The organism is Zafaria cholistanensis (assembly GCF_008580665.1).
GTDB classification, from domain to species: domain Bacteria; phylum Actinomycetota; class Actinomycetes; order Actinomycetales; family Micrococcaceae; genus Zafaria; species Zafaria cholistanensis.
Genome location: NZ_BKDJ01000001.1, coordinates 341,021 through 456,363, shown reverse-complemented (window position 1 = coordinate 456,363; position 115,343 = coordinate 341,021). Strand labels below are relative to the sequence as shown.

At 71.4% G+C, this 115,343-nt stretch carries 92 protein-coding genes, 7 tRNA genes and 1 pseudogene (2 of these 100 running past the window's edge); 31 read left to right on the top strand and 69 right to left on the bottom strand.

What is annotated here, in order from left to right:
* On the top strand, positions 1 to 447 hold the end of the coding sequence (locus NCCP_RS02130; protein ID WP_149955416.1) for an NAD-dependent epimerase/dehydratase family protein. The gene continues 552 nt to the left of window position 1, outside the view; only the last 447 of its 999 coding nucleotides appear in the window; its start codon lies beyond the left edge, outside the window; the stop codon is at positions 445 to 447.
* Complete coding sequence (locus tag NCCP_RS02125; RefSeq protein WP_149955415.1) at positions 444 to 1,259, top strand: serine hydrolase domain-containing protein; 816 nt, start codon at positions 444 to 446, stop codon at positions 1,257 to 1,259. The genes NCCP_RS02130 and NCCP_RS02125 overlap by 4 nt, the downstream gene beginning before the upstream one ends.
* On the opposite strand, the gene NCCP_RS02120 is transcribed toward NCCP_RS02125, so the two are convergent.
* From NCCP_RS02120 to NCCP_RS02095, 6 genes are all read right to left on the bottom strand, one after another.
* The gene (locus NCCP_RS02120; RefSeq protein ID WP_149955414.1) at positions 1,256 to 2,473 is read right to left on the bottom strand and encodes an MFS transporter; all 1,218 of its coding nucleotides are present in this window, start codon (positions 2,471 to 2,473) and stop codon (positions 1,256 to 1,258) included. The two genes, NCCP_RS02125 and NCCP_RS02120, sit on opposite strands and share 4 nt — an antisense overlap.
* 108 nt (positions 2,474 to 2,581) lie before the next feature.
* Positions 2,582 to 3,511: a bifunctional DNA-formamidopyrimidine glycosylase/DNA-(apurinic or apyrimidinic site) lyase gene (gene mutM, locus NCCP_RS02115; protein WP_149955413.1), complete on the bottom strand. Its 930-nt coding sequence runs from the start codon at positions 3,509 to 3,511 to the stop codon at positions 2,582 to 2,584.
* A gap of 2 nt (positions 3,512 to 3,513) precedes the next feature.
* The gene (gene rnc, locus NCCP_RS02110; protein ID WP_149955412.1) at positions 3,514 to 4,209 is read right to left on the bottom strand and encodes a ribonuclease III; all 696 of its coding nucleotides are present in this window, start codon (positions 4,207 to 4,209) and stop codon (positions 3,514 to 3,516) included.
* A 9-nt stretch (positions 4,210 to 4,218) separates the two neighbouring features.
* Positions 4,219 to 4,422 carry a 50S ribosomal protein L32 gene (rpmF, locus tag NCCP_RS02105; protein ID WP_127511582.1) on the bottom strand — a complete coding sequence of 68 codons (204 nt, stop codon included), beginning with the start codon at positions 4,420 to 4,422 and terminating at the stop codon, positions 4,219 to 4,221.
* Positions 4,423 to 4,424: 2 nt separating this feature from the next.
* Positions 4,425 to 4,988, bottom strand: a complete 564-nt coding sequence (locus NCCP_RS02100; RefSeq protein WP_149955411.1) for a YceD family protein — start codon at positions 4,986 to 4,988, stop codon at positions 4,425 to 4,427.
* A gap of 148 nt (positions 4,989 to 5,136) precedes the next feature.
* Entirely contained in the window at positions 5,137 to 6,540 is a 1,404-nt protein-coding gene (locus NCCP_RS02095; protein ID WP_149955410.1) for a stealth family protein, read from the bottom strand.
* Positions 6,541 to 6,775: 235 nt separating this feature from the next.
* Here NCCP_RS02095 and NCCP_RS02090 point away from each other — a divergent pair, with 235 nt between their 5' ends.
* Positions 6,776 to 7,972 (top strand): CDP-glycerol--glycerophosphate glycerophosphotransferase, encoded by a 1,197-nt coding sequence (locus NCCP_RS02090; protein WP_149955409.1) that lies wholly within the window; start codon positions 6,776 to 6,778, stop codon positions 7,970 to 7,972.
* Positions 7,973 to 7,985: 13 nt separating this feature from the next.
* On the opposite strand, the gene NCCP_RS02085 is transcribed toward NCCP_RS02090, so the two are convergent.
* The 9 genes from NCCP_RS02085 to coaD form a co-directional block, all read right to left on the bottom strand.
* Positions 7,986 to 8,447: an adenylyltransferase/cytidyltransferase family protein gene (locus NCCP_RS02085; protein ID WP_149955408.1), complete on the bottom strand. Its 462-nt coding sequence runs from the start codon at positions 8,445 to 8,447 to the stop codon at positions 7,986 to 7,988.
* A 133-nt stretch (positions 8,448 to 8,580) separates the two neighbouring features.
* A complete protein-coding gene (locus tag NCCP_RS02080; RefSeq protein ID WP_149955407.1) occupies positions 8,581 to 9,474 on the bottom strand; it encodes a glycosyltransferase family 2 protein in 894 nt (297 codons plus the stop codon).
* Positions 9,471 to 10,337 (bottom strand): CDP-alcohol phosphatidyltransferase family protein, encoded by an 867-nt coding sequence (locus NCCP_RS02075; protein WP_414727688.1) that lies wholly within the window; start codon positions 10,335 to 10,337, stop codon positions 9,471 to 9,473. Before NCCP_RS02075 ends, NCCP_RS02080 begins: the two co-directional genes overlap by 4 nt.
* Positions 10,334 to 11,389 (bottom strand): glycosyltransferase family 2 protein, encoded by a 1,056-nt coding sequence (locus tag NCCP_RS02070; RefSeq protein ID WP_225873622.1) that lies wholly within the window; start codon positions 11,387 to 11,389, stop codon positions 10,334 to 10,336. The genes NCCP_RS02075 and NCCP_RS02070 overlap by 4 nt, the downstream gene beginning before the upstream one ends.
* On the bottom strand, positions 11,386 to 12,294 hold the full coding sequence (locus NCCP_RS02065; protein ID WP_225873621.1) for an ABC transporter ATP-binding protein: 909 nt from the start codon (positions 12,292 to 12,294) through the stop codon (positions 11,386 to 11,388). The genes NCCP_RS02070 and NCCP_RS02065 overlap by 4 nt, the downstream gene beginning before the upstream one ends.
* Positions 12,278 to 13,126 (bottom strand): ABC transporter permease, encoded by an 849-nt coding sequence (locus NCCP_RS02060; RefSeq protein ID WP_149955406.1) that lies wholly within the window; start codon positions 13,124 to 13,126, stop codon positions 12,278 to 12,280. Before NCCP_RS02060 ends, NCCP_RS02065 begins: the two co-directional genes overlap by 17 nt.
* A 92-nt stretch (positions 13,127 to 13,218) precedes the next feature.
* Positions 13,219 to 14,265 carry an LCP family protein gene (locus tag NCCP_RS02055; RefSeq protein ID WP_225873620.1) on the bottom strand — a complete coding sequence of 349 codons (1,047 nt, stop codon included), beginning with the start codon at positions 14,263 to 14,265 and terminating at the stop codon, positions 13,219 to 13,221.
* 153 nt (positions 14,266 to 14,418) lie between these two features.
* Entirely contained in the window at positions 14,419 to 15,315 is an 897-nt protein-coding gene (galU, locus tag NCCP_RS02050; protein WP_149955405.1) for a UTP--glucose-1-phosphate uridylyltransferase GalU, read from the bottom strand.
* A gap of 49 nt (positions 15,316 to 15,364) precedes the next feature.
* A complete protein-coding gene (gene coaD / locus NCCP_RS02045) occupies positions 15,365 to 15,838 on the bottom strand; it encodes a pantetheine-phosphate adenylyltransferase (RefSeq protein ID WP_149955404.1) in 474 nt (157 codons plus the stop codon).
* Positions 15,839 to 15,934: 96 nt separating this feature from the next.
* Between coaD and NCCP_RS02040 the strand changes: the two genes are divergently transcribed.
* Both NCCP_RS02040 and NCCP_RS02035 read left to right on the top strand, forming a co-directional pair.
* A complete protein-coding gene (locus NCCP_RS02040; RefSeq protein WP_149955403.1) occupies positions 15,935 to 17,194 on the top strand; it encodes an aminotransferase class I/II-fold pyridoxal phosphate-dependent enzyme in 1,260 nt (419 codons plus the stop codon).
* Positions 17,191 to 17,970: a spermidine synthase gene (locus NCCP_RS02035; protein ID WP_149955402.1), complete on the top strand. Its 780-nt coding sequence runs from the start codon at positions 17,191 to 17,193 to the stop codon at positions 17,968 to 17,970. Before NCCP_RS02040 ends, NCCP_RS02035 begins: the two co-directional genes overlap by 4 nt.
* 25 nt (positions 17,971 to 17,995) lie before the next feature.
* On the opposite strand, the gene rsmD is transcribed toward NCCP_RS02035, so the two are convergent.
* The 4 genes from rsmD to NCCP_RS02015 are packed head-to-tail and all read right to left on the bottom strand — an operon-like array spanning position 17,996 to position 22,892.
* Positions 17,996 to 18,622, bottom strand: coding sequence for a 16S rRNA (guanine(966)-N(2))-methyltransferase RsmD (gene rsmD / locus NCCP_RS02030; RefSeq protein ID WP_149955401.1), 627 nt, complete (start codon positions 18,620 to 18,622; stop codon positions 17,996 to 17,998).
* Between the two features lie 6 nt (positions 18,623 to 18,628).
* Positions 18,629 to 20,875: an ATP-dependent DNA helicase RecG gene (locus NCCP_RS02025; RefSeq protein ID WP_149955400.1), complete on the bottom strand. Its 2,247-nt coding sequence runs from the start codon at positions 20,873 to 20,875 to the stop codon at positions 18,629 to 18,631.
* Complete coding sequence (locus tag NCCP_RS02020) at positions 20,865 to 21,827, bottom strand: DAK2 domain-containing protein (protein ID WP_149955399.1); 963 nt, start codon at positions 21,825 to 21,827, stop codon at positions 20,865 to 20,867. The genes NCCP_RS02025 and NCCP_RS02020 overlap by 11 nt, the downstream gene beginning before the upstream one ends.
* A gap of 27 nt (positions 21,828 to 21,854) precedes the next feature.
* Complete coding sequence (locus tag NCCP_RS02015; protein ID WP_225873619.1) at positions 21,855 to 22,892, bottom strand: LCP family protein; 1,038 nt, start codon at positions 22,890 to 22,892, stop codon at positions 21,855 to 21,857.
* A gap of 64 nt (positions 22,893 to 22,956) precedes the next feature.
* Between NCCP_RS02015 and NCCP_RS02010 the strand changes: the two genes are divergently transcribed.
* A complete protein-coding gene (locus NCCP_RS02010) occupies positions 22,957 to 23,451 on the top strand; it encodes a DUF3515 domain-containing protein (RefSeq protein WP_414727687.1) in 495 nt (164 codons plus the stop codon).
* Between the two features lie 39 nt (positions 23,452 to 23,490).
* On the opposite strand, the gene NCCP_RS02005 is transcribed toward NCCP_RS02010, so the two are convergent.
* The 6 genes from NCCP_RS02005 to leuC form a co-directional block, all read right to left on the bottom strand.
* Complete coding sequence (locus NCCP_RS02005; RefSeq protein ID WP_149955398.1) at positions 23,491 to 24,606, bottom strand: D-alanine--D-alanine ligase family protein; 1,116 nt, start codon at positions 24,604 to 24,606, stop codon at positions 23,491 to 23,493.
* The gene (locus NCCP_RS02000) at positions 24,603 to 25,604 is read right to left on the bottom strand and encodes an NAD(P)H-dependent glycerol-3-phosphate dehydrogenase (protein WP_149955541.1); all 1,002 of its coding nucleotides are present in this window, start codon (positions 25,602 to 25,604) and stop codon (positions 24,603 to 24,605) included. Before NCCP_RS02000 ends, NCCP_RS02005 begins: the two co-directional genes overlap by 4 nt.
* Positions 25,605 to 25,630: 26 nt before the next feature.
* Complete coding sequence (locus tag NCCP_RS01995) at positions 25,631 to 26,425, bottom strand: lysophospholipid acyltransferase family protein (protein ID WP_149955397.1); 795 nt, start codon at positions 26,423 to 26,425, stop codon at positions 25,631 to 25,633.
* A gap of 9 nt (positions 26,426 to 26,434) precedes the next feature.
* Positions 26,435 to 27,754, bottom strand: coding sequence for a UDP-N-acetylglucosamine 1-carboxyvinyltransferase (gene murA / locus NCCP_RS01990; RefSeq protein ID WP_149955396.1), 1,320 nt, complete (start codon positions 27,752 to 27,754; stop codon positions 26,435 to 26,437).
* A 102-nt stretch (positions 27,755 to 27,856) separates the two neighbouring features.
* Entirely contained in the window at positions 27,857 to 28,456 is a 600-nt protein-coding gene (gene leuD, locus NCCP_RS01985) for a 3-isopropylmalate dehydratase small subunit (protein WP_149955395.1), read from the bottom strand.
* Between the two features lie 12 nt (positions 28,457 to 28,468).
* Complete coding sequence (gene leuC / locus NCCP_RS01980; RefSeq protein ID WP_149955394.1) at positions 28,469 to 29,914, bottom strand: 3-isopropylmalate dehydratase large subunit; 1,446 nt, start codon at positions 29,912 to 29,914, stop codon at positions 28,469 to 28,471.
* A 113-nt stretch (positions 29,915 to 30,027) separates the two neighbouring features.
* Here leuC and NCCP_RS01975 point away from each other — a divergent pair, with 113 nt between their 5' ends.
* Complete coding sequence (locus NCCP_RS01975) at positions 30,028 to 30,747, top strand: IclR family transcriptional regulator (RefSeq protein WP_149955393.1); 720 nt, start codon at positions 30,028 to 30,030, stop codon at positions 30,745 to 30,747.
* Positions 30,748 to 30,788: 41 nt separating this feature from the next.
* Here NCCP_RS01975 and thiL read toward each other — a convergent pair whose 3' ends face one another.
* From thiL to NCCP_RS01900, 15 genes and pseudogenes are all read right to left on the bottom strand, one after another.
* Positions 30,789 to 31,868: a thiamine-phosphate kinase gene (thiL, locus tag NCCP_RS01970; protein ID WP_225873618.1), complete on the bottom strand. Its 1,080-nt coding sequence runs from the start codon at positions 31,866 to 31,868 to the stop codon at positions 30,789 to 30,791.
* Positions 31,861 to 33,663: a GTPase gene (locus NCCP_RS01965; RefSeq protein ID WP_149955391.1), complete on the bottom strand. Its 1,803-nt coding sequence runs from the start codon at positions 33,661 to 33,663 to the stop codon at positions 31,861 to 31,863. Before NCCP_RS01965 ends, thiL begins: the two co-directional genes overlap by 8 nt.
* Entirely contained in the window at positions 33,660 to 35,435 is a 1,776-nt protein-coding gene (locus tag NCCP_RS01960; RefSeq protein WP_225873617.1) for a dynamin family protein, read from the bottom strand. The genes NCCP_RS01965 and NCCP_RS01960 overlap by 4 nt, the downstream gene beginning before the upstream one ends.
* 133 nt (positions 35,436 to 35,568) lie before the next feature.
* Positions 35,569 to 35,641 (bottom strand) — tRNA-Glu (locus NCCP_RS01955).
* A gap of 51 nt (positions 35,642 to 35,692) precedes the next feature.
* Positions 35,693 to 35,765 (bottom strand) — tRNA-Glu (locus NCCP_RS01950).
* Positions 35,766 to 35,840: 75 nt separating this feature from the next.
* Positions 35,841 to 35,912: transfer RNA gene (locus NCCP_RS01945), tRNA-Gln, on the bottom strand.
* Positions 35,913 to 36,037: 125 nt separating this feature from the next.
* Complete coding sequence (locus NCCP_RS01940) at positions 36,038 to 36,871, bottom strand: HAD family hydrolase (protein WP_149955389.1); 834 nt, start codon at positions 36,869 to 36,871, stop codon at positions 36,038 to 36,040.
* Between the two features lie 2 nt (positions 36,872 to 36,873).
* On the bottom strand, positions 36,874 to 38,388 hold the full coding sequence (gene gltX, locus NCCP_RS01935) for a glutamate--tRNA ligase (RefSeq protein ID WP_149955388.1): 1,515 nt from the start codon (positions 38,386 to 38,388) through the stop codon (positions 36,874 to 36,876).
* Positions 38,389 to 38,400: 12 nt separating this feature from the next.
* A complete protein-coding gene (locus NCCP_RS01930; protein WP_225873616.1) occupies positions 38,401 to 39,075 on the bottom strand; it encodes a response regulator in 675 nt (224 codons plus the stop codon).
* Complete coding sequence (locus NCCP_RS01925; protein WP_149955386.1) at positions 39,072 to 40,295, bottom strand: sensor histidine kinase; 1,224 nt, start codon at positions 40,293 to 40,295, stop codon at positions 39,072 to 39,074. The genes NCCP_RS01930 and NCCP_RS01925 overlap by 4 nt, the downstream gene beginning before the upstream one ends.
* Before the next feature lie 244 nt (positions 40,296 to 40,539).
* Positions 40,540 to 41,301: a fumarylacetoacetate hydrolase family protein gene (locus tag NCCP_RS01920; protein WP_149955385.1), complete on the bottom strand. Its 762-nt coding sequence runs from the start codon at positions 41,299 to 41,301 to the stop codon at positions 40,540 to 40,542.
* Positions 41,302 to 41,559: 258 nt separating this feature from the next.
* Positions 41,560 to 42,573, bottom strand: a pseudogene (gene galE / locus NCCP_RS01915) (UDP-glucose 4-epimerase GalE); the annotation flags it as partial.
* A gap of 128 nt (positions 42,574 to 42,701) precedes the next feature.
* Positions 42,702 to 43,793 (bottom strand): branched-chain amino acid aminotransferase, encoded by a 1,092-nt coding sequence (locus NCCP_RS01910; protein WP_149955383.1) that lies wholly within the window; start codon positions 43,791 to 43,793, stop codon positions 42,702 to 42,704.
* 98 nt (positions 43,794 to 43,891) lie between these two features.
* On the bottom strand, positions 43,892 to 44,950 hold the full coding sequence (locus tag NCCP_RS01905; protein WP_149955382.1) for a 3-isopropylmalate dehydrogenase: 1,059 nt from the start codon (positions 44,948 to 44,950) through the stop codon (positions 43,892 to 43,894).
* 75 nt (positions 44,951 to 45,025) lie between these two features.
* Positions 45,026 to 45,769 (bottom strand): cob(I)yrinic acid a,c-diamide adenosyltransferase, encoded by a 744-nt coding sequence (locus NCCP_RS01900; RefSeq protein WP_149955381.1) that lies wholly within the window; start codon positions 45,767 to 45,769, stop codon positions 45,026 to 45,028.
* Positions 45,770 to 45,879: 110 nt separating this feature from the next.
* Between NCCP_RS01900 and NCCP_RS01895 the strand changes: the two genes are divergently transcribed.
* Positions 45,880 to 47,586 carry a BCCT family transporter gene (locus NCCP_RS01895; RefSeq protein WP_149955380.1) on the top strand — a complete coding sequence of 569 codons (1,707 nt, stop codon included), beginning with the start codon at positions 45,880 to 45,882 and terminating at the stop codon, positions 47,584 to 47,586.
* An 88-nt stretch (positions 47,587 to 47,674) separates the two neighbouring features.
* On the opposite strand, the gene metG is transcribed toward NCCP_RS01895, so the two are convergent.
* The 9 genes from metG to ilvD form a co-directional block, all read right to left on the bottom strand.
* A complete protein-coding gene (metG, locus tag NCCP_RS01890) occupies positions 47,675 to 49,231 on the bottom strand; it encodes a methionine--tRNA ligase (protein ID WP_149955379.1) in 1,557 nt (518 codons plus the stop codon).
* 220 nt (positions 49,232 to 49,451) lie between these two features.
* A complete protein-coding gene (locus NCCP_RS01885) occupies positions 49,452 to 50,648 on the bottom strand; it encodes a sugar ABC transporter permease (RefSeq protein ID WP_414727691.1) in 1,197 nt (398 codons plus the stop codon).
* A gap of 71 nt (positions 50,649 to 50,719) precedes the next feature.
* Positions 50,720 to 51,550, bottom strand: coding sequence for an ATP-binding cassette domain-containing protein (locus NCCP_RS01880; RefSeq protein ID WP_149955377.1), 831 nt, complete (start codon positions 51,548 to 51,550; stop codon positions 50,720 to 50,722).
* Between the two features lie 92 nt (positions 51,551 to 51,642).
* A complete protein-coding gene (locus tag NCCP_RS01875) occupies positions 51,643 to 52,713 on the bottom strand; it encodes a sugar ABC transporter substrate-binding protein (RefSeq protein ID WP_149955376.1) in 1,071 nt (356 codons plus the stop codon).
* 255 nt (positions 52,714 to 52,968) lie between these two features.
* Complete coding sequence (gene serA, locus NCCP_RS01870) at positions 52,969 to 54,561, bottom strand: phosphoglycerate dehydrogenase (protein ID WP_149955375.1); 1,593 nt, start codon at positions 54,559 to 54,561, stop codon at positions 52,969 to 52,971.
* Positions 54,562 to 54,901: 340 nt separating this feature from the next.
* A complete protein-coding gene (gene ilvC, locus NCCP_RS01865; protein WP_149955374.1) occupies positions 54,902 to 55,924 on the bottom strand; it encodes a ketol-acid reductoisomerase in 1,023 nt (340 codons plus the stop codon).
* 29 nt (positions 55,925 to 55,953) lie between these two features.
* Entirely contained in the window at positions 55,954 to 56,472 is a 519-nt protein-coding gene (gene ilvN / locus NCCP_RS01860) for an acetolactate synthase small subunit (RefSeq protein WP_149955373.1), read from the bottom strand.
* Positions 56,473 to 56,475: 3 nt separating this feature from the next.
* Entirely contained in the window at positions 56,476 to 58,356 is a 1,881-nt protein-coding gene (locus tag NCCP_RS01855; RefSeq protein ID WP_149955372.1) for an acetolactate synthase large subunit, read from the bottom strand.
* 262 nt (positions 58,357 to 58,618) lie between these two features.
* Positions 58,619 to 60,325 (bottom strand): dihydroxy-acid dehydratase, encoded by a 1,707-nt coding sequence (gene ilvD, locus NCCP_RS01850; RefSeq protein WP_149955371.1) that lies wholly within the window; start codon positions 60,323 to 60,325, stop codon positions 58,619 to 58,621.
* A gap of 179 nt (positions 60,326 to 60,504) precedes the next feature.
* Here ilvD and NCCP_RS01845 point away from each other — a divergent pair, with 179 nt between their 5' ends.
* Positions 60,505 to 60,957 (top strand): hypothetical protein, encoded by a 453-nt coding sequence (locus tag NCCP_RS01845; RefSeq protein ID WP_149955370.1) that lies wholly within the window; start codon positions 60,505 to 60,507, stop codon positions 60,955 to 60,957.
* A 146-nt stretch (positions 60,958 to 61,103) separates the two neighbouring features.
* Here the strand turns inward: NCCP_RS01845 and NCCP_RS01840 are convergent, their stop codons facing one another.
* Positions 61,104 to 62,048, bottom strand: a complete 945-nt coding sequence (locus tag NCCP_RS01840) for a 2-hydroxyacid dehydrogenase (RefSeq protein WP_149955369.1) — start codon at positions 62,046 to 62,048, stop codon at positions 61,104 to 61,106.
* A 145-nt stretch (positions 62,049 to 62,193) separates the two neighbouring features.
* Here NCCP_RS01840 and NCCP_RS01835 point away from each other — a divergent pair.
* The 11 genes from NCCP_RS01835 (at position 62,194) to NCCP_RS01785 (ending at position 74,538) form a co-directional block, all read left to right on the top strand.
* Positions 62,194 to 62,266 (top strand) — tRNA-Lys (locus tag NCCP_RS01835).
* A gap of 208 nt (positions 62,267 to 62,474) precedes the next feature.
* A tRNA-Lys gene (locus NCCP_RS01830) sits at positions 62,475 to 62,550 on the top strand.
* Between the two features lie 137 nt (positions 62,551 to 62,687).
* Complete coding sequence (gene bcp, locus NCCP_RS01825) at positions 62,688 to 63,173, top strand: thioredoxin-dependent thiol peroxidase (protein WP_149955368.1); 486 nt, start codon at positions 62,688 to 62,690, stop codon at positions 63,171 to 63,173.
* 121 nt (positions 63,174 to 63,294) lie between these two features.
* Positions 63,295 to 63,376: transfer RNA gene (locus tag NCCP_RS01820), tRNA-Leu, on the top strand.
* A gap of 113 nt (positions 63,377 to 63,489) precedes the next feature.
* A complete protein-coding gene (locus NCCP_RS01815) occupies positions 63,490 to 65,220 on the top strand; it encodes an ABC transporter substrate-binding protein (protein ID WP_225873615.1) in 1,731 nt (576 codons plus the stop codon).
* Positions 65,221 to 65,372: 152 nt separating this feature from the next.
* Complete coding sequence (locus NCCP_RS01810) at positions 65,373 to 65,963, top strand: TetR/AcrR family transcriptional regulator (protein ID WP_149955367.1); 591 nt, start codon at positions 65,373 to 65,375, stop codon at positions 65,961 to 65,963.
* A 259-nt stretch (positions 65,964 to 66,222) separates the two neighbouring features.
* Entirely contained in the window at positions 66,223 to 67,911 is a 1,689-nt protein-coding gene (locus NCCP_RS01805) for an amidohydrolase (RefSeq protein WP_149955366.1), read from the top strand.
* Between the two features lie 177 nt (positions 67,912 to 68,088).
* Positions 68,089 to 69,567, top strand: coding sequence for a malate:quinone oxidoreductase (locus NCCP_RS01800; RefSeq protein WP_225873614.1), 1,479 nt, complete (start codon positions 68,089 to 68,091; stop codon positions 69,565 to 69,567).
* 23 nt (positions 69,568 to 69,590) lie between these two features.
* Positions 69,591 to 72,743, top strand: a complete 3,153-nt coding sequence (locus tag NCCP_RS01795; RefSeq protein ID WP_149955365.1) for an efflux RND transporter permease subunit — start codon at positions 69,591 to 69,593, stop codon at positions 72,741 to 72,743.
* 255 nt (positions 72,744 to 72,998) lie between these two features.
* A complete protein-coding gene (locus NCCP_RS01790) occupies positions 72,999 to 74,099 on the top strand; it encodes an LLM class flavin-dependent oxidoreductase (RefSeq protein WP_149955364.1) in 1,101 nt (366 codons plus the stop codon).
* Positions 74,092 to 74,538, top strand: a complete 447-nt coding sequence (locus NCCP_RS01785) for a MarR family winged helix-turn-helix transcriptional regulator (RefSeq protein ID WP_225873613.1) — start codon at positions 74,092 to 74,094, stop codon at positions 74,536 to 74,538. Before NCCP_RS01790 ends, NCCP_RS01785 begins: the two co-directional genes overlap by 8 nt.
* A 212-nt stretch (positions 74,539 to 74,750) precedes the next feature.
* On the opposite strand, the gene NCCP_RS01780 is transcribed toward NCCP_RS01785, so the two are convergent.
* The 3 genes from NCCP_RS01780 to NCCP_RS01770 form a co-directional block, all read right to left on the bottom strand.
* Positions 74,751 to 75,023: a hypothetical protein gene (locus NCCP_RS01780; RefSeq protein WP_149955363.1), complete on the bottom strand. Its 273-nt coding sequence runs from the start codon at positions 75,021 to 75,023 to the stop codon at positions 74,751 to 74,753.
* Positions 75,024 to 75,167: 144 nt separating this feature from the next.
* Positions 75,168 to 75,836, bottom strand: coding sequence for a response regulator (locus NCCP_RS01775; protein WP_149955362.1), 669 nt, complete (start codon positions 75,834 to 75,836; stop codon positions 75,168 to 75,170).
* On the bottom strand, positions 75,833 to 77,461 hold the full coding sequence (locus tag NCCP_RS01770; RefSeq protein WP_225873612.1) for a sensor histidine kinase: 1,629 nt from the start codon (positions 77,459 to 77,461) through the stop codon (positions 75,833 to 75,835). Before NCCP_RS01770 ends, NCCP_RS01775 begins: the two co-directional genes overlap by 4 nt.
* A 199-nt stretch (positions 77,462 to 77,660) precedes the next feature.
* On the opposite strand from NCCP_RS01770, the gene NCCP_RS01765 reads away from it, so the two are divergent.
* Genes NCCP_RS01765 through NCCP_RS01750 form a run of 4 tightly spaced genes read left to right on the top strand, consistent with a single transcriptional unit; the run spans position 77,661 to position 81,173 of the window.
* A complete protein-coding gene (locus NCCP_RS01765; protein ID WP_149955361.1) occupies positions 77,661 to 78,662 on the top strand; it encodes a Bug family tripartite tricarboxylate transporter substrate binding protein in 1,002 nt (333 codons plus the stop codon).
* Positions 78,662 to 79,165, top strand: a complete 504-nt coding sequence (locus tag NCCP_RS01760; RefSeq protein WP_149955360.1) for a tripartite tricarboxylate transporter TctB family protein — start codon at positions 78,662 to 78,664, stop codon at positions 79,163 to 79,165. The genes NCCP_RS01765 and NCCP_RS01760 overlap by 1 nt, the downstream gene beginning before the upstream one ends.
* Complete coding sequence (locus NCCP_RS01755) at positions 79,165 to 80,787, top strand: tripartite tricarboxylate transporter permease (protein ID WP_149955359.1); 1,623 nt, start codon at positions 79,165 to 79,167, stop codon at positions 80,785 to 80,787. The genes NCCP_RS01760 and NCCP_RS01755 overlap by 1 nt, the downstream gene beginning before the upstream one ends.
* A complete protein-coding gene (locus NCCP_RS01750; protein ID WP_149955358.1) occupies positions 80,784 to 81,173 on the top strand; it encodes a universal stress protein in 390 nt (129 codons plus the stop codon). Before NCCP_RS01755 ends, NCCP_RS01750 begins: the two co-directional genes overlap by 4 nt.
* Positions 81,174 to 81,283: 110 nt before the next feature.
* On the opposite strand, the gene NCCP_RS01745 is transcribed toward NCCP_RS01750, so the two are convergent.
* The 6 genes from NCCP_RS01745 to NCCP_RS01720 all read right to left on the bottom strand — a co-directional run bounded on the left by NCCP_RS01745 (position 81,284) and on the right by NCCP_RS01720 (position 88,152).
* The gene (locus tag NCCP_RS01745) at positions 81,284 to 82,099 is read right to left on the bottom strand and encodes a transglutaminase-like domain-containing protein (RefSeq protein ID WP_149955357.1); all 816 of its coding nucleotides are present in this window, start codon (positions 82,097 to 82,099) and stop codon (positions 81,284 to 81,286) included.
* A gap of 153 nt (positions 82,100 to 82,252) precedes the next feature.
* A complete protein-coding gene (locus tag NCCP_RS01740; RefSeq protein ID WP_149955356.1) occupies positions 82,253 to 83,386 on the bottom strand; it encodes a cysteine desulfurase family protein in 1,134 nt (377 codons plus the stop codon).
* Positions 83,383 to 84,306, bottom strand: a complete 924-nt coding sequence (nadC, locus tag NCCP_RS01735; protein WP_149955355.1) for a carboxylating nicotinate-nucleotide diphosphorylase — start codon at positions 84,304 to 84,306, stop codon at positions 83,383 to 83,385. Before nadC ends, NCCP_RS01740 begins: the two co-directional genes overlap by 4 nt.
* Positions 84,303 to 86,069: an L-aspartate oxidase gene (locus tag NCCP_RS01730; protein ID WP_149955354.1), complete on the bottom strand. Its 1,767-nt coding sequence runs from the start codon at positions 86,067 to 86,069 to the stop codon at positions 84,303 to 84,305. Before NCCP_RS01730 ends, nadC begins: the two co-directional genes overlap by 4 nt.
* On the bottom strand, positions 86,066 to 87,337 hold the full coding sequence (nadA, locus tag NCCP_RS01725; protein ID WP_149955353.1) for a quinolinate synthase NadA: 1,272 nt from the start codon (positions 87,335 to 87,337) through the stop codon (positions 86,066 to 86,068). The genes NCCP_RS01730 and nadA overlap by 4 nt, the downstream gene beginning before the upstream one ends.
* Entirely contained in the window at positions 87,334 to 88,152 is an 819-nt protein-coding gene (locus NCCP_RS01720; protein WP_172627256.1) for an NUDIX hydrolase, read from the bottom strand. Before NCCP_RS01720 ends, nadA begins: the two co-directional genes overlap by 4 nt.
* Positions 88,153 to 88,289: 137 nt before the next feature.
* Here NCCP_RS01720 and NCCP_RS01715 point away from each other — a divergent pair, with 137 nt between their 5' ends.
* On the top strand, positions 88,290 to 89,111 hold the full coding sequence (locus NCCP_RS01715) for an alpha/beta fold hydrolase (RefSeq protein WP_149955352.1): 822 nt from the start codon (positions 88,290 to 88,292) through the stop codon (positions 89,109 to 89,111).
* Between the two features lie 232 nt (positions 89,112 to 89,343).
* On the opposite strand, the gene NCCP_RS01710 is transcribed toward NCCP_RS01715, so the two are convergent.
* The 3 genes from NCCP_RS01710 to NCCP_RS01700 all read right to left on the bottom strand — a co-directional run bounded on the left by NCCP_RS01710 (position 89,344) and on the right by NCCP_RS01700 (position 95,207).
* Complete coding sequence (locus NCCP_RS01710; protein WP_149955351.1) at positions 89,344 to 90,708, bottom strand: MFS transporter; 1,365 nt, start codon at positions 90,706 to 90,708, stop codon at positions 89,344 to 89,346.
* A 150-nt stretch (positions 90,709 to 90,858) separates the two neighbouring features.
* Positions 90,859 to 94,044, bottom strand: a complete 3,186-nt coding sequence (locus NCCP_RS01705) for an AAA family ATPase (protein ID WP_149955350.1) — start codon at positions 94,042 to 94,044, stop codon at positions 90,859 to 90,861.
* On the bottom strand, positions 94,041 to 95,207 hold the full coding sequence (locus NCCP_RS01700) for an exonuclease SbcCD subunit D (protein WP_149955349.1): 1,167 nt from the start codon (positions 95,205 to 95,207) through the stop codon (positions 94,041 to 94,043). Before NCCP_RS01700 ends, NCCP_RS01705 begins: the two co-directional genes overlap by 4 nt.
* A gap of 222 nt (positions 95,208 to 95,429) precedes the next feature.
* Here NCCP_RS01700 and NCCP_RS01695 point away from each other — a divergent pair, with 222 nt between their 5' ends.
* On the top strand, positions 95,430 to 96,350 hold the full coding sequence (locus tag NCCP_RS01695; protein ID WP_149955348.1) for an ADP-ribosylglycohydrolase family protein: 921 nt from the start codon (positions 95,430 to 95,432) through the stop codon (positions 96,348 to 96,350).
* Between the two features lie 334 nt (positions 96,351 to 96,684).
* On the opposite strand, the gene NCCP_RS01690 is transcribed toward NCCP_RS01695, so the two are convergent.
* From NCCP_RS01690 to NCCP_RS01680, 3 genes are all read right to left on the bottom strand, one after another.
* A tRNA-Met gene (locus tag NCCP_RS01690) sits at positions 96,685 to 96,758 on the bottom strand.
* Between the two features lie 69 nt (positions 96,759 to 96,827).
* Entirely contained in the window at positions 96,828 to 99,806 is a 2,979-nt protein-coding gene (locus tag NCCP_RS01685) for a UPF0182 family membrane protein (RefSeq protein ID WP_172627255.1), read from the bottom strand.
* Positions 99,807 to 99,961: 155 nt separating this feature from the next.
* Positions 99,962 to 100,978, bottom strand: coding sequence for a YlbL family protein (locus NCCP_RS01680; protein ID WP_149955347.1), 1,017 nt, complete (start codon positions 100,976 to 100,978; stop codon positions 99,962 to 99,964).
* Positions 100,979 to 101,244: 266 nt separating this feature from the next.
* On the opposite strand from NCCP_RS01680, the gene NCCP_RS01675 reads away from it, so the two are divergent.
* Positions 101,245 to 102,744 carry a zinc-dependent metalloprotease gene (locus tag NCCP_RS01675; protein WP_149955346.1) on the top strand — a complete coding sequence of 500 codons (1,500 nt, stop codon included), beginning with the start codon at positions 101,245 to 101,247 and terminating at the stop codon, positions 102,742 to 102,744.
* Between the two features lie 14 nt (positions 102,745 to 102,758).
* Here NCCP_RS01675 and NCCP_RS01670 read toward each other — a convergent pair whose 3' ends face one another.
* Entirely contained in the window at positions 102,759 to 103,397 is a 639-nt protein-coding gene (locus NCCP_RS01670; RefSeq protein ID WP_225873611.1) for a M48 family metallopeptidase, read from the bottom strand.
* 305 nt (positions 103,398 to 103,702) lie between these two features.
* Here NCCP_RS01670 and NCCP_RS01665 point away from each other — a divergent pair, with 305 nt between their 5' ends.
* From NCCP_RS01665 to NCCP_RS01655, 3 genes are all read left to right on the top strand, one after another.
* Positions 103,703 to 104,743 (top strand): hypothetical protein, encoded by a 1,041-nt coding sequence (locus NCCP_RS01665; protein ID WP_149955344.1) that lies wholly within the window; start codon positions 103,703 to 103,705, stop codon positions 104,741 to 104,743.
* 334 nt (positions 104,744 to 105,077) lie between these two features.
* Positions 105,078 to 107,228, top strand: coding sequence for an amylo-alpha-1,6-glucosidase (locus tag NCCP_RS01660; protein WP_149955343.1), 2,151 nt, complete (start codon positions 105,078 to 105,080; stop codon positions 107,226 to 107,228).
* Positions 107,229 to 107,253: 25 nt separating this feature from the next.
* Positions 107,254 to 108,309: a glycosyltransferase family 4 protein gene (locus NCCP_RS01655; RefSeq protein WP_149955342.1), complete on the top strand. Its 1,056-nt coding sequence runs from the start codon at positions 107,254 to 107,256 to the stop codon at positions 108,307 to 108,309.
* 25 nt (positions 108,310 to 108,334) lie between these two features.
* On the opposite strand, the gene NCCP_RS01650 is transcribed toward NCCP_RS01655, so the two are convergent.
* On the bottom strand, positions 108,335 to 110,449 hold the full coding sequence (locus NCCP_RS01650; protein WP_149955341.1) for an ATP-dependent DNA helicase UvrD2: 2,115 nt from the start codon (positions 110,447 to 110,449) through the stop codon (positions 108,335 to 108,337).
* 4 nt (positions 110,450 to 110,453) lie between these two features.
* The gene (gene nudC / locus NCCP_RS01645; protein WP_149955340.1) at positions 110,454 to 111,392 is read right to left on the bottom strand and encodes an NAD(+) diphosphatase; all 939 of its coding nucleotides are present in this window, start codon (positions 111,390 to 111,392) and stop codon (positions 110,454 to 110,456) included.
* A 176-nt stretch (positions 111,393 to 111,568) separates the two neighbouring features.
* Between nudC and NCCP_RS01640 the strand changes: the two genes are divergently transcribed.
* Positions 111,569 to 113,011 carry a phosphotransferase gene (locus NCCP_RS01640; protein ID WP_149955339.1) on the top strand — a complete coding sequence of 481 codons (1,443 nt, stop codon included), beginning with the start codon at positions 111,569 to 111,571 and terminating at the stop codon, positions 113,009 to 113,011.
* Positions 113,012 to 113,063: 52 nt separating this feature from the next.
* Here NCCP_RS01640 and NCCP_RS01635 read toward each other — a convergent pair whose 3' ends face one another.
* Positions 113,064 to 115,343: the 3' portion of an ATP-dependent helicase gene (locus NCCP_RS01635; RefSeq protein WP_149955338.1), read on the bottom strand. Its footprint extends 1,206 nt past the window's final position; the window shows 2,280 of its 3,486 coding nt (coding positions 1,207-3,486); the start codon falls outside the window, past its right edge; it ends in the stop codon at positions 113,064 to 113,066.

Below are 115,343 nucleotides of genomic sequence, written 5' to 3'. Positions count from 1 at the left end.
GCGGGCCGGCTGCCGCTGCTGGACCGCGGGGCCGCGCTGATCGACACAACCTACCTCGACAACGCCGCCGAGGCGGTGGTGCGCACCCTGGAGCGGATGGAACACACCCGCGGGCAGGCAGTGGTGGTGACCAACGGGGAACCGCGGCCGGTGGGTGAGCTGCTGGCGGGCATCTGCACCGCCGCTGGGGTCCGCCCGCCCGCCTGGAGCGTGCCCGGCTGGCTGGCGCGCGGCGCGGGGACGGCGATCGAGCATGCGTGGACCGCAGCGGGCCGGCGCGGCTGGGTCCACGACGAGCCGCCGATGACCCGTTTCCTCGCCGAGCAGCTGTCGACCGCCCACTGGTTCGACCAGCGCAGGACCCGCGAACTGCTGGACTGGACCCCCGCACTGGGGATCGACGACGGACTCCGCCGCCTGGCGGAACACTACCAAGGAGCCCGATGAATGCCCTGAAGACCATTGAGCGCTGGCCCGTGGAGAACGCGGCGGCGGCCGTTGTGGCGGCCGACGGGCGGGTGCTGGGCCGGCACGGACCGACGGGACGACCGTTCCGGCTGGCGTCGGTGACCAAGCTGCTTTCGGCCTATGCGGTCCTGATCGCCTGCGAGGAGGGCGCCCTCGAACTGGACCAGCCGGCCGGCCCTGAGGGTTCCACGGTGCGCCACCTGCTGGCCCACACCGCAGGCTTCGACTTCGGAGACCGCACCGTCCGCTTCCCCCCGGGCGGGCGGCGGTTGTATTCGAACACGGGATTCGACGTGCTGGGCGAGACCCTTGAGGAGGCCACGGGCTTCGGTTTTGCCGACTACCTGGCCGAAGCGGTGCTGCAGCCGCTGGGCATGGGGTCGACCCGCCTGGACGGGTCCCCCGCCGCCGGCGGCGTTTCGACGGTGGACGACCTCGTGCTTTTCGCGGCCGAACTCCAGCGGCCACGCCTGCTCTCGCCCCAACTGCTCGCCGCGGCCACCACCGTGGCCTTCCCCGGCCTGGCCGGGGTGCTGCCCGGGTTCGGCCGCCAGCAGGAGAACGACTGGGGCTTGGGGTTCGAACTCCGGGACCGCAAGTCCCCGCACTGGACCGGATCCAAAAGCTCGCCGCGGACGTTCGGGCACTTCGGCCAGTCCGGCACGTTCCTGTGGGTGGACCCGGAGGCGGCGGTGGCCTGCGTCGCCCTGACCGACCGCGACTTCGGTCCGTGGGCCGCGGAGGCCTGGCCGGCGTTCACGGACGCCGTGCTGGACGAATTGCTCCCCTAGCCCGGGCCTTCGTCCCCCGCGGGCCACAGGACCAGGGCCGTGACGGTGGCGGCGCCCGCCACGACCGCCAGGACGAGGGCCGCCGCCGGAAGGCTTGCCGAGCCGAGCCACCCCGCCAGGGGGTAGGTGAGGAGCCAGCAGGCGTGGGAGAGGGAAAACTGGGCGGCGAAGGCGGCCGGCAGGTCGGAGGGTGCCACGCTGGCACGGACCACGCGCCCCACCGGGGTTTCCACCGAGGCCCAGGACCAGCCGACCGCCACCCAGAGGGCGGCGACCGCGGCCGGCCCGGCCGGTCCCGGTGCGGCCAGTGCCAGCGGGATGGCCGCGGTGGCGCCCGTGAGCAGGAGCGCTCCGGCGGCCATGACCTGCCGGTTCCCGGCGCGCGCGAGGAGCCGGGGAAGGATGAGGGCCGCCGCCATCGACCCCAGGCCATTGAGCGCCAGGAACAGGGCCACGGCACCGTCGCCCAGTCCGAAGACGGACTTGGCGATGACGACGGTCTGGACAAGGACGAACGCCCCCGCTGCCGCGACGGCGAGGTTCAGCGCCAGCACGGGCCGCAGGGCCGCGGTGCGGACGAAGAGCAGGAGACCGTGCCGGACCCGCCGCAGGAACGGGGCTCCGCGCTGCCCCGGATGCGCCGGGACGGGGGGCACGGCCACGGAAAGCACCAGCAGGGCCGACCCGGCGAAACCAAACGCGGTCCAGAAGAACAGCGAACTGTTGGCCATGAACAGCAGCAACAGCCCCGCCAGGGCCGGGGAGAGCACCGATTCCAGGTCATAAGCCAGGCGCGAGAGCGAAAGCGCGGCGGTAAAGTCCTCCTCGTCCTCGAGCACCTGCGGGATCACCGACTGGAACGTGGGGGTGAAGGTCGCCGAGGCCGACTGGAGCAGGAAAACCAGCGCGTAAACGTGCCACGCCTCAGCCACGAACGGCAGGAACAGCACCGCGGCGATGCGGACCGCATCCGCGCCGACCATCACCGCGCGGCGGGGCAGGTTCGCCAACCACGCGCCGGCAAGCGGCGCCACCAGGACGTAGGCGAGCATCTTGACGGCGAACACGGTGCCGAGCACCTGGCCGGCGTTGGCCCCCGCGAGGTCGAAGGCCAGCAGCCCGAGCGCGACGGTGAGCAGGCCGGTGCCGGCCAGCGAGGCCACCTGCGCCAGGAACAGCCTCCGGTAGGCCGGATGGGCCAGGGCGCGCAGCATCAGCGGGCCCGCCTGTCTTCACTCATGCGATGATCGTAGGCCCGCCCGCGCCGGACAGGGACGCGCCGCGGATCAGTAGTACCGGGCGGATCAGTAGTACCGGGCGGATCAGTACCGGGCATTGCGCGGCGTGCGCTGGCAGGCCGGGCAGGTGTAGGAGGACCGGCCCATGAACGGGTCGCGCCGGATCAGCGAGACGAGTCCGGCCTGGGTGCAGCGGGGGCATTCCCGGCCCGCCCGCCCGTAGGCGTTCAGGGACCGGTCGAAGTACCCGGAGGCGCCGTTGACGTTCACGTACAGGGAATCGAAGCTGGTACCGCCGGCAGCCAGGGCCCGGGCCATGACGTCCTTGAGCGCCTCGGCCACGCGCTCGGTCTCCGGCCGGCGCAGCGTGTCCGTGGGCCGGGCATAGTGCAGGCGGGCGGCCCAGAGGGATTCGTCGGCGTAGATGTTGCCGACCCCGGAGACCACGCCCTGGTCCAGCAGCGCGCGTTTGAGGCCGGTGCGGCGCCGGCGCAGCGCCGCATGCAGGAGGTCGGTGCCGAAGGCGGGGTCCAGCACGTCGCGGGCAATATGCGCGGCAGCCTCGGGAACCAGCGGCAGGTCGGCCCCGTGCCCGCCCGGCCCGCCGTCCGGCGTCGGGCGCAGCCGGGAGAGGAACAGGCCGCCAAAGATGCGCTGGTCCACGAAGCGCAGTTCGGCGGGCTTGCCCGCCGCGGGCGACAGTTCCAGGCGCACCTTGAGGTGCTTCTCGCGGGGGGCGTCGGGCTCCTCCACCAGGAGCTGGCCGCTCATGCCCAGGTGGGCAACCAGCGCGGCCGGTTCGGGGAGGCCGTCCAGCGGCATCCACAGGAACTTGCCGCGCCGCACGGCATGGCGGATGGTGGTGCCGCGCAGGCTGTCGGCGAAGTCGGCCGGGCCGCCGGCGTGGCGGCGCACCGAGCGCGGATCGTGGACCTCGAGGTCCCGGACGGTGCGTCCGACGACCCACGCGTCGAGGCCGCGGCGCACCACCTCGACCTCCGGCAGTTCGGGCACGGCTAGAGGGTTTCCGCGGCGGGCAGGCGCAGCAGCTTCCAGGAGGAGGCGGCGGCCTCCTGCTCGGCTTCCTTCTTGGAGGGACCGGTCCCGGAGCCGTACAGCGTGCCGCCGATGGACAGGGTTGCCTCGAAGGTGCGTGCGTGGTCCGGGCCGGAGCCGCGGATCAGGTATTCGATGGCGCCGAGCTTGCGTGCCGCGGCGATCTCTTGGATGGCCGTCTTCCAGTCGGTGCCGGCGCCGAGCGCCTCCACGTCGGTCAGCAGCGGCTCGACGAGCCGCATGACCAGGGCCCGGGCGGCCTCGATCCCGTGGGTGAGATAGGTTGCGCCAATCAGGGCTTCCATGGTGTCCGCCAGGATGGAGGACTTGTTGGACCCGTTGGTCAGCTTCTCCCCCTGGCCCAGGAGGATGAATTCGCCGATGCCGAGTCCGCGGGCGATGCCCGCCAGGGCCCGGGTGCTCACGACGGCGGAGCGCCGCTTGGCGAGGTCGCCCTCGGGCAGGTCGGGGTACTGGCGGTAAAGGTGGTCCGTCACCGAAAAGCCGAGGACGGAGTCCCCCAGGAACTCAAGGCGTTCGTTGGTGGGGATGCCGCCCTGCTCGTAGGCGTAGGAGCGGTGGGTGAGCGCAAGACGAAGCGTCTCGGGGTCGATGACGACCCCGAGACGCTTCAAAAGCTCTTCGGTTGAAGGCATCAGACGTGCTTAGGCGTCTGCGACCTTGCGCCCCTTGTACTCAAGGAACAGCGCGGTGCCGGCGGAGTCGGTAACGACCTTCGCCTGGTGCGGCAGGCTGTAGGTCACGCGGCCGTTCTCCACGGTCTTGACCAGGTTCGGCGCAGTTGCCTTCCACTGGGACCGGCGGGCGCGGGTATTCGAGCGGGACATCTTCCGCTTGGGAACAGCCACGGCTAACTCTCTTCTCTCTCGACTGATTCTGTACTTGGTGCCGCCTCGTCGGCGGCGGTGTCGGTCAGCCCGGCAAGGGCCGCCCAACGAGGATCAAGGACCCCATGGTGGTGGTCCGGATCCCCTTCGAGGCGTGCCCCGCATTCGGGGCAGAGGCCTGCACAGTCCTCCCGGCACACCGGCTGGAACGGCAGGGTGGTCACCACCGCGTCCCGCAGCACTGGCTCGAGGTCGATCATTTCGTCCTCGACCCGGTACTGGTCGGCCTCTTCGTCCTCCTCGAACAGTACCCTGTCCTCGAAGTAGAAAAGCTCCTGAATGTCGGCGTCAAGGTCATACGCGATGGGGTCCAGACACCGGCCGCACTCGCCCACCACGTGGACGCTTGCGGTTCCGGACACCAGGATCCCCTCGTGCACGGCCTCGAGCCTCAGGTCCAGATCGACGGGCGATCCTTCCTGAACTCCGATCAGTGCGACACCCAGCTCGGCCGGGGCCGCGACCCGTTCTTCCAAGGTCCGCATGCTCCCCGGGCTGCGCCCGAGGTCCTTGACCGAGAAGGTCAGGGGTGAACTCCGGTCGATTCCGTGCGAGGACGGGCGATCCGAACGCTTACCGCTAATGAGAACTCCTAATAGAACATAGACCGACGTTACATCTTAGCCCGGGGAGCGGAGGAAGCCAAACCGGCCCCGGGGCGCCCCGGTCCCGCCGTCAGTTTAGGGCGGCGGCCGGCCGCGCGGCGGCCGTGCCGCGCGGAACCTCCGGCCTCTCGAACGCGGAAGGGAACGGGAAGTACTCCTGCAGGAAGTGCTGCATCATCTTCAGCGTCTCCTGTTCGCGGCGCCCTCCGGCGGCCACCTCGTTGAGGCAGAACATCTGGGGCCGCTCGGTCCACATCAGGCGCAGCAGGCGCAGCCGGGCGGTGGCGTCGGAGAGGTCGATGTAGTTGTAGCCGACCTCCCCGGGCACTGCCCGCCCCAGGGCCGAGCCGTAGTAGTGGGCCAGCGAGGAGGGGATGGACAGGTCGGTGTCGCTGCGGAACCGGGCTGCAGCCGTCCGCTGGACCTCCTCGCGCTCGTTCGCCTCGATGGCCTCGAGCGTGGACCGGAGCTGGGGGTGGGCCGCGTGGAGGAACTTGAAGATCGACGACCTGCCGAAACGGCGCTGGAGCACCGCGCGGTTGTTGCGTGCCGCCACGTTCACGGGAAGGTCCCCCGGCTTCTCCTCCCCGATCCGCTGCTTGGACAGGAAGTACCGGCTGGCGCCGTCCGCCGTGTAGAAGAGGCCGGGATCGACCGGCCGGCCGAAGAAGACGTCGTCGTTGAGGTAGATGAAACGCTCGGAGAGTCCCTCGATGCGGTGCAGTTGGGACTCGATGGCGTGGGAATTGAACGTGGGCAGGTTGCCCGGATCCGCGAAGATGTCCCGGTGCGGGACCACGCTGACCCGCCCGTTCCCCGTGTCCAGCCAGGCCGGAACCTGGTCCGCGGTCACGATGTAGATGTGGTTGATCCAGGGCGCGAAGTACTCGAGGGAACGCAGCGAGTAGCGGAGCTCGTCCCGGGAGGCGTAGCGGGCCTCATCGTCGGAGGTGGCCAGGGGCGTTCCGGTGGCCTCGGCCCGGGCCGCGGCACGCTCGGCCCTCCATTCCGGGTCCGACCCGTCCACCCAGGTGTAGACGACGTCGATGGGCTCCGGGGCCGGGATGGGCCCCGGAGCCTCCGCTCCGGCCCACTCCAGCACCAGGACCCCGAGCGCGTCCGCCAGTTCCCGCCGGTGCCGCGCGAACCCGGCGTCGGCGACCCGCCACCCGCGGGCCGCCCCTTCGGGCAGGTCCGTGGGGGTGGCGGCCTGGACCATCAGTCCCTTGATCGCCAGGGCGTGCCTGAGCCGGCGCAGGTCCGGGGCCGGCAGGGGGGATTCCGCCAGGAGCGTGCCGGCGTCGAGGGCACGGAAATGCGCGGCCACCCCGGCCGTGGTGGCGGCCCACAGGAATTCCTCGCGGTGGCGGGAACGGATCCGCTCCGGCGTCCAGTCGGACGGAAGCCCCGTACGCACGGCGGCACCGCCAAAAGTGTTGTTGGCCAGCATCCGCAGGATGTGCGGGGGAAGCAATGAACCCACCTTGCCTCGCCAAGCCGCCACTCGTTTCCCCTTTAAAGCTCCGTTGTGTTTCGGGTTTCCTTACCCAAAACTTCCGCCAAATTTCCTGCCAATCCTACCAACGGTCCCGGGCCCCGCGGTCGCCGGGGCCCGGGACACGGGTCCCACACGGCCGTCACACCGCCCCGGCACCGCCCCGGCACGGCTGCCGGCATGGGGCTGCCGGTCCTTGCAATAGGATCTTCCCGTGCACGAACTCCAAGTGATCCGCCGCGGGCTGCGCGTGGTGGCCGGAAAGGCCGGCTCCGTGGCCGCCGCCCGGCCGGCCCGGCGGATGCTGGCCTCCAGGCCGCAGCAGCCGCCGGCGGACTCGCCCTTTACCGTGTACTTCGGCGACGGCCCGGCGGGCCTGTACCAGCTGCAGCAGTGGCTGGGCCCCTGGGAGCGGTTGGCCGCCGAGGTCGCACCGCTCACCCTGCTGCTCACCGATCCCCGGACGGCACGGGACATCGCCGCCCGGACCACCCTGCCGGTGGCGCTGGTCCCCGGCTCGGCGTCCTTCGAGCACTTCCTGGCCGGCCACGGGGTGCGCGTGGTGTTCTACGTGAACAACAACCAGGCCAATTTCACCGCCCTGCGCGTGAACGGCCCCGCCCACGTGCACCTGAGCCACGGCGAGAGCGAGAAGTCGTCGATGGTTTCCAACCAGCTGAAGGCCTACGACTTCGCGTTCGTTGCGGGGCAGGCCTCGCATGAGCGCATCATGGCCGCTGTGCCCCGGTTCGAGGAGCGCCACCTGGTCCACATCGGCCGGCCCCAGCTCGGCTTCCCCGGGACCCCCGGCTTCCCTCCGGCCCCGGGGATCACGACCGTGCTCTACGCCCCCACGTGGGAGGGCGACTCCCCCGCCATGGCCTACAGCTCCCTGAAGACGCACGGAGCGCGCCTCGAAGACCTGCTCGCCGATCCCGGCGTGCGGGTGGTGCTGCGCCCGCACCCCAAGACGGGATCGGTGGACCCCTCCTTCCACCGGACGCTTGCCGGCCTGCGCTCGTCGCTGCGGCGGGCCAACGCCGGGCGGGGGGCGGCAGCCGCCCACGCCTACGACACCGGAACTGAGCCACTGGCCTCGCTGGCGGCGGCCGACGTCGTGCTGGCCGACATCTCGGCCATGGCCATGGACGCGGTGGGCCTGGGCAGGCCCACCGCACTGTGCGTGAACGGGGACCGCCCCGGGCAGGCCCCGGACGCGCTCACGCTTGAGGGCGCCCTTCCCGCGTGGTACCGGCACGAGCCGGAGGACCTGCGCTCCGCGGTCGCCGCGCTGGCGGCCGCGCCCGTCCCCGCCGCCCAGGAATCGTTCCGCCGCCACGTCTTCGGGGACGACGGCGGGGACCCCTGCGGCCGGTTCCTGGCGGCGGCCCGGGACCTGATCGCCGGCTGATTTCGGCCGGGAACTAGCTGAGTTCCTTCACGATCTGGCTGATGCTGTCCAAAGTGCGCTTGAGCTGCTCGACGTGGCGCTCGTCGAAGGCGCTGAGGACGCGTTTCATCTCGGTCGTGGAGATGCCCTCGGTGCGGGGCAGGTACACCACCTCGACGCTGTCGCCCAGGTCGTCGAACTTGCCGCGCCAGTCGTCGCCGATGCCGAAGATGTCGACGCCGTACCGCTGGATGTCGAGGCGCTTCTGCTCCCAGTTCTCCTCGGGAATGGCCTGGTCGACGTACTTGATGGACCGGACGATCTCGATGCGCTGGTCGAAAGGCACTACGGGTTTCTTGCCCTTGACCGCGTTGAATTCATCGGTGGAGACCCCCACAATCAGCCGGTCCCCCAGGGCGCGCAGCCGCTTGAGGACGTTCAGGTGCCCGATGTGGAACAGGTCAAAGGTGCCGTAGGTTAACACGGTCTTGGCCACATGGACTCCCGTTGTCGGCGAAGCGTTAAGATTCGGCCCCACTTTATCCCATAGCCCCCCCTCCCCCGGCTGCGGTCCGCCCAACGAGGCAGGGGCTGGGCCCAGCGGTCCCGGCGCAGGCAGGGCCGGGAGCTCAGATGACGGGCGGGCGGCCCGCGAGGGCCATGCGCAGGTGGGTGCGCCACTTCAGCTTGGGCCGCGGGTGCGCGTACCAGGGGCTGGTCCGCCAGCCCGAGCGCCAGCCTGCGGCGTACTGGCGCAGCCCGCGCCGGTCCTTGCGCAGGCGGATCCCCTCGACCAGTGCCCAGCTGCACACGTAGGCCCAGCTGAAAGGCCAGTGCAAATTGCGCCGGGCCAGCCAGACCCGGTTGCGGGCGTTGAGCCGGAAGAACTCCTCGTGCCGGCGCGGGTCCACCACCGGGTGGCCCACGCGCATGTCCCCGGCGTACCAGACGCGGTGTCCGGTGTCCCACACGCGCCAGGCCAGTTCGATGCCCTCGTGGGCGTACCAGAAGCCGCCCGCCCATCCGCCGGTTTGGGCGAAGATGTGCCGCGGCATGACCAGGCACGTCTCCCCCACGTGGAAGACGTTGCTGGGGACGGCGGCGGTGCGCTTGTTCAGCCGCGGGATCCAGCGCCGCGGGGAGTCCGCGCGCTCGGGGTCCTCGATGCGCGGCTGCAGCAGGCCCATGTCCGGGTGGCGCTCGAAGCGGCGCGCGGCCTCCAGCAGGAAGCCCTCATCCAGCAGCCAGGAGTCGTCGTCCAGGAAGAACAGGTACTGCCCGTGCACGTGCGGGACCCCGGCGTTGCGCCCGGCGGGGATGCCCAGGTTCTCCGGCAGGTACACGGCCTTGAAGCCCTCCGGCAACCCGGTGGGCTTCCAGCCGTTCCCGACCACCGCAACGTCCAGGTCCACGCCGCGCTGGGCCAGGAGCGAGTCGAACGCCCGCTGCAGCTCGGCCGGCCGGTTGCCCATGGTGAGGATGACGACGCCGAAGCTGGGCCGGGCCGCCGTTCCGGCGCTCATGCGACCAGCCGGGTGGAGGCCATGTTGGACAGGAAATGTCCCAGGTTCACGAACACGCATGCCGGCAGCAGGATCCACAGCATCCACTGTTCTCCCAGGCCCGGGGTCCCCAGCAGCGCCGAGGCGATCGAGGCGGCCAGGATCAGCAGGCTCAGCTCGACGGCGTGCAGCAGCCGGTGGAACGGCAGGAAGCGGGCCAGCCGGCGCAGCCTGCCCACCAGGGTAGTGGCGGGAACGGCGCGTGCGGCGGCGGTATCCGGCAGCTTGCCCAGTCCGGCCATGCCGCGGGCCGCGTGCACCATCAGGGACTGGGATCGGTTGAGCACCAGCAGGACCGCCACGGCGGCGCCCGTGAACAGGATCGCCCAGGAGTCCGTGCCGAAGGGCGCGCCCCCGGCCAGCTCCAGCGCCACCCGGCAGCCGAGCGCGATCGGGAGCAGCGCCTCGGTGGTGTGATGGCCGACCATGTCGATGAAGATGCCCTTGGGGCTCTGCGATTCGCGCCAGCGCGCCACCTCGCCGTCGCTGCAGTCGAAGTACAGCTGCAGCTGGGAGAGCGCCACGGCCAGCAGCGGCCCCCAGATGCCGGGGACCAGCAGGGCCGCGGACATCGCCCAGCCGGAGAGGATCATCAGCCCGGTCACGCCGTTGGCGGTGATGCGGGTGCGCAGCAGCACCGCGGTCAGGTAGATGGAGATGTGGCGCAGGTACAGTTCGGCCGTCCAGTGCTCGGCATTGCGGCGCGCGCGCACCTCCGGGGGCTGGCAGACGGCCCGCAGCTGCTCCAGCGTGGGGCGGGCGGGGCGCGGCCTGCCGTCGCGGCCCATGCGCACCCCGGCTGCTCCGGTACCCGTGCCGGTCATGCCCGCACCCGGCCCTTGTCCAGTGTGGATCCGGCGCCGGCGGTGCGCCCGCGCACGAACCCGACGGCCCACGGGAAGTGGATAGTGGGCAGTACCGCGAGCATCAGCAGGCGCTCGCGCGGACTCAGCGTGGACTTGGCCGTGGCCGCGGCGGCGGCAACGCCGCCGAGGTAGGCCGCCGGCGCCAGGCGCAGCAGGGCCAGGGCCGCCGCCGCGCCCCTGGAGGGGGCAGCCGGGCGCACGAACCAGGACAGGACGCCGGCGGCGACCCCGGCGACCATTGCCGGGGGCAGGTCGTGGCGGCGCGACTTGCCCTCGCGGTGGCGGCGGGCGATCTCGCCGCGCCAGACGCCGGAGGCGTAGGACTGGCGGCCCAGGTCACGCAGGCGCTCGCGCGGGTAGTAGACGGTGCTCAGCTCCGGATCGAACCAGACGGTGCGGCCGGCGTTGCGGATGCGCAGGCACAGCTCCCAGTCCTGGGCGCGCCAGAGCGATTCGTCGTAATAGCCGACCTCCTCGAAGACCTCGCGGCGGAAGATGCCCAGGTAGGCGGACTCGGCCGGGCCCTCGGGGGCGCCGGAGTGGTAGGCGGCCCCGCCCAGCCCCGCCGGGGAATGGTAGGCCGCAGCAACGGCGCGCTGCAGCGGGGTCCGGCCCCGCGCGTCCATCAGCCCGCCCACGTCGGAGGCACCGGTGCGGAACAGCGTCTCGACGCCGCGCCGGGTGTAGCCGGGGGCCAGCGTGGAGTGCGCGTCCACCCGGATGACCACCGGGTAGCGGGAGGCCTTGATGGCCAGGTTCAGGGCGATCGGGGTGCGCCCGCGCGGGTTGTGCACGAAGCGCACGCGCGGGTCCTCGGCATGGAGCTGCTCGACGATGGCGTTGGTGCTGTCCGTGCTGGGCCCGAGCGCCAGCACGATCTCCTTGTCGCCGCCGTAGTCCTGGGCCAGGATGCTTGCCACGGCCTCGCGGATGTAGCCGGCCTCGTTGAGCACGGGCATGATGTAGGAAACGCCGGGCTGCTGCGCTTCCGCGGTGGTCTGCGGGGTCACTTCTTCGATTCCTTGTAGGCGCGTACGACGGTGGCGGGGTCCCCGTCCATTTCCAGCACGCCCTTGTTGATCCAGATCACCCGGTTGCAGGTGTCCAGGATGGACTTCATCGAGTGGGAGACCAGGAACACGGTGCCGGCGTTCTCGCGGATCTCGCGGATCCTCGCCTCGCTGCGCTGGCGGAAGCGTGCGTCTCCCACCGCCAGGGCTTCGTCGACGATGAGGATCTCGTGCTGCTTGGACGCCGCGATGGCGAACTTCAGCCGCGCGGACATGCCGGAGGAATACGTCTTCATCGGCAGGTCGATGAAGTCCTCCAGTTCGGCGAAGCTCACGATCTCCTCGCGCAGCGCCTCGACTTCCTTGCGGGTGTAGCCGAGGGCCAGGCCGCCGAGGGTGATGTTCTTGTCCCCGGACAGGTCCGGGATCAGCGCCGCCCCGACACCCAGCAGGTTGGGCCGGGAGGAGGCGTAGACCGCCCCGGAGGCCGGCGGGGTCAGGCCCACGATGGTGCGCATCAGGGTCGACTTGCCCGAGCCGTTGGACCCGATGATCCCGATGGACTCGTTCTCGTAGGCGGTGAAGGAGACGCCCCTCACCGCGTGCACCTCCCGCAGGCCGCGGGTCCGGGTGAAGAGCTTGCGGTTCGCCGCGGCTCCGGCGGCCTTGCCGCTGGAGTAGACCTTGTACTTCACGTGCAGGTCATCGACCACGACGACGGGGCGGCGGGCGGAGGGCCCGGACTGGGCCGGGGCGGAACCGGCCGGGGCCGAATCGGCCGGGCGGTCCGGGGCGTCCCCGCCCGCACCCGGCGCCTGGCCGGACATGTGCCGCGGGGCGGGGCCGTCCCCGCCGCGGCCGGGCTCGCGGCGGAGCATGTCGTCGAAATTAGTTACCTCGGCCATAGCGCTCCTCAGCTACCCAGAAGAAAACAACGCCGGCCACGAAAAGCACGACGGACCAGATCGAGAAGAAGAGCCAGTAGGCGGCCGGGAAGGAATGCCCCTCCATAATGCAGCCGCGGGCGATGCTGAGCACCTGGTAGAGCGGATGGAAGTCGTAGACGGCCACCAGCGCAGGGTAGGCGGTGAAGATCTTCTCCACACTGAACAGCACGCCGGAGGTGTAGAAGAGGACCCGGGTGACCAGCGGCAGGATCTGCGTGATGTCGCGCAGGTGCACCGTGAGGCGGGCGCAGATCAGCGCCACCCCGGTGTTGAAGAGGGTGAAGAGCGCCACCAGCGGCAGCACCAGCAGCCAGGACCACTGCGGCGCCGTGCCCAGCACCAGGCAGTAGACGAACATGACCCCGAGCATCGGCGCCAGCTGCAGCAGGTTCTGCACCACGGTGGAGACGGGCAGCGAAATGCGCGGGAAGGACAGCGACTGCACCAGCGCCGCGTTGCCCGTGATCGACTTGGCGCCCTGGGTCATCGAGGTGGAGAAGAACTCGAAGAGGAACACGCCGATGACCACGAAGACCGGGAAGTCCTCCGGCTTGTTGGCGCCCTGCAGGATCCCGAAGATGGCCCCGTACATGAGCGCGTTCAGGGTGGGCTTGATCACCACCCACAGCATGCCCAGCCGGTTGCTGTTGTTGCTGGCCTGGATGCGGCTCTTGGCCAGCTCGAACACGAAGTCCCGCCGCGCCCACGCCTGCTTCAGGTAGGAAGGCAACGCCGGCCTGGCTCCCACCCGTTTCAGGTGGTTGCGGGCGGCGAAGTCGGCTGCAGTCATGCCTTGGAAAACCTCATCATTCGCGTGCGGGGGCCGGCTGCCGGCGGCAGGAGCCCTTCAATTCTAGGCGATCCGCAGCCGCGGACGCCCGCCTACCGGCTGGAGGACGCGGTCAACTCCTCCTGCGCCTCCAACCAGTCGTCCATCGTGTCCGCCCGGAGCGCGGCCCCGATCCCGGCGATGGCGGCCTCGTCCCTGAGCACGATCGACTGCCCGTCGCTGGAGGTGCCCACGCCGCTGGTGGGCAGCGTGAACAGTTCGACGTCGGAGGTGCGCAGGCCCTTCAGCTGCAGCCCCAGCCCGGCGGCCGTGGCGGCGTCGAACGACTCGTCGAAGGACAGGTAGGGGGAGACCTTGTCGATGACCTGGTAGACGGTGGCCGGGTTGGACAGCGTCTCGGCGGTGAGGATCTTGGCCATGAGGGCCTTCATGAACTTCTGCTGGTTGCGCACCCGCTGGTAGTCGCCGTCGATGAAGGACTTGCGCTCGCGCACGAAGCGCAGGGCGCGGTCCCCTTCGAGGGTGAGCTTGCCCACGGGGTAGAAGTAGTCGGTGTCGTGGGCCGTGAAGGGGAAGTCGTTCTTCACCCGGACGCCGCCCAGGGCGGTGGTCAGGTCGCGGAAGCCCTCGAAGTCGATCATTGCCACATGGTCGATCTTGGTGCCGAACAGCGCCTCCAGGGTCTGCACCACCAGAGGGGGGCCGCCCAAAGTCATGGCGGAGTTGATCTTGTGCTCGCCGTATCCGGGGACGTCGGTCCAGGTGTCGCGCATGATGGACATCACGTAGAGCCCGGAGCGGTCCTCGGGGATGTGGAGCAGCATCATGGTGTCCGCCCGCTGCGTGGTGGCACCGGCCGCCTGCCCCTGCGGGGATTCCTCGGCGGGCTTGGCGGAGTCGGCGCCGAGCAGCAGGATGTTCAGGGACCCGTCGGCGGGGTCCTTCACCGGGCGTGTCTGCTCTGCGGGGAAGGCCTGTGCGATCTGCTGCGTCTTGCCGTTGAACAGGTTGGCCAGGGTGGTCAGGTACGTGCCGGCGACCAGGCCGGCTACCAGCACGATCCCCAGCGCGCTGAACAGGACGATGCGCAGGGGACGGCGCCGCCTCCGCGCCATGCGGCGCGGGACATATGTGCCCACCGGGCTCCTACCACGTGTCAACCAAGTACTCCAGTTTCTAGGGCCCCCGCGGGCGGCATTGGTCAGGACCCGGACCTGTCGGTTCCGGGTCCCGCTTACGCCAGCGTAGGGGCAATGTCTGAGCGGGCCCTGTGACGGGGCCCGGCCGCGCGGCTAGAGGCCGGCGACGAAATCCTTCAGCCAGGGCACCAGCTTGGGCCCCAGGTCCTCGCGCTCGGAGGCCAGCTGCACCACGGCCTGGATGTAGCTGAGCTTGTCGCCGGTGTCGTAGCGGCGGCCGCGGAACACGACCGCGTACACGCCGCCGCCTTCCCCGTCGGAGGCCGCCAGCTCCTGGAGGGCGTCGGTGAGCTGGATTTCGCCACCCCGTCCGGGAGTCGTGTGCTCCAGGACGTCGAAGACGGCCGGGTGCAGCACATAGCGCCCGATCACCGCGTAGTTGGAGGGAGCCTCCCCGGGGGCCGGCTTCTCCACGAGGCCCCTGACCCTGACGTAGTTCTGGCCCTCGACCGTCTCCACGTCGGCGCAGCCGTAGGCGCCGATCTGCTCCGGGTCCACCTCCATGAGGGCAATCACGGACCCGCCGGTTTGCTGCTGGACCGCGATCATCGGGCCGAGCAGGTCGTCCCGTTCGTCGATGAGGTCATCGCCCAGCAGGACCGCGAACGGTTCGCGGCCCACGTGGTGGCGCGCGCACAGCACGGCGTGCCCCAGGCCCAGCGGGTCGCCCTGGCGGATGTAATGGATGTCTCCGAGCGCGGTGGCCTCCTGGATGCGGCGCAGCTTCTCCTCGTCGCCCTTGCCCTGGAGGGTCGCCTCCAGGCTGGGCACGCGGTCAAAGTGGTCCTCCAGGGCGCGCTTGGAACGCCCCGTGACCATCAGCACGTCGTTCAGGCCGGCCCGCGCAGCCTCCGCCACAACGTATTGGATGGCGGGCTGGTCGACGACGGGCAGCATTTCCTTCGGCATGGCCTTGGTGGCCGGAAGGAAACGGGTCCCCAGGCCCGCCGCTGGGATGACCGCCTTGGTGACGGGGTTCGGATGGCTCATGGGGCCAACTTTACTCGACCCGGTGTCCGGCCCGGCGGGAAGCCCGGACCTACCGGGCCGTGCCGAGGCGGCGCAGGGCCGCCTTAGGCAGGAAGTCGGACACGTCGCCGCCGAGCGACTGGACCTCCTTGACCAGGGTGGAGGACAGGTGCGTGTACCGCGAGTCCGCCGTCAGGAAAACTGTTTCCACCCCGGTCAGGTGCCGGTTCATCGCCGCCATCGGGACCTCGTACTGGTAGTCGAGGCTGGAGCGCAGCCCCTTGACGATCGCCTCCGCCCCCACCTCGCGGCAGAACCCGGCCAGCAGCCCCTCGCCCATGGCCTGGACACGGATCCCGGCGAGTCCCGACACGGACTCCCGGACCATGTCCAGGCGGTCCGCCTCGCTGAACATGTATTTCTTGGCGTAGTTGGTGGACACCGCCACCACCACCTCGTCGAAGAGGTTGGTGGCACGGGCGATGATCTCCAGGTGGCCCTTGTGGATGGGGTCAAAGGACCCGGGGCAGACGGCTCGGCGCATACCCAGCAATCTACCAAGGTGCCGCCCCGGCACAGCGGATGGGCGCCCCGGCACGCCGGATCCGTTGCTGCCGGTGCGACTAGGGATAATGGGCCCATGTCCCACAGCTCCCCAATGCCCGCATCCCCCCGGAGCGGAGCCGCCCCCGGCGGGCCCTGGCTCCGGGCCGCCGCCGGCGCCAACCTGCTCGGTCCCGACGGCTCGCCGGCCGCCACCATCTTCGAGGAAATCACCGCCCTGGCCGCCCGCACCGGAGCGATCAACCTCGGACAGGGCTTCCCCGACGAGGACGGTCCGGCCATGATGGCCGCGCTCGCCCGCGAGGGGATCGCCGCGGGCCGCAACCAGTACGCGCCCGGCAGCGGCCTGTCTGAACTGCGCCGCGCCGTCGCGGAGCACCAGCGCCGGTTCTATGCGCTCGCCCCCGACCCGGACACCGGCGTCGTCGTCACCACGGGAGCCACCGAGGCCATTGCCGCCGCGGTGCTGGCTTTCGTCGAACCCGGCGACGAGGTGCTCACCTTCGAGCCGTTCTACGACTCCTATGGGGCCATGGTGGCGCTGGCCGGAGGGATTCACCGCACCGTGCCGCTGCGCGCCCCGGACTTCCAGCCGGACCTGGCCGAGCTGCGGGCCGCCGTGACCGACCGCACCCGGCTGATCCTGCTGAACAATCCGCACAATCCCACCGGTGCGGTGTTCGGCCGCGAGGTGCTGGAGGAGATTGTCCGGCTGGCGCACCGGCACGATTGCACGGTCGTCTCCGACGAGGTGTACGAGCACCTCACGTTCGGGGTCCGCCACCTGCCGGTCGCCACACTCGATGGCGCGTGGGAGCGCACCCTGACCATCTCCTCGGCCGGGAAGACGTTCTCCTATACCGGCTGGAAGGTCGGCTGGGCGTCGGGCCCCGCACCGCTGGTCACCGCGCTGCGCACCGTCAAGCAGTTCCTCAGCTACAGCTCCGGCCCGGCGTTCCAGCCGGCGGTTGCCGCCGCCCTGGCGCTGCCGGACGGGTTCTACGCGGGCTTCGCGGCGGCACTGGAGGCCAAGCGGGACCTGCTCTGTGCCGGGCTGGAGGCCGCCGGCCTGGAGGTGTTCCGCCCCTCCGGCACGTATTTCGCCGTCGCCGACACCTCCCCCCTGGGCTTCGCCGACGCCGCGGCGCTGGCCCGCGCCATGCCTGCCGCCGTCGGTGTGGCCGGCATCCCCGTCTCCGTCTTCTGCCACCCCGAAGGGGCCGGGCGCACGCGGTCGCTGCTGCGCTTCGCGTTCTGCAAGCGCGAGGACGTCCTGCGCGAGGCGTCCGCCCGGCTGGCGGCCCTGCCGGAACTGCGCCCCGGAGGGAACCCGTGAGCCCGGCGCGCCGGCGCTGGCTCTCGGGGATCGGCGAGCACGCGGTACTGGAACCGGACGCCTGGGTTCCCGGGGCCTGGGTGCTCTCCATCGGCGGGCGGGAGCAGTCCCACGTGAACCTTGCCGCGCCGCAGGAGATCTTCTACGAGTACCTGCGCCGGATGGCCAACCACCTGGATCTGCTGGGCGCCCCGGGAGCCCCGCTGCGGGTGCTGCATTTGGGGGCCGGCGCCCTGACGCTGGCCCGCTACGTGGCGGCCACCCGCCCGGGGAGCCCCCAGGTGGCCGTCGACCTGGAACGGGAGCTGATGGCGTTCGTGCTGGAGGCGCTGCCGCTGCCCGCGGGGGCGGAGGTGCGCCTGGTGGTGGACGACGCCCGCGCCGTGGTGGAGTCGGGGCTTCCCGGCGAGCGCTTCGACGCGGTGGTGCTGGATGTGTTCTCCGGCGCCGATGCCCCGGCGCGGCTGACCGGCCCGGACTTCTATGCGGCGGTGGCCGCACGGCTCGCCCCCGGGGGCGTGGCGCTGATCAACGTGGGCGATGACCCCCCGCTGCGTTTCGCCAGGTCCCAACTGGCCGCCATGGAGGAGGTGTTCGGATTCGTGACCCTGGCAGCGCCGGCGGAGATGCTCAGCTGCCGCTACCCCGGCAACCTGATCCTCATGGGAGCCGCGGAGCGCTGGGATGCCGCACGGCTGGAGGCCCTGCGGGCGGCCGGCCCGCACCCGGGAGCGGTGCTGTCCGGCCCCGACCTGGACCCCTTCCGCCGGACCTAGCAGCCCGCGACCCGGGACTTGGGACTCAGGACCCGGCGGTCCCAGGCTGGTCCTGGGGCTGGTCCTGGGACTGGTCTTCGGGGGTGTCCGGTTCGGCGAACCAGAGGGTGGTCTCCCCGTACTTGCGCTCCGCGAAGCGGCGCAGGCCCGCGGGCCAGCGTGGTTCGGGCGAGCGCCTGGAGCGCTCCACCACCACCACCGCCTCCGGCTCCAGCAGCGGGGCCAGGCGGCCCAGAGTGGCGGCCAGGCCGTCCTCGCTCAGCGGGTAGGGCGGGTCCAGGAAGGCGATGTCCCAGCCGCGGCCGGCCTCGGCCTCCGCCTCAAGGAACCCGTCGACCCCGCCCCGGCGCACCGAGACGGCCGTCCGCCCCAGGGCGCGGTTCACGGTCCCTGCGTTGGCCTGGCACACGGCGACCGCCTTGGGTGCCTGTTCCACCAGCACCACGGCGCGGGCTCCGCGGCTGGCGGCCTCCACTCCCAGCGCGCCGGAACCGGCGAACAGGTCCAGCACGCGGGCTCCGGAAAGCACGCCGTAGCTTTCCAGCCGGGAGAACAGCGCCTCCTTGACCCGGTCGGTGGTGGGCCGGGTGGCGTCCCCGGGCACTGAGGCCAGGGCCAGTCCCCCGGCCGCCCCCGCGATGATGCGTCCCATATGTTGCTATCCCCTTTCCAGGAAGGCCTGCATGTCTTCATCGACCCAGTCGCGTACGGCGCGGGCCAGCGCCGGATGCGCTTCCAGCCCGCCCGGCCCGTCCACGATCGCCTCGGCGTCCTCGCGGGCGGCCGCGATCAGGTCCGCGTCCTGGATCACGCGCAGCACCTTGAGCGTGGATTTGCGGCCCGACTGGCTGGAGCCCAGGATGTCGCCCTCGCGGCGCTGCTTCAGGTCCTCCTCGGCCAGCGCGAAACCGTCGCGCGTGGCGGCGACGGCGTCCAGGCGCGCCCGGGACGGGTGCCCCTCCTCCAGCCAGGTGGCCAGCAGGCAGGTGCCGTGCAGCCCGCCGCGGCCCACCCGGCCGCGCAACTGGTGCAGCTGGGAGATGCCGAACGCGTCGGCATCAACCACGGCCATCAGCGTGGCATTGTGCACGTCCACGCCGACCTCGATCACGGTGGTGGAGACGAGGATGTCGATCCGTCCGGCCTCAAAGTCGGCCATGGTGCGGGCCTTGTCCTCCGTGGCCAGGCGCCCGTGCAGTTCCCCCACGCGCACGCCCTCCATCAGCGGCATCGCGCGCAGCCGGGCCATCATCGCCTCGACGGTGTCGCGCGGGACCTTCGCCGCGGCCGCGCCGGATCCGGCGGCCTCGGCCCCGCCCGTGCCCGCCGCGGAAGCCGCCCCGGCGGCGGAGCCGCCGTCGTCCTCCCCGGACGCCTCGGTGATCCGCGGAACCACCACGTAGACCTGGTGGCCCCGGGCGACTTCCTCCCGCATCAGCTCGAACAGCCGCGTGCGGTACTTGGGCTTGGCCAGCGGGACCACATGCGTGTTGATCGGGGCGCGGCCGGCCGGGAGTCCCTCGAGGATGCTGACCTCCAGGTCCCCGAAGACGGTCATGGCCACGGTGCGCGGAATGGGGGTGGCCGTCATCACCAGCATGTGGGGGGTGGCGCCCGCCTTCGCGCGCAGGGCGTCGCGCTGTTCGACGCCGAAGCGGTGCTGTTCGTCCACCACCACCAGCCCCAGCTCCGCGAACTGGAGGTGCTCGGAGAGCAGCGCGTGCGTGCCCACCACGATCCCGGTCTCCCCCGAGGCCACGCGCAGCAGCACCTCCCTGCGCCGGGCTGCGCTCATCGACCCGGTGAGCAGGTCCACCCGGGTCCCGCCCTCGTCGCCGCCGAGCATCCCGGCGGCGGCCAGCGGGCCCAGCGCGCGGGTGATGGACTGGTGGTGCTGGGCGGCGAGGACCTCGGTGGGGGCCAGCAGGGCGGCCTGCCCGCCGGCGTCGATCACCTGGAGCATGGCGCGCAGCGCCACCAGCGTCTTTCCGGAGCCGACGTCGCCCTGGAGCAGCCGGTTCATCGGGTGGGTGCCGGCCAGGTCGGCGGCGATCTCCTCCCCGGTGGCGCGCTGGCCCGGGGTGAGGCGGAACGGCAGGGCGGCGTCGAAGCGCTCCAGCAATCCCCCTGAGGCGGCCGGGCGCGGCACCGCCGGCTGTCCGCGCCGGTGGGCCCGGCGCTGGGCGATGGCCAGCTGCAGCAGCAGGGCCTCGTCATAGCGGAAGCGGCGCAACGCCCGGTGGGCGTCGCGCAGCTGGTGCGGATGGTGGATGGCCCGGTAGGCCGCGGCCCGGCCCAGCAGGCGCCGGCGGCGCAGCAGCTCGGGGGGCACCGGGTCCGGCCAGCCGGCCTCGTCGACGCCGGAGAGGGCCAGCAGGACGGACTTGCGGATGGCGTCGTTGGCAAGCTTGCCGGTGGAGGGGTAGACGGGAATGGGCCGCGGCTCGGCGTCGGCGGCGGATTCGAGCACGGCGTACTGCGGGTGGGTCAGCTCCAGGTGCTCCCGGTAGCGGGTCACCCGGCCGCTGAACATCGCCACGGTCCCGGCGTGCAGGTCCTTGAGGGCCTGGTACCCGTTGAAGAACGTCATGCGCAGGTGCGCCTGCTCCGGGCCGAAGGCGTCCTTGACCACGACCTCCACCAGCATCCCGCGCCGGGTGTGCATGCGGCGCTGGGTGATGGTGTCCACCTCGGCAACGATCGTGACGTCCTCCCCCAGCGGCAGCGTGGCGATCGCGGTGAGCTCGCCGACCTCCAGGTAGCGGTTGGGGAAGTGGTCCAGCAGGTCGCCGACCAGTTCGTAGCCGAACCCCTTGCGCAGCTTGGCGTACGCGTCCCGGCCGATGACCGCGCCCAGCGGGGTGCCGGGCCCGAAGGCGGTGCGGTCGGCGTCCTCAGCCTTCATGGGTGCACAGGTCGGTGACGGACACGTTGACCGGTTCGCCTGCCCGGCCGATCGCCTCGAGGGCGTCCTCCTCGCGCGGCACGTGCACGTGCACGCGCCAGCGGTAGCCGTCCCCGGTCTCGTTCACGGGGGTCATGATGACCGACTCCCCCACCGCGTCCAGCTCGGCGCGCAGCGTGGCGGCCTGGAGGGGCGAGAGCGCAATCGTGCACATGACCTCGACGCCGGCCTCGGGCAGCGCGCTCGCGGCCAGGTGGGGGTCCTGGATGCCGTAGCCGTGCAGGGGGGCGTAGCGGTCCTCGTCGAAGGCTTCCCCCGTCACCGCCGCGCGCAGCGCGTCCAGGACCAGCAGCAGCCCCACGGCGCCGGCATCGACCACGTGGGCCGTGGCCAGCGGGCCCAGTTGGGCCTCCGTGGCCACCACTGCCTGGAGCGCGGCGGCGCATACCGCCTCGAGGACCTCCACGGCGGCGGCGCGGCTGGTGGGCTCGGTCGTGGAATGCATCACCGTGTCGGCGGCCGCGTCGGCGGCTGCGGCGATGACGGAGAGCATGGTGCCCGGGACCGGTTCGCTCAGTGCGGACCAGGACCGCACGCGGGCCCGGTCCAGCCCGGCGGCGATGAGCGGGCCGGTCAGGCGCCGGTGTCCCAGCAGGGGTTCGGCGAAGCCGGCGAACACCACTGCCAGCAGGGTGCCCGAGTTCCCGCGCGCGGACTCCATGCCGGCGCGCCCGGCCAGCCCCAACAGTTCGCCCAGGTCCTCGACGTCGAGCATGGAGACGGCGTCGTGCGCGGTGCGCGCGGTGAGGTAGAGGTTGCTGCCGGTGTCGCCGTCGGCTACCGGGAAGATGTTGATGGCGTCCAGCCGGTCGCTGTGGTTGCCCAGGAGCCTGACGGTGCCGTCCAGCCATGCCAGCACGGCCGACGCTCCGGTGGAGATTTTTGCCGTCATCTGCGGGTGTGCCCCTTTCGTTGCGGCCTACAGCCCGTGGTCCCGGACGAACCCGGCGACGTCATCGTCCGCCAGCGCGCCGGCCAGCGCGGCGATGGCCGCGGTGTCCGGCAGCACGACCGACTGCCCGTCGGCCGAGCGGCCGGTGCCCAGGGTGGGCAGGGTGAAGAAGTGCATGTCCCCGGAGCGGCTCCGGAGCATCGACAGTCCCAACCGTCCCGCCGCGGCCGCGTCCAGGGAGTCGTCAACCGCCAGGTACGGGGAGATTTGGCCCACCGATTTCCAGACCGTGGCGGGGTTGGCCAGGGTCTGCGGGGAGGCCAGCTCCCCCAGGAGGGCCTTGAGGAAGGCCTGCTGGTTGCGCACGCGCTGGTAGTCCCCGTCGGCGAACGCCTTGCGTTCGCGCACGAACGCCAGGGCCTGCGCGCCGTCCATGGCCTGCCTGCCCCCGGCGAAGTGGTGGCCCTTGAGCTGGCTGGCCGCAAAGGGCACCGGCACGTCGACCTCCACTCCCCCGAGCGCGTCGGTGAGGCCCTTGAAGCCCTCCATGTCGAGTGCGGCGACATGGTCGATGCGGGTCTGCAGCAGCGCCTCGAGGCTCAGCACGGCCAGCGGCACCCCGCCGTAGGCGAAGGCCGCATTGATCTTGTTGCTGCCGTGGCCGGGGATCTCCACCCAGGTGTCGCGCAGGATCGAGGCCACATACGCCCCGGAGCCATCGCCCGGGAAGTGCACCAGCATGATGGTGTCCGAACGGCCCGTATGGGGCAGGCCGGCAGCGGAGGCGGCCCCGCCGGTGCCGCGCGAATCCGAACCGAGCAGCAGGATGTTGGTGGCCCCGGTGGCGTTCGTCACCGGACGCAGCCCCTCCTCCGGAAACGCCGGGGAAATGGTGGCGGCCTTGGACTCGAAGCTGCGGGCCAGCGCGAACAGGTATCCTCCGGCCGCCAGCGCCGCCAGGAGCGCGAAGACCAGCACGGCGGCCAGGGCTGCGCGCACGGGCCGCCGACGCCTGGCGGGGGCATTGTGCCCGGGCCAGTCGTCGAATTCGTGCTGCGCCATCATGGCCCTTCCTCTGGAGATGTCCGGTCCCATCCTAGCCGGGCCCCGCAGGCGGTAAGGTGTTGTGGTGCCTTCCCAACCCCTGTTTCACCCCGTCCGTGCCGCGCTGGCGGCACTCGCCGCAGGCACCGCGGCGGCCGTCCTGTCCGGATGCTCGTCCATCGCGGCCGTCCAGTCCGCCGACGACGCCGCCAACCCGGCCTGCGCCTCCATGATGGTGGTCCTGCCGGACGTGCTGGCGGACCTGGAGCGGCGGGAGACGAACAGCCAGGGCACGGCGGCGTGGGGCGATCCCGCACAGGTGGTGCTGCGCTGCGGGGTCACCGTGCCCGGGCCCTCCACCGACCCGTGCGTGAGCGTGAACGGCGTGGACTGGGTGGCCCGGGAAGGAACTCCGGGCTGGACGCTGACCACCTATGGGCGGACCCCCGCCACCGAGGTGCTCTTCGACCCGAACCGGGTCCCTTCCAGCACCGTGCTGGCCGAACTGGCCCCGGCCGCGGCGAAGATCCCCGCCCAGGGCGGCTGCACCTCGGTCGATACGTCCGTGGACCTGCCCTGACCTGATTTGGCCCCGGCGGGGCCCCGACACCGGAAGCCTTTAGCGCAGGCCGGTGCGGCGGTGCAGCGCCAGCCAGATCAGTTCGTCGATCAGGTCCGGGTAGGCCAGGCCGCTCTTGGCCCACATCTGCGGATACATGCTCACCGGCGTGAAGCCGGGCATGGTGTTGATCTCGTTGATCACCCAGCGTCCGTCCGGGGTGTAGAAGAAGTCCACGCGGGAGAGGCCCTCGGCCCCGACGGCGTCGAACGCCCGGGCGGCGAGCCGGCGGACCTCCTCGACGGCCGCGTCCGGCAACTCCGCCGGGCAGCTGAGCGCTGCGGCGGCGCCGTCGACGTACTTGGCCTCGAAGTCGTAGAAGCTGTGCGCGCCCGGAGCCACGGCGATCTCGCCCGGCAGCGAGGTGCGCGGGGCGTCGGAGCCGCGTCCCTCGAGCACGCCGCACTCGATCTCGCGCCCGGCAATCCCGGCCTCGATGACCACCTTGGGGTCGTGTTCGCGGGCGGCCTCGACGGCGGCGCGCAGCCCCGAGGGGTCGTCGACGCGGCTGATGCCCACGGAGGAGCCGGCGCGGGCGGGCTTGACGAACAGCGGATAGGCCAGCGGGGCGGCGGTGGCCAGGGCGGCCTCCGGGTCGCGGTTCCACTGCTTGTCGGTAATCACCACGTAGGGCCCGACTTCGAAGCCTGCGGCCTCGAAGACCACCTTCATGTAGTGCTTGTCCATGCCGATGGCGCTGGCGGAGACGCCGGATCCCACGTAGGGCACGTCGGCGAGCTCGAGCAGGCCCTGCAGGGTGCCGTCCTCGCCGAACGGGCCGTGCAGCAGCGGGAAGACCAGGTCGATCGGACCCGGGCTGCGGCCGGCGTCGCTGGAAACCAGCTCGCGCGAGCCGCGGGTGGCCTCCAGCCGCAGCGTCCCGGTCCCGGAGGGAACCTCGGGCACGGTGCCGGAAGCCAGCGACCAGTGCTCGTGGTCCGCATCCACCAGCGACCACTCGCCCTCGCGGCTGATCCCCACCGGGACCACCTCGTACTTGGCGCGGTCGATTGCGTGGAGCACGCCGGCCGCGGTGACGCAGCTGACGGAGTGCTCCGAGGAGCGTCCCCCAAACAGCAGCGCGATCCGCGGTTTGCGGGCCAGGATGTCGGTCATGCGAGTTCCCCTTCGGATTTCAGCTGCCGGCCCAGCAGCCGGGCCGCCATCGCGTCGACGCTGAGCGTGCCCTCGAGGACCATCACGACGGCCTCGGTGATGGGCATCTCCACGCCCAGGCCGCGGGCCAGGTCCAGGACGGCCTGTCCCGACTTGATGCCCTCGGCGGTCTGCGTCATGCGTTCGTTGACTTCGGCCAGGCTCAGGCCCTGCCCGAGCAGCCGGCCGGCGGTGTTGTTGCGGGACAGGGAGGACGAGCAGGTCGCCACCAGGTCCCCGAGGCCGGCAAGTCCGGCCATGGTTTCGAGGCGGCCGCCGAGGGCGACCGCGAGGCGCGTGGTCTCGGCCAGTCCGCGGGTGATCACGGAAGCCTTGGTGTTGTCGCCCATGCCGCGGCCGTCGCAGATGCCCACGGCCAGCGCGATCACGTTCTTGACGATCCCGCCGATTTCGACGCCCACCAGGTCGGTGTTCGTGTAGGGGCGGAAGTATTCGGGGGTGCAGGCCTCGGCGATCCAGGTGGCGGTCTCCTGGTCTGTGCAGGCGACCACGGAGGCGGTGGGCTCCTCGCGGGCGATCTCCAGGGCCAGGTTGGGCCCGGAGACGACGGCGATCGCCTCCTGCGGCCAGTCCAGCTCCTCCCGGATGATCTCGCTCATGCGCGCGTCCGTGCCGCGTTCGAGGCCCTTCATGAGGGAGACGACGACGGCGCCGGCCGGCATTGCCGCCTTGAAGGAGCGCAGCTGCCCGCGCACGGTCTGCGCCGGAACGGCCAGCACCACCACCTCCGACCCGGCCAGCACGGCCGCGAAGTCGGTGGAGGCGGAGATGTTCCCGGGCAGCACGGTCCCGCCCAGGTAGCGGGCGTTGGTGTGCCGCTCGTTGATTTCGGCCGCGGCCTCAGGGCGCCGGGCCCACAGCTGGACCCTGGTGCCGCGGTCCGCGCCGGAGTCGGCGAGGACTTTGGCGAACGTGGTGCCCCAACTGCCGGCACCCATGACCGCGATCTTGCGCGGGGCCGTCCTCACCGGGCGGCCTGCCCGTCGGCCGGGTCCGCCGCGGAGGCGGTGCCGGCGTCGGGCTTGGCCTCGAAGTCGCGTCCGGTGCTGCTCTGGCCGTGCGCGGCCGGGTCCCACAGGACCCGCGGCGGCTCCTCGCCGCGGATCTCGGCCAGCTGGGCCGCCAGCGCGGCCATGATGCGGTTGGTGGCCTCCTCCAGGACGGTGCGGGTCATGGGGCCGCCGGCGAGGTCGGAGAGGTCCACCGGGTCCCCGGCCACCACGCGCACCTGCTTGCGCGGGAACAGCTTGAGGCCCTTGGCGTAGCGCGGCAGGAGTTCCTGGGCTCCCCAGTGGGCGATCGGCACCACCGGCGCGCCGGTCCGCAGGGCCAGCCGCGCGGCGCCGGTGCGCCCCCGCATGGGCCACAGGTCCGGGTCCCGGGTCAGCGTGCCCTCCGGGTAGACGATGACCGCCCCGCCGGATTCGAGCAGGTTCCGGGCCGCCTCCAGGGACCGGTTGGCCCCGGCCGAGGAGCGCTCCACCGGCACCTGCCCGGTCGCGCGCAGCACGTGGCCGACCACGGGGATGCGGAAGAGCGATTCCTTGGCCATGAAGCGCGGCATGGTCCCGTGGTTGAACAGCGCGTGGCCGACCACGAGCGGGTCGAACTCGGTCACATGGTTGGGGCAGGCGATGAAGCCGCCCCGGGGCAGCTTCTCGAAGCCTTCGTGGCGCTTGCCGATCAGCAGGTTCAGCAGGGGGCGGGCGATGCCCCCCACGATCCCCCAGGTCAGGCGGGAGCCCAGCGATTCACTCACGGCCGCTCCCTACGCGGTCAGCTCGACGCGCGCCCCGAGCCCCTGGAGCTTGTCGAGGAAACGCTCGTAGCCGCGGTTGATCAGTTCGATGCCGGTGACCCGGCTGCTGCCCTCGGCCGCGAGGGCGGCGATCAGGTGGGAGAAGCCCCCGCGCAGGTCCGGGATGTCGATGTCGGCCCCGTTCAGCCGGGCCGGTCCGGTGACCACGGCCGAATGCAGGAAGTTGCGCTGGCCGAAGCGGCACGGGACGGCGCCGAGGCACTCGCGGTGCAGCTGGATGGTGGCGCCCATGCGGACCAGGGCCTCGGTGAAGCCGAAGCGGTTCTCGTACACGGTCTCGTGCACGATCGACACGCCCTCGGCCTGGGTCAGCGCGACCACGAGCGGCTGCTGCCAGTCGGTCATGAAGCCGGGGTGGACGTCGGTCTCCAGCACCAGCGGCTTGAGCGGGCCGCCCGGGTGGAAGAAGCGGATGCCGGCGTCGTCGACCTCGAACGCCCCGCCAATCTTGCGGTAGGTGTTCAGGAACGCGGTCAGGTCCTGCTGGTCCGCGCCCTCGACGTAGATGTCCCCGCGGGTGACCAGGGCAGCGGAGGCCCAGGAGGCGGACTCGTTGCGGTCCGGCAGCGCCTTGTGGTTGTAGCCGGAGAGTGCGCTCACGCCCTCGATGCGGATGACGCGGTCGGTCTGGACGGTGATGATGGCGCCCATCTTCTGCAGCAGCGCGATCAGGTCCATGATCTCGGGCTCGACGGCGGCGCCCTTGAGCTCGGTGATGCCCTCGGCCCTGACCGCGGTCAGCAGCACCTGCTCGGTGGCCCCCACCGACGGGTACGGCAGCTCCAGCTTGGCTCCCTTGAGCCCGCCGGGCGCGGAGATCGCGATGCCGCCGGGGCGCTTGTCCACCACGGCCCCGAAGCTGCGCAGCACGTTCAGGTGGTAGTCGATCGGACGGTCGCCGATGCGGCAGCCGCCCAGGTCGGGGATGAAAGCCTCCCCGATGGCGTGGATGAGCGGTCCGCAAAAGAGGATCGGGATCCGGGAGTCACCCGCATGCGCGTCGATCGCGTTGGAGGGAGCGGTCTTGGCGCCCTGCGGATCCAGCGTCAGGTCGCCGGTGGCGGGGTCCTTGTCCACCTTCACGCCGTGGAGGGTCAGCAGGCTGGTGACAATCTCAACGTCCCTGATTTCGGGGACGTTGCGCAACAGGGACGGCCCGTCGCCGAGCAGTGCCGCGACCATGGCTTTCGGCACCAGATTCTTGGCGCCCCTGACTGTCACTGTTCCCTTGAGCGGCACGCCGCCGTGGATAGTCAGGACTTTGCCCATGGATAAAAAACCTCACGATTGACTGGTCCCCAAAGCGCCGGGGATTCCTAGTAAGCATACAGCCCCCGGCATGGCCGGGGGCTGTGGGGCCGGTTCCGGGGGCTATGGCCTGGCGGGCAGCGTGGCCGGTTTCCAGCTGGGGCGGGCCGCCTCGTAGGCGGCGATTTCGTCGGCGTGCTGCAGCGTCAGGCCAATGTCGTCCAGGCCTTCGAGCAGGCGCCAGCGGGTGTAGTCGTCGATCTCGAACGGGGCGTGGATGGCGCCGCAGGTGACGGTGCGGGACTGGAGGTCGACCGTGACCTGGGCACCCGGGTGGTTCTCGAGTTCCTTCCAGATCAGCTCGATGTCGGACTGGTCCAGCTGGGCCGCGACCAGGCCCTGCTTGCCGGAGTTGCCGCGGAAGATGTCGGCGAAGCGGGAGGAGAGCACGGCCTTGAAGCCGTAGTCCTTCAGCGCCCACACCGCGTGCTCGCGGGAGGAGCCGGTGCCGAAGTCGGGGCCGGCGACCAGCACCGAGCCGGCCGCGTACGGCTCCTGGTTCAGGATGAAGGAGGGGTCCTTGCGCCAGGCGGCGAAAAGGGCGTCCTCGAACCCGGTGCGCGTGATGCGCTTGAGGTAGACGGCGGGGATGATCTGGTCGGTGTCCACGTTGGACTGGCGCAGCGGGACGCCGGTGCCGGTGTGGCGGGTGAACTTCTCCATGGCGGGGCCTCCTTAGGCGCTGACGGGGACGGGCAGGTCGGACGGGGAGCTGAGCGTGCCGCGCACGGCGGTGGCCGCGGCGACCACCGGCGAGACCAGGTGGGTGCGCCCGCCCTTGCCCTGCCGGCCCTCGAAGTTGCGGTTCGAGGTGGAGGCGCAGCGCTCGCCCTCGGCGAGCTGGTCCGGGTTCATGCCCAGGCACATCGAGCAGCCGGCGAAGCGCCATTCGGCGCCGAAGTCGGTGAAGACCTTATCCAGGCCCTCGGCCTCGGCTTCCAGGCGGACGCGGGCCGAGCCGGGGACCACGATCATGCGCACGTTGGGGTCCTTTTGGCGGCCCTTGACGATCTCCGCGGCGGCCCGCAGGTCCTCCATGCGGCTGTTGGTGCACGAGCCCAGGAAGACGGTGTCCACCCGGATGTCCTTCATCGGGGTGCGGGCCTGCAGGCCCATGTACTCGAGGGCCCGCTCGCAGGCGGCCCGCTCGTTCTCGTCGGCGAAGTCCTCCGGGGCCGGCACGGCCGAGGACAGCGACACGCCCTGGCCGGGGTTGGTGCCCCAGGTGACGAACGGCTCCAGGGTGTCGGCGTCGATGGAGACCTCGGCGTCGAACACGGCGTCGTCGTCGGTGTGCAGGGTCTTCCAGTAGGCGACGGCGGCGTCCCAGTCGGCCCCGGCCGGGGCGTGCGGACGGCCCTGGAGGTAGTCGAAGGTGGTCTGGTCCGGGGCGACCAGGCCGGCGCGGGCGCCGGCCTCGATCGACATGTTGCAGATGGTCATGCGCGCCTCCATGGACAGCGCGCGGATCGCGGAGCCGCGGTACTCCAGGACGTAGCCCTGCCCGCCGCCGGTGCCGATCTTGGCGATCACGGCGAGGATGATGTCCTTGGCGCTCACGCCCGGCTTCAGGGTGCCCTCGACGTTGATGGCCATGGTCTTGAAGGGCTTCAGCGACAGCGTCTGGGTGGCCAGGACGTGCTCGACCTCGGAGGTGCCGATGCCCATCGCCAGGGCACCGAAGGCCCCGTGCGTGGAGGTGTGCGAGTCGCCGCAGACCACGGTCATGCCCGGCTGGGTGAGCCCGAGCTGCGGACCCACCACGTGGACGATGCCCTGCTCCTTGTCGCCCAGGGAGTGCAGGCGCACCCCGAACTCGGCGCAGTTGGCGCGCAGCGTCTCGATCTGCTTGCGGCTGGTGGGGTCCGCGATCGGCTTGTCGATGTCCAGCGTCGGGGTGTTGTGGTCCTCGGTGGCGATCGTCAGGTCCAGGCGGCGGACGGGGCGGCCGGCCAGGCGCAGGCCCTCGAACGCCTGGGGGCTGGTAACCTCGTGCACCAGGTGCAGGTCGATGTAGATCAGGTCCGGCTGGCGCGCCGCGCCCTCGCCCTCGCCCTTGCGCACGACGTGCGCGTCCCACACTTTTTCGGCCAGCGTCCGCGCTGACTCCTGAGCGGCCATTGCCGGCTCCTTCCCTGACGGTTTCCGACGACCTATCCACTGAAACACCGCACCCGGCGGGAAATCCAGCTTCCCGACTTGCATCTCACATAATGAGACGGAAGTATCATTTTATGGACAATTCAAGTGGCGTAGGCGTCATCGACAAGGCGGCCGCGGTCCTCGACGCGCTCGAGGCCGGCCCCACCACCCTGGCCCAGCTGGTGGCGGCGACCGGACTGTCCCGGCCCACCGTGCACCGGCTGGCGCAGGCGCTGGTCCACCACCGGCTGGTCGGCAAGGACGTCCACGGCCGCTTCGTGCTGGGCAGCCGGCTGGTGGAGCTGGCCTCGGCCGCCGGCGAGGACCGCCTGATCGCCGCGGCCGGGCCGCTGCTCATCCAGCTGCGCGACGCCACCGGGGAGAGTTCGCAGGTCTTCCGCCGGCAGGGCGACTCCCGGGTTTGCGTGGCCTCGGCCGAGCGCCCCGTGGGCCTGCGGGACACGATCCCCGTGGGCACCCAGCTGTCCATGCGGGCAGGCTCGGCAGCGCAGGTGCTGCTGGCGTGGGAGGACCATGAGCGCCTGCTCGACGGCCTGCAGAACGCCCGCTTCACCCCCACGATCCTGGCCGGGGTGCGCCGGCGCGGCTGGGCCCAGAGCCTGGGCGAGCGCGAGCCCGGCGTCGCCTCGGTGTCCGCGCCGGTGCGCGGACCCTCCGGCCGCGTGATCGCCGCGGTGTCCATCTCCGGGCCGATCGAACGCCTCACCCGCCAGCCCGGGCGCCTGCACGGGGACATCGTGTGCCAGATTGCGGCCCAGATCAGCGAGGCCCTGCGCCAGAACGGGGAGTGATCCCGGCCGCTCCAGCGTTCCCCTTCCAGCAGGCCGGGCGGCTAGCCTCCGAAGTGGTCGTACCCGGGCCGCTGCCCGCGCAGCCGGGCCAGGGCCTCGGCCGCGGGGCGCCCGTCCACGCATACCGGCGCGGGCAACCGGCCCGACCCCAGCCCGCCCGGCTCCAGCCCGCCCGCTTCCAACACGGTGCCAATGCGGCGGAAGCCGTGGGGCAGCGGGGCTCCGGGCGGGAAGGCGGCCAGCAGCCCGTGGTCCTCTCCCCCGGAGAGGACCCAGAGCAGCGGCGGCACCCCGGTGGCGGCACCGGCGGCGGCCAGCGCCCCGGCGTCGCCCTCCAGCGCCGCGGCCTCCAGGTCGATGGCCACCCCGCTGGCCGCGGCCATCCGCCCGGCGTCGCGCACCAGCCCGTCGGAGAGGTCCAGCATGGCCCGGGCCCCGGCCAGGGCGGCCTGCGGGCCTGCCGCCAGCGGAGGAAGCGGGCGGGCCTGCCGGGCGACCAGGGCGCGTTCGGCCTCCCCCAGCCGCGCGTAGGGCAGCGGGGATTCGAGCAGGGCCAGCCCGGCCGCGGCCGCCCCGAGCACGCCGCAGACTGCAAGGGTGTCCCCGGGGCGGGCCCCGGAGCGCACGACGGCGGCGCGCCCCTCGAGGCTGCCGGTGGCCGCGGCGGTGACCGCCAGTTCGCTGCCGGCCCCCAGGTCGCCGCCGGCGAGCGCGCAGCGGTCCGCGCCCAGGGTGCGCACGGCCGCGGAGTAGCCGTCGGCCAGGGACTCGACCCAGGCCACCGGCGTGCGGGCCGGCAGCGTCAGGCTGATGACCAGGGCCGTCGCGACCGCCCCCATGGCGTTGATGTCGGAAAGGTTCTGCGCCGCGGATTTCCAGCCGACGTCGAAGCCGGTGGTGCGGTAGCCGTTGGGCCACTCGAGGCGGAAGTCCTGGTCCTGGACCAGGGTGTCCACCGAGACCACGAAGCGCCCGTCGGGGGCGGCGACCACGGCGGCGTCGTCACCCGGGCCCAGCAGCGCCGGCGCCCCGGCCAGGCGGGGAAGGATCCGGGCCAGCAGGCCGGCCTCCCCCAGCCCGGCCACGGTGGGGCCCTCCGCGGCGGGGCGGACCTCAGCCACGGGCCACCGCCAGCGCCTCGGCGAAGCGGTTGTACCGGTTGACCTCATCCGCCACCGGCGCCACGATCCGGGCGGCGGCGACCCCGGCCACCGCCGCGTGCAGCCGGCGGGAGACGGTGCGGGCGCGGCGGGCGGCGGCCGCGCGGGCCACCACCCCGGAGGCGAGGCCGAGCACGATGCCCAGCAGGACCCCGGCAACCAGCATCAGCGTGGGAACCGGGATGCCCTCCACCACCGGAGCGGCCGGAACCGGGAACTGGAGGAAGCCCATCACCGCGAGTCCGCCCAGCCAGGCGGCTCCGGCCAGGGCCACGGCCAGGGCGCACCACTGGAGGATGCCGGCCAGCGGCCACCACCAGGAGCCGCGCCCGGCACCGATGTCGGTTCCGGCGATCGCCTGGTCCAGGGCATCCGGCAGGGTGTCCGCGGAGCCGCGCGCCGCGCGCCGGATGGAGGCCCGCCACACGCCGGGGGCGCCCTGGGCCGCGGCGTCGGCGAAGGCCCGCACTGCCGAGTCCGCCTGGGCACGCTGGGCGGCCCCGGCGCCGGGCAGGGCGGTGTGGTTCAGCGCGGTGCGGTTCAGCGCGGGGTTGGCCTCCCGGCTGCCGAAATCCCTGCTGTGGAGGTTCAGCCGGCGCAGCGGGTCCGGGCGCAGCTTGCCCAGCCAGCGCACCACCGGCCAGCCGGTGCGCGCGTGCGCGTCCCTGCGGTAGCTGTCCCGGACCGCCCGCACCACGATGTCCACCCCGGCGGCCTGGGCAAGGTTTTCGGCCAGGCGGCGCGCCGCGTCCGGGCCCGGCGGCTCCAGCCGGTGCGGCGCCGACGCGGGGCGCCCGGCGGCATCCCCCTGCCCGGCGGCATCCCCCTGCCCGGCCTTCCCCTGTCCGGCCTCTCCCCACCCGGCGCCGAGTACGGCGATCGGGCCCGTGGCCGCCGGGACCGCATCGGCGGCGAGGGCCCCGGCCAGGGTGTCCGCTGCGGCCGCGACGTCCGCCAGCAGGCGTTCGGTGGCGGCGGTCCGCTCGGCCGCGACCGCACCGATGGCCTCGCGCAGCTTTTCCACGCCCTCCCCGGTCGCGGCGGAGACCGGCAGCACGTCGATGCCGGGCAGTCCGTCGCGGGCCAGCAGACCGCGCAGGGAGACCAGGACCGGGTCCAGCTGGCCCGGGCGCAGCCGGTCGATCTGGTTCAGCACCACCAGGGTGATGGCTCCGTGGCCGGCCATCGGGCGGATGAAGTCGTGGTGCACGGCGGCGTCGGCGTACTTCTGCGGGTCCAGGACCCAGACCAGGACATCGACCTGCCCGGCCATCCGGCGCACGGTCTCGCGGTGCTCGGCCGCCGTGGAGTCGAAGTCCGGCAGGTCCAGCAGGATCAGGCCCCCGCGCTCGGGCGCCTTACGGAACAGGCCGCCCTTGGGGGCGGGCAGCGGTTCCTCCAGCGGGCGGCGGTCCCGGACCTGGAGCCAGTCCAGCAGCGGACCGCTGCCCTCCTCCCCCCACACCGCGGCCAGCGGGGCCGAGGTGGTGGGCCGGGTCGCGGCCGTGCGGGCCAGTTCCCGCCCGGCGACGGCGTTGAAGAGGGAGGATTTGCCGCTTCCGGTGGCCCCGAAAAAGCCCACGACGGTGTGCTCGGCGGAGAGCGAGCGGCGCTTGGAGGCGCGCTCAAGCACCGCGTACGCTTCCGCTGCGGCGGCCTCGGGGACGCGGCCCTCGCCCAGCTGCCGGGCCTCGTTGAGCGCCTCCAGGCGGGTAACCAGCGGGGTGGATGCGGTGTCGCGGCGGCGGCGGCTCATGCGCGGGCCTCCCCCGGCGCGCCCAGCGTGCCCAGCCGGCGCACCAGGTCCTCCAGGACGTCCGCCTCCGTGGCGGGACGCAGCACCGCGAGCCGGTCCAGGAAGCGCCGGCTCTCCTGTTCCAGCAGGGCGCGGCAGCGTTCGTCCAGCCCGTCGGCGGCGCGTTTGGCCAGCCGGCGGACGGCGTCCTCGCCAAAGATCGCCTCCAGCAGCTTCTGCCCGACCACGGCGGAGCCGCCGGCAATCCCGATCTCCAGTCCGGTGAGTCCGGCGGTGGAGGCGAACACCACCACCATCAGGGCCACGGCAACGCCGTTGACCCCGAAGGACACCATGCGGGCGGTGAAGCGCTTGTCCGCCCCTTCGGTGCGGATCATTTCCATCAGGTCCCCCTGCCAGGCGCGGATCTGTTCGGCCGTGCGGTCGCTGAAGCCGGGCCCGACGCCGCCGAGGTCGTCCGCGCCGAGCAGTTGCCGCCCGGCCGGGTCGGCGCGCCAGCGGGCCTCGCTTTCCTCTGCCGCCTTGGCGGCCTGGTCCACGACGACGGCGTGCAGCCCTGATTCGATGGCCTCCTCGACGGTGGCCACGGGTTGGGGCCTGCCGGCGAAGAAGGCGCCCAGGCGGTCGCGGAACCGCCCGATCGTGGTTTCGAGGGAGCGGAAGAATTCACCGGTGCCGACAAAGGCCTGCCAGCGGGCCAGCACCTCCCCGCGCAGCAGGGTGCCGTCCCGGGTGGCGCTGCGGATCCGCTCCAGGGCCTGCGCATACGCCTCGGAGACGTTCGCCTCCAGGCGCGCCCCGGCGTCGTGCTGTTCGCGTTCGGCAGCCGCCACCGCGCCCGCGGAGCCGGCCAGGGCCCGCAGGGCCCCGGCCAGGGTGCGCCGGGCCAGTGCGGAGCGGGTTCCGGCGTCGGCCGCGACGGAGCCCAGCCAGGCCTTGACCGCGGACACGGCGGCCCCCGGAAGCATCTCCAGTTCGTCCAGCGGCACCTCCGGCACCACGAACAGCGGGGCTCCGCCCAGCCCCTCGCGGGCGAGCATGGCGCGCAGGTCCGCGGCAACCTCGGCCTCGACGCCCTCCGGAACGCGGTCCAGCACGATCGCGACGGTGATATCGCGCCGCGCGGCCTCGGCGAGCAGCTTCCACGGGACGGCGTCGGCGTAGCGGTTCGCGGTGGTCACGAACAGCCACAGGTCCGCGGCGGAGAGCAGCTGCCCGGCAAGGCGCCGGTTCCCGTCGGAGACGGAGTCGATGTCGGGGGCATCCAGCAGTGCCAGGCCCGCAGGCACCGCCGGGTCGGCCACCAGGACCAGCGACCCCATGGCCTCCGGGTCCGGCTCGACCCCGGCCTGCGCCGCCGGCACCGGGCGGGACGGGGACACGCTGTGGCCGGTCACCCGCCCCAGCCCCGGCAGGATGCGGGTGTCGGCAAACCAGGACCCCTCCGCGGGGTGGTGCAGGAGGATCGGCTGGCGGGTGGTGGGACGGATCGCCCCGGCGCGGGTGACCGGATGGCCCACCAGCGCGTTGACGAGGGTCGATTTCCCGGCACCGGTGGACCCGCCGACGACGGCGAGCAGCGGGGCGTCCAGGCGGCGGTAGCGGGGGATGATGTAGTCCTCGAGCTGCGCGACGGCGGTGCGGGCGGCCTCGCGGGCGGCCGGGGCCCCGGGAAGTTCCAGCGGCAGCGCCGCCGCCGCGAGCGCGTTCCTGGCCCGCTCGAGGAGGTCGATCGCCGCGGCGGGCTCCTGCGGTCCGTTGGTAGTAGTCACGTCCCCATCATGCCAAAGCCGCGGCGGGCGGCCGGCCAGGACCCCGAACCGGAGGGCTCGGGCGCGCGGCGGAGGCATCCGGCGGGCCGGCAAAAAGAAAGGTCCCGGACCGAAGTCCGGGACCTTTCAAAGGTGACCCCAGCGGGATTCGAACCCGCGTTACCGCCGTGAGAGGGCGGCGTACTAGGCCGCTATACGATGGGGCCGCATAGCTTGCACCGTTTTCAGACGCGTGCCGTCTTGTCCGTGAAGGACAGTGACCCCAGCGGGATTCGAACCCGCGTTATCGCCGTGAGAGGGCGACGTACTAGGCCGCTATACGATGGGGCCGTATGCCGCGCGGGAGTCGAACCTCCACGCACAGCCGGCCGTCCGCGTTGCATTACCTGCAGCGGAGGCCGAGCGCTGGGATACCAGGACTCGAACCTAGAATGACGGTACCAGAAACCGTAGTGTTGCCAATTACACCATATCCCACTGTCTTCGGCGCCTTCCGAATTCCTTCCGGCCTTCGTTCCGTGCGCCTCAGCACGAGTAATTACTTTACACGAGGTGCCGCGCGATTCCAAAATCGGGGCCGCCCACGCCCGGGGCGGCCCCGGCTACCGCGGAATGACGCGGATTTCGGGGCTGATCAGGCCCGGCAGTTCGGCGAGTGTGCGCAGGACGGCGGGTGCGAGGCCGGTCACATTTCCGCCTCCCTCCGGAGCCATCACCGGGAATGCGCCTTCCGGCAAGGTGCCCTCAGGGAAGGTGCCCTCCGGGATACTGCGGTCCAACAGGGCCGCGCGCAGGCCGGCCTCCAGCGCCCCGCGCACGTCGTTGAGCGGGTTGTCCCCCACGTAGAGCACGTCCGCCGGCTCCAGGCCCAGCAGGTCCGCCCCGGCCAGGAACGGCCGCGGGTCCGGCTTGGGCGCCCCGGCGGTGTCCGAACCGACCAGCACCCTGATGCGCTCCAGCCCGGTGATGTCCAGCTTCTCCCGCTGATAGGCGGCCACGTTGTTGGATACCGCGCCGTAGGGCACGCCCAGGCGGTCCAGCTCGTCCAGGCAGGGGTGGACGTCGTCGAACGGCCTCCAGGCCGGACGCACGGCGTCTTCGAAGTCGGCGGTGAACCGCGCCAGCTCCGCCTCGGGCAGCTCCGGGCCTCCCACCAGGGCGTAGGCGTGGCTGATGCGCCGCATCCGCTGCCCGGCGAAGGTCAGTTCCCCGGCCATGTAGCGCTCGTAGAACCCGCCGGCGTCGGAGGAGAAGGCCGCCGCGGCTCGCTCGCGGTCGGCATCCGGGATCCTGGCCAGGTGCGCGGCGCTCAGCCGCAGGAAGCCGGCGCGGGCGGCCGCGTCCAGGTCCACCAGGGTGTCATCGATGTCGAAGAGCACCCCGGAAACGGCCCGGCCGGCCGCGCGGGTGCGGCCGGCCGGGAGGGTGGCCTCCATGCTCACAGGGCGTCGATGTCCGCGCGGAAAGCGCGCAGCCTGGCCAGCGAGGAGTCCTTGCCGAGGATCTCCATGGACTCGAACAGCGGCGGGGAGATGCGCTTGCCGGAGATGGCGGTACGGACCGGGCCGAAGGCCAGGCGCGGCTTCAGGCCCAGCCCCTCGATCAGCGCCGCCCGCAGCGCCTCCTCGATGGCCCCGGCAGTCCAGTCGGCCAGCGGCTCAAGCACGGCAAGGCCGGCGTCGAGGACCTCGTCGGTGTTGCCCGGCAGGCCCTTGAGCGCGTCCTGGTGCACCACCAGGTCGGCGTCGGAGCGGAAAAGGAACTCAAGCATCTCGGGGGCCTCGCCCAGCAGGGCGATGCGTTCCTGCACCAGCGGCGCGGCCGCGGCCAGGATCTCCCGCTGGCGCTCGGTGAGCTCCTCCCCCACCAGGTGCGCGTGGCGCAGGTAGGGAATCAGGCGCTCGCGGAAGTCCGCCGGGTCCAGCAGCCGCACGTGGGTCCCGTTGATGGCCTCGGCCTTCTTCAGGTCGAAGCGGGCCGGGTTGGACAGCACGTCGGCGACGTCGAACGCCGCCACCAGCTGCTCGCGGGTGAAGATGTCCTCGTCCGCGGACAGCGACCAGCCCAGCAGGGCCAGGTAGTTGAGCAGTCCCTCGGGGATGAAGCCGCGGTCACGGTGCAGGAACAGGCTCGACTCCGGGTCGCGCTTGGAGAGCTTCTTGTTGCCCTGGCCCATGACGTAGGGCAGGTGGCCGAACAGCGGCATGTACCGGGCCACGCCGATGTCCACCAGCGCGCGGTACAGCGCGATCTGGCGCGGGGTGGAGGAGAGCAGGTCCTCGCCGCGCAGCACGTGGGTGATCCCCATGAGGGCGTCGTCCACCGGGTTGACCAGGGTGTAGAGGGGCTTGCCGTTGGCGCGGACCACCGCGAAGTCCGGCACGGTCCCGGCCTTGAAGGTGATCTCGCCGCGGACCAGGTCGGTGAAGGTGATGTCCTCGTCCGGCATGCGCACGCGCAGCACCGGTTCCCGGCCCTCGGCGCGGAACGCCGCGGCCTGCTCGGGGGTGGTGTCCCGGTCCCAGTTGTCGTAGCCGAGCTTCGGGTCGCGCCCGGCGGCCTTGTGCCGGGCCTCGACCTCTTCCGGCGTGGAGAAGGACTCGTAGAGGTGGCCGGCGTCCTTGAGCTTGGCAATGACCCCGGCATAGAGGTCCGCGCGCTGGGACTGGCGGTAGGGCTCGTGCGGTCCGCCCACGTTGACGCCCTCATCCCAGGTGATGCCCAGCCAGTCCAGCGCCTCGAGCAGCTGGTTGTAGCTTTCCTCGGAGTCGCGCGCCGCATCGGTGTCCTCGATGCGGAAGATCAGCTTGCCGCCGGTATGCCGCGCGTAGGCCCAGTTGAAGAGCGCGGTGCGGATCAGGCCGACGTGCGGGGTGCCGGTCGGCGAGGGGCAGAAGCGGACGCGGACAGGCGTATCCGCCGTGACGGTGGGGATCAGGGATGCATCAGTCATGGTGCTCCGATTCTAGTACGGGCCGTCTCCCCACCCCGCGTCGCGGGCCGCCAGCGCCGCCTGCACCCGGTTGGTCAGCCCGGTCTTGGCCAGGATGCGGGACACGTGGGATTTCACGGTCGCCTCGGCCAGGAAGAGTTCGGCGGCAATCGCCTCATTGCCCATCCCCCGGGCCACGCGGACCAGCACCTCGCGCTCACGCGCGGTGAGCGTTCCCAGGCGTTCCAGCGCGGAGGCCTGGCCGGCCGGGGCGGTGCGGCCGCGGGTGTGCTCGATCAGGCGCCGCGTCACGCTTGGCGCCAGCATGGAGCGGCCGGCGGCAACCTCGCGGATCGCGCGGAACAGCTGCTGCGGTTCGGTGTCCTTGAGCAGGAAACCGGCAGCCCCGGCCTCAAGGGCCGCAAAGACGTAATCGTCCGCGTCGAAGGCCGTCAGCACGATCACCTCGGGCGCCTGCGCCTGTTCGCGCACCCGCGCGGTGGCCGCAATGCCGTCCCCGCCCGGCATGCGCACGTCCATGAGGACGACGTCGGCGCGGAAGGCCCGAGCCGCGGCGGCGGCCTCGACGCCGTCCCCGGCCTGGGCAACGACCTCCATGTCCGCGCAGGTGCCGATGATCGCGGCGAGCGCCTCGCGGACGATGCGTTCGTCGTCGGCCACGATCACCCGGATCGGCGCCCCGCTCACCGCTCCTCCCACGGCAGCCGGGCGTACAGGCGGAAGCCGCCGCCGGGGACCGGACCGTGGCGCAGGTCCCCGCCCAGCGCGCGGACCCGCTCGGCCACCCCCACCAGGCCCAGTCCCGCACCGGGCAGCTCCCCGGCGGGCGGCGCGGCCGAATTCTCCACGGCCACCTCCAGCGTTCCGGGACCGGCGGTCAGCGTAACGGTCACGGTGGAGGCCGGCGCATAGCGGGCGGCGTTGGTCAGCGCCTCCTGGACGATCCGGTAGGCTGCGCGCCCCACCGCCGGCGGCACGGCGTCCGCGGGCAGCGGCCCCGCCTCCACCAGGAGTCCGGCGCTTCGCCACCCCTCGATCAGCCCCGGCAGTTCCCCCAGCCCCGGCGCCGCCTGGCGGTGATCCGGGAGGGCGTCCTCGCGCAGGACGCCGAGCACCCCGCGCAGTTCCTCCAGGGCCTTCCGGGCGCTGCCCCGCACGGCCGCGGCGGTGCCCGCCGTGTCCTTATCGGTGGCGGTCAGTTCCAGCGCGGCCGCCTGCACGGCGACCTGGGACATCCGGTGGGCGATGGTGTCGTGCATCTCGCGGGCGATGCGCTGGCGTTCGGCGGAGCGGATGCGCCCGGCGTCGGCCGCATGCGCGGCCTCGGCGGCCTCGGCCCGCTGGCGCAGCGCCTCCAGGGTGCGCAGGCGCTGCCCCCGGTATGCGCCCCAGGCGCAGACCGCCGCCAGCAGGACCAGCAGCAGGACGAAGGCCGCCACCAGCTCGGCCGGCGGTCGGCCGCCCGCGGGGCCGTTGAGCATGAGGTCGTCGAGGACCGTCAGGGCGGCACTGGCAACGGCCAGCGCCGCCGCCGGGGCGAAACTGCGCCTCTTGCCCAGGTGGTACAGCGCCAGGAAAAAGGCCAGGCCGCTGAAGGAGGCCAGCCCCAGGGCCGCGGTGAGGGCCGCCGCGGCAACCGGCCGGTTCCGGCGCAGGAGCAGGAACCCCGCGGTTCCGAAGGCGGTCACGGGGGCCAGGCCCGCACGTGCCGCGAGCCACGGGTCCGCGGGGAGCCCCCCCTGGGGCAGCCAGGAGGAGGCGCCGATGGCGACCAGGGCCACGAGGGCGTCAAGCAGCCCCACGGCGAGGACGAGGCACACGCTGGCGGCACGCCCGCGCGGCCACGGCAGGGCTGCGCCGGACATCGGCTCGGCCGCGGATATCCGGGCGGTGGTCTGGGTTTTCATGTCTCCAGCCTAGGAACGCCCCATCCGGTGCACATCCAACGAAAGTAGTGGTTTTGCCCGCCGGCGTCATCCCCGCGCGCGGCGTCCCGGCAGGACAGCAGGACAGCAGGACGGCAGAAGGGCGGGGACGGCAGGGCGGCAGGCTCCCGCACCGCGCCGGCAGCGGTACGGGACCGGCGCCTGCCTGCCTGACTGCCTGCCTGCCTGCCCGCCTTCCTGCCTGCCCGCCTGCCTGCGGTCGCGGCTAGCGGCGGAAGGTGTTGGACAGGGTGCCGATGCCCTCGATCTCGACCTCGAAGCGCTGGCCCTCGGTGAGCAGGCCGACCCCGGCGGGGGTGCCGGTGAGGATCACGTCCCCGGGCAGCAGCGTGAAGGCCGAGGAGGCGTAGGCAACCAGTTCGCGCACGCCGAAGACCATGTCCTTGGTGGTGCCCTCCTGTTTGGTCTCGCCGTCCAGGCGTCCCTCGATCGCGAGGTCGTCCGGGTCCAGGTCGGTTTCGATCCACGGCCCCAGCGGGCAGGACCCGTCCCAGCCCTTGGCGCGGGCCCACTGGCCATCGGTGCGCTGGGCGTCGCGGGCGGTGAGGTCGTTGGCGCAGGTGTAGCCGAAGATGACTTCGTCGGCCTTCTCCGCCGGCACGTCCTTGCAGATCCGCCCGATCACGACGGCCAGTTCCGCCTCGTAGGAGATCTCGTCGGAGAAGGAGGGCAGGGTGACCGGGTCGTTCGGGCCGACGACGGCGGTGTTCGGCATCAGGAACATCATCGGGGAGGCGGGCAGTTCGTTGCCCATCTCCCTGGCGTGGTCGGCGTAGTTGCGCCCGATGCCCACCACCTTCGAGCGCGGGATGATCGGGGCCAGCAGGCGCACGTCCTCCAGTTTGTGGCGGGCGCCGGTGGGCCTGATGCCCTGGAAGAACGGGTCGCCGGCAATGGCCGCGACCTCGTCCCCCTCCACGACGCCGTACAGGGGATCACCATCGAGAACGAAACGAGCAATACGCATGGGTTAGAGCTTAGTGGAGGCCGCGGGTCCGGACGGCGCCCCGGGCGCCGGGTTCGCAGTGCCGGGGTTCGCAGTGCCGGAATCCACCGTGCCGGGGTCCACCGTGCCGGAATCCACCGTTCCGGGGTCCACCGTGCCGGGGTCCGGCTCCGGCCCGCCCGCTCCCCCGGCGCCGCGCGGCGCGGCCTCCGGTACGTCGTGGGGGTTGGATGCCTCCGGCGGGTTGGATGCCTCCGGATCCGTCGCGGGGGCTGCCTGCGCCGGGTAGCCCTCCGGGTTCCCGGACTGCCAGCGCCAGACGTCGGCGGCCATCTCCTCGAGCCCGCGCTCGGACTTCCAGCCGAGTTCCTCGCGGGCCCGCGACGGGTCGGCGAAGTACTCGGGCAGGTCACCGGGCCGCCGGTCGGCTACCTCGTAGGGGATCTCCCGGCCGGCGGCGCGGGAGAAGGCCCGGACGACGTCAAGGACCGACGAACCGGTGCCGCTGCCCAGGTTCCACGCGTGCAGGCCCCCGTGCTTGAGCAGGTATTCGAGGGCGGCCAGGTGCCCGGCGGCCAGGTCCACGACGTGGATGTAGTCGCGCACGCCCGTGCCGTCCGGCGTCGGGTAGTCGTCGCCGAAAATGCGCAATTTCTCGCGGCGGCCAACCGCCACCTGGGCGACGAAGGGCATGAGGTTGTTGGGGATCCCCTGCGGGTCCTCCCCGATGCGCCCGGAGGCGTGGGCACCCACCGGGTTGAAGTAGCGCAGCTTGGCGATGGCCCAGCGCGGGTCGCTGGCGGCGAGGTCGTCGAGCATCTGCTCGATGTGCATCTTGGTCCGCCCGTAGGGATTCACGGCCGCCAGCGGCAGCTCCTCCGTGTACTTGACCACGCCGCCGGCTTCGCCGTAGACGGTGGCGGACGAGCTGAAGACCAGGGTGCGGATCCCGTGGGCATCCATGGCTTCGAGCAGGGTCAGGGTGCCGGCGACGTTGTTGCGGTAGTACTTCAGCGGCTCGGCGGAGGATTCGCCCACGGCCTTGAGCCCGGCAAAGTGGATGACGGCCTCCGGGCGCACCGCCGCAAGGATTCCGCCAACGGCCTCCGCGTCCAGCAGGTCGGCCACGTGCAGCCGCGGCTCGTGTCCGGCGAGTTCGCCCACCCGGCGCAGCGCCTCCGGGGAGGAGTTGCTCAGGTTGTCCACCACGTGGACCTCGTGGCCCTCCTCCAGGAGCAGCAGGACGGTGTGGGAGCCGATGTATCCGGCCCCGCCGGTGACTAGGATGCGCATGCCCCCCAGTCTAGGTCGGGCGCGGGCCTGCCGACGCTCCGCCCCGCCCGAAAGAGCGCGACGCCGGCACCCGGGCGGGTGCCGGCGTCGTGCGGTGCGGTGCGTGGCGGGTGGCAGGACCCCGGGGGCTAGGCCAGGCGGGTGAGCCAGCCGTGGGTGTCCTCCATGGTGCCCGTCTGGATCCCCAGGAGCTGCTCACGGATACCCTTCCAGACCGGCTCGCCCTGCGCGGTCGGGGTGACCAGCGTGTCCACCGCGGTCTTGAGTTCGCCGATGGGGGTGATCACGGCGGCGGTGCCGCAGGCGAAGACCTCCGCCAGGGTGCCGTCCGCGACGCGCTCGCGCCATTCGGCGATGGTGAACTTGCGCTCCTCGACCACCAGGCCGCGGTCCCTGGCCAGCTGCAGCACGGAGGAACGGGTGACCCCGTGCAGGATGTTGCCGTTGAGTTCGGGGGTGACCACGGTGCCGTCGGCGAGCACGAAGAACACGTTCATGCCGCCGAGCTCGTCCACGGCGTGGTCGTTGGTGGGGTCCAGGAAAAGGACCTGCTTGCAGCCGTGCTGCTCGGCCTCAATCTGCGCGGCCAGCGAGGCCGCGTAGTTGCCTCCGCACTTGGCTTCCCCGGTGCCGCCGTGTCCGGCGCGGGCGTAGCGCTCGGAAAGCCAGATGGAGACGGGCTTGAGCTCGCCGCCGAAGTAGTTGCCGGCCGGGGAGGCGATCACGCGGTAGGAGACCTCCCGGGACGGGCGCACCCCCAGGAACGCCTCGGTGGCAATCATGAAGGGGCGCAGGTAGAGGGCTTCGCCGTCGCCGGAGGGCACCCAGGCGCGGTCGGCGGCGACGATCTGCCGGAGGGACTCGATGAAGTCCTCCTCCGGCAGCTCCGGCAGCGCCAGGCGCACGGCCGACTTGTTGAAGCGGGCGGCGTTGGCCTCGGGACGGAAGGTCCACACGCTGCTGTCGGCGTGCCGGTAGGCCTTCAGGCCCTCGAAGATCTCCTGGCCGTAGTGCAGCACCGCGGCGGCCGGATCCATCATGATGGGCCCGTAGGGTTCCACGCGCGCATCGTGCCAGCCGCCCTCGCCGGCCGCGTCGACGGTCCAGTCAATGACGACGGTGTGGTCCGTGAAATAGTCGCCGAATCCCGGATCAGCCAGAATCGCGGCCCGTTCGGCCTCGCTCTTGGGGCTGGTGGAGAATTGCTGGGAGAATTCCATGGTGCCGGCGCGCTTCCTCTTGGATGGAACTGGTGTTGTGCCGAGGGGGCGCCGCGCCAGGCGGCGCCCCCTCGCGGGTCCGGTGGACGGACCGGTTGCTAGCTTACGCCCGCGGCAATCGCGTCGCCGACCTGCGACGTGGTGCGCGTACCGGAGAACTGCGGCCGGGCGGCGATATCCGCCTCGACGGCGGCTTCGATGCGGCGGGCCGCGGCCGGGAGACCCACGTGCTCCAGCAGCATGGCCGCGGAGAGGATCGCCGCGGTCGGGTCGGCCTTCTGCTGCCCGGCAATATCCGGGGCGGAGCCGTGGACCGGTTCGAACATGGACGGCGCGGTGCGGTCCATGTTGAGGTTGCCCGACGCCGCCAGCCCGATCCCGCCGGAGACGGCACCGGCGAGGTCGGTCAGGATGTCGCCAAACAGGTTGTCGGTGACGATCACGTCGAAGCGGGCCGGGTCCGTGGTCATGAAGATCGTCGCCGCGTCAATGTGCAGGTAGTCGTGGCTGACCTGGGGGTACTCCGCGGCGATGGCCTCCACGGTGCGCCGCCACAGGTGCCCGGCGTGGACCAGCACGTTGTGCTTGTGCACCAGGGTGACCTTCCTGCGCGGACGGTCGGCAGCCCGGCGGAAGGCGTCGCGGACCACGCGCTCCACGCCGTGGGCGGTGTTGACGGAGACCTCGGTGGCAATCTCGTGCGGGGTTCCCACCCGCAGCGCGCCGCCGTTGCCGACGTACGGGCCCTCGGTGCCCTCGCGGACCACGATGAAGTCGATGGTTCCGGGATCGGCCAGCGGGCTCGGAACGCCCGCATAGGACTTGGACGGGCGCAGGTTCACGTAGTGGTCCATGGCAAAGCGCAGCTTCAGCAGCATTTCGCGCTCGATCAGCCCGGAGGGGATGCGGGTGTCGCCCGGGGCCGCGCCGACGGCTCCGAACAGGATCGCGTCGTGCCTGCGCAGTTCGGCCAGGGTCCCGTCGCTGAGGGTCTCCCCCGTGGCAAGCCAGTGCTCGGCGCCAAGCCTGTACTCGCTCAAAACCAGGCGAACGTCCTCGTTCTGCGTGGCCTTCTTCAGGACCTTCACGGCCTCCGCGATGACTTCCGGGCCGATTCCGTCGCCCGGGATGACGGCAAGATCAATGGTGTTCGTCATGGATCCAGCCTAGGCGGACCGTCCGGATGACGGTCAATTTGTCTCATCATATGAACGTGGCCGGGCCGGGCCGGGCTAGCTCCCGGCCTGCCCGCCATCCACCGGCCTGTCATCGATGCGCGCTTCGTCCGGCCGCCGCTCATCAGGCCGCTTCTCATCGAGCCGCTTCTCATCGAGCCGCTTCTCATCGAGCATGGGACGGACGGAGGCTCCGGGTTCCCAGAGAACGTCGCCGTGCTCGGCGTTCGCCCCCCGGGCCAGGACGAACAGCAGGGTGGAGAGCCTGTTCAGGTACCGGGGTGCCCACGCGTTTACGGACTCGGGGTGGCGTTCGACGGCCAGCCAGGCCACCCGTTCGGCCTGCCGGACCGCGGCCCTGGCCTGGTAGAGGAACGCGGCTCCCACGGTCCCGCCGGGCAGGGCCATGCCGCTCAGGTCTCCGGCGACCACGCGGTAGTGCTCAATGGCCCGCTCAAGCCGTTCCACATGCTCGGGGATGATCCGCACCGTGTCTGCCGGGGCGGATTCGAGCGGCTCCAGCAGGTCCGCGCCCAGGTCGAAGAGGTCATTCTGCACGCTCACCAGCATGGCGTTGACCTCATCCGGCAGCGCCCCGATCGCCATGGCCACGGCGACGGCCGCGTTGGCGGCATCGCACTCGTCGTGGGCGGAAACGCGGACATCGTGTTTGGCGAGGTCCCCATGCCCGCCCAGCACGGTGCGCCCGGTGTCCCCGACACCGTCGCCGCCCGCCCTGCTCCGGTCCCGGTCCTCGTCCCCGCCCTGCGGCGCCTCGTACGGGTCGCCAATCCGTTCCATGCCTGCCACTATAGTGCGCAGACGCGTGAGTTGGATGACAGGCGGGATGCCGGCGGCGGACACCACGGCGCCCTCCGGTTCCTTCCCCAGGCCCCCAGGGAGGAGACGCGATGGTCAACGAATCCGCAGGCCCGGACCCGGAAGCACCGGCGGGGAGCGCCGGGGACGGGCCCGGGCGCGGGTGGGCCACGGTCGACAAGACGGTGTTTGGAGTCTCCTTCGGCATCATTTTGGCCGTCTGCCTCCTGGGCGTGGCCTTCACCGAGGCCATTGCCCAAGCCGCCGGCGCGGCCCTGGGCTGGGTGACGGGCAACTTCGGGTGGCTCTTCATCCTCGGGGCCAGCGGCTTCGTCGTTTTCTCGCTGGTGCTGGCCTTTGGCCGGTACGGGAAGATCCCGCTGTCCCAACACGGGGAGAAAGCCGAATTCTCCACGATTTCGTGGATCTCCATGATGTTCAGCGCGGGGATGGGCATCGGGCTCATGTTCTTCGGCGTCTACGAACCGGTGACCCACCTGGCCTCTCCCCCGCCGTTCGTCGCGGCCCAACCCGGCAGCGAAGAGGCCGCCAGCCAGGCCATGGCCTATACGCTGTTCCACTGGGGGCTGCACCCGTGGGCGATCTATTCCGTGGTGGGACTCGCCCTGGCCTACTCGACCTACCGCATGGGCCGCGGCAACCTGATGAGCGCACCGTTCCAGGGCCTGTTCGGCAAGGAGCGCATCGAAGGCAGGGGGTGGGGCAGGCCAATCGACATCCTGGCCATCATCTGCACCGCGTTCGGCTCGGCCACCTCGGCGGGCCTGGGCGCCCTGCAGATCTCCGCCGGACTGGCGCTGCTGCGCACGGGCCGGTTCGAGGAAAACCCCTCCGCCGCAGCCCCCATCATCGTTATCTGCGTGCTCACCGTGGGCGTGATCATCTCAGCCGCCAGCGGGGTCTCGCGGGGCATCAAGTGGCTCAGCAACGCGAATATGACCCTGGCCGCGCTCCTGCTCACGTTCGTCTTCGTCGTCGGACCCACGGTCTTCATCCTGGACCTGGTGCCGTCGGCCGTCGGAGCCTACCTCGCCGGACTGGTGCCCATGAGCCTGCATTCGGCGGCTTTCGGCGGCGGGGACTGGCTGGCCTCCTGGACCATCTTCTACTGGGCCTGGTGGATCTCCTGGACCCCGTTCGTGGGCACGTTCATCGCCAAGATTTCCCGCGGACGGACCATCAAGGAGTTCGTGCTGGGCGTCCTGCTGGTGCCCACGGCCGTCAGCGTGGTGTGGTTCTCCATCTTCGGCGGCGCCGGGATCCGCCTGCAGCTGGACGGAACCGACATCGCCGGGGCCGGCAGCGAGGCGGCCGGGTTCTTCGCGGCGCTGCAGAACTACCCCTTCTTCATTGGCGCCGCACTGGCCGTGGTGGTGCTGACGGGGATTTTCTTCGTCAGCGGGGCCGACGCCGGGGCCCTGGTCCTGGGCACGCTCGCCTCGCGCGGGCGCAAGGAGCCGTGGCTGCCGCTGGTGATCCTCTTCGCCGTGCTGGTCGGCGCGGTGGCGGCGGTGCTGCTCCTGGTCGGAGGACTCGGAGCACTGCAGACCTTCACCATCCTCGCCGCCAGCCCGTTCGTACTGATCATGATCGGGCTCTGTGTTGCCCTGTCCGTGGACCTGCGCCGCGACCCGCTGCGCCGGCGCCGCCTGGGGCCGGTGCGCGGGGCGGTCGCGCTGCCGCCGACCGCACCCTTCGCGGTGAGCGGGCTGACCGACACGGAGGAAACCGACCCGGACGACGGTCCGCCGGAGCACCGCTTCGGCTCCGGCCTCTAGCTGCCCCCCCGGGCGGCGCCCGCCCCTCGGGCACTAGCGACCAGCGCCCTCCCGCCCCTCGCTCCGCTCGGGGCGGGTCCCTCGGGCGCTAGTCTGCCGGTTCTTCGTACTTCGGGAAGATGGGGGCCGGCGCGGGCAGCTCAGTGCCGGGCACGATCGGGCTGGCATAGGCGGCGAAGGTGCGCGCCGCGCCCTCCTCCTGTCCCAGGGCATCCAGCAGCGCTGCGGCGGACGTCGGCATAACCGGCTGGGCCAGCAGCGCCACCTGCCGCAGCACCTCGAGCGTCACATACAGCACCGTCCCCATGCGGGCGGCGTCCGTCTTGCGCAGCACCCACGGCTGCTGCTCGGCGAAGTAGGCATTGGTGTCGCCGAGCAGGTTCCACACGGCCTCAAGGGCCTTGCTGAACTCCTGGCGGGAGTAGGCATCGCGGCTGGTTTCCAGCAGCGCACCGGCGGCGGCCAGCAGGGCGGTGTCGGCCGGCGAGTACTCCCCGGGGGCCGGCACCGCGCCGCCGCAGTTCTTCGCGACCATGGACAGCGAGCGCTGGGCCAGGTTGCCCAGGTTGTTGGCCAGGTCCGCGTTCATGCGGCCCACGATCGCCTCATGACTGTAGTTGCCGTCGGCTCCGAACGGCACCTCGCGCAGCAGGAAGAAGCGCATCTGGTCCAGCCCGTAGGCACCCACCCAGTCGGAGGGCGCCACGACGTTGCCCAGTGACTTGGACATCTTCACCCCGTTGTTGTGCAGGTGGCCGTGGATCATCACGCGCCGGGGCAGCTCGAGCCCGGCGGACATCAGGAAGGCGGGCCAGTAGATGGCGTGGAACCGGGAGATGTCCTTGCCGATCACGTGCACATCGGCGGGCCAGTAGCGCTTGAACGGCTCGGAGTCCACGTCCGGGAACCCGGCGCCGGTGAGGTAGTTGGTCAGGGCGTCGACCCACACGTACATGACGTGCTTGTCGTTGCCCGGCACCGGCACCCCCCAGTCGAAGGTGGTGCGGGAGATGGAGAGGTCCTCGAGCCCGCGCTCGACGAAGCGGATCACCTCGTTGAAGCGCGTCTGCGGTGCTGCGAACTCCGGCCGGTCGCGGTACAGCTGCAGCAGCCTGTCCTGGTAGGCGGAAAGGCGGAAGAAGTAGGACTCCTCCTCGGTCCAGACCACCTCGGTGTCCGTCTCTTTGGAGCGGCGCACCCCGTCGCGGACCTCGGTGTCCTCCTCGGCGTAGTAGGCCTCGTCGCGCACCGAGTACCAGCCGGAGTACTTGCCCAGGTAGATGTCGCCATTGGCCTCCATGCGCTTCCAGATCGCCTGGACGGACTGGTGGTGGTCCGCGTCGGTGGTGCGGATGAAGCGGTCGTAGCTGATGCCCAGCTCGTCATTCATGTTCTGGAACGCATCGGAGTTGCGCTGCGCCAGCTCGCGCGGGGTGATGCCCTCGCGCTGGGCGGTCTGCAGCATCTTCTGGCCGTGCTCGTCGGTGCCGGTCATGAAGAAGACGTCGAACCCGTCCAGCCGCTTGAAGCGGGCCATCGCGTCGGTGGCGATTACCTCGTAGGCGTGGCCAATGTGGGGCACGCCATTGGGGTAGGAGATGGCCGTGGTGATGTAGAAGGGGGTCTGGTCCTGAGTCGAAGTCACCTGAAAAATCTACCGCAGAAACAGGCCCCCCGGCGGCCGCGTGCGGACAAGGTGTGGTCAGGAGGCAGTACTGCGCCCTACAGTGGCCCCAGATGCCCCGGGCCGGGGATGGGGAAGGGCCGCGTCCGGCCAGGCACCGGTCCGCGACACACTCGCACCTGATTGCGGACCGTGCCTCCCCGGCCGGGGCATCGCTGCGGGCCTCCCCGGCCCGGCACCGCTACCCGCGGCCGGCCGCCTGCCGGGAGCGCCTGGACAGCGAGTCGATGACCACCGCCAGCAGCAGGACGGCCCCGGTGATCATGTACCGCACGGAAGCATCCAGGCTCAGCAGGGTCAGGCCCGAGGAGATCGACTGGATGACCACGATGCCCAGCAGCGCGGAGTAGGCCGAACCGCGCCCGCCGAAGAGGCTGGTGCCGCCGATGACCGCGGCCGCGATTGCGTTCAGGTTGGTGTCGCCGCCGCCCGAACTCTGGTTGGCCGCGGCCAGGCGGGAGGCCGCGAGCAGGCCTCCCAGGGCGGCGAAGGTGGAGGTGAGGATGAACACCGACAGGTACACCCTGCGGACCCTGATGCCGGCCCGGCGGGCGGCCTCGACGTTGCCGCCGACGGCGAAGACAGCCCGTCCCCAGCGGGTCCGGGTGAGGAGGAAGTTCATCGCGACCACGAGCACCAGGAACAGCAGGAACATCAGGCCCACGCCCCGGGTGCGGTTCAGGTACCAGGTGGGGACCGCCAGCACCACCAGCAGCGCGGCGCAGCGCAGCAGGATTGAGGTGGTCGAGAGCCGGGACAGGTTGGCTGCGGCGCGGCGGCGGGCATGGGTCCAGCCCTGCCACCCATAGGCCAGCACGGTCAGCAGCACCAGGAGGTAGGAGAGCCATTCGGGCAGGAACATCTGCTGGGCGAACTGCACGATCCACGAGTCGAAGGGGATGTTGATGGAGCCGGTCCGCCCCAGCACCAGCAGCTGCAGGCCCAGGAACCCGAGCAGGCCGGCCAGGGTGATCACGAAGCTGGGGACGCCGAAGCGGGTGTAGAGCAGCCCGTAGAAGAGCCCGATCACGGCGCCCAGGGCGAGGGCCGCCAAGACCGCGCCCAGCAGGGGCCAGCCCCACTGGACGAAGCCGACCGCGAGCACCGCCGAGGACAGGCCGCTGACCGAGCCTACGGAAAGGTCGATCTCCCCCAGCAGCAGGACCAGGACGATGCCCAGGGCGATGGTGCCGACCGCGGCGCACTGCATGCTCAGGTTCACCAGGTTGGTGCTGGAAAGGAATACCGGGTTCAGCGCCTGGAAGACGGCCCAGATGATGGCCAGGCCGACGACGACGGGCAGCGCACCCAGGTCACCGCCGCGGATCCGTGCCACGAAGGCGCGTAGGGCCCCGCCGGGACCGTGGTGCTGGACCAGCCGTTCATCCTGCCGGTCCGCGGCCAGGGAACCCGCTGCCGCATCCTGACTCGGAACGCTGTTGGGAATGCTCACGGTTCCCCGCCCTTCTCTGGGTTCTTCTGCGCCGCGCGGCGCGTAACGGCATTGTCCGTGGCCCCGGTGATCGCCGCGATGATGCTTTCGCCGGTGACGCCGGTGTCGCCGACCTGGAAGACCCCGTTGTTGCGGCCCAGCCGCAGGACCACCACGCGGTCGGCGACCGCCAGCACGTCGGCCATGTTGTGGCTGATCAGGACCACCCCGTGCCCGCGCTCGCGCAGGCGCTCGATCAGGTTCAGGACCTCCGCCGTCTGGGCCACGCCCAGCGCGGCGGTGGGTTCGTCGAGGATGACCATTTGGGGGTCCCCGATCAGCGAGCGGGCGATCGCGACGGTTTGGCGCTGGCCCCCGGACAGCGAGGCGATGGGGATCCGCACCGAGGGAATCTTGGCGCTGAGCTCGCGCAGCAGCTTCCACGACTGCTGCTCCATCCCCACCTCGTCGAGGGTGCCTCCCACGGTCAGTTCGCGCCCCAGCCACAGGTTGGAGACGACGTCGAGGTTGTCGCACAGGGCAAGGTCCTGGAAGACGGTCGCGATCCCCAGGTTCCTGGCATCGGCCGGGCTGTCGATCGTCACCTGCCTTCCGGCGAACTCGATGGTTCCGCCGTCCGGCGGATAGACCCCGGCGAGGGCCTTGACCAGCGTGGACTTGCCGGCACCGTTGTCGCCCACGAGGGCCACCACCTCGCCCGCGTAGACATCCAGGTCGATGTCGGTCAGCGCCTGGACGGCACCGAAGTGCTTGCTGATGCCCCGCATCGCCAGGATCCGCTCGTGCGGCCGAACGGCGGGCGCCGGAATCCCCGACGGCTCTGTCATGGTCATATCCTCATTCACTCGAACGTTGAAGGAAAGGGATGGGCGGGCCGTCCCCGCAGGGCCGGCCCGCCGTGCCGCGGGTGCCGGGTGCGCTACCTGATGCCGGCTTCGGTGCAGGCCGCCTTGTACTGGGCGGTGCAGATCTGGTCGACCGTCCAGAACCCGTCGGCGACCACGGTGTCCATGATGTTTTCGCGGGTCACGACCACCGGCTCGAGCAGTGTCGAGGGCGTGCCCTCGACCGTGGTGTCCCCCTGCGGTGCCTCCCCGCGGGCCAGCTGGTCGGCCACGACGGCGGCCCGTTCGGCCTCGGGCTTGATCGCCTTGTAGACGGTCATGAACTGGTCCCCGGCGACAATGCGCTGGATGGCCGAGAGTTCGGCGTCCTGGCCGGTCACCACGGGCCAGGGGTCTGCGTTGGCCGCCTTGAGCGCCGCGACCGCGCCGCCGGCGGTGCCGTCGTTGGCCGCGTACACGCCGTCGATGTCGCCGCCGTGCTGGGAGATCTGCCCCTCCGCCCAGGACTGGGCCTTGTCCGGGCTCCAGTCAGGGGTGTCGAATTCGCCGATCACCCGCACATCGCTGGCGTCGATGGCAGAATGGGCCCCCTTCTTGAACTGAGCGGCATTGCTGTCCGTCGGGGAGCCGTTGATCATCAGGATCCGGCCGTCCGCCTTGCCCCGGGAGGCCAACTCCTCCACGAGCGCGCTGCCCTGGAGCATGCCGACTTTCTCGTTGTCGAAGGAGACGTAGTAGCCGAGTCCGCCCCCGGCGATCAGGCGGTCGTAGGAAATGACCGGGACGTCCTGCGCCGCGGCCGAGCTGACGATGCCCCCGGCGGAGGCCGCGTCGACCGGGTCCAGCACCAGGACCTTGATTCCGGCCGCGAGCGCGGACTCCGCCTGCTGCTGCTGCTTGGCCGCGTCCTGGTCGGCGTTGCTGTAGACGACCTCGTAGTTGCCCAGGGACTTCAGCTTCTCCTCGAACATGGGCCTGTCGAACGCCTCATAGCGGGCGGCCTTGGTTTCAGGCAGCAGCAGGCCCACCTTCACCGCCTCGCCCCCGGAACCGTCCCCGCCCCCGTTGCCGCAGCCCGCCAGCGTACCCGCCGCAAGGGCTGCTCCCATGGCCACGACCGCGATCCGCTTGATGTGTTTCCTCATTGAAATACCTCTCGCTGGGCCGACTGGCCGTCGGCATGGTCCTCGGCAGGTGCCCCGATTGTGGCACCGGTCACATATTGGGGTCAATTCTTGAACGCAAGGGCCCGCGGCAGGGCCGGGACCCTTCCGGAGACGCCGTTCCACAGCCGGGACAGCCGCACGCATGGGCCCGGCAGCAGGAAGCAGGAAACGCCCGACGGCGGCGCCCCCACGCCTTGGTGGGGACGCCGCCGTCGGGCGTTGGGGCCTGTGCGGCTAGGCCAGGTTGACCTCGCGGGCGAACGCGGCGCCGATGGTTTCCCGGACCCGCTCCAGGACGCCGGACGGCAGCGCGGCATCGATGGCGAGAACGGCCAGCGCCTCGCCGCCTTCTTCGTTGCGCGAGACCTGCATGCCGGCGATGTTCACGCCCTCCTCGCCCAGCACGTTGCCGAGGGAGCCGATCACGCCCGGACGGTCCGTGTAGCGCAGCACCAGGAGGTGGTCGGTGATGGGGATCTCGAGCTCGTAGCCGTTGACGCCAACGAGCTTCTCGATCTGCTTCGGCCCCGTCAGGGTCCCGGAGACGGAGAACTGCGCACCGGTGGAGACCGCGCCCTTCAGGGTCAGGACGTTGCGGTACTCCTCCGACTCGCTGGTGGTGACCAGGCGGGTGGTGACGCCACGCTGCTCGGCCAGGACCGGGGCGTTGACGTAGGAGACCTGCTCGGAGACGACGTCCATGAAGACGCCCTTCAGCGCGGCCAGCTCCAGCGCCTTGACGTCCAGGGAGGCGATCTCGCCGGCCACCTCGATGTCCACTGCGGTCAGGGACCCCTGGGCCAGGGCGGTGAAGATGCGGCCGAGCTTCTCGATCAGCGGGATGCCCGGACGGACCTCGGAGGCGATGACGCCACCGGCGACGTTCACCGCATCCGGGACCAGCTCGCCGGCCAGCGCCAGGCGCACGGACTTGGCCACGGACACGCCGGCCTTTTCCTGGGCTTCCTCGGTGGAGGCGCCCAGGTGCGGGGTCACCACGACGTTCTCGAAGCCGAAGAACGGCAGGTCGGTGCTGGGCTCCTTGACGAAGACATCGATGCCGGCGCCTGCGATCTGCCCCTCGACCAGGGCGGCGTGCAGGGCCTCCTCGTCGACCAGGCCGCCGCGGGCGACGTTGATGACGTAGGCGGAGTCCTTCATCTTGGCGAAGGCCGCGGCGCCGAGCATGCCCAGGGTTTCCGGGGTCTTGGGCATGTGGATGGTGACGAAGTCGGAGGTCGCCAGCAGCTCGTCCAGCTCGACCAGGCGCACGCCCAGCTGCTGGGCGCGGGCCGGGGTCACGTAGGGGTCATACGCGATGATCTCCATGCCGAAGCCCTGCAGGCGGGCGGCGACCAGGGCGCCGATGCGGCCCAGGCCGATGATGCCGGCGGTCTTCTCGAACAGCTCCACGCCGGAGTACTTGGAGCGCTTCCACGCCCCGCCCTTGAGGGAGGCGTTGGCGGCCGGGATGCGGCGGGCCAGGGAAACGATGTGGCCGACGGTCAGTTCGGCGGCGGAGATGACGTTGGAGGTCGGGGCGTTCACGACCATGACGCCGGCCTGGGTGGCGGCCTTGATGTCCACATTGTCGAGGCCGACGCCGGCGCGGGCGATGACTTTCAGCTTCGGAGCCGCGGCAATGGCCTCGGCATCGACCTGGGTCGCGGAGCGGACCAGGATCGCGTCGACGTCGGCGATGGCGGCCAGCAGCTGTGCCCGGTCGGAGCCATCGGCGTGGCGGATCTCGAAGTCGGGGCCCAGGGCCTCGATGGTGGCGGGCGAGAGCTCTTCGGCCAGGAGGACGACGGGCTTGGAGTCTGACACGGGCGTGGCACCTTTGCTGTCATGGGGGGCTGGTTGGGGGGCCGGGTCCGCCGCTGGCGTGTTCCTGCCCACTTCAGGGTATCGCCCGTGGCGGGGCCCAAATGCCCGTAGGGCCCATATTACGGATCCAAGTTTGTGAAAAGATTCACTTAGCGTTCGCGTGCCCCGGGCAGCCCCCATCCTTCCCGCGCGGGCCCCATCCCTCCCGCACGGGCGCCCCGCCGTCGTGCCCCGAAGGGGCCGTGTCCAAGACCAGCTGGGGAACAGTTCAGGAACAGTCCGGGACCAGCGGCCCGAAGGTCCCGCCCCGGGCGAAGCGGGGGCGGGAGGCCGGCAGCCGCTAGCGGGCGGCGGAACCCTCGGTGTAGTCGTCCATGGTCTTCCAGGAGAACAGCTTGCGCAGCTCGCGGCCGGTGGCCTCGATCGGGTGCGCCTCGCCCTTGGCGCGCAGCTCCAGGAACTCCGGCGCTCCGGCATCCTGGTCGTCGATGAAGCGCTTGGCGAAGGCGCCGGACTGGATGTCGGCGAGAACGGCCTTCATGTTCTCCTTGACCTCCGGGGTGATCACGCGCGGGCCGGAGACGTAGTCGCCGTACTCGGCGGTGTCGGAGACGGACCAGCGCTGCTTGGCAATGCCGCCCTCCCACATCAGGTCGACGATCAGCTTGAGTTCGTGCAGGACCTCGAAGTAGGCGATTTCCGGCTTGTAGCCGGCCTCGGTCAGGACCTCGAAGCCGTACTGGACCAGCTGGGAGGTGCCGCCGCAGAGCACGGCCTGCTCGCCGAACAGGTCGGTCTCGGTCTCTTCGGTGAAGGTGGTCTCGATCACGCCGGCGCGGGTGCCGCCGATGGCCTTGGCGTAGGACAGGGCCAGTTCCTTGGCGCCGCCGGTGAAGTCCTGCTCCACGGCGATCAGGTCCGGGATGCCGCGGCCGGCCTCGAACTCGCGGCGCACGGTGTGGCCCGGGGCCTTCGGTGCGACCAGTGCGACGTCGACGTCGGCCGGCGGGGCGATGTAGCCGTAGCGGATGTTGAAGCCGTGGCCGAAGAACAGCGCGTCGCCGGGCTGCAGGTTGGGCGCGATTTCGTCGGTGTAGACAAAGCGCTGGACCTGGTCCGGGGTCAGGACCATGATCAGGTCGGCTTCGGCCGTGGCCTCGGCGACGGAGAGGACGCGCAGGCCCTCGGCCTCCGCCTTGGCCCGGGACTTGGAGCCCTCCGCCAGACCGACGCGGACGTCGACGCCGGAGTCGCGCAGGTTCAGGGCGTGGGCGTGGCCCTGGGAGCCGTAGCCGATGACGGCCACGGTGCGCCCCTGGATGATCGACAGGTCGGCGTCGTCGTCGTAGTACAGTTCGGTCACTTTTCTTACTCCTTGTGTGGGGCGTGGGGTTAGGCGGAGACGGAGCGCAGGGCGCGGTCCGACATCGACTTGGAACCGCGGCCGATGGCCAGGGTCCCGGACTGGACGATCTCACGGACGCCGAACGGCTCCAGAACGGCCAGGAGGGCGCTCAGCTTTTCGGCGGTTCCGGTGGCCTCGATGGTCAGGGAGTCGGTGGACACGTCCACCACCGAGGCGCGGAAGAGGTCGGCTGCCTGGGTAACTTGCAGCCGCATTGCGGCATCCGCACGGACCTTGACCAGGATATGGTCCCGCTGCACGGACGAATCGGGGATGAGTTCAACGATCTTGATGACGTTGATCAGCTTGTTCAGCTGCTTGGTCACCTGCTCCAGCGCATCGCCCTCGGCATCGACGACGACGGTGATCCGGGAGATCCCGGGCACCTCGGTCGGGCCGACGGCCAGCGAATGGATGTTGAACGCGCGGCGGGCGAACAGCCCGGCGACGCGGGTCAGGACGCCGGGGACGTCCTCGACCAGGACGGAAAGGGTGTGGCGTGCCATGGGTTAGTCCTCCTGCTCCCATTCCGGGGTCAGCCCGCGGGCGATCTGGATTTCGTCGTTGCTGACTCCGGCGGGGACCATCGGCCACACCATGGAGTCGCGGCTGACGACGAAGTCGATAACCACCGGGCGGTCGTTGATGGCCAGCGCCTGCTGGATGGTCGCATCGATGTCCTCGTCGCGCTCGCAGCGCAGCCCGACGCACCCGTAGGCGTCCGCCAGCTTCACGAAGTCGGGCACGCGCACGGTGCCGTGCCCGGTGTTCAGGTCGGTGTTCGAGTACCGCTCGTCGTAGAACAGGGTCTGCCACTGGCGGACCATGCCCAGGGAGGAGTTGTTGATGATCGCGACCTTGATCGGGATGTTGTTGATGACGCAGGTGGCCAACTCCTGGTTGGTCATCTGGAAGCAGCCGTCGCCGTCGATGGCCCACACCACGCGGTCCGGGTTGCCGACCTTGGCGCCCATGGCCGCGGGCACGGAGTAGCCCATGGTGCCCAGGCCGCCGGAGTTCAGCCACTGGCGCGGGCGCTCGTACTTGATGAACTGCGCCGACCACATCTGGTGCTGGCCCACCCCGGCGACGTAGACGCCTTCGGGGCCGGTGAGCGCACCGATGCGCTCGATGACCCGCTGCGGTGCGGAGAGGCCGTCCCCCGGCTGGGTGAAGCCGATCGGGTAGGTTTCCCGCAGCCGGTTCAGCATGGCCCACCACTCGTCCAGCCGCGGGGCGCCGTCCTCGGCGAAGCGGATCCGGCAGGCGTCGGCCAGTTCGGGGATGATCTCCTTCACCGAGCCGACGATCGGGATGTCGGCGGTGCGGTTCTTGGAGATTTCGGCCGGGTCGATGTCCGCGTGGATCACCTTCGCGTACGGCGCGAACGTGCTCAGCACGCCGGTGACGCGGTCGTCGAAGCGGGCGCCAAGGGTGATGAGCAGGTCGGACTGCTGCAGCGCGGTCACCGCGGAGACCGCTCCGTGCATCCCGGGCATGCCCACGTGCTGCGGGTGCGAGTCCGGGAAGGCGCCGCGGGCCATCAGGGTGGTAACGACCGGAGCGCCGACGAGCTCGGCCAGCTCGAGCAGTTCCGCGGTCGCCTCTCCCTTGATGACGCCTCCGCCGACATAGAAGACCGGCCGTTCGGCCGCCGCGATCAGCTTGGCGGCCTCGCGTACCTGCTTGGCGTGGCCGCGCACCACGGTGCGGTAGCCCGGCAGGTCGATCTTCGGCGGCCAGGCGAAAAGGGTCCTGGCCTGCTGGGCGTCCTTGGTGATGTCCACCAGGACCGGGCCCGGGCGGCCGGTCGCCGCGATGTGGAACGCGGAGGCCAGCACACGGGGAATATCCTCGGCCTTGGTCACCAGGAAGGAGTGCTTGGTGATCGGCATGGTGATGCCGACGATGTCCGCTTCCTGGAAGGCGTCCGTGCCGATGAACTGGCTGTTGACCTGTCCCGTGATGGCGACGAGCGGGACTGAGTCCATGTGGGCGTCCGCGATGGCGGTGACCAAATTGGTTGCGCCCGGGCCGGAGGTGGCGATGCATACGCCCACCCCGCCGGTCACCATGGCATAGCCCTGCGCGGCGTGGCCGGCTCCCTGTTCGTGGCGCACCAGGATGTGGTTGATCCGGGTGGAGTCCATGAGCGGGTCGTAGGTGGGGAGGATGGCCCCGCCCGGCAACCCGAAGACGTCGGTGACGCCGAGTTCTTCCAATGAGCGGACGATGGCTTGTGAGCCAGTCATCTCCGTGGGTGCAACGATGTTGTTCGGGCCCTGGACCGGGCTCGACGCATCCACGACGGAAGAGACAGGAGTGGCATCCTTGGCACGGCCGGCAGCTTGGGCCACCAGCGAGGGGCTGGCGGGTGTTCCGTTACTCATAGGAATGTTCCTTCTCTTCTCTGCATTCTGCACATAAAAAAACCCCTCCGGCCTTGCGGCGTCAGTGGGGTTTGCGCGTCACCGGGTCCCTATCAAGGGGCCTAGGCCACGCGCTTGATAACGACTAGTACGGTGTTGCGGATCTGCATGCCACTCAGTCTCCCCGTCCTTGGCGAGTACTGTCAACACGGACCCCCTGCGTCTCACTATCCGGACAAGCCGTCCGGTGGCTGGACACCAGCCACCGGACGGCCCGGTCGGCCTATCCGCAGTACGCTCCGGTGCTGGCCGACTTGACCAGCTTCGCGTACTTGGCCAGGACGCCGGTGGTGAACTTCGCCGGCAGCGGCTCCCAGCCGACCTTGCGCGCCTCCAGCTCGGCCGGATCGACCAGCAGGTCGAAGCTGCGGGCGGCGATGTCGACGCGGATGCGGTCCCCGTCCTTCACGAAGGCGATCGGGCCGCCGTCGACGGCCTCCGGGGCGACGTGTCCGATGCACAGGCCGGTGGTGCCGCCGGAGAAGCGGCCGTCGGTGAGCAGCAGGACGTCCTTGCCCAGGCCGGCGCCCTTGATGGCGCCGGTGATGGCCAGCATCTCGCGCATGCCCGGGCCGCCCTTGGGGCCCTCGTAGCGGATGACCACCACGTCCCCGGCCTTGATCTCGCCGTTGTCCAGCGCATCCAGCGCACCCTGCTCGCGCTCGAACACGCGGGCGGTGCCCTCGAAGACGTCGGCGTCGAAGCCGGCGCTCTTGACCACGGCGCCCTCGGGGGCAAGGGAACCGTGCAGGATGGTGATGCCGCCGGTCTGGTGGATCGGGTTGTCCATGGCGCGCAGGATCTTGCCGTCAACGTCCGGCGGGTTGATCTCGGCCAGGTTCTCCGCCACGGTCCTGCCGGTGACGGTGAGGCAGTCGCCGTGCAGCAGGCCGGCGTCGAGCAGGGCCTTCATGATCACCGGCACGCCGCCGATCTTGTCGACGTCGGTCATCACGTAGCGGCCGAAAGGCTTCAGGTCGCCCAGGTGCGGGATCTTGTCGCCGATGCGGTTGAAGTCGTCCAGGCTCAGGTCGACCCCGGCCTCGCGGGCGATCGCCAGCAGGTGCAGCACGGCGTTGGTGGAGCCGCCGAAGGCCATGGTGACGGCGATGGCGTTCTCGAACGCCTTCTTCGTCATGATGTCGCGGGCCCGGATGCCCTTGCGCAGCAGTTCGACGACGGCCTCGCCGGAGGCACGCGCGAACATGTCGCGGCGGCGGTCGGCCGAGGGCGGTGCCGCCGAGCCGGGCAGGGACATGCCCAGCGCCTCGCCGATGCAGGCCATGGTGTTGGCGGTGTACATGCCGCCGCAGGCGCCTTCGCCGGGGCAGATCGCCTTTTCGATGCGGGTGAGGTCTTCCATGCTCATCTTGCCGGCAGCGCAGGCGCCGACGGCCTCGAAGGCGTCGATGAGGGTGACTTCCTTTTCGGAGCCGTCCTCCAGCTTGACCCACCCGGGCATGATGGAGCCGGCGTAGAGGAAGACCGAGGACAGGTTCAGCCGTGCGGCAGCCATGAGCATGCCGGGCAGGGACTTGTCGCAGCCGGCGAGCAGGACGGAGCCGTCCAGGCGCTCGGCCATCATGACCGTCTCCACGGAGTCGGCGATGACCTCGCGCGAGACCAGGGAGAAGTGCATGCCCTCATGGCCCATGGAAATGCCGTCGGAGACGGAGATGGTCCCGAACTGCATGGGGAACCCGCCGCCTGCGTGGACGCCTTCCTTGGCGCCCTGGGCCAGCCGGTTCAGGGAGAGGTTGCAGGGGGTGATCTCGTTCCAGGAACTGGCAATGCCGATCTGCGGCTTGGCGAAATCGTCGTCGCCCATGCCGACGGCACGGAACATGCCGCGGGCGGGCGCCGCGTGGATGCCGTCGGTCACCGCGCGGCTGCGGGGCTTGATGTCTGGAGTGTTTGCCTGGGTGGTCATGGTTCCTACTTTAGGACGCCCCGGGACCCCCCCACGAACCCGTGACCCGGCCCTGCAACATTCCGGGCCCAAACCTTCCGGGCCCAAACCTTCCGGACCCGCGCGGTTCCACGGCGCGGAATCCCCACCGGGCCCTCCGCGGCATGGCATCCGCGCGGCTCCCGCCTAGACTGGGGCCTATGGCCAACGAGAACGGCAGCGCCGACGCGGCGCTCAAGGCGCACCTGCACCGGGCCTTCGACGGACAGATCCCCAACTTCGGTTCCTACAACCTGGTCTATGCGGCCGGGCGGGCGGGAAGCGCGGGAATCTTCGTGCTCGGCTACCGGCGTCAGCCCCTGGAGCTGCTGGTGGCACCCCTGGACGGCCACACCCTCGCCGCCCGCGGACCGGCCGTCGCCGTCGACCTGACCAACCTCAGCCACATCGCCCAGCCGATGGAGGGCGGGTATGAGATCGGCACCACCACCGGGCGCGTCTACCGCTTCGACGTCGCCTCCCATCCGCTGGTCGACACGGCCGAGGGCACCCGGGTCCAGCTGGAGCAGGATGCGGATGCGGAAGATTTCGCGCAGTTCATGGACGAGTTCATGGCCGTGCTGGATGGCTACGCGGGCGATCCGCAGCACTGATCCCGCTACCCTCCCCGAAGCCTCCCCAGCCACCGCCTGGGGATTCACCGCCGCGGCGGCGGGGCCGGAGCCACTTGGGCGAGTCCAGGACTTGGGTGAGTCCAAACCGGAAGGGCGGTGGAAGGCCGGGGCCCGGGCGGGCGGGCTCAGAGCCTGGTGCCGCGGTGGACGAGGTTTTCGGGTTCGCGCCCGGCGGCGAAGGCGTCCAGCTGGCGGCGCAGCAGTGCCGCCATGCGGCGGGGAAAAGCCTCGGTGTTGCCCCCGTTGTGCGGGGTGATCAGGGCCCCGGGCAGCCGCCACAGGGGATGTCCCGCCGGCAGCGGTTCCGGGTCGATGACGTCCAGGGCGCAGCGCAGCCGCCCGGAGGCCACCTCGGCGGCCAGCGCGTCCGTGTCCACCACGGGGCCGCGGGCGACGTTGACGACGACGGCCCCGTCCGGGAGGGCCGCCAGCACCCGGCGCCCCACCAGCCCGCGCGTGGCGGCGGTGAGCGGGACGATGCAGATCAGGACCTCGAGTCCGGGCGCCAGCGCCTCCAGCTCATCGATCCCGTGCACGGTTCCGCACCCGTCCGTGCGGGCGGTGGTGCCGAACCGCACCAGGTCCACCTCGAACGGCTCGAGCCGGCGGCGGATCTCCCCGCCGATGCCGCCCACCCCCAAGACCCCGACGCGGCGGTCAGCCAGCCCGGGCCAGCGGCGCGGCGCCCAGGTGCCGGCGGCCTGGTCCCGGGCGGCCTCGCCGATGCCGCGCAGCGAGGCCAGCGCGAGCCCCACCGCCAGTTCCGCGGTGGCCGCGGCATGGACCCCCTGCGCCGAGGCGACCGCCACATCCTTCCCCACCAGGTCGGACACGCCGTCGTACCCGGTGGTTTGGGTCTGCACCAGGCGCACGTTCGGTGCCCTGCGGACGGCCGTGAAACGTCCGGTCCCCGCGGCATAGGGCAGCACGACCGCCTCCACCCGGTCCAGCGGCACGCCCGCCGGCACACCCTCCAGGTCCCAGACGCCGGCGCGGATTCCCGGAGGCAGCGGTTCGCACGAGCGCAGCAGGCCGGCGTCGGGGAAGGTCACAACACTGAGGGGTTTCACCCGCCCAGCGTAGGGCCACCGGGGCGGCCCGGCTGTGACATGCACCGCAAAACCGCCCCCGATTTGGTGTTTGGCGAAAAAGGGCCTAGAGTATTTCCTCGTTGCAGACGCGCACCACGCAAGTGGGAGCCCGTCCGGCAGCGATGCACCTCTAGCTCAATTGGCAGAGCAATTGACTCTTAATCAATGGGTTCCGGGTTCAAGTCCCGGGGGGTGCACCCGGGAAAAATCCCCCGATCCGGTCCGCCGGGTCGGGGGATTTTGCGTCGGAGGATTTTGTGCCGCCCCGAGGCCTCCGGGCCCGGGCCCGAAGGCTTCCATGGAGGCCCGGCACCGTCCGGGGACGATTTGGAATTGGGCCCGGGAGGCGCTATTGTTTTATCTCGTTGCGAACGACGCCGGGCCTCCGGTACAGGACGCAATGATGCACCTCTAGCTCAATTGGCAGAGCAATTGACTCTTAATCAATGGGTTCCGGGTTCAAGTCCCGGGGGGTGCACCAAAACAGGGAAAGGCCAGCCGAAAGGCTGGCCTTTCTTGGTATCTGGTGCCCCGGGGCCCGCGGGCCCCGGGGCACCAGCCGGCGGCCCGCCCTGCGCCACCGGCCCGGCACCACCCGCCCAGCCCCAGGAGAGCACCATGAGCGACCAGCCCACCCGCCTCGGCCCCGGCGATGCCGCGCCCGCCTTCTCCCTGCCGGACGCCGACGGCAACACCGTCTCGCTCGCCGACTTCTCCGGTTCCGCCGTGGTGGTCTACTTCTACCCGGCCGCCTCCACCCCGGGGTGCACCAAGCAGGCGTGCGACTTCCGCGACAGCCTGGAGTCCCTCGGCGCCGCCGGGTACAGGGTGCTCGGCATCTCCCCCGACGCCCCGGCCAAGCTGAAGAACTTCGCCGGGGCCCAGTCCCTGACCTTCCCGCTGCTCAGCGACCAGGACCACTCCGTGGCTGCCGCCTGGGGCGCTTGGGGCGAGAAGAAGAACTACGGACGCACCTACGAGGGGCTCATCCGCTCCACCGTCGTGGTGGACCCGGACGGCAAGGTCGCCCTGGCCCAGTACAACGTGCGGGCCACCGGGCACGTCGCCAAACTGCGCCGCGACCTCGGGCTCGACACGGCCTAGCGTCCAGGCGGACCCCGCCCTTCGTCCCCTTTGGGGCGGAGTCCCTGCCGCCCGGGCTGCCCGGTCCACCGGGTCCCTTCCGATACACTGGGGATGCCGAACGGGCCGGCGGCACCGGCAAGCGAGCGTGGCGAAATTGGCAGACGCGCTGGATTTAGGTTCCAGTGTCTTCGGACGTGGGGGTTCAAGTCCCCCCGCTCGCACCCACCCGGCCGCGGGAAGCCCCGCGGAATACCGGCGCGCAGGGCCCCCGGAGGTTTCCGGGGGCCCTGCGCGTTCCCCGACCGACGTCCCCGACACCAAGGAGCACAACCGCGTGGACCGCAGCACCGGGCTTGGCGAGGACCCGTCCACCATGGGCCCGGGCGCCCCGGCGCCCTCGCGCCGCTCGTTCCTGGGCTTGGGCGCCGTGGTGGCCGCCACCCTGGCCGGCTGCTCGGCGGCCCCCACCGGTTCCCCGCCGGCCTCCGCCACCGGCCCGGTGGCCGGACCGAAACTGCAGTCCTTCGTCTTCGGCACGCCCGCGGTCCCACGGACCCTTGACCCGGCCCTCGCGGCCGACGCCGACACGTTCCGCATCACCCGCCAGATCTTCGAGGGCCTGGTCGGCGTGGACCCGGACACCGGCAGCCCCACCCCGGCGCTGGCCACCGGGTGGTCGGTGAGCGGCAACGGACTCGCCTACACCTTTACGCTGCGCGAGGGCATCCGCTTCCACGACGGCACCGACTTCGACGCGGCCGCCGTAGTGGCGAACTTCACCCGCTGGGCCTCGCTGCCGGCCACGGATTCCGGCTGGGCGGCGCTGACCTTCGAATCCGTCTTCCACCAGCACCAGAGGGTGCCGGCCGAGGACGGCTCCGGCACCGTTCCGGCCGGCCACTTCAGGTCCATCCGGGCCACGGGGCCCCACACCGTGGTGCTCACCCTGCGCCGCCCGCTGCCCACGCTCATCGAGGCCCTGACGATGCCGGGGTTCGGCATCGCCTCCCCCGCTGCCCTCGGGGAAACCGGCGCGGACACTCTTAACGTGGACAAGCATGGACGGGTCGCCAGCGGGTTCGGGGAACGCCCCGTCGGCACCGGCCCCTTCGCCTTCGCCGGCCGGGACGGGGACACCGTGACCCTCAAGGCCCATGCCGGCCACTGGCGCGGGGGCGGGCAGATCGGTACCGCCACGTTCCGCGCGCTGCGCGATCCCGATTCCAGGCTGCGCGCACTGCGGCGCAAGGACATCGACGGCTACGACCTGGTCACCGTGGACGGGCTGCGCGACCTGGTCCGCGGAGGCCAGCAGGTGGTCCAGCGCGACCCGTTTTCCATCCTCTACCTGGGCATGCACCAGTCCAACGAGTTCCTGGCCCTCGACGAGGTGCGCCGCGCGGCGGCCCACGCCGTGAACCGGCAGTCCCTGGTCGATGCCTTCTTCATCAGCGGCACCAAGGAGGCGCGCAGCTTCGTCCCGCCGAGCCTGGGCATCCCCAACCCGGAAACCTACCGCGGCTACGACCCGCAGCAGGCGCGCCAGCTCCTGGCCTCCGCCGGCTACGACGGCGAGCCCATTCCCTTCGCCTACCCGCTGAACGTCACGCGCGCCTACCTTCCGCTGCCCGAGCGGATCTACGCGGAGATCAGCCGCCAGCTCACCGCCGTCGGATTCACGATCCGGCCCGTGCCCATTCCCTGGGACGAGGGGTACCTGGAGCAGGTGCGCGCGGGCCGGCACAAGGGGTTCCACCTGATGGGCTTCAGTGGCGGCTACCGCGACCCCGACAATTTCCTCGGGGCGCTGTTCGGCGCCCCTTCCGCCGAATTCGGCTACACCGACGCCGAGGTGCGCCGCCGCATTTTCGAGGCACGCACCCTGCCCGCCGGGGAACAGCGCACCAGGGCCTACCAGGAGATCGGCGAACGGCTTGCCACCGACCTGCCGGCCCTGCCCCTGGCCTACCCGATCTCGGCGCTGGCGCTGAGCGACCGGGTGCGCAACTACCCCTCCAGCCCGGTGCTGGACGAAACGTTCGACCGGGTGGGCCTGGCCACCTAGGGACTGGCCACCTAAGGCCTGGCCACCTAAGGAACGGCGCTGGCGCCGGTTCCATCCGGTGCGGCGCGGGGCACGTTGGGGCGGGCACGGTGGCGGCCCCTTACGATGGAGCCACCGGCAAATGCGCACGGTGGCGAGCGTGAAGAGGTGGGATGCCAAAAGTTGTGGACCATCAGGCCCGACGGCGGGAGATTGTCGACGTCGTCTGGCGGCTGATTGCCACCGACGGCCTGGAGGCGGTGACCACCCGGCGCATCGCCGCCGAATCCGGATACGCCAACGGCGTCCTGCTCTACTACTTCAAGAACAAGGACGAGGTCATCACCGCCGCGTTCGAGTACGTTTTTGCCGCCACGAACGCCCGGGTGGACGCCGCCTGCCCCCACCGGCACGGCCTGGCCGGGCTGCGGGTCCTGTGCCTGGAAGTGATGCCCCTGGACCACACCCGCTACCTGGAGGCACGCATTGTCCTCACGTTCTGGCAGCAGGCCCTGAGTTCGCCGGAGAAGTCTGCGCTGTTCGCGGACCGCACCTCGCAGTGGCGCGCCGAGCTGGGCAGGCGGCTGGAGGAGGCGCGGGAGGACGGGTCGGTCTCCCCCGGGACCAACATCGGCTCCACCGTGGACGAACTCATGGCCATGCTCATGGGGCTGCAGACCCTGGCGGTCCTGACGCCCCAGGAGACCACGCCGGAACGGCAGCTGGCGCAGCTGGATGCCTTCCTCTCGCGCCTGCGCCACTGAAGGCTCCGCAGAACCATCCCTAGAAACCATCCCTGGACCGGGCCGGTCCGCGGCTCCGCGAGGGGTCGCGGTCCCGCCCTTCCCGCCCCCGCGCCATCGGAGACGCAACCGTAACCGCAGGGAAATCTTTTCTGTACGTCTGTACAGAAGACTGGTTCGCGGGACATGCTGTGTGATGCAGTCCACATTGCCCCGGTTTTCCGGATCCCCTCCCGGGCTTCGGCGGGCCTTCCCATCCGCTTTCACCGAAAGGCGCCTCATGTCTTCCACTCCTGCTCCGGACCTCATCGTGCTGGATGCCAAGGTCTTCACCGCCAATCCCGACCGCCCCTGGGCCGAGGCCTTCGCCGTGGCGGGGGGACGCATCAGCGCCGTGGGTGCCAGTGCCGACATCCAGGCCCTGGCCGGGCCGGCCACGCACGTCGAATCCCTGGGCGGCCAGGTGGTCCTCCCGGGCTTGAGTGACGGGCATGCCCACTTGGGGCTGGGCGGATCCATGCTGGCCTGGGAGTTGCCGCTGCAGCCCACGGACACGAAAGAAATCATTTTCGGCAAGGTCCGGGACTGGGCCCAAAAGTTGGGTCCGGAGGAGTGGATCGTGGGCGGCATCGTGGGCAGCACGGTGATGGATGTGGTCGGGAACGTGGAGGACCTTGCCGCTTTGGACGAGGCTTCCGGGGGCCGCCCGGTGCTGCTGCGCGACGACTCCATGCACAACCGGTGGGTGAACTCCACCACCCTGCAGCTGATGGGCATCACGGCCGACAGCCCGGACCCCGAGGGCGGCCACTACGTGCGCGACGCCGCCGCCGGCGGAGCCCTGACCGGGGTGCTGCACGAGATCGCCTCGGCCGAGGCCGAAGCCGTGCTGTCGGCCTCCCTCACCGATCCGGCCGCGCGCCACCGGACGTCCCTGGCCACGGCGCTCTCCACGCTGAACTCCTACGGGATCACCAGCGTCCAGGACGCGGCCACCATGGAGTACAGCTGGAAAGCCCTCGCGGACCTGGAGTCGGCCGGCGAGATCACGGCATGGGTGGTGGGGTCCATGCCCGTCCGCCCCTTCCTGGAGACCGGGACCGTGGGTGACGAGCTCCTTGGGATTGGAGAAGCGCACCGCAGCGAGCACGTCCGCCCCGACTTCATCAAGGTGGTGCTCGACGGGGTGCCGATGACGCGCACCACGGCCATGCTGCGCCCCTACGTCTGCCACGGCCGGCACGAGGACCCGGAATTCCGCGGGGAGCCGTACTGGAACCATGACGACCTGGTCGAGACGCTGCGCATGTGTTACGACCGGGGCCTCAACGCCAAACTGCACGCCACCGGGGACGCCTCCGCCCGACTGGTCCTGGATGCGGTGGAACAGGTCCGGAAGGAGCGGGGCCCGGGACCGATCTTCCAGATCGCCCACGTCGAATTCCTCGACGACGCGGACGTGCCCCGTTTCGCCGAGCTCAACGTTGTTCCCGACGCCTCCCCGTACATCTGGTACCCCGGCGTCATCCAGGAGAGCATCGCCCAGCAGATCCCGGCCGAAACCGTGGACTCCAGCTGGAGGACCAGGGACCTTGTCGAGGCGGGGGCGCTCCTGGCGGCCGGCTCCGACTGGCCCTGCGCACTGCCGACCCCGGACCCGTGGATCGGACTGGAAACCCTGGTCACGCGGGAGAATCCGGATCCTGAGGTGACCACGGCACTGAACCCCAGCCAGCGCCTGGAGCTGGAGCAGGCGCTGCTCGCGTTCACCCGCAACCCCGCCCAGGCCATGGGGCTGGGCGGGGTCACGGGCTCCCTCGTGCCGGGCCTGTCGGCCGACTTCATCGTGCTCGACCGCGACATCTTCAGCATCCCCGCGAACGAGATCCACCGGACCAGGGTGCAGCGGACCTTCTTCGCCGGCACCGAGGTCTACAACGCCGCGCCCGTCGAGGCCACCGCGCAGTAGTACCGGTCCCGCCGGCAGCACCGGGCCCCCTCCGGCGCGCTCCCTTCGGGTGCGTGCCGGAGGGGGCCTGCGCGGCACGGGCCGGGAACCGTTCCGCGGCTTGCTGATTTCTTGCGGGTCCCGCCGTGGCGATACCCTTGGCTCTGAGCCACCAGACCCGTCGGATGGAGATTTCCCGTGCCCTCGCAACCCACCCAGAACTTCGACGTCGCGCTGATCGGGGGTGGCGTGATGAGCGCCACGCTCGGCGCCTTCATCAAGCAGCTGGAGCCCGAGTGGAGCATCGGCCTGTTCGAGAACCTCGACCAGGCCGGCCTTGAGTCCTCCGGCCCCTGGAACAACGCCGGCACCGGACATGCCGCCCTGTGCGAACTGAACTACGCCCCCGCCGGCAAGGACGGCAGCGTCGATCCGGCCAAGGCCATCGGCATCAACGAGCAGTTCCAGGTTTCCCGCCAGTTCTACGCCCACATGGTTGCCCAGGGCCTGATCGGCCCCCCGAAGACCTTCATCAACCCGCTGGCGCACATGAGCTTCGTGATGGGCGATGCGCACGCGCAGTACCTCAGGGCCCGCTACGAGTCCCTGAGCGCCCAGCCGCTGTTCGAGAAGATGCAGCACACCGAGGACCTGTCCACCATCAACGAGTGGGCTCCGCTGGTCGCCGAAGGGCGCGATCCTTCCGTGCGCGTTGCCGCCTCCCGGGTCGAGGCCGGCACCGACGTCGACTTCGGCTCCCTGACCCGCCAGCTGACCAGCTACCTGGGCGTGGCCGGGGCGGAGCTGAACTTCGGCCACCGTGTCACGGGCCTGGAGCGCTCCGGCAACGGATGGCAGCTCACCGTCAAGAACCGCGCCACCGGGGCCAAGCGCGCCGTCAACGCGAAGTTCGTCTTTGTCGGCGCCGGCGGCGGTGCCCTGCACCTGTTGCAGGCCTCCGGCATCGCCGAGGCCAAGGGCTTCGGCGGGTTCCCGGTCTCCGGGCAGTTCCTGCGCTGCACCAACGAGGAGATCATCTCCCGCCACCACGCCAAGGTCTACGGCCAGGCGTCCGTGGGCGCCCCGCCGATGTCCGTCCCGCACCTGGACACCCGCTTCGTCGACGGCAAGCGCTCGCTCATGTTCGGCCCGTACGGCGGTTTCTCGCCCAAGTTCCTCAAGACCGGCTCCTACCTTGACCTGGTTGCCTCGGTCCGCCCGCACAACCTCGTGCCGATGCTGGCCGTCGCTAAGGACAACACGAGCCTGGTCAAGTACCTGGTCACCGAGGTGCTCAAGTCCCGTGCCAAGAAGGACGAGGCGCTGCGCGAGTACTACCCCGCCGGCGAGGGCTCCGACTGGGAGCTGATCACCGCCGGCCAGCGCGTCCAGGTCATCAAGAAGGACGCGCGGAAGGGCGGCGTGCTGCAGTTCGGCACCGAGGTCATCACCAGCGCCGACGGTACCCTCTCCGGCCTGCTCGGGGCCTCCCCGGGCGCGTCCACTGCGGCGCCGATCATGATCGAGCTCCTGAACCGCTGCTTCCCGCAGCAGTTCTCCGGCTGGGAGTCCAAGCTCAAGGAGATCATCCCCAGCTACGGCGCCAAGCTGAACGAGAACCCGCTGCTGCTGGCCGAGGTCACCGCCGCCACGGACAAGGTCCTGGAGCTGGCCTAGCAGCCCACAACGCAAGGAGTGCCGTGCACCGGCTGGCTTCCCTGTCCCTGGGCAACCGCGCCCTGATCGCCCTGATCACCGTCCTCACGGCGGTGTTCGGGGTGCTCACGACGGGTTCGCTGAAACAGGAACTCGTTCCCTCGCTGGAATTCCCGCAGGTCACCGTCGTCTCGACGCTGCAGGGGGCTTCCGCCGAGGTGATGGACAAACAGGTGGGCCAGCCGCTGGAATCGGCGCTCCTTGCCGTGGAGGACCTGGAATCCTCGTCGGCGGTCTCCTCCGACTCCGTCTCGCGGATCTCGCTGAGCTTCGCCTACGGCACCAACCTGGACCGCGCGCGCAACCAGGTGGAGCGGGCCATCTCCAACGCCTCCGGGACGCTGCCCGAGGACGCTTCCACCTCCTCCTTCGCCGGGTCCATCTCCGACTTCCCGGTCGTCTACCTGGCCGTCGCCGGCCGGCAGGACCTGAACGAACTCTCCGCCGACGTCGAACGGCTGACCGTGCCCGCCCTCTCCAAGGTCGAGGGCGTGCGCGGGGTCGACGTCAGCGGGGCGGCGGGCCAGCGTATCTCCATCACCCCGGACCCGGACGAACTGGCCGCCAACGGGCTCACCCGGGACAGCCTCGAAAGGGCCGTCGAGGAGGCCGGGCTGCTCGTCCCGCTGGGCACCGTGCGGGAAGGGTCCCTGGCCCTGGCCGCGCAGGCCGGTGGCGGGCCCGGCTCGCTCGAGGCGCTGCGCGCGGTCTCGCTGGCCGGCCCCTCCGGCGTCGTGCTGCTCGGCGACGTGGCGGACGTCGAACTGGTGGACAACCCCGCCACCAGCATCACGCGGACCAACGGCGCCCAGACGCTGGCGGTCTCCATCACCAAGACGCCCGACGGGGACACCGTCGCCATCTCCCACGCGGTCAACGCGCTGATCCCGCACCTGGAGTCCGAGCTCGGCCCGGAGGCGGAGATCACCGTCGTCTTCGACCAGGCCCCGTTCATCGAGCGGTCCATCCACGACCTCACCGTGGAGGGCCTGCTGGGGCTGGGCTTCGCCGTGGCGGTCATCCTGGTCTTCCTGACCAGCGTGCGCTCCACGCTGGTCACCGCGGTCTCCATCCCGCTGTCCCTGCTGGCCACCTTCATCGGCATCAGCGCGGCCGGATTCTCCCTGAACATGCTCACCCTTGGGGCGCTGACGATCTCGATTGGCCGCGTCGTGGACGATTCGATCGTGGTCATCGAAAACATCAAGCGCCACCTTGAATACGGCGGGGACCGGCTCGGGGCCATCATCGCCGCGGTCCGCGAGGTGGCCGCCGCAGTCACCGCCGCGACGCTCACCACGGTCGCGGTGTTCGCCCCGGTCGCGTTCGTCGGCGGCGTGGCCGGCGAGCTGTTCCGCCCCTTCGCGCTCACCGTGACGATCGCGCTGCTGGCCTCGCTGCTGGTCTCGCTGACCATTGTGCCGGTGCTGGCCTACTGGTTCCTCGGGCGCCGGCGGAGCGCCGGACCCGTGGACCGGGAGCGGGCCCAGGCCAGGGAGCTGCGGTCCTGGCTCCAGCGCGGTTACGCGCCGGTCCTGCGCGCAACGCAGCGCCGCCCGGTTGCCACCCTGCTGGCCTCGGTGCTGGTGCTCGCCGGCACCGTGGCGATGGTGCCGCTGCTGCAGACCAACCTGCTCGGCTCCAGCGGGCAGAATTTCTTCACCGTCACCCAGGCGATGCCGGCCTCGACCTCCCTGGCCGCCACCTCCCGGGCCGCCCGGCCGGTCGAGGAGGCGCTGCGCGGCGTGGACGGCGTCGAGGCCGTGCAGGTCTCCATCGGTGGCGGGAGCTTCGGCCGGCCCGGGGCGGCCGATACGGCCTCCTACACCGTGGTCACCGCCTCCGGCACGGACCAGGTGGCCGTGCAGGAGGCCGCCCGGGCCGCGCTGGCGGAGGCCGCCCCGCGGGGCGAGGTATCCGTGGGCGGGGGGCGCGGGGGGCCCATGGGTGCCTCCAGCACCGTCGATGTGCAGGTCAAGGCGCCGACGCCGGAGGCCCTGGCGGAAGCCAACGACGCCGTGGTGGCGGCCCTGCGGGATATCCCGGACGCCCGGGCCCCGGAGAGCGACCTGAGCGGCACCGCACCGCGCCTGGAGGTGGAGGTCGACGCGCAGGCTGCCGCGGACCGCGGGCTGACCCAGTCCCAGGTGGCGCTGCTCGCCGCCGCCGCCATCCAGCCCGCCAGTTCCGGATCCGTGCGCATCGGCTACACCGACTACTCCGTGTATATCGGTAAGGGCCGCACGCTCACCTCCCCGGCCAGGCTGCGCGCCCTGGAACTGGCCGCCCCGGCCGGCCCGGTGCGCCTCGGCGACGTTGCCACCGTCCGTACCGTGGAGGCGCAGGCCTCCATCTCCAGCTCCAACGGCGAGCGCATCGCCACCGTTTCGGTCAGCCCGGGCGAAAACTCCCTGGGCGCCGTCTCGGCGGAGGTCGGCAAGCGCCTCGAGGGGCTGGCCCTGCCCGCGGGCGCCACGGCGAGCATCGGCGGGGCGGCGAGCGAACAGGCCGACTCCTTCAGGCAGCTGTACCTGGCCCTGCTGGCCGCCGTCGCAATTGTCTACGTGATCATGGTGGCGACCTTCAAGTCCCTGGTGCAGCCGCTGGTGCTGCTGGTCTCGATCCCGTTCGCCGCCACCGGCGCGGTGGGCCTGCTGCTGCTCACCGGCGTCCCGCTGGGCCTGCCCGCGCTGATCGGCATGCTGATGCTGGTCGGCATCGTGGTGACCAATGCGATCGTGCTGATTGACCTGATCAACCAGTACCGGCTCCCGCGCGGCACCGAGCCGGCGATGCCGCTGGAGGAGGCGATCTTCCACGGCGCCCGCCAGCGCCTGCGCCCGATCCTGATGACGGCGCTGGCCACAGTGTTCGCGCTGGCCCCGATGGCCCTGGGCCTGACCGGCAGCGGAGGGTTCATCTCCCAGCCGCTCGCCATCGTGGTGGTCGGCGGCCTGGCCTCCTCCACGCTGCTGACCCTGGTGCTGGTGCCGGTGCTGTACCGCCTTGTGGAGGGGGCCAAGGAGCGCGCGGCCCTGCGCCGCGGCCGCCCCCGGGGCCCGCAGGGAGCGTCGGCGGCCTCCCCGCGGGAAGGGGACCCGGACCTCGAGGGGAATCCCGTGGGAGCCGGCGTCTAGGAGTTTCCCTTTCCCGCGCTCCGCACCCCACTTCCATCCCCCACCGACATCCCCCACCCGGGCCTTCCCTGCAGCCTGCCGGGCGCCGGGCCGCGCCGGCGGGCTTCGCAGGGGCGGCCCGGCGTGCTCCAGGGACTTCGGCGAGACGCACCTCACCCCGCCGGGGCGGAATGGACAGGCCCCCACGCCGGTTATTACATGCAATTGCATAGATTTTCTGGCATCATGGATGCAGGCCAAGCGAAGGAGCACCCCATGCAGATCGGCGTATTCAGCGTCAGCGACATCACCACCGACCCGACCACCGGCAAGACCCCGTCCGAACAGGAGCGCATCCGCGCCTCGGTGGAGATTGCCAGGAAGGCCGAGGAGATCGGGATGGACGTGTACGCCATCGGCGAGCACCACAACCGTCCGTTCTTCTCCTCCTCCCCCACCACCACGCTGGCCTACATCGCGGCGCAGACCGAGCGGATCATCCTCTCCACGGCCACCACCCTGATCACCACCAACGACCCGGTGAAGATCGCCGAGGACTTCGCGATGCTGCAGCACCTCTCCGGCGGACGCGTGGACCTGGTCCTCGGGCGCGGCAACACCGCCCCGGTGTACCCGTGGTTCGGAAAGAACCTGCAGGACTCGGTGGAGCTGACCGTGGAGAACTACCACCTGCTGCGCCGGCTGTGGGACGAGGACGTGGTGTCCTGGTCCGGCAAGCACCGGACCCCGCTGCAGAACTTCACCTCCACCCCCCGGCCGCTGGACGGCGTCGCCCCGTTCGTGTGGCACGGCTCCATCCGCACCCCGCAGGTCGCCGAGATCGCCGCGTACTACGGCGACGGGTTCTTCGCGAACAACATCTTCTGGCCCAAGGAGCACTACCAGCAGCTGATCGGGCTCTACCGCGAGCGCTATGAGCACTACGGCCACGGCCGCGCCGACCAGGCGATTGTTGGCCTGGGCGGGCAGTTCTACATGGCCAGGAATTCCCAGGACGCCGTCAGGGAGTTCCGTCCGTACTTCGACAACGCCCCCGTCTACGGGCACGGGCCCTCGCTGGAGGACTTCACCGCGCAGACCCCGCTGAGCGTCGGATCCCCGCAGGAGGTGCTGGAGAAGACCCTCTCCTTCCAGGAGTTCTTTGGCGACTACCAGCGCCAGCTGTTCCTGATCGACCACGCGGGGCTTCCGCTGAAGACGGTCCTGAACCAGCTTGACCTCTTCGGCGAGTACGTCCTGCCGGAGCTTCGGGCCGAGTTCGCCAAGCGCAAGCCGGCCGACGTCCCCGAGGGGCCCACGCACGCAAACCGCGTCGCCGCGCGGGGGGCCAAGGCCGCGGAGTCCGCACGTGGCTGACTCCCCCACCGTGCGCGAGGCCGCCGAGGCGTGGGAGGCGCTCTTCCGCTGCCAGGTGGGCATGATGCGACGGCTCCAGAAGCTGGCCGAGTTCAAGGAACTGAACATGCGCGAATACGACGTGCTGTTCAACCTGGGCCGCTGCCCCTCCGGCAGCAGCCGGCTCACCGACCTCAACGAACACCTGCTCATCAGCCAGCCGAGCCTGAGCCGGATGGCCGAGCGCCTGGAGGCCAAGGGCCTGGTGGAGCGCCGCCCCGACCCGAGCGACCAGCGCGCGGTGCTGGTCTCGCTCACCGACGCCGGACGGGAACTGCAGCGCAGGATCGGGCGCGAGCACGTACGCCATATCCATGAGCTGCTTGCCCCGGCGCTGGACAGCGGGGAACTGGCACAGCTCCAGGAACTGACGCGCAAGATCTCCGCGGCCCTGCCCTAGCACCGGGCGCGAACGGAACCTGCGTCTCCGGGACCTGCGCCTTTGGGGCATGACGCCCCGGAGCGAAGCCCGGGAGGTCCGGTGTGCTGGCCGCCGGCGGGAACGGGCCATCGGCGGAAAAGGGAAGCGGCGGCACCCGTCCTTGGGTGCCGCCGCTTCCGCGCGTCCGGGCCCGGGGTTTCCCCAGCCCCCGTGGCCCGGGGCGCCGGGGATCAGGGTTCGAGGGGAACCGGATCGGCGATGGAGGAGACGATGATGGGCAGGGAGGCGGTCACCGGCACCTCGAGGGTGTCCGTGTTGTGGTTGCCGTCCGGGCGCGGGGCCAGGGATCGGTAGCTGACCAGATAGTCCTGGGCGGGCTCGGACGTCGTCGTGACGTCGTAGATGACGCTGGTTTCGCCGTCATTCCAGGTGCCGACCATACCGGGGGTGATGTTTTCGACCGGGATTTCGCTGACAATACCGTTGGTGTTTCCGTAGGGCATGGGGGTGTCCTTTCGGGTCGGGTTCAGTGTCCCCACCGTACAAGGTGGTTCTACATCCTGTCGAAAGGGGCTGGTCAGCCGGAGCAAGGGTTTCCAGCGGCACGGGGGCCCGGAAAGGCCCAACATGGAGCCCGGACGGGAAACCTAGACGGGGAGCCAGGCGTAGCCGCGTTCGGGCCGGCCGGCGCCGTAGCGCAGCCGGATCTCGACCCTGCCGATTTCGTTCAGGTACTCCAGGTACCGCCTGGCGCTGACCCGGGACGTCCCCAGCTGCGCGGCGGCTTCCGTGGCCGAGAGATCGCCGGGGCTCGAGCGCAGCAGGTCCACCACGCGCTGGAGGGTTTCCATGCTGCAGCCCTTGGGCAGCGGCTGCTGGCTGCTGGCAACGCCGAAGATGCGGTCGATGTCGGATTGTTCGGCCGGATTGCTGGATCCGGTCAGCGGCTGGTACGCCTGCCGGTAATGCTCCAGCCGGTCACGCAGGTCCGCCGCGGAGAACGGCTTCATGAGGTAGTGGACGATACCCCCGCGCAGGGCCCGCCGCACGGTGTCCGCTTCGCGGGCGGCGCTGATCACCAGGACGTCCAGCTCCGGGTCCACCTCGCGCAGCTGCTGGAGGAGGTCCAGGCCGTTGACGTCCGGAAGGTGGATGTCCAGAAGGGCCAGGTGGGGCTTCAGCGTCCGCACCGCCTCCAGGGCGCTGGCACCGGTATGCGCCGCACCCACCACCGTGAACCCGGGAACCTGCCGGACGAACCCGGCGTGCACCTTGGCGACCATGAAGTCATCGTCGATGACCAACACCCTGATCATGCGGCAGTCATTCCCCTCGTCAGCCATGCGCGGAACACAGCTCCGCGGTCGTTGTGAACCTCGATGCCGCCCCCACGCCGAACGCACGCCAGGCGGGCCAGAGCCAGCCCGAAGCCCCGTTCGGCGTCCGCGGTGCCGGACTTGGTGGTGTAGCCCTGGCGGAAGACGTTGGCCAGGTGTTCCTCCGGAACCCCCGGGCCGTTGTCCCGCACCTCGATCTCGATCGTGTCGCCGGCATCCCGCACCGCGACATCGACCCGCGGGGCGGGACGGCCGGTAACCGCTTCCATGGCGTTGTCCACCAGGTTTCCCGCCACGGTGGTCAGGTCCCGGGCCAGTTCTTCATCCACGCGCTCGAGGCGCGACGCTCCATCCAGCCGCAATTCGACTCCGCGCTCCGCCGCGACGCTTGTCTTCGCGATGAGCAGCGCGGCCAGTGCGGGGTCGGCGATGCGCGAGGTGATGTCGTCATGAAGACGGGTGCGGCTCAGGTGCACCCCGTCGACGAACTTCACCACCTCGTCGTACTCGCCGATCTGGATGAGCCCGGAAATGGTGTGCAGGTTGTTGGCGAACTCGTGGGTCTGCGCGCGCAGCAGGTCAGTGGTGGCTCGGGTCATCCCCAGTTCCCGCTCAAGCGTGGAAAGCTCGGTGCGGTCGCGCAGGGTGGTCACCGAGCCAATCAGTCGTCCCCGGGAGCTCAGCGGCATCCGGTTGAGCGCCACGATGCGGTCGCCCACCAGCACCAACTGGTCCGGCTGGGCCTGGTCGGATGCCAGCACCTCACGCAGCTCCGGCGGCACGGGCAAGTCCTCGAGCCGCCGTCCCAGGCAATCGGCGGGCAGCTGCAGCAGGTGCCGCGCGGTGCTGTTGGCCAGCGTGATCCGCTGCTCGCGATCGAGGGCAAGAACGCCTTCCTTGACGCCGTGCACGATCGCCTCGCGGTGCTCCACCAGCCCGGCGATCTCGTCCGGCTCCATCCCCAGGGTCTGCCGCTTGACGCGCGCGGCCAGCATCAGCGATCCCGCCGTTCCCAGGGCCAGGGACACCCCCAGGTATGCCAGAAGATTCGGAGCCGCCTGGCCCAGCAGTTCCGCAAACGAGGGGTACCGGCGGCCGACGGCTGCCAGGCCCACCATCGTCCCGTCATCGCCGATCACGGGGACGTGGGCGACCAGGAAGGACCGTCCGCCCATCTCCAGCCTGCCCGTCCATGCGCGGCCGGACATCACGGCGCTGTCGCCCAGCGGGAGGGGGGCGCCCATTTGGGTCGGATCCGAAGAGGTCACCACGGTGCCGTCGCCCACCGCCAATGCGGTCCACTCGGAGCCGGAGCTGCTCCTGACCCCCTCGGCAACGGCCGGCAGGACGGAACCAAAGCGCGGGCGGGCCTGCGGCAGCAGCTGGCGCACCGCGGGCGTGGCGGCAAGGCTTTCCGCGGCGGAAAGGGCCCGCCGGCCCTCCACGCGCTCGAAGGTCCGGGTGGACTGTGCCAGTGACAGTGCAACGACCCCGACCAGGACCGCCGCAACGATCAGCAGCTGCAGCACCAAATACTGCCCCGCCAGCGTCTGCCGCCGGCCGCGGCGCAGGGGGGACCGGTGATCCGGCGGCTGGTGCGGCAAGCGGTTCCTCTCTCCGTGCGCACCCGGAGCGTGGCGGGTGGGCGTGTTGATGCAATATATGTCCGGTCTCCGGGTCCGCGCATTCCGGCGTGAACACAATGACCACAAGTTTCTTTGGTAACACAAGAGTGACCTGCCTCACAGGCAAATCTACGGTGGATCCATTCGCACACTCCCTCAACGACGAAGGATTCCTCCCATGCGTGGAAAGACCTCCCTCCGACTGGCAGCCGCCGCCAGCCTCCTGATCCTCACCTCCACCGGCTGTGGCGTGACCGGTTCCGCTTCTTCAACCTCCGGCAGCGCCGCGGCAGGACCCATCGAAGACATGCGCATCCTGGTCCCGAACACCCCGGGCGGCGGCTACGACACCACGGCCCGCCGCGCGGCCAAGGTCATGCAGGATACCGGCATCGCCTCCAACATCGAGGTCTTCAACCTCGCCGGCGCCGGTGGCACGGTGGGCCTGGCCCGCGTTGTGAACGAGAAGGGCAATGGCGACCTCGGCATGCTCATGGGACTGGGCGTCGTGGGAGCCAGCTACACCAACGACTCCCCGGCCAAGCTCACGGACACCACTCCGCTGGCGAAGCTCATCGAGGAGCCGGGGGCCATCATGGTCCCGAAGGACTCGCCCTACCAGACCATCGAGGACCTCGTGGAGGCCTGGAAGCAGGATCCCTCCAAGCTGAGCGTCGGCGGCGGCTCCTCCCCGGGCGGCCCCGACCACCTGCTGCCGATGCAGCTGGCCCAAGCGGTCGGGATCGACCCGAAGGACGTCAACTTCGTCTCCTACGACGGCGGCGGCGACCTGCTGCCGGCGATCCTCGGCAACAAGATCGGTTTCGCCGCCTCCGGTGCGGGCGAATACATCGAGCAGATCGAGACGGGCGACATCCGCGTCCTGGCCACCAGCGGCGAAGAGCGCCTGGAGGGCGTCGACGCCCCGACCTTCAAGGAGGCCGGCATCGACCTGGTCTTCACGAACTGGCGCGGCATCGTTGCCCCGCCGCAGATCGAGGACGCCGACCGCCAGGAATGGATCGACGCACTGGAAAAGATGCACGCCACCCCCGAGTGGAAGCAGGAACTGAAGAACAACGGATGGACCGACGCGTTCGTCACGGGCGATGAGTTCAAGACCTTCCTGACCGAGCAGGACCAGCGCGTCGAGGACGTGCTGTCCGAACTGGGGCTCTAATGTCCGCCCTGACCACGCGGCTGAGAGGCAAGTCCGAACTTGGGATCGCCGCCCTGCTGGGGATCCTCGGGGCCGTGGTCCTGTGGGACGGCTTGCACCTGCAGACCACCTTTTCGCAGACGGACCCGGTGGGGCCGCGCACGATGCCCATCATCGTCGCCGGCATCCTGCTGGTCTGCGCGGTGCTGCTCGCGGTCAACGTGTTGCGCGGAGGCAGCGGCGAGGCCGAGGAGGGGGAGGACGTCGACCTGACGCACCCGAGCGACTGGCGGACGCTCCTCCCCCTGGTCGGGGCGTTCGTGCTGAACATCGTGCTCATCGACGTGGTCGGCTGGGTAATCTCGGGGGCCCTCATGTTCTACATCAGCGTGTGGGCCCTCGGGAGCCGCCGCTATGTCCGCGACGCGCTGATCTCCCTGGCCCTGTCGCTGGCCACGTTCTACGGTTTCTACCTCGGCCTCGGCATCCCCCTGCCGGCCGGTCCCCTGGAAGGAGTGCTCTGATGGAGACACTCAACCTGCTGATGCAGGGCTTCGCCACGGCGGCGACGCCGATGAACCTGCTTTTCGCCCTGGTCGGAGTCGTGCTCGGCACCGCCGTCGGCGTCCTGCCGGGCATCGGCCCGGCCATGGCCGTCGCCCTCCTGTTGCCCGTGACGTACAACCTGGAGCCGACCAGTGCCTTCATCATGTTCGCCGGTATCTACTACGGGGGCATGTACGGCGGGTCCACCACGTCGATCCTGCTGAACACCCCGGGCGAATCGGCCACGGTCATCACCGCCATCGAGGGCCACAAGATGGCCAAGGCCGGGCGTGCCGCGCAGGCACTGGCCACCGCCGCCATCGGCTCCTTCGTCGCCGGCACCATCGGCACGGCCCTGCTCGTGGCGTTCGCGCCACTGGTCGTCAAGTTTGCGGTCAGCCTGGGTGCGCCCACATACCTGGCCATCATGGTGCTCGCCCTTATCGCTGTGACCGCGGTCCTCGGCTCATCCAAGCTGCGCGGCTTCGCGTCCCTGGGCATAGGCCTCGCCATCGGCCTGATCGGGCTTGACCCGGTGTCCGGCCAGCAGCGCCTCATCTTCGGCCAGCCGCTGCTCATTGACGGCCTGGACATCGTCGTGGTCGCCGTCGCGATCTTCGCCGTGGGCGAGGCCCTGTGGACCGCGGCGCACCTGCGCCGCAAACCCATGAGCACCATCCCCGTGGGGCGGCCCTGGATGGGCAGGCAGGACTGGAAGCGCTCCTGGAAGCCCTGGCTGCGCGGCACCGCGTACGGCTTCCCGTTCGGCGCGCTGCCGGCCGGCGGCGCCGAGATCCCGACCTTCCTGTCCTACATCACCGAGAAGAAGCTCTCCAAGCATCCGGAGGAATTCGGACACGGTGCCATCGAAGGCGTCGCCGGACCGGAAGCGGCGAACAACGCCTCCGCCGCCGGCACCCTCACCCCCATGCTGGCCCTGGGCCTGCCGACCAACGCCACCGCCGCGGTCATGCTGGCGGCCTTCATCCAGTTCGGCATCCAGCCCGGCCCGCTGCTGTTCGAAAAGGAACCGGACCTGGTCTGGGCGCTGATCGCGAGCCTGTTCATCGGCAACACTCTGCTGTTGCTGGTCAACCTGCCGCTGGCCCCGATGTGGGCCAAGCTGTTGCGGCTGCCGCGCCCCTACCTCTATGCCGGCATCCTGTTCTTCGCGACCCTCGGTGCCTACGCGGTGAACCTGCAGGCGTTCGACCTGGTCATCCTGCTGGTCCTCGGCTCGCTCGGATTCGCCATGCGCCGTTATGGCCTGCCGGTCCTGCCCCTGATCATCGGGCTCATCCTCGGCCCGCGGGCCGAGGAGCAACTGCGCCAGTCGCTGCAGCTCAGCGGCGGCGAGATCTCCGGGCTCTGGAGCGAGCCGCTCGCCATCGTCATCTACTGCATCGTGGTCGTGGTCCTCCTGCTGCCGCTCATCATCGCCCTGGTCCGCAAGGCACGCGGAGGACGGCCCTCCACGCTGGAGGAAGTGACCATGGGGGCAACCCCCGAGGCCGCTGAACACCACGCCGTTCACCGCAGCGCCGGCACCCGGAACCCGCAGGACACAGAGAATGCCACCGAAAACAAGGAGAAGGTGTGAGCGTCGTCGTCGGCTACATCCCCACCCCGGAGGGCGAGGCCGCCCTCGAGCGGGCCATCAGGGAGGCCCGCTCCGGCGGCACGCTCCTGGTCGTCGTCAACACCTCCCGCGGTGATGCGCTCGTGGACCAGAGGTTCATCCAGCAGCAGCAGGCGGAGAACCTGGCCCGGCGGCTCGAGGCCGAAGGCGTCGAGCACCTCCTGCTCCAGCCCCTCCGCGGGCACGACCCGGCCGAGGAGGTCCTCGAAGCGGCCCGTGAACACCACGCCGACCTGGTCGTGATCGGACTCCGGCGCCGGAGCCCGGTAGGGAAGCTGATCCTCGGCAGCACCGCCCAGCGGATCCTGCTGCAGGCGGAGGCACCGGTGCTCGCCGTCAAGGCCTGAGCCCCCTGCCGGGAGGCTCCCGGCAACAATGCACGTGAACGGCCCGCCGCGGCCGGGTCCCGGGACCCGGCCGCGGCGGGCCGTTCTATTGCGGGCCGTTCACTTACGGGTCAGCGCAGGATGACGGGGATCCCGGCGCCGGGGTCGGCGGAATCCCCGGCTGCTGCATCCCAAGCCGCGTCCACCTTCAGTTCGGTCAGGCGCAGCGAGCCGGCCACGGTGGAGAGGAATGCGGTGTCCGAAGCATCGGCGCCGGTGGAGATGCGCAGCAGGCCCTGCCGCGGGGCCAGTCCGGTGGCGTCCACCACGTGCCAGGCACCGTCCACATAGGCCTCCACGACCGCGTGGAAGTCCATGGGATCCAGTCCGGGGGCGTAGCAGGCGGCCAAGCGGGCGGGCACGTTCTTGCCGCGCAGCAGGGACGCGACCAGGTGGGCGTAGTCGCGGCACACACCGCGCCGGGCCAGGAGGGTGTCCACGGCCCCGTCGATGGGGCGGGAGGAACCGGGCACGTAGGCCAGTTCGGCCGCCACCCACTCGCGCACCGCGTGCAGCAGCTCCACGCCCTGCAACGCGCCGAACTCGGCGTAGGAGGTCGGCAGCAGCTTGTCGGACTCGCAGTAGCGCGAGGGGCGCACGTAGCGGATCAGGTCCGCCGGGTCCGCCACCGGGGAATCGGCCTGGCCGCCGACCTCGGCACGGTATTCGAAGACGACCTCGGCCGCCTCCGGGGTGTCCAGTACGTGGAATCGGCCGCCGTGGTGGTCGGCGACCTCGGTGACGGAAGCGGGGACGCCGTCGATGGTGACGGCCAGGTCCTCGGCAAAGGAATCATAGCCGGGGTCGCGCACGGCGGCGACGGCGTATACCAGCCGGGTTCCGGGCTGGGTGCGCGCCACCAGGCGCGAGGAAACGGTCCTGTTCATGGGGGGTGTCCTGCGGGTCGAAGGGGGCTTGCCGGAACGGATCGGCCCGGCCCGGCGTGCCTCCCAGCGTACTGCCTGCCGCGGTCCGCCCCACCCACCCGGGAATACCGCAGCCTCCCCCGGTATGCCGCCGCCCGGCACCGCGCGGGCCCGCTAGAGCCCGGCGACCGCTTTCACGGCCGCCACCGTGGCGCGGGCCGCCTGCGCGATCTCCGCCTCCTTCACCCCGCGGGTGAAGCTGAGCCGGACCGCGGTCTGGGCTGTGTCGGCGTCGTACCCCATCGCCAGGAGCACCGGCGAGGGGTCCGTGGACCCGGCGTGGCAGGCCGAACCGGAGGAGCAGACCACGCCGCGGCGCTCCAGCTCCAGCAGCACCGCCTCCCCGGAGGTGCCCGGGAAGCAGAAGGAGACGATCCCCGGAACCCGCTCGGTGGGGTGCCCGGTGAGCAGTGCCGCCCCGTCCAGGCCCTGGAGCACGTGCTCGGCCAGGAAGCGGCCGTAGCCTTCGGCCGCCCCGCCGGCGGAGGCTTCGGCGGCCAGCTTCAGGGCGGTGGCCGTGGACACGGCCCCGGCCACGTTCTCCGTTCCGGAGCGGCGGCCGCGTTCCTGCCCGCCGCCGTGCAGCACCGGTTCGGCCTCGAGCCGGCCGCGCAGGTAGAGCAGGCCCGAGCCCTTCAGCCCGCCCAGCTTGTGCCCGGAGACGCTGAGCGCATCGGTGGCCGCCGCCAGCGGGGCCAGGTCCATCCAGCCGGCCGCCTGCACGGCGTCGGTGTGCACCAGCGCGCCCACGGCACGGGCGGCCGCGGCCGCCTCCGCCACCGGCTGGATGGTGCCGACCTCGTTGTTCACGGCCATCACGGAGAGCAGGGTGGTGTCCGGGCGCAGCGCCGCGGCCACCCGCCCGGGCTCCACCCGCCCGTGGCGGTCCACCGGAACCACGTCCAGGGCGAAGCCGTGGTGGCGGACCAGGTAGTCGGCCGTTTCGCGCACCGAGGAGTGCTCGACGGCGGTAATCACCAGGTGCCGTCCGCGCGGGTTGGCCAGGGCCAGCCCCTTCAGGGCCAGGTTGTTCGATTCGGTGCCGCCGGAGGTAAAGACGATGTCCCCCGCGCGCACGCCCAGCACGGCGGCAGCCAGCGTGCGTGCGTAGTCCAGGGCGCGGGCCGCGGTTTCGCCCACGGTGTGCCGGCTGGAGGGGTTGCCGAACTCGGTGGTCAGCAGCGGCCACACCGTGTCCAGGATCTCGGGGCGGACCGCGGTGGTGGCGGCGGCGTCGAGGTAGATCACCAGGCACCGCCCGCCTGCGCCGCACCGTCCGCGTCTGCTGCCGTGTCCAGGCGAAAGTCCAGCCCCAGGTCCAGGGCCCGCACGCTGTGGGTGAGCGCTCCGGAGGAGATCACGTCCACGCCGGTGGCGGCGATGGCGGCCACGGTGTCCGGGCGCACGTTGCCGGAGGCCTCCACCAGGCAGCGTCCGGCGACCCGGCGCACGCCCTCGGCCAGGTCCGCCAGGGAGAAGTTGTCCAGCATGACGGTGTCCACGCCGGCGGAAACGACGGCCTCCAACTGGTCCAGCCGGTCGATCTCCACCTCGAAGTGCACGGTGTGTCCCAGCCGGGCGCGCGCCTCGCGCAGGGCCCGGGTCAACTGTTCGCCCCCGCCCAGCAGGGCCAGGTGGTTGTCCTTGGCCATGACCGCGTCGGAGAGCGAGTCGCGGTGGTTGAACCCCCCGCCGCAGCGCACGGCGTAGCGCTCCAGCACCCGCAGTCCGGGGGTGGTCTTGCGGGTGTCCGCGATGCGTGCCCCGGTCCCGGCGGCGGCCTCGGCGTAGGCCCGGGTGGCGGTGGCAATGCCGCTGAGGCGCTGGAGCAGGTTCAGGCCCACGCGCTCGCCGGCGAGCAGGCCGCGCGCGTTGCCGCGGGCGGTGGCCAGCACGTCCCCGGCGGAGAACGCCTGGCCGTCGGCGATCCGGGCTTCGACCGCAAGGGTGGGATCGGTCAGCTCCATGGCGGCACGGAAAGCGTCCAGCCCGGCGCAGATGCCGGGCTCGCGGGCCACGACGTCGGCGGTGGCGGTCGCCCCGGCCGGGATCAGCACGGCCCCGGTGAGGTCCCCGGTGGGGGCGTCCTCGGCGAGCGCGGCGGCCACGATGGGCTCCAGCACGCGGGCGGGCACGGGGTAGGGGGCGGGCGTGAAGGCGGTGCTCATGCGGTGGCGGGTCCTGTCTGGGTGGTGGTGCGGCGGACGAATCCGTGGCGGGCGGCGGTGGCGGGCGGCTGGGGGTGGTCGGTGCGGCAGTGCGCGCCCAGGGAATTCTCCCGCAGCGCGGCGGCCGAGGCGACGACCCGGCCAAGGACCAGCAGGTTGGACAGTTCGACGGCGGTGCGGCCGGCGTCCTGCGGCCCGCGGACGCGGTGGTGGTCGGCCTGCAGCCGCGCCAGCCGGTCCGCGGCGGCGCGCAGCCCGGCGGCGTCGCGTTCCACGCCCAGCCCGGTGCCGGTGACCGCGTGCAGGTCGGCCAGGTCTGGAGGGGCCGGGTGTGGACGGGCCGGGCCTGCCGGGGCGGTGTCCAGCGCGTGCACCCCGGCCAGGGCTTCCGTCGCGGCCGCGGAACCCGGCGCTTCGGTGTCCGGCGCGTGGGGATCCAGTGCGGCGACGGCCCGCCAGGCGTAGACCAGTGCCTCGAGCAGCGAGTTGGAGGCCAGCCGGTTGGCGCCGTGGACGCCGGTACAGGCGGTTTCCCCGGCGGCCAGCAGCCCCGGGACAGTGGTGCGCCCGGCGCCGTCGGTCAGGACCCCGCCCATCCAGTAGTGCTGGGCCTCGGCCACCGGCACCGGGGCGGTGGCGAGGTCGAAGCCAAGTTCGGCGAGCCGGGCGGTGATCGCGGGGAAGCGGCGGGCCAGGAACCCGGCCCCGCGGACGCGCTCGACGCCGGTCGCGTCCAGGTGCACGGCGCCGGTGGCCGCGCGGGTACGGTGGATGGCGCGGGCAACGACGTCGCGCGGGGCCAGTTCCGCGTCCGGGTGCACGTCCGGCATGAAGCGGCGCCCGGTCCCGTCCAGCAGCACCGCCCCTTCCCCGCGCACGGCCTCGGACACCATGAAGGGCCCGTGCGGAACCAGCGTGGGGTGGAACTGGACGAACTCGGCATCGGCCAGCACGGCCCCGGCCTCCCAGGCCAGCGCCGCACCGTCGCCGGTGGCGCCGGACGGGTTGGTGGTTTGCGGGTAGAGCGCGCCAATGCCGCCGGTGGCCAGCAGCACGACGTCGGCGCGCACCTCCTCTGCGCAGCCCTCCTCCCCCGCACCCGCGCCCAACGGGTCCCGCTCCCCCGCCCCGGACATCCCGGACACCCCGGCGCCGCGGGCCCCGGCACCGGCGGCAACCAGCTCGCGGGCGCCGGCCCGCTGGCCGGTCCGCTGGCCTGCACGGAGCAGCCGCACGCCGGCGACCCGGCCGGCGTCGTGCAGCAGGGCGGTGACGAACGCGCCCTCGCGGATCTCCAGCCGCCCCTGCGCCTCAAGCCGGCGGCAGGCGGCAATCAGGGCGCGGGAGAGGGCGCGCCCGGTGGCGTCGCCGCCGGCGTGCAGGATGCGCGGATGCGCGTGCGCGGCCTCCAGGCCCAACAGGTAGCGCGTTCCGGTGGCGTCGGTGTCGAACGCGGAGCCCAGCGCGGCCAGGCGCCGCACCTGCGGCCAGGCGGCGGCGCAGAGCAGCCGCACGGCGCCGGCGTCGTTCAGCCGGGCCCCGGCGCGCAGGGTGTCGGCGACGTGCTGCTCAACCGAGTCGCCGGCGGCTGCCCCGTCCGGGCCCACGGCCGCGAGCCCACCCTGGGCGTACCAGGAGTTGGAATCCTGCAGCCGGTCCTTGGTCAGCAGGACCGCGGCGTGGCCGCGTTCGGCGGCGGCCACGGCGGCATAGAGCCCGGCCACCCCGGATCCGACGATCGCCAGCGACGGGCGCCTGGTCACGGCCGGGCCGCCAGCATCCGCTCGAGGGCCGTGCGCGCGTCGGCCGCGACGCCCTCATCGACGGTGATGCGGTTGACAACGCGCCCGGCCACCAGCTCCTCCAGGACCCAGGCCAGGTAGCCCGGGTGGATGCGGTACATCGTCGAACAGGGGCAGATCACCGGGTCCAGGCAGAAGATGGTGTGCTGGGGGTACTGGGCGGCGAGCCGGTTGACCATGTTGATCTCGGTGCCGATGGCGAACGTGGACGGCTCGGTGGCGGCGGCGATGGCCTTTTGGATGAAGTCGGTGGAGCCGGCCGCATCGGCGGCATCCACGACCGGCATCGGGCACTCGGGGTGCACGATTACCCGGACCCCGGGGTGCTCGGCGCGGGCCTTGTCGATCTGGGCCACGGTGAAGCGCTTGTGCACGGAGCAGAAGCCGTGCCACAGGATCACCCGGGCCGTCTCGAGGGTTTCGGCGGTGTTGCCGCCCAGGGCCTTGCGCGGGGTCCACATCGGCATTTGCTCCAGCGGGATGCCCATGGCCTTGGCGGTGTTGCGGCCCAGGTGCTGGTCGGGGAAGAAGAGGACCCTCTGGCCGCGCTGGAAGGCCCACTCCAGCACGGTGGCCGCGTTGGAGGAGGTGCACACGATGCCTCCGTGGCGGCCGACGAAGGCCTTCAGCGCGGCGGAGCAGTTCATGTAGGTGACCGGGATGACCGGGACGCGTCCTTCCGCGTCGGGCTCGGTGCCGTAGAGCTCCTCAAGCTGTTCCCAGCACTCCTCCACGGAGGACTCGTCGGCCATGTCCGCCATGGAGCACCCGGCGGCCAGGTTGGGCAGGATCACGGCCTGCCCGTCGCGGGAGAGCACGTCGGCGGTTTCGGCCATGAAGTGCACCCCGCAGAAAACGATGTATTCGGCCTCCCGCCGGGTCAGGGCCGCGTTAGCCAGCTGGAAGGAGTCCCCCACGAAGTCGGCGAACCGCACCACCTCGTCGCGCTGGTAGAAGTGCCCCAGCACCACCACGCGCTCGCCCAGGGTCTCCTTGGCGGCAAGGATGCGGGCAAAAAGTTCCTCGTCGGAGGCCTCGCGGTACTCGGCGGGGATTTCGCCCTGGCGCGGGGTGGCGGCCGGGGCCTCGTCGAAGCGGGAGGCGCCGGGGCCGTAGGCGGGCGCCCCGGCGTCGAAGGCCCACGGGGCCTTGGCCAGGTCCGTGCCGCAGGTGGATTCCGGGGTCCGGGAAAGGACCAGGCGCTGGATGGTGCTGTTGACGCTGCTCATGGTGTGTCCGTCTCGTGGAGTGCTGGGTGGTGTTCTGGGTGGGATGCCTGCCGGGGTGGCGCCGCCTGGGCGGGGTGCTGCGGGAGGGGAGGACCGGTGGCGGCCGGGGTGGTGTCCCCGGTGTACCTGTACAGGCGTGGAGGGCGGTGCTTGCCCCCCTGGAGGAACTCGTCGGTGGCCTCGATGTCCGGGGTGCCGCGCAGCTGACGGCGGAAGTTGGCCGGATCCAGGGCCCGTCCCAGGACGGCCTCGTAGACCTCGCGCACCTGGGCCAGCGTGAAGCGCTCGCCCAGCAGCCGGTGCGCGATCGAGCCGTACTCGACCTTGTTGCGCAGGCGCCACAGCGCGTACTCCACGATCTGGCGGTGGTCGAAGGCCAGGTCCGCGAGGACAGCGGGGTCTTCGGCGCGGTACCAGGCCACGTTGGGGTCCTCGCGGAGCGCCCCGCCGGGGCCTGCTCCCCCGGGGGCCGGTCCGTCCCCGCGCACCAGCGCCCAGTAGACGATGGACACGACCCGGCGGGAGGGCGAGCGGTCCAGCCCGCCGAACGCGTAGAGCTGTTCGAGGTACTGCGGGACCAGGCCCGTAGTGGCCAGCAGGTTGGCGGCCGCGGCGTCCTGCAGGGACTGGCGGGCGCCCAGGGGCCCGCCCGGCAGCGCCCACCGTCCCTTGAACGGTTCACGGGTCCGGCGCACCAGCGGCAGCCAGAGCGTCTTGCGCCCCACGTTCCCGTCCTCACGCAGCGCAAAGATCACGGTCGAGACGGCCAGCGCCGGGGGCTGTTCACGCCGCTCGGCCACGTTTGCGTAGTCCATCCCCACTCCTCCCTCGCCCCGCCACTTATTGTCAAACTGACTATAACTCAGGGCAGGCCCCGGCGGCATCCCCCGGCAATCCGGGCCGCCCGTGGGGCCCGTTGAGCCGTTCCCCGGCTTCGGCATACGGTAGGCCCATGGGTACGCATCGCGAGCATCTGGTCGAAGGATCCCCCAACGCGCTGACCGTAAAGGTCTACGAGCCCGCCCGGGACGCGGGCCTGCGCCCGGTGCTGCTGCTGCACGGCTTCGCCTCGTCCACTGCCCTGAACTGGGAAAACACCGGATGGATCCGCGCGCTGACCGACGCCGGCCGCCGGGTGATCGCCGTCGACCTGCCGGGGCACGGGGCCAGCCCCGCCCCGGAGGAGCTGGACGCGTACACGCCCAGCCGGATCCGTGCGGACCTGCTGCAGACCCTTCAGGACTGCCATGTGCGGCCGCTGCGGGATGGGGACCCCACCTCCGGGGTGGACGTGGTGGGCTACTCGCTGGGGGCGCGCCTGGGCTGGGAATTCGGCGGCACGCAGCCGCAACTGGTGCACCGGATGGTCCTGGGCGGCCCTGCCAGCTCCGACCCCCTGGCGGACTTCGACCTGGCCGCAGCGCAGCGCTTCCTGGCCGACGGGACCCCGATCATGGACGCCTCGACGGCGGATCTGCTGCGGATGGCCCAGCTGGCCCCCGACAACGACCTGTTCGCCCTGCTGAGCATGGTCGAGGCCATCAAGGCCGAACCGTTCGACCCTGCCCACACCGCGCCCTCCATGCCGGTGCTGCTCATTGCCGGGGAACGGGACACCCTCGCGGAGACCATGCCCCAGCTGTCCCTGCTGCTGGCCGGGCGCGGCACGAAGGCCGCCGAGCGGCGGATCGCCGGACGCGACCACGCCAGCACCCTGACCTCGCGCGATTTCAAGCAGGCGGCGATCGACTTCCTCGGCGCCGCGCAGGACTGATTCAGCCCCCGCCCCTGCCGGCGGCAGGAGACGGGGGCTGGCCCGCGGACACAACGGAAGCGGCCGGCGGCTTCCCGTGGGAATCCGCCGGCCGCTTCCGTGCCCTGGTTCGCACCCTGGTCCGCACCCTGAATCCGCGCACCCTGGATCCGGCAGCGGCTCGTCGGCTACCGGGTTGGTCGCATAACGGGGGTGTTCGGGTACGGACCGGGACCCCGCCCGGGGTCCGGGCCTAGCTGGCCTTGATGCGCGGGGACGTGGAGGCCTCCCCGCCGGCGTGCAGGTCCACGCCCTTCGGCTCCTTCACGAAGGAGACGGCGACCAGCGAGATCACCGCGGCCACGGCGATGTAGACGCCCACGCTCCACGAGACCCTGAACTCGTTCATGAGCAGCTCAGCGATCATCGGAGCGAAAGCCCCGCCGACGATGGCCCCCAGCGCATAGCCGATCGAGACGCCGGAGAAGCGCACGCGGGCCGGGAACATCTCGGCGTAGAGCGCCGCCTGCGGCCCGTAAGACAGGCCCAGGCCCACAGTGAGGACGAACAGCGCGACGAAGTACAGAAGGATGTTCTTGGAGTCGATCAGGAACCACATTGGCACAGCCCACAGGGCCAGCAGGAGATAGCCGATCTGGAAGGTGCGCACGCGGCCGATCCGGTCCGAGAGCCTGCCGCCGTAAAGGGTGAAGATGAGCCAGCCGAAGGAGGCCAGGGTGGTGGCCAGCAGCACCGTCCCGCGGTCCATGCCCAGGCCCAGCTTCTCGACAGGGCGCGAGGCGTAGGTGGCGAAGAACGCGATGAGCAGGTAGCCGGCGGCGTTGTTGGCCAGGAAGATCAGCGCGGTCAGGACAACCTGCTTGCTGTTGGTGCGGAACAGCTGGCGCAGCGGAGCCTCGGACTCCACGTGCTGCTGCTGCATCTGCTTGAAGACCGGGGACTCCTCCACGGCCTTACGGATGATGTGGCCCACCACGATGAGCACGATCGAGAAGATGAACGGGATGCGCCAGCCCCAGGCAAGGAACGCGTCGTTGCCGAGCAGGGTGATCAGCAGCCAGACGGTGAAGGTCGCCAGGATCATGCCGCAGGGGACCCCGATCTGCGGGAAGGCGCCGAAGAACCCGCGCTTGTTGGTGGGAGCGTGCTCGACGGACATCAGCGCCGCGCCGCCCCACTCGCCGCCGGCGGAGAAGCCCTGCAGGACGCGCAGCAGGATCAGCAGGATGGGCGCGAGCACCCCGATCTGGGAGTAGGTGGGCAGCAGGCCGATCAGCGAGGTGGCCGCGCCCATCAGGATCAGCGTCGCCACCAGGACCTTCTTGCGCCCGAACCGGTCCCCAAGGTGGCCGGCGACGATCGCGCCGAGCGGACGGAACAGGAAGGAGATGCCGATGGTGGCGAAGGAAAGCACCTGGGCCAGGCCGGGGTTCTCCGCGGCCATCGGGGCCAGGAACAGAGGGGCCAGCACCAGGCCCGCGGCCTGCGCATAGATGAAGAAGTCGTACCACTCGATGGTGGTGCCGACCAGCGTGCCGGCGAGGACCTTGCGCTCTTCCGCGCGGTTCCTCCCCGCCGAGGGGATGGTAGAGGCCATGGGAACTCCGTTATCGGGCGCATCTCTGCGCATCCATTACTAACGACCATTCGGTCAGTTAGTGTGACTTGCATCATCATAGCCACAAATCCGCCCCTGGTTCACATCACCCCCGACATTCTCCCGGGATCGGCGGCGGATGCGCCTCCGTCAGAAGGCCCCGGCCATATCGAGCGCCAGGCCCAGCCGCGAGCCCTCCCTGCCCTTGGTCACGTGCAGCTGTGCGGGGATGCGCTGCTTCATATCCGCGACATGGCTGACCAACCCCACCACCCGCCCGCCCCGGCGCAGGCCGTCGAGCGCGTCCATGACCTGTTCCAGCGTGCGTTCGTCGAGCGAACCGAAGCCCTCATCGACAAAAAGCGTTTCCATGTCGATGCCTCCCGATTCCTGCTGCACGACGTCGGCCAACCCCAGCGCGAGCGCCAACGAGGCCATGAAGGACTCCCCGCCGGACAGGGTCGAGGTATCGCGCCGCTGCCCGGTCCAGGCGTCCACGACGTGCAGGCCCAGCCCGGACTTGTTGTTGCCCTTCTTGGAGTCGTCGTGGATTAGCGCGTAGCGGTCGCTGGTCATCACCAGCAGCCTTTCGGTGGCCGCGGCGGCAACCGCCTCAAGCCGGGCGGCCAGGACGTAGGTAGACAGGGTCATTTTGTACTGGTTCTCCCCGCCGCCGCGCACCAGCTCGGCCACGGAGCGCACGGTGGCGTAGCGTTCCAGCGCCGGCCCCTGCGCGTCGACCAGTCCCGCAATGCGGCGCGAGGCCGCGGCGCAGCGTGTGCCGAAAGCTTCCAGCACCGCCAGTGACCGCAGCGCGGCGTCCCGCCCCTCCGCAGCCCCTGCGGCACGCCCGGCGGCCTCCTCCAGTTCGGCCTGGGACGGGGCTCCCACCCCCCGGGCCACCTCCGCCCGGGCGCGAACCACGGGTGCGGCCTCCTCCAACGCGGCGAGGCGGATGTCTTCGTCCTCGTGGTCCTGGACCCTGGCGGCAGCCTGGGCCAGCAAATCCGCCGGCAGCAGGGCGGCACGCTGGTCCTCGACGGAGCCGAACCCGGCTTCCGCCAGCGCCTCCAACCAGCGCGCCCGCGCGCCGGACACGGCCGTCCGGGCCTCGCCCAGCCGGCGCGCGGCCACTTCCAGTCCCGCCAGCGCCTCGGCCGCCCCGGCCAGCGCCGTATGCCGCTCGCGCAGGCTGGCATGGCCGGCGCGCAGCCCCTCAAGCTTGCCGTCCAGTTCGCGGCGGCGTGCCTCCAACTGCCCCAGCGTTGCCTCCGCGGCCGCGATGGCAGCCTGTCCGGCCGCCACCCGTTCGGCCGCGGCTTCGGCTCCCCGTTCAGCCCCGGCAAGCGCGGCCCGGGCCGCACCCAGCGCGGATGAGGCAGCCTCCGCCGTCGCGGCGGCCTCCTCCGCCGCGGCCAGGGCGGCCTCGGCGTCGTCTTCCGGCAGGTCCCCGGCGCGGGCCAGGACCCGCGCCAGATCGTCGCGCGCCGCATCGAGCGCCGCGCGGTCGCGGGCTTCCCGGGCCTCGGCAGCCTCAAGGCGTTGCCGGGCCCGCTCGTGGTCCTCCTGCCCCACGGCTTCGCCCTCGGGCAGCCCGGCCGGGGCGGGGTGTTCGGCGGATCCGCACACCGCGCACGGTTCCCCGTCCACGAGTTTGGCGGCCAGTCCGGCCGCGGCCTGGGCCAGCTCCAGCCGCCCCACTTCCAGCAGCTCCCCGCGCCGGTCCAGGGTGTCCTTGCGGCTGGCCAGCAGCGCCTCCTCGGCACCGGCCACGGCCGCCTGGACGCCGGGGCGTTCGCGGACGGCGGCCAGGACCCCCGCGGCGGCGTCGCGGGCCGCCTCCAGCGCCCCGCGGGAAGCCCCGGCCACCACCAGGCGGTCCACCTCGGCCCTCAGCCCGGGCAGGCCGGCCTGGGCACCGTCGCGGGCCGTGCGGGCCGCGGCGACGGCCTCCCGACCGGCCGCCAGCCCGTCCCGTTCGTCCGCGATCCGCAGGTCAAGTTCCCGGAGCGCGTCCTCGTCCGGCAGGGCCGCGGCAAGCACGGCGGCCTCCTCCGTGGCGGCCTGGGCCGCCACGGAGGCAGCCAGCGCCAGCGCGCCGGCTTCCTCCGATGCCCCGGATTCCTCCCCTGCACCGGCTTCCTCCCATGCACCGGGCCGGTCCGCGACCACCGCACCGGCGTCGGGGACGGTCCCGTCCGGGGACGCGGCCTCAAGGTGGCCGCGCGCCGGCTCATCGGCCGCAACGCGGGCCGCGGCGCGCTCAAGCAGCAGTGCGGCCTCACCGGCGTCGTCTTCGGCCCGGGCCAGCGCCTCGGCCAGCGGCACGACGCCGGCGGCCCGGGCGTGCGTCCCCAGCCGGGCCCGCAGCCCGGCGACTTCCTCCGTTGCGGCCGCGTGGCGGCCCCGGCGCTCCTGGAGCTCGGCGAGCTGCCGGTGGTCTTCGGCCCGCTGGCGAATGGCCTCGAGGCCGGCCCGCGCCGCCCGGTCCAGGGCCTCGGCCGCGCCGGCCGTTTCCCGCACCTCGTCCATGCGCCGGGCCAGCCGGTCCCCCACCGAGGCCACCAGTCCCAGCGCCGGGTGGCGGGCCGGCCCGTCCGGGCCCGGCTCCTCCGGGGCTGACTCCCCTGCAGCCGAGTCCTCCGGGGCAGGGTCCTCCCCCAAGGTGGCGCCGGCGTCTTCGCGCAGCTGCCCGACGGCGGCTTCCAGCGTGCGCTCGGCCTGCTCCGCGGTGGCGCGGACCTCGGCCAGCTGCACGGCCAGCAGCCGTTCGACGGCCGCATAGGTGGAGGTGTCGAAGAGGCGCTTGAGGAGGTCCTCGCGGTCCTTGTCCTTGGCGCGCAGGAACGCGGCGAACTCGCCCTGCGGCAGCATGGCGACCTTGGTGAACTGGTCCTTGCCCATGCCCAGGACGGCGATGAGTTCGGCGGAGACTTCGTCGTTGCGGGTGGACCGTTCCACCCACTCCCCGCGCACCAGTTCCCGGAGCCGGCTCTGGGCCTGCTGCCTGGTGGTTCCTCCGCCACGCTTGGCCGGGCGGTCCCAGGCCGGCGAACGGGTGACCTCGAAGCGGCGGCCCCCGGTGCTGAACTCGCAGAGGACCTCCGGCGCGGCACACGCGGCGGCATGGTCGCTGCGCAGCCGGGTGGAGCCCTCGCGGGCGCCGGGCAGTCCGCCGTAAAGGGCGAAGCAGATCGCGTCCAGGACACTGGTCTTGCCGGCGCCGGTTTCCCCGTTGAGCAGGAACAGCCCCGCGGCGGAGAGTTCGTCGAAGTCGACGCTCTGGCGGTCGGCGAAGGGCCCGAAGGCCTCGATCTCCAGGCGGTGGAACCTCATCGGGACACCGCCTCGGACGCGGCTTCGGCCAGTACCTCCACGAGCAGTCCCGACTCCGCCTCGTCGGTCCCGCGCTGGCGCACGTGCTCGACGAACCCGCAGCAGACCTCCAACGGGTTCCGCGCCTGGGCGAGGCGTTCGCCGTAGCTGCGCTCCGGCTCCTCCTTGCGCCCCTGGGGATCGAAGTGCAGCACCAGGGTCTCCGGGAACCGCTCGCGCAGGCGTTCCATGGCCCGTGCCGGACGGTCAGTGTCGGTGAGCGTGATCTGGCACCACGCGGTTTCCGCCCAGGCGAGTTCCGGATCGGCCAGGAGTTCCCCCAAGTCCCCGCGCAGCACGGCCAGCGGCTGCGGGCACGGCCATTCGACCGCCCGCACCGAGTGGAGCCCGCCGGCGTCGAAGTCCACCAGCAGGCCTCCCTTGGACTGGCCGGCTTCCCCGAAGGAGTACGGCAGGGGGGATCCGCAGTAGCGGACCGACTCGGCCAGCCGTTGCCGGCCGTGCAGGTGGCCCAGCGCCGCGTAGTCGAAGTCCTCGAAGTAGGGCACCGGAACGGCGTCCAACCCGCCCATGCTCAGTTCCCGCTCGCTCTCCGCCGGAATGCCCCCGGCCGCGAAAACGTGCGCCATGACCAGCGAGTGCACGGGCCGGTCCGCATCGGCGCGGCGCTGGCGCAGGTCCGCGCGGACGCGGTCCAGGGCCGCGGCGACCACGGCCGGGTGACGGGGCTCCCCGGCACCGAGCCGGGCCGCCACCATGCGCGGCTCCAGGTAGGGCAGGCCGTATACGGCCACGTCAAAGCCTTCTCCATGGAACAGCGCCGGCCTGTCCAGGTCCTCGACCCGGGTGCGCAGGTGCAGCCCGGCGGCAGCGAAGAGCCGTCCGCCAAACCCCAGCCGCGTCGCGGAATCATGGTTGCCGCTGGTCACCACCACCTGCGCCCCGGCCTCCCGCAGGCGCACCAGGGTTTCGTCGAACAGGGTGACGACGTCCACTCCGGGAAGGGCGCGGTCGTACACGTCGCCGGCCACGAGGACCACGTCCACGGAATGTTCCAGGACGGTCTCCACCAGGGCGTCGGCGAACCCGCGCTGCGCGTCGAGCAGGCCCGCGCCATGGAAGGAGCGGCCCAAATGCCAGTCGGAGGTGTGCAGCAATCGCATGCGGCCAACCCTACCGGGGTGCTCCGACAGTCGGGACACGGAGGTGGGGCACGGAGCCGGGCCCGGAGGCCGGGCCCCCGTCCGGCGTCCCCACGGATCCCACCCGGCGTCCCGCCGGTTTCCGTCCCCGCCTCGCCCTGCCCGGGGCCCGCGGCCTGGACTTTTCTGGCGGCCTGGACTTTTCTGGCGGCCTGGACTTTTCAGGCGGCCTAAACTTTTCCGGTGACCGAAACTCCCGCATCCGCGACCCCCGCATTCCCGACCCCCGAGTTCCCCGACCGCGTCCTGGCGGTGCTGGCCGCGACGGCAGCCGCCCCGCGGCCCGGCCCCCGCCCCGGCGCCGAGGCCTCCCTCCAGCTCTTCCTCCTCGACGGCCTGCTTGAAGCCCTGGAATGGGCCAACGACGGCATTGCCGCCGACGAGGCCGCCTGCATGTGGCTCGCCGGCCTGCGCTGGCACCGCGCAGTGACCGGTGCCTTCCCGGACGGCGCCCCGGAGCCGCTGCCGCGGTGGATCGACGAGGCCTTCGGCCCGGCCCTGGCGGCCGGCACCGAGCCGGGCGATCCCGCCAACGTCGCGGGCCTGTCCGCGTCCGCGATGGGCACCACCTCGCACCCGCCGGCCGGGCAGGCCGACGGCCCCGGCGTGCTGGCCCGCGCCGCCGGCATCGCCCTGCTGCCGCTCGTGACTACGGAAACCACCACGAAGCTGGCCGTGGACGCGGCGGTACTCACGCACGGCTCCCCCGCCGCATGGGAGGCCGCCGCGGCTGCGGCACGCCTGGTCCGGGCGGCGCTGGACGGACGCGCGGCGGCCCTGGCTGCGCTCGGGGAACTGGCTGCGCTCGGGGAACTGGCTGCGCTCGGGGAGCCGGCTGGGGAGGATTCCGCGGGAACCGCGTGGGCGGCCGTCCACGGCGCGGCAAGGGCAGCCGCAGCGGCCCTGGCCGACACATCCCTGGAGCCGGCGGAGGCCTTCGCGGTGGCCGGGGCCGGCGCTCCGGCAGGCAGTGCCGCACTGGCGGGCATCGTGGTGGCCGCCGCCCTGGGAACCGCTGCGGTGCCCCCGGGTTGGGAAACGGCGCCGGAAGGCCCGGTCATCGCCGAGCTGGCCGCCCGCTGGACCAGGGTCATCCTCGGCTAGGAAGACGGTCCCCCACGGGGGTCCGGGGCGGGATCCCTCCCGCCCCGGACCCCGTCCCGGAGGCCCCGTTCCGCTCCAGGCCCGGTTCCGCTCCAGGCCCGGTTCCGCTCCAGGCCCGGTTCCGCTCCAGGCCCGGTTCCGCTCCAGGCCCGGTTCCGCTCCAGGCCCGGTTCCGCTCTAGGCCCGGTTCCGCTTCAGGCCCGCGCAAACACCGGCGCACGCCCCTGGGAGCGCCGGAAGCGTGGGGACTTCCGGAAGCGTGGGGACTGCCGGAAGCGTCGGGGAACGCCGAAGGCCCCCGACCTGGTTTCCCAGGTCGGGGGCCTTCTTCTCGTTGCGGGGAGAGGATTTGAACCTCTGACCTCCGGGTTATGAGCCCGGCGAGCTACCGAACTGCTCCACCCCGCGGCGTGAGATCAATCCTCTCACACCGGGGGCGGAAACGTGAAATCGGTGCTTCGGGGCCCGTTCCGGGGCCTACTGCCCGGCGGGCGGAGCGGGGGTTTCGCCGCTGGCCGCGGCGATCTCCTCCTCCGCGGCCAGCGCGTCCTCGATGGCCTGCTGCAGCTTCCGCTGCTCTTCGCCGTACTTGGCGAAGTCGCTCGCGGCGAGCGCGGCCTGGCCGGCCTGGATGGCCTCGTTGGCCGCCTCCAGCGCCTCCGCAAGCCGCTGCTGGGCGGATTCGGGAACCGCCGGGCCGCCTCCGGCGTCCGGGGCCGCGCCCGGGTCCTCGCTGGTGACCGCACCCGAGGAGCCCTTGAAGAGCTGGTCCAGGGCGTCGGAGAGGGTGTCGGCGAAGCCGACCTCGTCGCCGAAGGACACCAGCACCTTGCGCAGCGTCGGGTAGGCGGTCTGCCCCGTGGACTGGACGTAGACAGGCTGCACGTACAGGATGCCGCCGCCCACGGGCAGCGAGAGCAGGTTGCCGTTCTTGACCGTCGAGGCCCCCTGGCGCAGGAGGTTCAGCTGGGTGGAGACTTCGGTGTTGGAGTCGAAGTTCTGCTGCGCCTGTCCGGGTCCGGGAACCACGGTGGAGCGCGGCAGCTCCAGCAGGCGCAGGGTGCCGTAGCCCTCGGCCTTCACCCCGTCCTCGCCGGTGCCGGCGTCGGCCTCGGCGGACAGGAAGCCGAACAGCACGTTGCGCTGCTGCCCCCCGGTGGCCGTCTGCGGGATGAACGTCGAAGTCAGGGAGAAGGTTTCAGCCTCCTGGGTCGGCATCTTCAGCGACAGGTAGTACGGAGGCTGCTTGACCGCGGCGTTGGACTGGGTCGGGTCGTTCGGGACCGCCCACGCGTCGTTCGAGTCGTAGAAGCTGTCCGGCTCCGTGACGTGGTACTGGCCGAGCAGCTCGCGCTGGACCTTGAAGAGGTCCTCCGGGTAGCGCACGTGGTCCATCAGCTGGGCGGACATTTCCGCATACGGCTTGATGGTGTTCGGGAAGGCCTTCTGCCAGGCCTGCAGCAGCGGTTCCTCCGGCTCCCACGCATACAGCGTGACGGAGCCGTCGTAGGCGTCCACGGTGGCCTTGACGGAGTTGCGGATGTAGTTGACCTCGCCGGTGAGGGCGCTGGCGCGGGTGCCTCCGGTGAGCGAGTCGGTCACCGCCGACTCCAGCTGCTCGGCAGTGGAGTACGGGTAGTTGTCGCTGGTGGTGTAGGCATCGACGATCCACTTGACGCGGCCGTCCACGATGGCCGGGTAGGCGTTCGAGTCCACCGTCAGGTACGGGGCGACCTTCTCGACGCGCTCCTTGGGGGTGCGGTCGTAGAGGATCTGCGACTCGGAGTTGATCGCGTCGGAGAGCAGCAGGTCGGTGGAGCCGAACTTCATCGCATAGACCAGGCGGTTGAACTGGTTGCCCACGCTGGGTCCGCCGTTGCCGTTGAAGGTGTTGCGGGTGTCCTCGCCCTCGGTGCCGCTCTGCGGGCGGTCCAGCTCGCGCGGCTCCCAGCCCTCGGGGCCGCCGACAATCGAGTATTCGGGCGAGTACTCGCCGAAGTAGATGCGTGGCTCGTAGGTGCTGTCGCTGCCGAGCACGCCGGCGGTCGGAATGCCCTTGAGCATGAAGTCGGGACGGCCGCCGGAGGCCACCTTGGCGCCGTAGGCGGCGACCACGCCGTAGCCATGGGTGTAGGTGATGTGCTGGTTGACCCAGCTCTCGGTGGTGTCCACGCTGACCTCGCGGACGGCGATGACCGTGTCTTCCGTCTTGCCGTCGACGTCGTAGCGGTCCACGTTCAGCGTGTCCGTGAACTTGTAGTAGGTGCGGAACTGCTCCAGCTGGGCGAACGCGTCGGAGACGAGGTTCGGGTCCAGCAGGCGGATGTTCGTGGTGGTGGCGCGGTCCTGGGCCAGGGCGTTCTTCTGCGCGTCGACGGTGGCGTTGTAGGGCGTCACCTCGAGTTCGGAAAGGCCGTAGGCGGCCCGCGTCATGTTGATGTTGTGGGCGATGTACTCGCGTTCCATCGACTTCTCGGACGGGCGGACCTGGTACTGCTGGACGATGAACGGGTAGATGCCGCCGGCGACCACCGCGGTCACCACGAGCATGGCGCTGCCGACCAGCGGCAGCTTCCACCGCCCGAGGATGGCGCCGATGATGAAGAGGATCGCTACCAGGATCGCCGCGACGGCCAGGATCGTCTTGGTGGGGATGACGGCGTTGACGTCGGTGTAAAGCGCGCCGGCGACGCGGCCGCCCTGGTTGTTCAGCGTGGCGAAGCGGTCAAGCCAGTAGTTGGCTGCCTGCAGCAGCAGGAACAGGGCAACGGCGACGGCGATGTGGACGCGCGCGGCCTTGCTGATGAAGACGCCGCCGCGCTCCTCGATGCGGATGCCGCCGTAGAGGTAATGGGTAAGGAGTCCGGCGATCCCCGAAATGAGCACCACCGACACCAGGTACCCCACCACCAATCCCAGGAACGGGAGGGTGTTCAGATAAAAGCTCAGGTCCATCCCGAAGACGGGATCGGTCTGGCCCACCGGAACCTGGTTGAAGAAAAGCAGCGCTTCCTTCCACTGGGAGGTCACCGCCGCGGCGGCGAACGCACCGAGCACCACCGGGATGCCGACCATGAGCAGCCGCCGGATCGGCTCCAGTTGCGACTGGTAGCGGTGCAGGCTGTCCCGCGTCTGGATGTCGGGTGCATAGACCGGGCGGGTCCGGAAGGCCACCCGCAGGCTGACCCAGACGGCGCCGGCCATCAGCAGGAAGGCCGCGACAAACAACGCGGCCTTGGTCAGGTTCTCCATCCAGAACACCGAGGTGAAACCCAACTGGTCGTACCAGAGGATATCTGCGTAGACGTTCGCGAAGACCACGAAGGCCGCCACCAGGACACCAATTGCCACGATCGTGGGCAGCAGCGGGGACGGGCGGCGCGGGGGTTGGGTCCCGTTCTCGCCGCCGGGGCCTTGGGGGCGCCCACCGAAGGGACTGTCAGATCCGAAACTCACTCTTCAACCTCATCGTCGTAAACGGGTTTTGCCGCCCGGCCAAGGCACGGCTTGGGACCATTCTGCCTTGGCGGCGGCCGCAGCACCGAAAAAGACATTCGGGGACGCCGATCGTAAGGCGATCGTGACTAGGAATCATAGGCAGCGACTGGAAATCATGGGCAGGCCGGCAGCGAGGCGGCGTCCTTCCCGGCGGCGACACCCTCCACCGCGGCGCGCGCCTCCGCCAGCGTCGCGACCTTCAACACCGTGAGCCCGTCGGGGATGCGGCCCGCCACGGCAGCGCAGTTTTCGGCGGGGGCCAGGAAGTACTCGGCGCCGAGCGAACGGGCGCCGGCCATCTTTTGGGCGATGCCCCCGATGGCCCCGACGTTGCCGTCGGCATCGATCGTGCCCGTACCGGCGAAGTGCCTGCCGCCGGTGAGTTCGCCTGGGGTCAGCGTGTCCACCACCCCGAGCGCGAACATCATGCCGGCACTGGGCCCGCCCACGTTGTCCAGGTCGAAGCTGACCTGGAACGGGAAGTCGTAGGTGGTCTGCAGGTACACGCCGAGTTGGCGCTGCCCGTCCTCGCCCGCCGTGGTCGCGGCCTCGACGGTACGTGGCTCGCCGCCGCGTTCGATCCCCAGGGCCACCGGCGCGTCCCCCGCCGCCTGCAGCTCCTCGCGCAGCATGGCCAGGTCCGTGATCGGCGTGCCCCCGATGCTGGCGAGCACGTCCCCGACGCCGAGCACGCCCTCGTTGGTCGGGGCGGCCAGGCCGGCGACGGAGAGCTTCTGTTCGTAGGCGATGCCCAGGTTGCCGAGCGCGGCGGCCACCGCGACGGACTGGGAGTCGGCCATTTCCTGGGTGTTCTGTTCGCTGACCTGTTCGCCGCTGACCCCGCGCCGGTACACCGCCTCTTCCGGCAGCACGTCCTGGGACGGGTCGAGCCATCCCTGCAGCACCTCGAACGTGGACACCTCGCGTTCCGGCCCCCCGCTGACGTACACGGTGGTCAGGTCCAAGCTTCCGCTGGTCGGAAAGGTTTCGTGCCCCTGCACGCGGATCACGGCGGTCCCGTCGACGCTGCCGAGGGTGTTGATGGCCGGGCCCGGAGACTCCACGACGAAGGGCGCCGGCAGCGCCAGCGCGACGAACCCCAGGACGACGGCGGCAGTGGTGGCCCCCATGAGGGTCCTGCTGGCGCGGCCGGACTTTTCGGCGCGCGCGGGCGGCCCGGCGGCGGGCGGCGGCGGACTGGACTGTTGGGGCTCTAGCACCTGAGGGGGTTCCCTTCTGCCGTCCGCGGGGAGGTAGGCGGGCGATCCGGCGGACCCATCTAGGCTACAAGGCTTTCCGGCGGCATTTCCGCCCCGGGCCGGATCCGGGCTGTGCCTTCAGCGAACTGAAAGTTTGCACACCGTGCCCGCACCGGCCGCCGGGGTAACGTGGAGGCATGGCTGACACTCCCCCAAGCAATCGTTCCGACGGTTCCGAGGAGCCGGACGACTCCGGGAAGAAGGACCCCTTCGCCGAGATGTTCTCCGGCCTCTTCGGCGGCGCTACCCCACCCGGGTTCGACCCCAAGAACCTCCCGGAGGGTTTCGGCGCCGCCATGGGCCTGCCCACCGACCCCGAGGCGCTCGCCGCCATCTTCCGCCAGGCCCAGGCCATGATGGGCGCGATGGCCTCCGGCGGCGGCGAACCGGTCAACTGGAAACTTGCCCGCGACGCGGCGCGCCAGGCCGCCGCGGGCGATGACCCCTCCATCACCCCCGCCCGCTCCGGAGCCGTAGCCGACGCCGGCCGGCTGGCCGACCTGTGGCTGGACCAGTCCACCGTGTTCACCTCCGACGGATCCGCCTGCGCGGCGCTCAGCCGCGCCGAGTGGGTCGAGAAGACCCTGCCCCTGTGGAAGACGCTGACCGAACCGGTCGCCGTGAGCGTGGGGCAGGCAATCACCTCCGTCCTGCGCGACCAGATGCCGGAGCAGATGCGGCCGATGCTCGGCGGCGCGGAGGGACTGTTCCAGAACCTCGGCGGAGCGATGTTCGGCATGCAGCTGGGCACCGCCGTGGGCGGCCTGGCCAAGGACGTGCTCGGCGCCACCGACATCGGTTTGCCGCTGGCCGGGCCCTCCCCCGCCCTCGTACCGGCGAACGTCGCCGCGTTCGGCGCGGGGCTGGACGTGCCCGAGCAGGAGGTGCTCCTCTTCGCCGCACTGCGCGAGGCGGCCCACACCCGGCTGTTCCTGCGCGTGCCGTGGCTGCGCGCCCACGTGGTGGGCCTGGTCGAGGAGTACGCGCGGGGGATCCACATCGACATCTCCCGCATCGAGGAGGCCGTCCGGGACATCGATCCGATGAACCCCGAATCCTTCCAGGGCGCGATCACCGAGGGGCTGTTTGCCCCGCAGCGCACCGCCGCGCAGGAGGCTGCGCTCGCGAAGCTGGAAACCGCGCTGGCCCTCATCGAGGGCTGGGTCGATGAGGTGGTCGCCGCGGCCGCGCGCAACCTTCCCTCGGCCGCCGCGCTGCGCGAGACCATCCGGCGCCGCCGCGCCACCGGAGGACCGGCCGAACAGGCCTTTGCCTCGCTCGTGGGCCTGGAGCTGCGCCCGCGCCGCCTGCGCGAGGCCGCCGCCTTCTGGGCACTGATGCTCCAGGAGCGCGACGTCGAGGGCCGCGACGCCATCTGGGACCACCCCGACCTGATGCCCACCGCCGAGGACCTGGACGATCCGGCGGGGTTTGGTGCCCGGCGGGCGCTGGCCGAGGCTTCCGACGACGAACTCGACGCGGCGCTGGGCAAGCTGCTGGCCGGCGGCTTCGGGCCCTCCACCGGGGCCTCCGCGGACGGGGAAACCGGCGACGGCGGTGACAGCACGGACGGCAGCGACGGCAGCGACGGCAGCGATGGCACGGACACCGGCGGGGGCCCTAAGGGCAAGGCCTAGCCCGCGCGGACCCTTCAGGAACGGGCAGGGTCGTCCAAGGATCCACGGTCCTGCCCGCCGTCCGCGCAACCGCCCGGAACCGGGCCCGGACCGAGCCGGTGCAGCGCGAAGGACACCCCCTCAAGGTAGGCCTTCGCCTCGGCAGTGCGGGGGTAGCGGGCCTCCAGCGCCCGGAACTCGGGCCCGTGGCCGTCCGTGGCCAGCAGGTGCGCCAGTTCGTGGACCAGCACGTAGTCCTGGACCCACCCGGGCATCCCGCGCAGGCGGTCGGAGAGCCGGATGCTGCCGTCGGCGGGAGTGGCCGATCCCCAGCGGCTGTTTTGGTTGGAGACCCAACGGACCGACGCGGGCCGGGCGCGGCCTCCCAAGTGAGCCGTATCCAGCCGCTGGGCCCGCCCGTACAGGTCTGCGTCCGACGCGGCCGTGCGGCCGCCCTGGCGCCGGTCCGGGGAACGGCCCTCCCGCAGCTTCTGGACCATGGTCCTGACCCACTCCTGCTCCTGGGCTGTGCTCAGCCGCGCCGGAACGGAAACGACCGCGGCCCCGTCCCGCCAGCTGGCCGAAACGGTGCGGGTACGTCGCGATGACCGCAGGATCCGCACGCGCACCCCGTCCTCGGAGGTGAATTCGTGTTCTTTGGGATGTGCCGGCACGATGGGGCTCCTTTCGGGTCGGACAGGGACAGCGGAGTCCCCCGGACAGGGTTGTATTTAGCGGGGCCGTGTTTGACGGGCTGATTTCGGCGGACTGGGTTTGACGGACTGTGTTTGACGGACTGTGTTTGACGGGGTGCGTTTGACGGGGTGCGTTTGACGGGCGGCGTTTCCAGTAAGCCCGTTTCCGGCCGGCCCGTTTCCCGCCAGCCCCCCGCCCTGTGGATAACGGCCTTCAGACGGGGCGGCAATGTCAGGATGGCTGTGATGCCGGCATCGGGCCGGCTGCTCCCAAGGAGGCCACCATGCGGATTAATCCCGGCTACCGGGTCATCAGCCTAGCCCAGGGCAGGGTACGGATCGGCAGCGGGGCCGGCGGGTTGTGGATTGAAGGGCTCTCCCCGGCGGAGGTGGACTTTGTGCTCTCCCTGGCCGGGCCTGCGGCCGGATCCGCGGCAGGCCCGGTTCCCGCCCCGCCCCCGGAAGCGGCAGAAACCGCGGGCGAGGGCCTGGACCCGCGCCGGAAGGCCGCGATCATGGACCTGTTGCACCCCGTACTGGTGGACCAGGCCGCCTACCGCATCCCGGGTTCCCGCTCCGGCGTGCTTGCCCCCGACATCAGGCAATGGTCCGCCGCGTACGGGCAGCATGCCGGACCGCTGGTGGTCCGCCGGGCCCGGAGCACCGTGCGGATCCACGGCCTGGACCGCGCCGGCCAGGAACTGGCCCGCCTGCTCGCCTCCGCCGGGGTCGGCACCCTGCAACTGTGCGATCCGCAGCCGGCAGGCCTGGGGGACCTGTCCACCGGGCTGCTGGGGGTTCCCGACCTGGGCCGGCCCCGGGGTGGAGCCTCCGCCGTGCACCTGCGCCGACTGGCCCCCCATACCCGGGTGCAGGAACTCCGGGGACAGCAATGGATGCGGCGCCCGGAACCACCCGGCCCGGAGCCGGATATCGCGGTGGTCTTTGCCCGCGAGCGGGTGCCGGACGAGGTCCAGGCCGGCCTCTCCTCGGCACAGGCTCCCCACCTGCGGGTACTGTTCGGCGACGCCGGCGCGTCAGTGGGCCCCCTGGTGCTGCCGGGGGTGACCGCGTGCCTGGACTGTCTGCCAGACGCGCAGGACCTCCACGACCCTTCCCCCGGGCCGCCCCCGGCCGAACCGGAAACGGCGCTGGCGGCCACGGTGGCCGGACTGGCAGCCGTCCAGGTCCTGATGCTGCTGGACGGGGTCAACGTCCCGGCGGCGGTGGACGGGGTCCTGCATCTGGACCTCGCCACCGGCGGGGTCCTGCGGGAGGAGATCGCTCCGCGCGCGAACTGCCTGTGCCGGGCGCTGGCTGCGTGAACCGGGACGGGACCAAGCACTGAACCCCGGCCCCAAGCCCCATACCTCTCGCCCCGCCCGATTGGTAGAATCCACTCAACCGGCCCGTGGCGGCGGCCTTCCCCGGCCCCTCCGCCAGCGCGCCGCGTGCACCATCAGCACTGCATAAATGAACTGCGTTTGTACCGCCCCGGCCCAAGCCACTCGGGATGCCGCAACCCAGCTGCCGCAACCCATGCTGCTGCCCCGTCCCCCGTCCGCCCGCCGGCCGGAGCGGTACCAGGGAGCGGCTCGCGCCGCGCGTCTTGGACTTATCCGCCTGGAACCGTTGGTTCCTGAGGAAATCGGTGTGGCAATGGCAGTTTGGTCCGCAGAGATCGGCGCCCGGGATGCCGGGCCCGGCGCGGTGACGCTTCTGGCCGGAACGTCCTTTTGCATTTCGGCGGCGAACGGCGACATGGACACCCGCCGCCCCCACGGCCTGTTTTTCCGCGATACGCGTTTCGTGTCGGGATGGCACCTGCGGGTCAACGGCCGTTCCCTTGAGTCCCTGAGCGGGATGGCGGGGGAAACCTACCGCGCCACCTTCGTGGGCAGAATGGCCCCCGCCGAGGGTGAGGAGCACAGCCACCTGCTGGTGGAACGGCACCGCCACCTCGATGGCGGCCTGCGCGAACGCATCGTGGTCACCAACCATTCCGCCCTTCCTGCGCAATGCCACCTCCATCTCGCCGTCGAGGCCGACTTCTCTGACCTGTTCGACGTGAAGGAGGGCCGCACCAGGCCGGTCCCCGGCGTCGAGGTCCGCGAGACGGACACCGGCATCCTCTTCGAATCCGTCCACGGAGGCCAGGTCCGCACCGTCTTGGTCAGCGATCCCCAAGCCACGGCCGGTGGCCACCACCTGGCCTACCGGATCGACCTTCCTCCGCAGGGCACCTGGAGCACCGAGGTGAGGGTCACTCCCCGCCTTGACGGGGTGGGCCCCGAGGAGGATGCCCACGCCACCAGGTATGGAGCCCTCAGCCTGCCCGAGTTCCGCGAACGCGCATGGCGGGAGCGGGTCCCCCAGGCGACCTACAGCTACCCGCCGCTGGCCCGGATCATGGGAACCAGCCGCACCGACCTCGGTTCCCTGCGGATCTTCGATCCCGACCGGCCCGAGCGGGTGGCGGTGGCGGCCGGGTCCCCCTGGTTTATGGCGCTCTTCGGCCGGGACGCGATCCTCTCCTCCTTCATGTCTTTGCCGCTGGACCCCTCGCTGGCCCACGGCACCATCCAGACCCTGGCCGAGCTGCAGGGCACAAGGGTGGACCCCCGCAGCGAGGAGCAGCCGGGAAAGATCCTGCATGAGGTCCGGCTGGGGGCCAGCACCCTGCTGGCCCTGGGCGGCGGCAGGGCCTACTACGGCACCGTGGACGCCACCCCGCTGTTCGTTATGCTGGCCGGCGAGCTCACGCGGTGGGGATTCGAGACCGACATCATGGAAAACCTCATGCCTGCCGTGGACCGGGCGATGTCCTGGATCACTGACTATGGGGACTCCGACGGCGACGGGTTCGTCGAATACGAGCGGGCCAATCCCGAAGGACTGATCAACCAGGGATGGAAGGATTCGTGGGACGGCATCACCTTCGCCGACGGCGCCCTCGCCTCCGCCCCCCTGGCGCTGTGCGAGGTGCAGGGGTATGTCTATGCCGCCTACGTCAGCAGGGCCCTGATGGCCGGCCGGGTCGGGGACGCGGAGCTGTCCGCACTGTGGGCCTCCCGGGCCCAACGGCTCAAGGAAGAATTCAACGACCGCTTCTGGCTGCCCCAAAAGGGGTACTTCGCGCTGGCCCTGGACAGGGACAAGGTCCCGGTGGATTCCCTGGCCTCCAATATGGGGCACTGCCTCTGGAGCGGCATCGTGGACGAGGAGAAGGCTCCGCTGGTGGCGGAGCGGCTGATGGCCAGGGACATGTTTTCCGGCTGGGGCGTGCGGACCCTCTCCACCCGCATGGGGGCGTACGACCCCGCCAGCTACCACAACGGGTCAATCTGGCCGCACGACAACGCGCTGATCGCCGCCGGGCTGATGCGCTACGGCTTCATCGAGGAATCCCAGCGCATTGCCGTGGCCCTGGTGGAGGCCGCCGAGGCCTTCGGCGGGCGGCTGCCGGAACTGTTCTGCGGCCTGGACCGCAGCATCCAGGCGACGCCGATCCCCTACCCGACCTCGTGCTCCCCGCAGGCGTGGGCCGCAGCCACCCCCATCCACCTGATGCGCGTGATGCTGCGCCTGGACCCGTGTCTGCCCACCGGGGAGCTCTTCCTCGCCCCGGCGCTCCCCCCCGAGTGGGGAGAGGTGCAGGTGCGGAACCTCCCCCTGGGGGTCTCGCGGGTTTCGCTGCGTGCCTCCCGCGACCAGGCAGCCGTGGAGGGGATGCCCCCGGAAGTGGCGCTGCGCCAGATCCCGCGCAAGCCACTGGCTGACCTGATAGACGTCCTTCCCCGCGCGCGGTAGGGCGCAACCGGCAGGAGAGCACAGCATGCGCATCGGAATAATTGCCCCTCCCTGGCTTCCCGTCCCCCCGAAGGCCTACGGAGGCACCGAAGCGGTGGTGGATCTCCTGGCCCGCGGGCTCGCCGGGGCCGGGCACGACGTCGTCCTGGCCGCCGCGGCGGACAGCACCTGTCCCGTTCCGCGCGTGGAGGGGCTTGCCGTGAGCTATCCGCAAGGGATCGGACGCGACGTGGATCTGTTGAGCCACACCATCGCGTCCTACACGGCGCTGGACGGGATGGACCTGGTCCACGACCACACCCTGGCCGGTCCCCTCTACCGCTACCGGCCCCCGCGGATGCCCGTTGCCGCCACCGTCCACGGGCCCCTCACCGCGCAAACCTGCCCGATCTACCGGGAAATGTCCCGCGATACGGCCCTCATCGCCATTTCCCGTCACCAGGCGGGCACGGCGGTGGGGTTCTCCGTCGAACGCGTCATCCACCACGGCATCGACGCGGACCCCATCCCCGTCGGGGACGGAGAGGGCGGGTACGCCTGCTTCCTGGGCCGCATGGACCCGAGCAAAGGCGTCCTGGAGGCCATCCAGGTGGCCACCCTGGCCGGGATTCCGCTGCGGATCGCCGCCAAGATGTACACCAGCGAGGAGCACGAGTACTACGAGGCCGTCATCAAGCCCCTGCTGAACAGGGACATCGAGTACGTCGGCGAGGTCCAGGCCGAACACAAGTACCGCCTTCTGGGCGGCGCTGTCGCACTGCTGAACCCCATCCAATGGGCCGAGCCCTTCGGCATGGTCATGATCGAGGCCCTGGCCACCGGCACCCCCATTGTCGGCACCCCCCGCGGGTCCGCTCCGGAGATCGTGCGCGAGGGCACCACCGGCTTCCTGCGCACCGGCACGCAGGGCCTCGCAAACGCCCTGGTCCGGGCCTCCACGCTGGACCGCGCGGCGTGCCGGAGGGCGACCATCACGGACTTCAGCGCCCGCAGGATGGTGGCGGAACACATCGATTTCTACACCGGGCTCGTGCATGGCGGGCCCCAGGCCACCACCCTGCTCCAGCCCTCGACGTCCTAGCGGGCCCGCCGCCCGGGCCGACAGGTCAGGCCCCCGGTCCGCCCGGGTTGATGATGTCCAGCACGTCCTGGCCGTAGCGCTCCAGCTTGCTGCGCCCGACGCCGGGCACCTTGGCCAGTCCGGACACGTCCGCGGGCCGGGCCTCCGCCATCGCCATCAGGGTCGCGTCGGTGAACACCACGAAGGCGGGGACGGCCGCGTCCTGCGAGACCTTCAGGCGCCAGGCCCGCAGCTCCTCGAATACCGCCTCGTCGTAGTCCGGCGGGCAGTTCGCGCACCGGCCCAGCTTCCGCTCGGCCGCGGTCGCCAGCAGGGTCCTGCAGGACCGGCACAGCGGGGGGCCGGCGGGACGCCGGCGGCGGGCACCGGCGTCGGACCGGCCGGTGGGTCCGGCCGGCGCGGGCCGCAGCCCGTCCAGGAAGCGGGAGGGGCGCCGGTGCGCCCGCCCGCCCGGGGTGCGGGAGAGTGACCAGCTCAGCGACAGGTGGATGCGTGCGCGCGTAATCCCCACGTACAGCAGGCGGCGTTCCTCGTCGTACCCCGCCTGGTCCTCGGCGAAGGAGATCGGCATCAGCCCCTCGCTCAGCCCCACCAGGAACACCGCGTCCCATTCCAGGCCCTTGGCCGCGTGCAGCGAGGCCAGCGTGACGCCCTGCACGGTGGGTGCGTGCTGGGTGGCGGCCCGCTCGTCCAGTTCGGCCACGAAGTCGGCCAGCGCGAACCCCTCCCCGCGCGCGGCGCGGGAGGCGGCCAGGTCCCCGGCGAGCGCCACCAAGGCGGTCAGGGACTCCCACCGCTCGCGCACGGCGCCGCCGGCCGCGGGCGCGTCCGGGGTGTAGCCGAGCGAGGCCAGGATGTCCCCGCACAGCTGTGGCACGGGCTCATCGGTGGGGGTGCGCGAGGCGGCGCGCAGCTGCAGGATGGCCTCGCGGACCTCGCGGCGCTGGAAGAAGCGCTCCCCGCCGCGCAGCTGGTAGCCGATCCCGGCGGAGGCGAGGGCCTGTTCGTAGGCTTCCGACTGGCCGTTGGTGCGGTAGAGCACCGCGATCGACGCCGGGGCGAGGCCGCCGTCCACCAGGGCCCGGATCCGGGAGGCCACGTGGGCGGCCTCGGCGACGTCGTCGGCGCACTCGGCGAACTCCGGGTCCGGGCCGGAGTCGCGCTGGGCCACCAGTTCCAGCGGCGGCGGCCATTCCACGCCCTGCCCGGGGACTCCGGGTTCGGGCCGGCGCGCGGCCAGCAGCCGGTTGGCCAGGTGCACTACCTGCGGGGTGGAGCGGTAGTCGCGCACCAGCCTGACGACCTTGGCTCCGGGGTACCGGCGGGTGAACCCGAGCAGGTGGGCGGGGGTGGCACCGGTGAAGGAGTAGATGGTCTGGCTGGCGTCCCCGACCACGCACAGCTCGTCGCGCCCGCCCAGCCAGAGGTCCAGCAGCCGCTGCTGCAGCGGGGAGACGTCCTGGTACTCGTCGACCACGAAGGTGCGGTACTGGCTGCGGATCTCGGCGGCCACGCGCTGGTCCTCGTCGAGGATCGCGACGGTCAGCAGCAGCACGTCCTCGAAGTCGATCAGGTGGCGGTCGGTTTTCACGTCCTCGTAGGACTGGAACAGGCGCGAGACGGTGGTGTGGTCCAGTCCGGCCGGGGGCGTACGGTCCCTGGCGGCCTGCACGTACCCCTCGGCGGTGTGCATGGAGACCTTGGCCCATTCGACCTCGGCGGCCAGGTCACGCAGGGTGGCCCGGTCGGTGTTGATGCGCAGCCTGCGCGCGGCCTCGGCCAGCAGCTGGGCCTTGTGGTCCACGATGCCGGGCAGCTGGCCTCCGATCGCCTGCGGCCAGAAGTACTGCAGCTGGCGCAGGGCCGCGGCGTGGAAGGTGCGGGCCTGCACGCCGCCGGCTCCCAGTTCGCGCAGCCGGGTCCGCATCTCCCCGGCCGCGCGGGCGGTGAAGGTGACGGCCAGCACCTGCTGTGGGACGTAGACCCCGGTGTGCACGCCATAGGCGATGCGGTGGGTAATGGCCCGGGTCTTTCCGGTTCCGGCGCCGGCCAGCACGCACAGGGGCCCGCGCAGGGTGGTGGCCACCTCGCGCTGCTCGTCATCGAGCCCGGCGAGGATCAGGTCCTCGAACGCTGCCATGCGCCTAGTTCCCCAGCCCGCGTGGCGCGGGCAGGGGCCCGCCGTACCACTGCTCGATGAGGGCGCTGGCGATCGAGAGGCCCACGGGCACGGACAGCCGGCCTTCCTCGACCTCGGCGGCCAACTCCGCGCGGGTGAACCAGCGCAGGTCCACGATCTCCTCGCCGTCGGGCACCGCATCGGTGCCGCTGGCGCGGGCGGTGAAGCCCAGCATCAGCGAGCAGGGGAACGGCCAGGGCTGGGAGCCGGCGTATTGGGCCCCGGTTACGGCGATGCCCGACTCCTCCGCGACCTCGCGCGCCACGGCGGCCTCCAGCGACTCCCCCGGCTCGACGAACCCGGCAAGGGTGGAGTAGTGCTTCCCGCCCCACTGGGCGTTGGCCCCCAGCAACAGACGGTCGGCGCCGTCGGTGACGGCCACGATGATCGCCGGGTCGGTGCGCGGGAAATGCAGCGTCCCGTCGGCGGTGCAGGTGCGCACCCACCCGCTCTGGACCGGCTCAGTGGGGGCCCCGCAGCGCGGGCAGTGCCCGTGGGTGGCGTGCCAGTTGAGGATCGCCAGCGCCTCCACGAACAGTGACGCGTCCCGGACCGGCAACCCCGCGGCGACCTCGCGCAGGCCCAGCCAGTCGCCCGTGCCCGCCAGGACGTCCGGGACCTCGTCCCAGCCGGCCGCGACAAACTCCTGGCCCTCCGAGGCCCCGAGGTAGACCACCGTCCGGGGCTCCGGCAGTCCGGCGGGGCTGTGCAGCACCAGGGACCCCCCGGCCACCGGCGCCTTGCCCGCGGCCAGCGCCAGCACGCGGGTGGCCGGGTCGGCCATCAGTCCCGGCAGCCACTCCGGATCCGTGCGCCGCTCGCAGCCGCGGTCAACGCTTCCGTGTGACAGCGGCAGGGGGCCCAGCGCGGGCAGGGACGCGGGGGCGGACGGAGGCAAAGTCATGCCTCCACCGTACCGACCCTGCCTGTCTGCGCGCACACCGGACCGCGCGTTCCGGGGCGGCCCGGCGGCCTCCGGCCGGGCCAGCGGGGATGTTCCGGGCCCTGCCGGCCGGTCCGATCGGCGACTCGCCGCCGACACGCCTCGGTGCGCGGGCGCGGGCGGCTTACGGTGGACCAGTGAAACGCTCTCCCATGGAACTCGCCGCGATCGCGACCGCTGCGGTGCCGGGTCTGTCGCCGACGGGCGTGGCCGGCATGGCCGACGACGCCGACGACTTCGACTCCGCGCTGATCGTCGACGACCGGCGGAACCGCTGGCGCGTCCGCTCGCCGCGCCACGAGGAAGCGAGCATGCGCCTGGAAACCGAACTGGCCGCCCTGCGATCCTTCACCCCCGGCATCCGGGCCGGCCTGCCGTTCCTGCTGCCCTCCGTGGCCGGAACCGTCCGCCAGGGGTCCCTGCGCACCTTCGTCTACAACCATGTGCCCGGCTCGCTGTACGACCTCGAGTCGCTGGTGGCACTGGGCGGGCGCACCGCCGGAGACCTGGGCAAAGTGATGGCCGCGATCCACGGCCTGCCCCCGTCCGTGGTGGACCGCGCCGACCTGCCCAGCTATACCGCCAACGAATTCCGCCAGCGCAAGCTCAACGAACTGGACCAGGCGGCCACCACCGGACGCATCCCGCCGCGCCTGCTGCGCCGCTGGGAGCACGCGCTCGAGGATGCCGCGCTGTGGCGCTTCAACCCCACCGTGGTGCACGGGGACCTGCACGAGGACCACATGCTGCTGGAGGACGGGCGGATCACCGCCGTCACGGGATGGACGGACCTGCGCATCGGCGACCCTGCCGACGACTTCGCCTGGCTGGCCGCCGCGCACGAGCAGTCCTTCGCCGACGCGGTGCTGGAGGCCTACGTCGGGGTCCGCGGGGAGCAGGCGGACCCGCACATCATGCGCCGCGCCGCACTGGCCGCCGAGTTCGCGCTCGCCCAGTGGCTGGTCAAAGGGCTGCTGACCTCCGACGAGGAGCGCACCGCCGAAGCGGAGCAGATGCTGCGCGAACTGGACGAGGACATCGCCGAGTTTGGCGGGCAGCCGATCAGCATCGTCGAGCCGCCGCGCCCGCCCCGCCCGGAGGACGGCGCCGGCCTCTTCGACGAGGCGGCGGAAGGTCCCGGGGACGGGCCGGGGGTTCCGGCCGTCGAGGGCGCCGATACCGGCGCCGCTGCAGGGGACGACGGCGGCGCAGCGGCAGGGGACGACGGGGACGGGGACGGGGACGCGGAAACCGACGGTGCCGTGATCCTCGAGAAGGACGTGCCCGCACCCGAGAAGGACGTGCCCGCACCGGGGCGCTCCTCCGAGCCCGCCGGGCGGGTCATCGAGCTCCGTCCGGGGGCGGGTCCGAAGGGCTCCGCCGCATCCGGGACGGGAGGATCTGGCACCGGTCGATCCGGTGCAGCTGGAACCGGCGCCGATGGGGCCGACGCAGCTGGATTGGACGCAGCCGGATCGGACGCAGCCGGATCCGATGCAGGTGGATCCGGCACCCACGGGGCCGAGGAGGACACCTCGGCGCTGCCCGTCATCGAAATCAACCCCCGGGGCCGGGCCTAGCCGTACTGGCCTAGCTGTACGGGGCCGGCTGTACTGGGCCGGCTGTACTGGCCTAGCCCGCCGTCTCGGCCGGCTCCCCGAGCGAGGCGGCGACCAGGCGCTCCAGTTCGGCTTCCCCGGCGAGGTCGTGCGGTCGTACGGTGCGGCCCTGGCCAACGTAGTAGAAGGCCGCCTTGACCCGGTCCAGCGGAACCCCGCGCAGCCGTGACCAGGCCAGCCGGTACACCGCCAGCTGGAGGGACTTCACGGCCAGCTCGCGGCCCGAGGGCACCCGTCCGGTCTTCCAGTCGACCAGGTCCCAGGAGCCGTCCCCGTCCCGGAACACGGCGTCGATGCGTCCGCGGACGCTGACCGGCCCCACCCGGGTCTCCACGGGCACCTCGATGAACGCCGGCTGGCGCTCCGCCCATTCGGAGGCAAGGAAGCCCTCCTTCATCTCCTCCAGGCCGTAGAGCTCGTCGACGAAGGCATCGGCTGCCCCCGGGAACTCCCCCAGGTCCAGCATCCCCGTGCTTCCGTAGTGCTCCTCCACCCAGGCATGGAACGCGGTGCCACGGCGGGCCGCGGTACCCGGGCGGCGCGGCACCGGACGGCGCAGCTGACGCAGCACGGCCTCGGCGTCGGTGGCCAGGTCCACGAACAGCGAGGCGCGCACGTGCGGCGGGAGTGCGGCGCGTTCGCGCCCCTTCCCCTCCCCGAGGTGGCGCGCCAGAAGCAGCCCGGCCTCGTGGTCCCAGCCCTGGCCCTGGGGGGTCTCGACCCCGGACGGCGCCGGCAGTTGCCCGGCCGCGTCCAGGGCGTGGGCCAGGCGCTGCCGGATCCTGTCCTCTACTGCCGCTGCGGCGGCCGCCAGGCGCTCGCGCCGGCCCTCCGGGCGCGGCTCGGGGCGGCCGTTGCGGATGCGGACCGGACCCTCGAGCGGGTCGTAGGGCCAGGCCGCTTCGACCGGTTCTTCCCTGAACGGGTTGGCTTGGGGCGCCTCCGCATCCTCCACCCAGTGCACGACGGCGGCGGCCGGGGTGGGGCCCTCGGCCAACGGGCGCAGGTCCTCCAGGAACACCGACGGGGCGGTGGGCTTGGACCGGGTGCCGGTCCAAACAGTCGAAGAGCACACCAGCAGTTCCTTGGCCCGCGTCAGGGCCACATAGGCCAGCCGGCGTTCCTCCGCCTCGCCATGGGCGAGCACGTCGGCACGGAACCGCTCCTCCGCCTTGACGGCCTCCGACAGGCTGGGCTGCTCGGTGTCCCACTGGGGCAGGTCGTGCCGGTCCCCGCGCAGCGGCCAGGGCAACGAGCCGTCGCCGCTGGTCCAGCGCGAATCCCGCGCCGAGGGGAAGACCGTGTCGTTGAGGCCGGTGACGGCGACCACGTCCCACTCCAGTCCTTTGGAGGCATGGATGGTGAGCAGCTGCACGGCCTCGGTGGATGCCTCCGCCTGCACGATCTCCAGGCCGCCCTCCTTTTCGGCGGCGGCATCGAGCCAGGCCAGGAATCCGGCCAGGTCCGTGCGCAGCCCTGACTCGGCGAACCCCGCGGCCACCTCGGCGAAGGCATCGAGGTGCCGGCGTGCGGCATGGATGTCCGCGCCGGGCCTGGCCGCGACCTCGATGTCCAGCTGCATGGCCCGCTCGACCTCCCCCAACAGGACCGTCAGGTCGTCGTCCACGAAGGCGCGCAGGTGGCGGACCTCGCGCTGCAGCCGGGTCAGGCGCTCAAGCGCCGCGGGGGTCAGCGAACGTCCGTCGGCGCTCGTCCAGCCGGGTTTGGGGAGGGTGTCGAGGGCCTCGACCAGGCTGGCGGCATCGTGCAACTCTGCCCGGGCCTCCGCCCGGACGGCTTCGTCGGGGTTTTCCGGGGAGTCCAGGTCCAGGGGGCGGCGGTGGTTGACCGCCTGGTCGCGGCGCCGGGCCAGGAAGCGGGACCAGTCGGAAAAGGCCATCAGGTCGGCGGGGCCCAGCCGCCAGCGGGCACCGGACACCAGGCGCAGCAGGGCATCGGAGCGGCCCGGATCCACCAGGACGCGCAGCGTCGCCACCAGGTCGGTGACCTCGGGCATGCCCAGCAGCCCGCTCAGGCCCACGATCTCGTACGGGATCCCTTGGGCGGTGAGCGCCTCGGCAATGCCGCCCAACTGGCCGCGCGTGCGGCACAGCACGGCCATCGTGGGCAGGTGGCCGTGGGCGGCGCGGAAGGCGTGGCGTTCGGCCCCCAGCCGGCGCGCCAGGCCCGCGGCCTCGTCGGCGCTGGTGGCGGCGCGGACCAGTTCCACCCTGCCGGGCCCGGCAAAGGGGCTGGCCACCAGGGGAGGCACCCGCAGCCGCCCCGGTCCCGG

Excerpts from the sequence above, each read along its gene's own strand:
- NCCP_RS02125 (WP_149955415.1), top strand. The coding sequence starts at position 444 with ATGAATGCCCTGAAGACCATTGAGCGCTGGCCCGTGGAGAACGCGGCG.
- NCCP_RS02120 (WP_149955414.1), bottom strand. The coding sequence starts at position 2,473 with ATGCTGCGCGCCCTGGCCCATCCGGCCTACCGGAGGCTGTTCCTGGCG.
- rnc (WP_149955412.1), bottom strand. The coding sequence starts at position 4,209 with ATGCCTTCAACCGAAGAGCTTTTGAAGCGTCTCGGGGTCGTCATCGAC.
- NCCP_RS02080 (WP_149955407.1), bottom strand. The coding sequence starts at position 9,474 with ATGAGCGCCGGAACGGCGGCCCGGCCCAGCTTCGGCGTCGTCATCCTC.
- NCCP_RS02075 (WP_414727688.1), bottom strand. The coding sequence starts at position 10,337 with ATGACCGGCACGGGTACCGGAGCAGCCGGGGTGCGCATGGGCCGCGAC.
- NCCP_RS02065 (WP_225873621.1), bottom strand. The coding sequence starts at position 12,294 with ATGGCCGAGGTAACTAATTTCGACGACATGCTCCGCCGCGAGCCCGGC.
- NCCP_RS02060 (WP_149955406.1), bottom strand. The coding sequence starts at position 13,126 with ATGACTGCAGCCGACTTCGCCGCCCGCAACCACCTGAAACGGGTGGGA.
- galU (WP_149955405.1), bottom strand. The coding sequence starts at position 15,315 with ATGAGCCATCCGAACCCCGTCACCAAGGCGGTCATCCCAGCGGCGGGC.
- coaD (WP_149955404.1), bottom strand. The coding sequence starts at position 15,838 with ATGCGCCGAGCCGTCTGCCCCGGGTCCTTTGACCCCATCCACAAGGGC.
- NCCP_RS02040 (WP_149955403.1), top strand. The coding sequence starts at position 15,935 with ATGTCCCACAGCTCCCCAATGCCCGCATCCCCCCGGAGCGGAGCCGCC.
- rsmD (WP_149955401.1), bottom strand. The coding sequence starts at position 18,622 with ATGGGACGCATCATCGCGGGGGCGGCCGGGGGACTGGCCCTGGCCTCA.
- NCCP_RS02025 (WP_149955400.1), bottom strand. The coding sequence starts at position 20,875 with ATGAAGGCTGAGGACGCCGACCGCACCGCCTTCGGGCCCGGCACCCCG.
- NCCP_RS02020 (WP_149955399.1), bottom strand. The coding sequence starts at position 21,827 with ATGACGGCAAAAATCTCCACCGGAGCGTCGGCCGTGCTGGCATGGCTG.
- NCCP_RS02015 (WP_225873619.1), bottom strand. The coding sequence starts at position 22,892 with ATGATGGCGCAGCACGAATTCGACGACTGGCCCGGGCACAATGCCCCC.
- NCCP_RS02005 (WP_149955398.1), bottom strand. The coding sequence starts at position 24,606 with ATGACCGACATCCTGGCCCGCAAACCGCGGATCGCGCTGCTGTTTGGG.
- NCCP_RS02000 (WP_149955541.1), bottom strand. The coding sequence starts at position 25,604 with ATGGGTGCCGGCAGTTGGGGCACCACGTTCGCCAAAGTCCTCGCCGAC.
- murA (WP_149955396.1), bottom strand. The coding sequence starts at position 27,754 with ATGGGCAAAGTCCTGACTATCCACGGCGGCGTGCCGCTCAAGGGAACA.
- leuD (WP_149955395.1), bottom strand. The coding sequence starts at position 28,456 with ATGGAGAAGTTCACCCGCCACACCGGCACCGGCGTCCCGCTGCGCCAG.
- leuC (WP_149955394.1), bottom strand. The coding sequence starts at position 29,914 with ATGGCCGCTCAGGAGTCAGCGCGGACGCTGGCCGAAAAAGTGTGGGAC.
- NCCP_RS01975 (WP_149955393.1), top strand. The coding sequence starts at position 30,028 with ATGGACAATTCAAGTGGCGTAGGCGTCATCGACAAGGCGGCCGCGGTC.
- NCCP_RS01965 (WP_149955391.1), bottom strand. The coding sequence starts at position 33,663 with ATGAGCCGCCGCCGCCGCGACACCGCATCCACCCCGCTGGTTACCCGC.
- NCCP_RS01940 (WP_149955389.1), bottom strand. The coding sequence starts at position 36,871 with ATGGAGGCCACCCTCCCGGCCGGCCGCACCCGCGCGGCCGGCCGGGCC.
- gltX (WP_149955388.1), bottom strand. The coding sequence starts at position 38,388 with ATGACTGATGCATCCCTGATCCCCACCGTCACGGCGGATACGCCTGTC.
- NCCP_RS01925 (WP_149955386.1), bottom strand. The coding sequence starts at position 40,295 with ATGAAAACCCAGACCACCGCCCGGATATCCGCGGCCGAGCCGATGTCC.
- NCCP_RS01920 (WP_149955385.1), bottom strand. The coding sequence starts at position 41,301 with ATGCGTATTGCTCGTTTCGTTCTCGATGGTGATCCCCTGTACGGCGTC.
- NCCP_RS01910 (WP_149955383.1), bottom strand. The coding sequence starts at position 43,793 with ATGGAATTCTCCCAGCAATTCTCCACCAGCCCCAAGAGCGAGGCCGAA.
- NCCP_RS01905 (WP_149955382.1), bottom strand. The coding sequence starts at position 44,950 with ATGACGAACACCATTGATCTTGCCGTCATCCCGGGCGACGGAATCGGC.
- NCCP_RS01900 (WP_149955381.1), bottom strand. The coding sequence starts at position 45,769 with ATGGAACGGATTGGCGACCCGTACGAGGCGCCGCAGGGCGGGGACGAG.
- NCCP_RS01895 (WP_149955380.1), top strand. The coding sequence starts at position 45,880 with ATGGTCAACGAATCCGCAGGCCCGGACCCGGAAGCACCGGCGGGGAGC.
- NCCP_RS01880 (WP_149955377.1), bottom strand. The coding sequence starts at position 51,550 with ATGACAGAGCCGTCGGGGATTCCGGCGCCCGCCGTTCGGCCGCACGAG.
- NCCP_RS01875 (WP_149955376.1), bottom strand. The coding sequence starts at position 52,713 with ATGAGGAAACACATCAAGCGGATCGCGGTCGTGGCCATGGGAGCAGCC.
- ilvN (WP_149955373.1), bottom strand. The coding sequence starts at position 56,472 with ATGGCACGCCACACCCTTTCCGTCCTGGTCGAGGACGTCCCCGGCGTC.
- NCCP_RS01855 (WP_149955372.1), bottom strand. The coding sequence starts at position 58,356 with ATGAGTAACGGAACACCCGCCAGCCCCTCGCTGGTGGCCCAAGCTGCC.
- ilvD (WP_149955371.1), bottom strand. The coding sequence starts at position 60,325 with ATGACCACCCAGGCAAACACTCCAGACATCAAGCCCCGCAGCCGCGCG.
- NCCP_RS01845 (WP_149955370.1), top strand. The coding sequence starts at position 60,505 with ATGGCCAACGAGAACGGCAGCGCCGACGCGGCGCTCAAGGCGCACCTG.
- bcp (WP_149955368.1), top strand. The coding sequence starts at position 62,688 with ATGAGCGACCAGCCCACCCGCCTCGGCCCCGGCGATGCCGCGCCCGCC.
- NCCP_RS01810 (WP_149955367.1), top strand. The coding sequence starts at position 65,373 with ATGCCAAAAGTTGTGGACCATCAGGCCCGACGGCGGGAGATTGTCGAC.
- NCCP_RS01805 (WP_149955366.1), top strand. The coding sequence starts at position 66,223 with ATGTCTTCCACTCCTGCTCCGGACCTCATCGTGCTGGATGCCAAGGTC.
- NCCP_RS01790 (WP_149955364.1), top strand. The coding sequence starts at position 72,999 with ATGCAGATCGGCGTATTCAGCGTCAGCGACATCACCACCGACCCGACC.
- NCCP_RS01780 (WP_149955363.1), bottom strand. The coding sequence starts at position 75,023 with ATGCCCTACGGAAACACCAACGGTATTGTCAGCGAAATCCCGGTCGAA.
- NCCP_RS01775 (WP_149955362.1), bottom strand. The coding sequence starts at position 75,836 with ATGATCAGGGTGTTGGTCATCGACGATGACTTCATGGTCGCCAAGGTG.
- NCCP_RS01765 (WP_149955361.1), top strand. The coding sequence starts at position 77,661 with ATGCGTGGAAAGACCTCCCTCCGACTGGCAGCCGCCGCCAGCCTCCTG.
- NCCP_RS01760 (WP_149955360.1), top strand. The coding sequence starts at position 78,662 with ATGTCCGCCCTGACCACGCGGCTGAGAGGCAAGTCCGAACTTGGGATC.
- NCCP_RS01755 (WP_149955359.1), top strand. The coding sequence starts at position 79,165 with ATGGAGACACTCAACCTGCTGATGCAGGGCTTCGCCACGGCGGCGACG.
- NCCP_RS01745 (WP_149955357.1), bottom strand. The coding sequence starts at position 82,099 with ATGAACAGGACCGTTTCCTCGCGCCTGGTGGCGCGCACCCAGCCCGGA.
- nadC (WP_149955355.1), bottom strand. The coding sequence starts at position 84,306 with ATGAGCACCGCCTTCACGCCCGCCCCCTACCCCGTGCCCGCCCGCGTG.
- nadA (WP_149955353.1), bottom strand. The coding sequence starts at position 87,337 with ATGAGCAGCGTCAACAGCACCATCCAGCGCCTGGTCCTTTCCCGGACC.
- NCCP_RS01720 (WP_172627256.1), bottom strand. The coding sequence starts at position 88,152 with ATGGACTACGCAAACGTGGCCGAGCGGCGTGAACAGCCCCCGGCGCTG.
- NCCP_RS01715 (WP_149955352.1), top strand. The coding sequence starts at position 88,290 with ATGGGTACGCATCGCGAGCATCTGGTCGAAGGATCCCCCAACGCGCTG.
- NCCP_RS01710 (WP_149955351.1), bottom strand. The coding sequence starts at position 90,708 with ATGGCCTCTACCATCCCCTCGGCGGGGAGGAACCGCGCGGAAGAGCGC.
- NCCP_RS01705 (WP_149955350.1), bottom strand. The coding sequence starts at position 94,044 with ATGAGGTTCCACCGCCTGGAGATCGAGGCCTTCGGGCCCTTCGCCGAC.
- NCCP_RS01700 (WP_149955349.1), bottom strand. The coding sequence starts at position 95,207 with ATGCGATTGCTGCACACCTCCGACTGGCATTTGGGCCGCTCCTTCCAT.
- NCCP_RS01680 (WP_149955347.1), bottom strand. The coding sequence starts at position 100,978 with ATGGGGGCCACCACTGCCGCCGTCGTCCTGGGGTTCGTCGCGCTGGCG.
- NCCP_RS01675 (WP_149955346.1), top strand. The coding sequence starts at position 101,245 with ATGGCTGACACTCCCCCAAGCAATCGTTCCGACGGTTCCGAGGAGCCG.
- NCCP_RS01665 (WP_149955344.1), top strand. The coding sequence starts at position 103,703 with ATGCGGATTAATCCCGGCTACCGGGTCATCAGCCTAGCCCAGGGCAGG.
- NCCP_RS01660 (WP_149955343.1), top strand. The coding sequence starts at position 105,078 with ATGGCAGTTTGGTCCGCAGAGATCGGCGCCCGGGATGCCGGGCCCGGC.
- NCCP_RS01655 (WP_149955342.1), top strand. The coding sequence starts at position 107,254 with ATGCGCATCGGAATAATTGCCCCTCCCTGGCTTCCCGTCCCCCCGAAG.
- NCCP_RS01650 (WP_149955341.1), bottom strand. The coding sequence starts at position 110,449 with ATGGCAGCGTTCGAGGACCTGATCCTCGCCGGGCTCGATGACGAGCAG.
- nudC (WP_149955340.1), bottom strand. The coding sequence starts at position 111,392 with ATGACTTTGCCTCCGTCCGCCCCCGCGTCCCTGCCCGCGCTGGGCCCC.